The organism is Nisaea denitrificans DSM 18348, assembly GCF_000426505.1.
Lineage (GTDB): Bacteria > Pseudomonadota > Alphaproteobacteria > Thalassobaculales > Thalassobaculaceae > Nisaea > Nisaea denitrificans.
In genome coordinates this window covers 300,727-415,518 of sequence record NZ_KE384531.1, presented here as the reverse complement: position 1 = coordinate 415,518, position 114,792 = coordinate 300,727, and the positions used below count along the sequence as shown (strand labels likewise).

108 protein-coding genes and 2 tRNA genes (2 of these 110 cut by a window edge) are annotated in these 114,792 nt (G+C 59.5%); 60 read left to right on the top strand and 50 right to left on the bottom strand.

Going from position 1 to position 114,792, the window contains the following annotated elements; genetic code table 11:
- Positions 1-1,010, top strand: partial view of a siderophore-interacting protein gene (locus tag K328_RS0118925; RefSeq protein WP_028467312.1) — the 3' portion only. It extends 31 nt beyond the left edge of the window; only the last 1,010 of its 1,041 coding nucleotides appear in the window; its start codon lies off the left edge, out of view; the stop codon is at positions 1,008-1,010.
- Positions 1,011-1,065: 55 nt separating this feature from the next.
- Here K328_RS0118925 and sbmA read toward each other — a convergent pair whose 3' ends face one another.
- From sbmA to K328_RS0118910, 3 genes are all read right to left on the bottom strand, one after another.
- Complete coding sequence (gene sbmA / locus K328_RS24910; protein WP_036554921.1) at positions 1,066-2,070, bottom strand: peptide antibiotic transporter SbmA; 1,005 nt, start codon at positions 2,068-2,070, stop codon at positions 1,066-1,068.
- 107 nt (positions 2,071-2,177) lie between these two features.
- Positions 2,178-4,400, bottom strand: a complete 2,223-nt coding sequence (locus K328_RS26065; protein WP_028467311.1) for a PAS domain-containing sensor histidine kinase — start codon at positions 4,398-4,400, stop codon at positions 2,178-2,180.
- A gap of 152 nt (positions 4,401-4,552) precedes the next feature.
- Entirely contained in the window at positions 4,553-5,386 is an 834-nt protein-coding gene (locus K328_RS0118910) for an amidohydrolase family protein (RefSeq protein ID WP_028467310.1), read from the bottom strand.
- Between the two features lie 125 nt (positions 5,387-5,511).
- On the opposite strand from K328_RS0118910, the gene K328_RS0118905 reads away from it, so the two are divergent.
- Positions 5,512-5,973 (top strand): GNAT family N-acetyltransferase, encoded by a 462-nt coding sequence (locus K328_RS0118905; protein ID WP_028467309.1) that lies wholly within the window; start codon positions 5,512-5,514, stop codon positions 5,971-5,973.
- 25 nt (positions 5,974-5,998) lie between these two features.
- Here the strand turns inward: K328_RS0118905 and K328_RS0118900 are convergent, their stop codons facing one another.
- Positions 5,999-6,787, bottom strand: coding sequence for an enoyl-CoA hydratase/isomerase family protein (locus K328_RS0118900; protein ID WP_028467308.1), 789 nt, complete (start codon positions 6,785-6,787; stop codon positions 5,999-6,001).
- 78 nt (positions 6,788-6,865) lie between these two features.
- On the opposite strand from K328_RS0118900, the gene K328_RS0118895 reads away from it, so the two are divergent.
- From K328_RS0118895 to K328_RS24890, 8 genes are all read left to right on the top strand, one after another.
- Positions 6,866-7,267 (top strand): winged helix-turn-helix domain-containing protein, encoded by a 402-nt coding sequence (locus K328_RS0118895; protein ID WP_028467307.1) that lies wholly within the window; start codon positions 6,866-6,868, stop codon positions 7,265-7,267.
- Between the two features lie 68 nt (positions 7,268-7,335).
- Positions 7,336-8,133, top strand: coding sequence for a molybdate ABC transporter substrate-binding protein (gene modA, locus K328_RS24900; protein WP_084608439.1), 798 nt, complete (start codon positions 7,336-7,338; stop codon positions 8,131-8,133).
- Positions 8,130-8,807, top strand: coding sequence for a molybdate ABC transporter permease subunit (modB, locus tag K328_RS0118885; RefSeq protein ID WP_028467306.1), 678 nt, complete (start codon positions 8,130-8,132; stop codon positions 8,805-8,807). Before modA ends, modB begins: the two co-directional genes overlap by 4 nt.
- 7 nt (positions 8,808-8,814) lie before the next feature.
- Positions 8,815-9,921 (top strand): molybdenum ABC transporter ATP-binding protein, encoded by a 1,107-nt coding sequence (gene modC, locus K328_RS0118880; protein ID WP_028467305.1) that lies wholly within the window; start codon positions 8,815-8,817, stop codon positions 9,919-9,921.
- A 240-nt stretch (positions 9,922-10,161) separates the two neighbouring features.
- The gene (locus K328_RS0118875; protein WP_028467304.1) at positions 10,162-11,586 is read left to right on the top strand and encodes a DUF4856 domain-containing protein; all 1,425 of its coding nucleotides are present in this window, start codon (positions 10,162-10,164) and stop codon (positions 11,584-11,586) included.
- Between the two features lie 61 nt (positions 11,587-11,647).
- Positions 11,648-13,660 carry an extracellular solute-binding protein gene (locus K328_RS26475; RefSeq protein ID WP_084608406.1) on the top strand — a complete coding sequence of 671 codons (2,013 nt, stop codon included), beginning with the start codon at positions 11,648-11,650 and terminating at the stop codon, positions 13,658-13,660.
- The gene (locus K328_RS24895) at positions 13,654-15,330 is read left to right on the top strand and encodes an ABC transporter permease (RefSeq protein WP_036554919.1); all 1,677 of its coding nucleotides are present in this window, start codon (positions 13,654-13,656) and stop codon (positions 15,328-15,330) included. Before K328_RS26475 ends, K328_RS24895 begins: the two co-directional genes overlap by 7 nt.
- A gap of 21 nt (positions 15,331-15,351) precedes the next feature.
- Entirely contained in the window at positions 15,352-16,539 is a 1,188-nt protein-coding gene (locus K328_RS24890; RefSeq protein ID WP_051285154.1) for an MFS transporter, read from the top strand.
- A 1-nt stretch (position 16,540) separates the two neighbouring features.
- Here K328_RS24890 and dusA read toward each other — a convergent pair whose 3' ends face one another.
- Complete coding sequence (gene dusA / locus K328_RS0118855; RefSeq protein ID WP_028467302.1) at positions 16,541-17,521, bottom strand: tRNA dihydrouridine(20/20a) synthase DusA; 981 nt, start codon at positions 17,519-17,521, stop codon at positions 16,541-16,543.
- A gap of 102 nt (positions 17,522-17,623) precedes the next feature.
- The gene (locus tag K328_RS26735) at positions 17,624-17,770 is read right to left on the bottom strand and encodes a hypothetical protein (RefSeq protein ID WP_156901490.1); all 147 of its coding nucleotides are present in this window, start codon (positions 17,768-17,770) and stop codon (positions 17,624-17,626) included.
- On the opposite strand from K328_RS26735, the gene K328_RS26470 reads away from it, so the two are divergent.
- Entirely contained in the window at positions 17,769-18,293 is a 525-nt protein-coding gene (locus tag K328_RS26470; protein ID WP_205620705.1) for an NUDIX hydrolase, read from the top strand. The genes K328_RS26735 and K328_RS26470 overlap by 2 nt on opposite strands.
- 285 nt (positions 18,294-18,578) lie before the next feature.
- Here the strand turns inward: K328_RS26470 and K328_RS0118840 are convergent, their stop codons facing one another.
- Complete coding sequence (locus K328_RS0118840) at positions 18,579-19,721, bottom strand: amidohydrolase family protein (protein ID WP_028467300.1); 1,143 nt, start codon at positions 19,719-19,721, stop codon at positions 18,579-18,581.
- A gap of 234 nt (positions 19,722-19,955) precedes the next feature.
- A complete protein-coding gene (locus K328_RS0118835; RefSeq protein ID WP_169721237.1) occupies positions 19,956-20,735 on the bottom strand; it encodes a MipA/OmpV family protein in 780 nt (259 codons plus the stop codon).
- Between the two features lie 478 nt (positions 20,736-21,213).
- Between K328_RS0118835 and K328_RS0118830 the strand changes: the two genes are divergently transcribed.
- Together K328_RS0118830 and K328_RS24885 are read left to right on the top strand one after the other, a co-directional pair.
- Positions 21,214-21,939, top strand: coding sequence for a response regulator (locus K328_RS0118830; RefSeq protein ID WP_028467298.1), 726 nt, complete (start codon positions 21,214-21,216; stop codon positions 21,937-21,939).
- Positions 21,940-21,971: 32 nt separating this feature from the next.
- Positions 21,972-23,312, top strand: coding sequence for a sensor histidine kinase (locus K328_RS24885; RefSeq protein ID WP_169721236.1), 1,341 nt, complete (start codon positions 21,972-21,974; stop codon positions 23,310-23,312).
- A 197-nt stretch (positions 23,313-23,509) separates the two neighbouring features.
- Here K328_RS24885 and K328_RS0118820 read toward each other — a convergent pair whose 3' ends face one another.
- Both K328_RS0118820 and K328_RS0118815 read right to left on the bottom strand, forming a co-directional pair.
- Complete coding sequence (locus tag K328_RS0118820) at positions 23,510-24,670, bottom strand: mandelate racemase/muconate lactonizing enzyme family protein (RefSeq protein ID WP_028467297.1); 1,161 nt, start codon at positions 24,668-24,670, stop codon at positions 23,510-23,512.
- A 131-nt stretch (positions 24,671-24,801) separates the two neighbouring features.
- Positions 24,802-25,095 carry a DUF1330 domain-containing protein gene (locus K328_RS0118815; protein WP_028467296.1) on the bottom strand — a complete coding sequence of 98 codons (294 nt, stop codon included), beginning with the start codon at positions 25,093-25,095 and terminating at the stop codon, positions 24,802-24,804.
- Between the two features lie 122 nt (positions 25,096-25,217).
- Here K328_RS0118815 and K328_RS26060 point away from each other — a divergent pair, with 122 nt between their 5' ends.
- Positions 25,218-25,826, top strand: coding sequence for a TetR/AcrR family transcriptional regulator (locus K328_RS26060; protein ID WP_051285148.1), 609 nt, complete (start codon positions 25,218-25,220; stop codon positions 25,824-25,826).
- An 8-nt stretch (positions 25,827-25,834) separates the two neighbouring features.
- Here K328_RS26060 and K328_RS0118805 read toward each other — a convergent pair whose 3' ends face one another.
- Positions 25,835-26,275, bottom strand: a complete 441-nt coding sequence (locus K328_RS0118805) for an Lrp/AsnC family transcriptional regulator (protein WP_028467295.1) — start codon at positions 26,273-26,275, stop codon at positions 25,835-25,837.
- A gap of 148 nt (positions 26,276-26,423) precedes the next feature.
- On the opposite strand from K328_RS0118805, the gene rocF reads away from it, so the two are divergent.
- Complete coding sequence (gene rocF, locus K328_RS0118800) at positions 26,424-27,359, top strand: arginase (protein WP_028467294.1); 936 nt, start codon at positions 26,424-26,426, stop codon at positions 27,357-27,359.
- 39 nt (positions 27,360-27,398) lie between these two features.
- The gene (gene rocD / locus K328_RS0118795) at positions 27,399-28,607 is read left to right on the top strand and encodes an ornithine--oxo-acid transaminase (RefSeq protein WP_028467293.1); all 1,209 of its coding nucleotides are present in this window, start codon (positions 27,399-27,401) and stop codon (positions 28,605-28,607) included.
- Here the strand turns inward: rocD and glk are convergent.
- Entirely contained in the window at positions 28,604-29,563 is a 960-nt protein-coding gene (gene glk / locus K328_RS0118790) for a glucokinase (RefSeq protein WP_028467292.1), read from the bottom strand. The genes rocD and glk overlap by 4 nt on opposite strands.
- Positions 29,564-29,798: 235 nt before the next feature.
- Here glk and K328_RS0118785 point away from each other — a divergent pair, with 235 nt between their 5' ends.
- Positions 29,799-30,869, top strand: coding sequence for a radical SAM protein (locus tag K328_RS0118785; protein ID WP_028467291.1), 1,071 nt, complete (start codon positions 29,799-29,801; stop codon positions 30,867-30,869).
- Here K328_RS0118785 and K328_RS0118780 read toward each other — a convergent pair.
- Entirely contained in the window at positions 30,866-31,777 is a 912-nt protein-coding gene (locus tag K328_RS0118780) for an SMP-30/gluconolactonase/LRE family protein (RefSeq protein ID WP_028467290.1), read from the bottom strand. The two genes, K328_RS0118785 and K328_RS0118780, sit on opposite strands and share 4 nt — an antisense overlap.
- Before the next feature lie 94 nt (positions 31,778-31,871).
- Between K328_RS0118780 and K328_RS0118775 the strand changes: the two genes are divergently transcribed.
- The 7 genes from K328_RS0118775 to K328_RS0118745 all read left to right on the top strand — a co-directional run bounded on the left by K328_RS0118775 (position 31,872) and on the right by K328_RS0118745 (position 38,986).
- The gene (locus K328_RS0118775) at positions 31,872-32,933 is read left to right on the top strand and encodes an Ldh family oxidoreductase (RefSeq protein ID WP_028467289.1); all 1,062 of its coding nucleotides are present in this window, start codon (positions 31,872-31,874) and stop codon (positions 32,931-32,933) included.
- Between the two features lie 205 nt (positions 32,934-33,138).
- The gene (locus K328_RS0118770) at positions 33,139-34,656 is read left to right on the top strand and encodes an ABC transporter substrate-binding protein (RefSeq protein ID WP_028467288.1); all 1,518 of its coding nucleotides are present in this window, start codon (positions 33,139-33,141) and stop codon (positions 34,654-34,656) included.
- Positions 34,657-34,755: 99 nt separating this feature from the next.
- Complete coding sequence (locus tag K328_RS0118765) at positions 34,756-35,673, top strand: ABC transporter permease (RefSeq protein WP_028467287.1); 918 nt, start codon at positions 34,756-34,758, stop codon at positions 35,671-35,673.
- Between the two features lie 4 nt (positions 35,674-35,677).
- Positions 35,678-36,586: an ABC transporter permease gene (locus tag K328_RS0118760; RefSeq protein ID WP_051285144.1), complete on the top strand. Its 909-nt coding sequence runs from the start codon at positions 35,678-35,680 to the stop codon at positions 36,584-36,586.
- A 36-nt stretch (positions 36,587-36,622) separates the two neighbouring features.
- Positions 36,623-37,627 (top strand): ABC transporter ATP-binding protein, encoded by a 1,005-nt coding sequence (locus tag K328_RS0118755; RefSeq protein ID WP_028467285.1) that lies wholly within the window; start codon positions 36,623-36,625, stop codon positions 37,625-37,627.
- On the top strand, positions 37,624-38,592 hold the full coding sequence (locus K328_RS0118750; RefSeq protein WP_028467284.1) for an ABC transporter ATP-binding protein: 969 nt from the start codon (positions 37,624-37,626) through the stop codon (positions 38,590-38,592). Before K328_RS0118755 ends, K328_RS0118750 begins: the two co-directional genes overlap by 4 nt.
- Complete coding sequence (locus K328_RS0118745) at positions 38,555-38,986, top strand: DMT family transporter (RefSeq protein ID WP_156901488.1); 432 nt, start codon at positions 38,555-38,557, stop codon at positions 38,984-38,986. The genes K328_RS0118750 and K328_RS0118745 overlap by 38 nt, the downstream gene beginning before the upstream one ends.
- 9 nt (positions 38,987-38,995) lie before the next feature.
- Here the strand turns inward: K328_RS0118745 and K328_RS0118740 are convergent, their stop codons facing one another.
- Complete coding sequence (locus K328_RS0118740) at positions 38,996-39,919, bottom strand: DMT family transporter (RefSeq protein ID WP_226886806.1); 924 nt, start codon at positions 39,917-39,919, stop codon at positions 38,996-38,998.
- 110 nt (positions 39,920-40,029) lie between these two features.
- The gene (locus K328_RS0118735) at positions 40,030-40,716 is read right to left on the bottom strand and encodes a GntR family transcriptional regulator (RefSeq protein WP_028467281.1); all 687 of its coding nucleotides are present in this window, start codon (positions 40,714-40,716) and stop codon (positions 40,030-40,032) included.
- A 167-nt stretch (positions 40,717-40,883) separates the two neighbouring features.
- Between K328_RS0118735 and K328_RS24875 the strand changes: the two genes are divergently transcribed.
- Positions 40,884-41,597, top strand: a complete 714-nt coding sequence (locus K328_RS24875; RefSeq protein WP_051285142.1) for a Fe2+-dependent dioxygenase — start codon at positions 40,884-40,886, stop codon at positions 41,595-41,597.
- 45 nt (positions 41,598-41,642) lie between these two features.
- Here K328_RS24875 and K328_RS0118725 read toward each other — a convergent pair whose 3' ends face one another.
- Together K328_RS0118725 and K328_RS26055 are read right to left on the bottom strand one after the other, a co-directional pair.
- On the bottom strand, positions 41,643-41,870 hold the full coding sequence (locus K328_RS0118725; protein WP_028467280.1) for a hypothetical protein: 228 nt from the start codon (positions 41,868-41,870) through the stop codon (positions 41,643-41,645).
- 30 nt (positions 41,871-41,900) lie between these two features.
- The gene (locus tag K328_RS26055) at positions 41,901-42,434 is read right to left on the bottom strand and encodes a GNAT family N-acetyltransferase (RefSeq protein WP_156901486.1); all 534 of its coding nucleotides are present in this window, start codon (positions 42,432-42,434) and stop codon (positions 41,901-41,903) included.
- A 139-nt stretch (positions 42,435-42,573) separates the two neighbouring features.
- On the opposite strand from K328_RS26055, the gene K328_RS0118715 reads away from it, so the two are divergent.
- Positions 42,574-43,557 (top strand): zinc-dependent alcohol dehydrogenase family protein, encoded by a 984-nt coding sequence (locus tag K328_RS0118715; protein WP_028467279.1) that lies wholly within the window; start codon positions 42,574-42,576, stop codon positions 43,555-43,557.
- A gap of 1 nt (position 43,558) precedes the next feature.
- Here K328_RS0118715 and K328_RS0118710 read toward each other — a convergent pair whose 3' ends face one another.
- From K328_RS0118710 to K328_RS0118700, 3 genes are read right to left on the bottom strand one after another with little or no spacing between them, the layout of a single operon-like run.
- Positions 43,559-44,416 carry a S49 family peptidase gene (locus tag K328_RS0118710; protein ID WP_028467278.1) on the bottom strand — a complete coding sequence of 286 codons (858 nt, stop codon included), beginning with the start codon at positions 44,414-44,416 and terminating at the stop codon, positions 43,559-43,561.
- A 12-nt stretch (positions 44,417-44,428) separates the two neighbouring features.
- Positions 44,429-45,202 carry a tRNA1(Val) (adenine(37)-N6)-methyltransferase gene (locus K328_RS0118705; protein WP_051285138.1) on the bottom strand — a complete coding sequence of 258 codons (774 nt, stop codon included), beginning with the start codon at positions 45,200-45,202 and terminating at the stop codon, positions 44,429-44,431.
- Positions 45,180-45,398: a putative signal transducing protein gene (locus tag K328_RS0118700; RefSeq protein WP_028467276.1), complete on the bottom strand. Its 219-nt coding sequence runs from the start codon at positions 45,396-45,398 to the stop codon at positions 45,180-45,182. Before K328_RS0118700 ends, K328_RS0118705 begins: the two co-directional genes overlap by 23 nt.
- A 154-nt stretch (positions 45,399-45,552) precedes the next feature.
- Between K328_RS0118700 and K328_RS0118695 the strand changes: the two genes are divergently transcribed.
- Entirely contained in the window at positions 45,553-46,569 is a 1,017-nt protein-coding gene (locus K328_RS0118695; protein ID WP_028467275.1) for a polyprenyl synthetase family protein, read from the top strand.
- Between the two features lie 88 nt (positions 46,570-46,657).
- Positions 46,658-46,734 (top strand) — tRNA-Pro (locus K328_RS0118690).
- A 141-nt stretch (positions 46,735-46,875) separates the two neighbouring features.
- On the opposite strand, the gene K328_RS0118685 is transcribed toward K328_RS0118690, so the two are convergent.
- From K328_RS0118685 to K328_RS0118670, 4 genes are all read right to left on the bottom strand, one after another.
- Positions 46,876-47,439, bottom strand: coding sequence for a hypothetical protein (locus K328_RS0118685; RefSeq protein WP_028467274.1), 564 nt, complete (start codon positions 47,437-47,439; stop codon positions 46,876-46,878).
- A 154-nt stretch (positions 47,440-47,593) separates the two neighbouring features.
- Positions 47,594-48,283: an HTTM domain-containing protein gene (locus K328_RS0118680; protein WP_028467273.1), complete on the bottom strand. Its 690-nt coding sequence runs from the start codon at positions 48,281-48,283 to the stop codon at positions 47,594-47,596.
- Positions 48,280-48,672, bottom strand: a complete 393-nt coding sequence (locus K328_RS0118675) for a hypothetical protein (protein WP_156901484.1) — start codon at positions 48,670-48,672, stop codon at positions 48,280-48,282. Before K328_RS0118675 ends, K328_RS0118680 begins: the two co-directional genes overlap by 4 nt.
- A gap of 177 nt (positions 48,673-48,849) precedes the next feature.
- Entirely contained in the window at positions 48,850-49,881 is a 1,032-nt protein-coding gene (locus tag K328_RS0118670) for a hypothetical protein (RefSeq protein WP_028467271.1), read from the bottom strand.
- A 959-nt stretch (positions 49,882-50,840) separates the two neighbouring features.
- Between K328_RS0118670 and K328_RS24860 the strand changes: the two genes are divergently transcribed.
- Positions 50,841-51,182: a calcium-binding protein gene (locus K328_RS24860; protein ID WP_028467270.1), complete on the top strand. Its 342-nt coding sequence runs from the start codon at positions 50,841-50,843 to the stop codon at positions 51,180-51,182.
- 26 nt (positions 51,183-51,208) lie between these two features.
- Positions 51,209-51,790 carry a DUF4347 domain-containing protein gene (locus tag K328_RS0118660; protein WP_028467269.1) on the top strand — a complete coding sequence of 194 codons (582 nt, stop codon included), beginning with the start codon at positions 51,209-51,211 and terminating at the stop codon, positions 51,788-51,790.
- Positions 51,791-51,812: 22 nt separating this feature from the next.
- Here K328_RS0118660 and K328_RS26050 read toward each other — a convergent pair whose 3' ends face one another.
- The 5 genes from K328_RS26050 to K328_RS0118635 all read right to left on the bottom strand — a co-directional run bounded on the left by K328_RS26050 (position 51,813) and on the right by K328_RS0118635 (position 57,326).
- Positions 51,813-53,741 carry a sensor histidine kinase gene (locus K328_RS26050; RefSeq protein ID WP_051285134.1) on the bottom strand — a complete coding sequence of 643 codons (1,929 nt, stop codon included), beginning with the start codon at positions 53,739-53,741 and terminating at the stop codon, positions 51,813-51,815.
- 145 nt (positions 53,742-53,886) lie between these two features.
- Positions 53,887-54,999 carry an NAD(P)/FAD-dependent oxidoreductase gene (locus K328_RS0118650; protein ID WP_028467268.1) on the bottom strand — a complete coding sequence of 371 codons (1,113 nt, stop codon included), beginning with the start codon at positions 54,997-54,999 and terminating at the stop codon, positions 53,887-53,889.
- A gap of 78 nt (positions 55,000-55,077) precedes the next feature.
- Positions 55,078-56,046 carry an MBL fold metallo-hydrolase gene (locus tag K328_RS0118645; RefSeq protein ID WP_084608402.1) on the bottom strand — a complete coding sequence of 323 codons (969 nt, stop codon included), beginning with the start codon at positions 56,044-56,046 and terminating at the stop codon, positions 55,078-55,080.
- A 121-nt stretch (positions 56,047-56,167) separates the two neighbouring features.
- Complete coding sequence (locus K328_RS0118640; protein WP_028467266.1) at positions 56,168-56,758, bottom strand: YeeE/YedE thiosulfate transporter family protein; 591 nt, start codon at positions 56,756-56,758, stop codon at positions 56,168-56,170.
- 1 nt (position 56,759) lies between these two features.
- Positions 56,760-57,326 carry a YeeE/YedE thiosulfate transporter family protein gene (locus tag K328_RS0118635; RefSeq protein ID WP_028467265.1) on the bottom strand — a complete coding sequence of 189 codons (567 nt, stop codon included), beginning with the start codon at positions 57,324-57,326 and terminating at the stop codon, positions 56,760-56,762.
- 261 nt (positions 57,327-57,587) lie between these two features.
- On the opposite strand from K328_RS0118635, the gene K328_RS0118630 reads away from it, so the two are divergent.
- The 3 genes from K328_RS0118630 (at position 57,588) to K328_RS0118620 (ending at position 60,328) form a co-directional block, all read left to right on the top strand.
- Positions 57,588-58,007 carry a CBS domain-containing protein gene (locus K328_RS0118630; RefSeq protein WP_028467264.1) on the top strand — a complete coding sequence of 140 codons (420 nt, stop codon included), beginning with the start codon at positions 57,588-57,590 and terminating at the stop codon, positions 58,005-58,007.
- A 168-nt stretch (positions 58,008-58,175) separates the two neighbouring features.
- On the top strand, positions 58,176-59,924 hold the full coding sequence (locus tag K328_RS0118625; protein WP_028467263.1) for a dihydroxy-acid dehydratase: 1,749 nt from the start codon (positions 58,176-58,178) through the stop codon (positions 59,922-59,924).
- Positions 59,925-59,998: 74 nt separating this feature from the next.
- Positions 59,999-60,328 carry a hypothetical protein gene (locus K328_RS0118620; RefSeq protein WP_028467262.1) on the top strand — a complete coding sequence of 110 codons (330 nt, stop codon included), beginning with the start codon at positions 59,999-60,001 and terminating at the stop codon, positions 60,326-60,328.
- A 62-nt stretch (positions 60,329-60,390) separates the two neighbouring features.
- Here K328_RS0118620 and K328_RS0118615 read toward each other — a convergent pair whose 3' ends face one another.
- Entirely contained in the window at positions 60,391-61,227 is an 837-nt protein-coding gene (locus K328_RS0118615) for a hypothetical protein (protein WP_156901480.1), read from the bottom strand.
- 195 nt (positions 61,228-61,422) lie between these two features.
- Positions 61,423-62,166 (bottom strand): SDR family NAD(P)-dependent oxidoreductase, encoded by a 744-nt coding sequence (locus K328_RS0118610; protein ID WP_028467260.1) that lies wholly within the window; start codon positions 62,164-62,166, stop codon positions 61,423-61,425.
- Between the two features lie 447 nt (positions 62,167-62,613).
- Between K328_RS0118610 and K328_RS0118600 the strand changes: the two genes are divergently transcribed.
- Entirely contained in the window at positions 62,614-63,051 is a 438-nt protein-coding gene (locus K328_RS0118600; protein ID WP_028467258.1) for a hypothetical protein, read from the top strand.
- A gap of 42 nt (positions 63,052-63,093) precedes the next feature.
- On the opposite strand, the gene K328_RS0118595 is transcribed toward K328_RS0118600, so the two are convergent.
- Both K328_RS0118595 and pip read right to left on the bottom strand, forming a co-directional pair.
- On the bottom strand, positions 63,094-63,606 hold the full coding sequence (locus K328_RS0118595) for an acyloxyacyl hydrolase (RefSeq protein ID WP_028467257.1): 513 nt from the start codon (positions 63,604-63,606) through the stop codon (positions 63,094-63,096).
- A gap of 51 nt (positions 63,607-63,657) precedes the next feature.
- Positions 63,658-64,608 (bottom strand): prolyl aminopeptidase, encoded by a 951-nt coding sequence (pip, locus tag K328_RS0118590; RefSeq protein ID WP_028467256.1) that lies wholly within the window; start codon positions 64,606-64,608, stop codon positions 63,658-63,660.
- 258 nt (positions 64,609-64,866) lie between these two features.
- Between pip and K328_RS0118585 the strand changes: the two genes are divergently transcribed.
- Positions 64,867-65,679 carry a thermonuclease family protein gene (locus tag K328_RS0118585; protein ID WP_084608401.1) on the top strand — a complete coding sequence of 271 codons (813 nt, stop codon included), beginning with the start codon at positions 64,867-64,869 and terminating at the stop codon, positions 65,677-65,679.
- A 48-nt stretch (positions 65,680-65,727) separates the two neighbouring features.
- Positions 65,728-67,233: a M48 family metalloprotease gene (locus K328_RS0118580; protein ID WP_169721234.1), complete on the top strand. Its 1,506-nt coding sequence runs from the start codon at positions 65,728-65,730 to the stop codon at positions 67,231-67,233.
- A 9-nt stretch (positions 67,234-67,242) separates the two neighbouring features.
- On the opposite strand, the gene K328_RS0118575 is transcribed toward K328_RS0118580, so the two are convergent.
- The 7 genes from K328_RS0118575 to K328_RS24850 all read right to left on the bottom strand — a co-directional run bounded on the left by K328_RS0118575 (position 67,243) and on the right by K328_RS24850 (position 74,134).
- Positions 67,243-68,127, bottom strand: coding sequence for an RNA polymerase factor sigma-32 (locus K328_RS0118575; protein ID WP_028467253.1), 885 nt, complete (start codon positions 68,125-68,127; stop codon positions 67,243-67,245).
- Between the two features lie 150 nt (positions 68,128-68,277).
- Positions 68,278-69,129, bottom strand: a complete 852-nt coding sequence (locus tag K328_RS0118570) for a hypothetical protein (protein WP_051285129.1) — start codon at positions 69,127-69,129, stop codon at positions 68,278-68,280.
- Between the two features lie 143 nt (positions 69,130-69,272).
- On the bottom strand, positions 69,273-69,770 hold the full coding sequence (locus K328_RS0118565; RefSeq protein ID WP_028467251.1) for a CarD family transcriptional regulator: 498 nt from the start codon (positions 69,768-69,770) through the stop codon (positions 69,273-69,275).
- A 263-nt stretch (positions 69,771-70,033) separates the two neighbouring features.
- Positions 70,034-70,372 (bottom strand): ferredoxin FdxA, encoded by a 339-nt coding sequence (gene fdxA / locus K328_RS0118560; protein WP_028467250.1) that lies wholly within the window; start codon positions 70,370-70,372, stop codon positions 70,034-70,036.
- Between the two features lie 51 nt (positions 70,373-70,423).
- Positions 70,424-70,888, bottom strand: a complete 465-nt coding sequence (locus K328_RS0118555; protein ID WP_028467249.1) for a tellurite resistance TerB family protein — start codon at positions 70,886-70,888, stop codon at positions 70,424-70,426.
- Between the two features lie 124 nt (positions 70,889-71,012).
- Complete coding sequence (locus tag K328_RS0118550) at positions 71,013-71,411, bottom strand: RNA-binding S4 domain-containing protein (protein ID WP_028467248.1); 399 nt, start codon at positions 71,409-71,411, stop codon at positions 71,013-71,015.
- Complete coding sequence (locus K328_RS24850; RefSeq protein WP_036554914.1) at positions 71,408-74,134, bottom strand: helicase-related protein; 2,727 nt, start codon at positions 74,132-74,134, stop codon at positions 71,408-71,410. The genes K328_RS0118550 and K328_RS24850 overlap by 4 nt, the downstream gene beginning before the upstream one ends.
- 126 nt (positions 74,135-74,260) lie before the next feature.
- Between K328_RS24850 and htpG the strand changes: the two genes are divergently transcribed.
- The 8 genes from htpG (at position 74,261) to K328_RS0118510 (ending at position 84,364) form a co-directional block, all read left to right on the top strand.
- Positions 74,261-76,168 carry a molecular chaperone HtpG gene (gene htpG / locus K328_RS0118540; protein WP_028467247.1) on the top strand — a complete coding sequence of 636 codons (1,908 nt, stop codon included), beginning with the start codon at positions 74,261-74,263 and terminating at the stop codon, positions 76,166-76,168.
- A gap of 172 nt (positions 76,169-76,340) precedes the next feature.
- Positions 76,341-76,874: a beta-barrel domain-containing protein gene (locus K328_RS24845; protein WP_169721233.1), complete on the top strand. Its 534-nt coding sequence runs from the start codon at positions 76,341-76,343 to the stop codon at positions 76,872-76,874.
- Positions 76,871-77,758: a hypothetical protein gene (locus K328_RS26730; RefSeq protein ID WP_156901478.1), complete on the top strand. Its 888-nt coding sequence runs from the start codon at positions 76,871-76,873 to the stop codon at positions 77,756-77,758. Before K328_RS24845 ends, K328_RS26730 begins: the two co-directional genes overlap by 4 nt.
- 205 nt (positions 77,759-77,963) lie before the next feature.
- Complete coding sequence (locus K328_RS0118530) at positions 77,964-78,245, top strand: type II toxin-antitoxin system RelE/ParE family toxin (RefSeq protein WP_028467246.1); 282 nt, start codon at positions 77,964-77,966, stop codon at positions 78,243-78,245.
- A complete protein-coding gene (locus K328_RS0118525; protein WP_028467245.1) occupies positions 78,245-78,544 on the top strand; it encodes a HigA family addiction module antitoxin in 300 nt (99 codons plus the stop codon). The genes K328_RS0118530 and K328_RS0118525 overlap by 1 nt, the downstream gene beginning before the upstream one ends.
- Before the next feature lie 111 nt (positions 78,545-78,655).
- Positions 78,656-79,642, top strand: a complete 987-nt coding sequence (locus tag K328_RS0118520; protein WP_028467244.1) for a phosphoribosylaminoimidazolesuccinocarboxamide synthase — start codon at positions 78,656-78,658, stop codon at positions 79,640-79,642.
- Between the two features lie 911 nt (positions 79,643-80,553).
- On the top strand, positions 80,554-83,484 hold the full coding sequence (locus K328_RS0118515) for a DUF4347 domain-containing protein (protein ID WP_028467243.1): 2,931 nt from the start codon (positions 80,554-80,556) through the stop codon (positions 83,482-83,484).
- Between the two features lie 310 nt (positions 83,485-83,794).
- A complete protein-coding gene (locus K328_RS0118510; protein WP_156901477.1) occupies positions 83,795-84,364 on the top strand; it encodes a PAS domain-containing protein in 570 nt (189 codons plus the stop codon).
- A gap of 9 nt (positions 84,365-84,373) precedes the next feature.
- Here K328_RS0118510 and K328_RS24840 read toward each other — a convergent pair whose 3' ends face one another.
- Positions 84,374-84,856, bottom strand: a complete 483-nt coding sequence (locus tag K328_RS24840) for a MarR family winged helix-turn-helix transcriptional regulator (protein ID WP_036554912.1) — start codon at positions 84,854-84,856, stop codon at positions 84,374-84,376.
- 113 nt (positions 84,857-84,969) lie between these two features.
- On the opposite strand from K328_RS24840, the gene hmgA reads away from it, so the two are divergent.
- Genes hmgA through K328_RS0118480 form a run of 5 tightly spaced genes read left to right on the top strand, consistent with a single transcriptional unit; the run spans position 84,970 to position 90,387 of the window.
- Positions 84,970-86,328 carry a homogentisate 1,2-dioxygenase gene (hmgA, locus tag K328_RS0118500; RefSeq protein ID WP_051285122.1) on the top strand — a complete coding sequence of 453 codons (1,359 nt, stop codon included), beginning with the start codon at positions 84,970-84,972 and terminating at the stop codon, positions 86,326-86,328.
- A gap of 2 nt (positions 86,329-86,330) precedes the next feature.
- Entirely contained in the window at positions 86,331-87,584 is a 1,254-nt protein-coding gene (gene fahA, locus K328_RS0118495) for a fumarylacetoacetase (protein ID WP_028467240.1), read from the top strand.
- Positions 87,585-87,610: 26 nt separating this feature from the next.
- Positions 87,611-88,561 carry an MBL fold metallo-hydrolase gene (locus K328_RS0118490; RefSeq protein ID WP_028467239.1) on the top strand — a complete coding sequence of 317 codons (951 nt, stop codon included), beginning with the start codon at positions 87,611-87,613 and terminating at the stop codon, positions 88,559-88,561.
- 15 nt (positions 88,562-88,576) lie between these two features.
- Positions 88,577-90,193 carry an FAD-dependent oxidoreductase gene (locus K328_RS0118485; protein ID WP_028467238.1) on the top strand — a complete coding sequence of 539 codons (1,617 nt, stop codon included), beginning with the start codon at positions 88,577-88,579 and terminating at the stop codon, positions 90,191-90,193.
- On the top strand, positions 90,190-90,387 hold the full coding sequence (locus K328_RS0118480) for a DUF2783 domain-containing protein (RefSeq protein ID WP_028467237.1): 198 nt from the start codon (positions 90,190-90,192) through the stop codon (positions 90,385-90,387). The genes K328_RS0118485 and K328_RS0118480 overlap by 4 nt, the downstream gene beginning before the upstream one ends.
- Before the next feature lie 54 nt (positions 90,388-90,441).
- Here K328_RS0118480 and K328_RS24835 read toward each other — a convergent pair whose 3' ends face one another.
- The 7 genes from K328_RS24835 to K328_RS0118445 all read right to left on the bottom strand — a co-directional run bounded on the left by K328_RS24835 (position 90,442) and on the right by K328_RS0118445 (position 100,751).
- On the bottom strand, positions 90,442-91,239 hold the full coding sequence (locus K328_RS24835; protein ID WP_051285121.1) for a phosphodiesterase: 798 nt from the start codon (positions 91,237-91,239) through the stop codon (positions 90,442-90,444).
- A gap of 117 nt (positions 91,240-91,356) precedes the next feature.
- Positions 91,357-92,595 (bottom strand): ABC transporter substrate-binding protein, encoded by a 1,239-nt coding sequence (locus K328_RS0118470; RefSeq protein WP_028467236.1) that lies wholly within the window; start codon positions 92,593-92,595, stop codon positions 91,357-91,359.
- Positions 92,596-92,743: 148 nt separating this feature from the next.
- Positions 92,744-93,640, bottom strand: coding sequence for a carbohydrate ABC transporter permease (locus K328_RS0118465; RefSeq protein WP_028467235.1), 897 nt, complete (start codon positions 93,638-93,640; stop codon positions 92,744-92,746).
- A complete protein-coding gene (locus K328_RS0118460) occupies positions 93,637-94,623 on the bottom strand; it encodes a carbohydrate ABC transporter permease (protein ID WP_028467234.1) in 987 nt (328 codons plus the stop codon). The genes K328_RS0118465 and K328_RS0118460 overlap by 4 nt, the downstream gene beginning before the upstream one ends.
- A gap of 1 nt (position 94,624) precedes the next feature.
- Positions 94,625-95,761, bottom strand: a complete 1,137-nt coding sequence (locus K328_RS0118455; RefSeq protein ID WP_028467233.1) for an ABC transporter ATP-binding protein — start codon at positions 95,759-95,761, stop codon at positions 94,625-94,627.
- A gap of 260 nt (positions 95,762-96,021) precedes the next feature.
- The gene (locus K328_RS0118450) at positions 96,022-97,434 is read right to left on the bottom strand and encodes a uracil-xanthine permease family protein (RefSeq protein ID WP_028467232.1); all 1,413 of its coding nucleotides are present in this window, start codon (positions 97,432-97,434) and stop codon (positions 96,022-96,024) included.
- Between the two features lie 173 nt (positions 97,435-97,607).
- Complete coding sequence (locus K328_RS0118445) at positions 97,608-100,751, bottom strand: DUF4347 domain-containing protein (RefSeq protein ID WP_028467231.1); 3,144 nt, start codon at positions 100,749-100,751, stop codon at positions 97,608-97,610.
- A 670-nt stretch (positions 100,752-101,421) separates the two neighbouring features.
- Here K328_RS0118445 and K328_RS0118440 point away from each other — a divergent pair.
- From K328_RS0118440 to K328_RS0118420, 5 genes are read left to right on the top strand one after another with little or no spacing between them, the layout of a single operon-like run.
- Positions 101,422-103,182 carry a GSCFA domain-containing protein gene (locus tag K328_RS0118440; RefSeq protein ID WP_169721231.1) on the top strand — a complete coding sequence of 587 codons (1,761 nt, stop codon included), beginning with the start codon at positions 101,422-101,424 and terminating at the stop codon, positions 103,180-103,182.
- A 56-nt stretch (positions 103,183-103,238) separates the two neighbouring features.
- The gene (locus tag K328_RS26465; protein WP_084608397.1) at positions 103,239-104,732 is read left to right on the top strand and encodes a glycosyltransferase family protein; all 1,494 of its coding nucleotides are present in this window, start codon (positions 103,239-103,241) and stop codon (positions 104,730-104,732) included.
- Positions 104,729-105,760 (top strand): GDP-mannose 4,6-dehydratase, encoded by a 1,032-nt coding sequence (gene gmd / locus K328_RS0118430; RefSeq protein ID WP_028467228.1) that lies wholly within the window; start codon positions 104,729-104,731, stop codon positions 105,758-105,760. The genes K328_RS26465 and gmd overlap by 4 nt, the downstream gene beginning before the upstream one ends.
- A gap of 58 nt (positions 105,761-105,818) precedes the next feature.
- Positions 105,819-107,057, top strand: a complete 1,239-nt coding sequence (locus K328_RS0118425; RefSeq protein WP_028467227.1) for a class I SAM-dependent methyltransferase — start codon at positions 105,819-105,821, stop codon at positions 107,055-107,057.
- A 15-nt stretch (positions 107,058-107,072) separates the two neighbouring features.
- Positions 107,073-108,068, top strand: coding sequence for a GDP-mannose 4,6-dehydratase (locus K328_RS0118420; protein ID WP_028467226.1), 996 nt, complete (start codon positions 107,073-107,075; stop codon positions 108,066-108,068).
- Between the two features lie 182 nt (positions 108,069-108,250).
- Here the strand turns inward: K328_RS0118420 and K328_RS0118415 are convergent, their stop codons facing one another.
- Positions 108,251-108,643: a GFA family protein gene (locus K328_RS0118415; RefSeq protein ID WP_028467225.1), complete on the bottom strand. Its 393-nt coding sequence runs from the start codon at positions 108,641-108,643 to the stop codon at positions 108,251-108,253.
- Positions 108,644-108,824: 181 nt separating this feature from the next.
- Positions 108,825-108,899: transfer RNA gene (locus K328_RS0118410), tRNA-Val, on the bottom strand.
- A 230-nt stretch (positions 108,900-109,129) separates the two neighbouring features.
- On the opposite strand from K328_RS0118410, the gene K328_RS24830 reads away from it, so the two are divergent.
- From K328_RS24830 to K328_RS0118380, 6 genes are all read left to right on the top strand, one after another.
- Entirely contained in the window at positions 109,130-110,161 is a 1,032-nt protein-coding gene (locus tag K328_RS24830) for an N-formylglutamate amidohydrolase (RefSeq protein WP_245577591.1), read from the top strand.
- A gap of 61 nt (positions 110,162-110,222) precedes the next feature.
- On the top strand, positions 110,223-111,071 hold the full coding sequence (locus tag K328_RS24825) for a transglycosylase SLT domain-containing protein (protein ID WP_051285119.1): 849 nt from the start codon (positions 110,223-110,225) through the stop codon (positions 111,069-111,071).
- A gap of 104 nt (positions 111,072-111,175) precedes the next feature.
- Positions 111,176-111,898 carry an HAD family hydrolase gene (locus K328_RS24820; protein WP_051285117.1) on the top strand — a complete coding sequence of 241 codons (723 nt, stop codon included), beginning with the start codon at positions 111,176-111,178 and terminating at the stop codon, positions 111,896-111,898.
- Between the two features lie 254 nt (positions 111,899-112,152).
- The gene (locus tag K328_RS0118390; protein ID WP_036554907.1) at positions 112,153-113,208 is read left to right on the top strand and encodes a TRAP transporter substrate-binding protein; all 1,056 of its coding nucleotides are present in this window, start codon (positions 112,153-112,155) and stop codon (positions 113,206-113,208) included.
- A 150-nt stretch (positions 113,209-113,358) separates the two neighbouring features.
- The gene (locus K328_RS0118385) at positions 113,359-113,973 is read left to right on the top strand and encodes a TRAP transporter small permease subunit (RefSeq protein ID WP_028467223.1); all 615 of its coding nucleotides are present in this window, start codon (positions 113,359-113,361) and stop codon (positions 113,971-113,973) included.
- A gap of 51 nt (positions 113,974-114,024) precedes the next feature.
- Positions 114,025-114,792: the 5' portion of a TRAP transporter large permease gene (locus tag K328_RS0118380; protein WP_051285115.1), read on the top strand. The gene runs 837 nt beyond the window's last position; the window shows 768 of its 1,605 coding nt (coding positions 1-768); the start codon lies at positions 114,025-114,027; the stop codon falls past the right edge of the window.

The following is a 114,792-nucleotide window of genomic DNA, read 5'->3' as shown; positions in this document are numbered from 1 at the left end:
ACGCCGGAACCTGGCTAGACGAACATATCCGTCACTTGGAATCTCACGACGTCCTCCCAGTGGCGCGCGCCGCCAATGACGCGACATACGAGACCGATTTCGGACGAATTCACTTAAAGGCTCAGAACAGCGAGCTTCAGGTCCGGATCGATTCGCCCGACGAAGCGGCACTGACAACCCTGCAAGGATCGATCATCGATTACCTGAAGGAAACCGATCCGGCGGTTGCGGAACGTGTTTCCTGGACCGGTGTCGCACCAGCTCCGGGACAGCCGAAGAACTTCCGTGAAATGACGGTGCAGACCGTTCGGCCTCTCTCCGACTGGCTGTTACGGATGACGTTGAAAGGCGATGATCTCGCCCCGTTCGACCAGCGCGGCCTGCATGTGCGACTGATGTTTCCCGAGACGCCGGGTGAGCGTCCCGTGGTATGGCCCAGGATAGAGCCGTCCGGCGCGGTTCATTATCCGGATGCAGACGACACGCTGACGGTCCGGGTTTACACCATCCGGGATATCCGTCCCGAAATCGGTGAGGTCGACATCGATATCGTCCGGCACGCCGGCGGCATCTTCTCCGACTGGTCCGAGACAGCCCAACCGGGAAACAAGATCGGCATGCTCGGCCCGGGAGGCGGATATTTTCCGCCCGAAGGCTGGCTTGCGATTGGCGGAGACGACACCGCGGTCCCGGCCATCCGGCGCATTATTGAGAGCCGCACGGATACCGCCGGCGGCCATGTCGTCATCGGACTGCACCCGCATCAGGCTCCCTTCGAGATCGATCTGCCAGCCAATTTCGCGATCGATTGGGTCCGCACATCCGATCTTGTGGATGCCATGCAGGCAATCGCCCCACCATCGGCCGACACCGGCTTTTTCTGGTTTGCCGGCGAAGCCGAGCAGGCCCGCGCATTGCGGACATATTTCAAATCCGAGCTCGAACTACCGGCGGAACGCCGGTCCAGCGGTGCCTATTGGCGGCGCACTGGGTCCATCAGCAAGTCCTGAAATGTCAGACTAAACGCACGAGCTTGCAGCGCTTCGCGAGCACTCCGCCCTTGCGTTACTCCGCCGCTTCGGGCTGCGGTTCCGGCGGCAGCGTTGCAAGCTGAGCCTCGAAAGCACGCAGACGCTTATAGACGGAGATCAGCTCGACGATGGTGCTCCAGCTCCTGACCAGGAACTGGAAAGATGATTCCACCCGACCAAACGCCCGGACAATCTGCTGCATGACGCCGAGCGTGATGGCCCCGGCAACAATTGTCGGCGCAAGGGCGATATAGGGGACCAGAACGCCAAACTGCAGATAACTCCATTTGGCGATGTCGAAATACATGTAGTGGAAAAACAGCCGGAAATAGTTCCGCCGGACATTCTGGAACAATTCCCACACGGTCGGCGGAGTTGCACGGTCCTCGTGGTCCTCCCCGTAGACCAGCTCCTTCCGGTAAGCCGCCTCAACCTTTTGGTTGTTGAACTCAAGTCCTGGCAGTTTCACACCAACCACAGCCAGCACCGCCGTCCCCAAAAGGGCAAAGATGATCGCGACGTAAACGAGCGCGTGCTCCACTTCGCCAAAGAACGGCACCTCCTTCACCTGCTTCGAGAGGACCCAGAGGATCGGCAGAAAAGCGACCAGGGTCATCACGGAGTCCAGCAGATTGCTGCCGAGTGTTTCCATGATATTTGCAAATCGCTTGGTGTCTTCCTGAACCCGCTGGCTCGCTCCTTCGATATGGCGCAAGCGCTGCCAGTGGGACATGTAGAAGTTGTTCATCGCCTGGCGCCAGCGGAACACCCAGTGCTTGGTGAAAAACCCGAGGAAGACCGCGACGCAAACATAGATCCCGGCAATTTGCCCGAATGTGAGAAGCAGTTTGTAGAATTCTCCGATGGTAATGCTGCCCGGCTCGCCGAGCGCTTTCTGGACGGTGTCGTAAAATCCACCGAACCATTCATTGATCTGGACGTCGAGCTGAACCTGATACCAGGTGCCGCCGAAGATCAACGCCATACCAACCCACGACCAGACCGCCCATTCGCGGGTCAGAAAGAAGGATCGAAACATCAGGTCACCTGTTTTCGGTTCTGCTCAATGCTCAGGATGTATAGACAGATCGCCCCCGGAACAACCGGACATACGCACGCCCCGCCTGACGCGCCTGAAAGCCTTGGCTAGGCGTCGTCGTCCGGATCTTCTTCGATATCGACCTTGGGCCCCACCGACGTTGTTTCCTGAAGCGCAGGTTTCGGGCCGAGTGCCGCATGCAGCCAGACCGTCACCTTGGTCCCAACACCGAGAGTGCTTTCTATCTTCAACTCACCCGAGTGAGCCTCAACCAGAGATTTGACGATACTAAGGCCGAGCCCGGTGCCTTCATGGCTGTGATGTGGATGATTGCTTGCCTGGGAAAAAGGGTCGGTGATGGTGGGGAGCTTGTCTGCCGCAATACCCTCGCCGCTATCCTCGACGACGATAGCAATCATGTCACCCCGGTCGGGCTGCGCGGAAAGCCGGATCCAGCCATCCTGCGGTGTGAATTTCACGGCATTGGACAGCAAGTTAAGGATGATCTGACGAACGGAGCGGAGATCCGCGAACAGCCGTAGCGGCGCCCCCGGCAGCCCCACCTCAAGATTGATCGATTTATCGGCCGCGATTTTGGAAACTTCGACAGTGCTTTCCCGCAACAGATCCAGGAGGCCGATTTCCTCCTTCATGATCACCCGCTTGCCTGCCTCGATTGCGGAAATATCGAGAATGTCGTTCACCAGTGCCAGCATATGGTTACCACTGTCATTGATCGCATCGGCATATTCCCGGTAGGCCGGCGCGCCGACCGGACCTAGGACTTCCTGCGAGAGCATTTCACTGAAACCGAGAATGGCGTTCAGCGGCGTGCGGAACTCATGGCTCATCGTCGCGAGGAATTCAGACTTCGCCCGGTTCGCCCGTTCGGCATCGAGTAGGGCACGGTCGCGGGAAATCTCCGCCTCTCTCTGCCGGGTCACATCGCTGCCCGTTCCGCGATACCCGAGAAACGTGCCGTCATCGTCATAGAACGGCATACCGTTGATCATCACCGCGACTTCATGGCCTTCATCGCCGTGCAAGAGATACCGGAACCCGCTAAATGGCCGCTGCGCTTCGATGTCGGAGATATGCGTTCGCCATTTCTCCGAAGTCAGGTCCTCGATTGTCGCCTCAAAACGGGTTCGCCCGAGATTGCTTTCAGGGATCAGTCCGCTGTAGTCCCGTGCGCCATGCGCGAAATAGCTGAAACGCCCCTCGGCATCGGTTTCCCACAGCCAGTCCGAAGACGCCTCGGCGAAATCCCGGAACCGCTTCTCGCTTTCATGTAGCTGCATCTCCGTGCGATTGCGGTCTGTCATGTCCTGCATGACGACGACAGCTCCAGACCGGGAATCGTCCGGCATCGCCAGAGACATTCTGGAAACGGCGTAGCTGCGGGCCTGCCCCGACGGAAGAGACAGCACCATGGAGAAAGGCTGGACCCGGCCTTCCGACATGGGCCCAGCGTCCGGTTCCGTGGCTTGCACGATCCCCGCGTCCGACCAGATCTCGTCGATCTTCTTTCCCGCGACATCAGGCAGGTTGCAGCCTGCAAGCTGCGCAAACGCACTGTTCGCATTCACCAAAACACCGGCATCGTCTTCAACGAAAATCGGCATTGGCACGGCATCGATGATGTTCTGCCGCAAGTCGAGCTGCAAAAGTAAGGCGCTTTCGGCAGCATGGCGAGCATCGGCTTCAGTTTCGGACCGCGCCATCATTCTTTGGTGAGCAATGATCATCAGCCCGAACGCACAGCCGATGGCCAGTACCTGCGCCAGAAGAAAACCGTAAGGCGCAAACCACTCCACATTGCGCAAAAACGGGTAATCCAGCTGATGCAGCCCCCAGAAAATAAAGAAGGCTCCCGTTATCCGGTATCCAGTTCCCTTGCTGTCCGCAGCCGCCTTTCGCCAGAGCGACCCGCCGGCAATGATCAACCCGGCTGCGGACAGGAGGAAGACCGGAACAGCTCGAACGAGAAACGGCAGCTGGAAAACTTCGGCTGCAAGGACCCAGAAAACGGTCAGACTAATACCCAGGACAACAAACTGGGCCAAAACTGTATATCCAAGAAATCTGCGCGTTCCGGCAGCCAGCATGAAAGCCGACATGGCCACCAGAGTTTCAAGGAAGATTGCCCCGTATTCCGGCGCAATGAGCGCGATGCAGCCATTTGCACCGGAATAGGCCCAGAACCCGCCGGCCCACCAGCTCAATCCATCCGGGGCATTCGGGATCGACCGCAAATAGGTCAATGCAGCGGCAAGCAACAACGACGCTAGCATTGCGCTGAGCGCTGCTGTCTGCAGTGAAATGGCCATATTTAGGCAGTCCCGACTGTCCATACGGTTTTCATTGGAACGCCGAAACCGCAATTATTTTGAGTGCACTAGCGGATACTAAGCCGCGCACCTCGGGCTTGGGCAAGTCTAAATCGCTTCCGCGACAATAATTTCACAAGCGAGCGAAAGCTCTACATGGCGTTCGGATTGGAGGCGAGCAGTCTCTCAGCGTTCCCGTATGCAATATTACTGCGAACAGGTTCGGGTAAGTCAGCGAGCCACCCTCGCACCCAAGTTATGTAATCGCCCACATCTTCCCAGCGGGATGGTGTGTAAGTATCGGTGCCGATAGTGAAGCGCTCAGGAAAACGAAGAAAGGTCCGGCGCCAGGCGGGAGAGATTTTCCCATTGGAGACGTGCTCGAAGCGAAAAGACAAGTCAGCCCGGAGTTCCGGGTGAGCACCGAGCATGGCTTCGACCCGCTCGCGGCCCTCGAAACCTGCATGTGCCCACAGGATTCGCGCTTCCGGGTCATGGCGGAAGATCCGGGCGATGGCATCGGCATCCGCGTGGGCATGGAGAAACAGCCCGTGCGTGCGTGCCAGGTCGACCAAGCCGCGAACTGCCGGCTTATCCGCATCAGCGCCAGAGACGTGAAATTCTCCGATCCCGGCATAGCGATTAGCCGCAAGCCGCTCGGCCACCATCTCCACCACGGTCGGATCGTCCACCCAGCTCTGCAATTCGCCCCGTTTCCGGTAGGGGCGCAAGACCGGCACGATGAAGTCCGGTGCCTGACGGTAGAGTTTTTGTGTCCCTTCATCCGGGGAGCTGGAAACGAAGGCCCTGCGAAGCCCCGCCTCTCGCAATATTTCCACGGCATTCTCAGCCGAATATTGCTCCCAGGCATCGTGACTGTAGTGAATATGGGTATCGAAGAGCCGCAACTCTTCCGCTTTCACGACATTGCCGCAAAGCATCAGCCCGAATCCGAGTATCGCCAGGCTTCTCGCCAGTGCCTTCATCGAACGTCTCCCTCCTACCGCGAATCAGTTGAAATGATGTGGCGCATTCGTGCTCAACGTCCAGCTTGAGCTCCGATCCGCGCTGACGATATGCTCCGCATCTAACCCAATAACGGAGAGATAAAATGGAGATTAGGGTCGACGATCTGACCGGTCCGGAAATCGCGGAATTGCTGTCCGCGCACCTGGAGCACGGCAACGCAAATTCGCCGCCGGAAAGCGTCCATGCCCTCGATCTCGACGGGCTGCGACATCCGGACATCACGTTCTGGAGCGTTTGGCAGGACGGCAGCCTGCTTGGCTGCGGTGCGCTGCGGGAGCTCTCGCCGGATCAAGGCGAGCTGAAATCCATGCACACGGCTCGGCAGCATCGCGGCAAGGGCGTTGCCCGGCTCATGGTGGAGCATATTCTGGCCGAGGCGAAGAAACGCGGGTACCGGCAGGTCAGCCTGGAGACGGGCTCCATGGAAGCCTTCGCACCGGCACGCGCGCTCTATAGCCGTTTCGGGTTCGAGGAATGCCCGCCTTTCGGCAGCTACACCCTCGACCCGCACAGCGTTTTCATGACCCGCGGCCTGGCCGCCTGAAGCGTCCGGGTATCAGCGGTCGATCTTAGCGGTTCTGCCAAGTCGGCCGGCGCTTCTCCAGAAAGGCCGACATGCCTTCGCGGAAATCGGCACTGGTATAAGCCGCTTCGATCAGATCCCGGTCTTCCGGGACCGCGCCACTGGTGCGCAAGCGCCGCAACGCTTCCTTGGTCACCCGCATGGTGATCGGCGCGTGCCCCTTCAGGGTCTCCGACAGCTCCGTTGCACGGGCCATGACCGCATCCCGGTCCGGCAGCACTTCGGAGACAAGACCGATCGACTTGGCTTCCTCCGCGCCGACAAGGCGGGCGGTCAGCAGCATCTCGGACACCCGCGCCGGGCCAACCAGCCAGGACAGGCGCCGCAGGTTTTCATTCGACAGGCAGTTGCCGAGCGTTCGGGCAATCGGAAAGCCGAATTTCAGATCCGCCGCCGTCAGGCGAATGTCGCAAGAGGCCGCAACCGCTGCGCCGCCGCCCGTGCAGGCCCCATGGATCGCCGCGATGGTCGGCACCGGGCAGCGCTCGATATCCGCCATCATCCTGTTGCCGTTCTCCTCGTAGGCGAAGGCGTCCTCGGCCGTTGAGAAATCCTTGAACTGGCCGATATCCGTGCCCGCCGCGAAGGCCTTGTCTCCGGCGCCGCACATCACGATGGCGGAGACCGCCTCGCCTTTGCCGGCATCCCGGCAGATCTCCGCAACACCTTCATACATGGCGAAAGTGAAGGCGTTACGGGCCTTGGGCCGGTTAAAGGTGATCCAGCCGATGCCGTCCTTCACCTCATAGATAAGATCTTCGGTCGCGTGTTCCACAACGCCTCCCCTTCACCCTTTGACGGGTTTTCGATTTTGCCGGTGTGCCCCGGAGAACTCCGTGGCAGAGTCCGCCCCATGAAAGCAGGAAACAAAACCCTCGGTCCACGTCTTCGCGTCGTGCTGGACACGAATGTCGCCATCGGCCCCGGTCAGGTGGATCTTCTGGAAGCCATTGCTGAGACCGGATCGATCAGTAAGGCCGGACGATCCATGGGCATGAGCTACCGCCGTGCCTGGCTGCTGGTGCAGCGGATGAACTCCCATTTCCAGGCGCCGCTTGTGGAAACCGCCAAGGGCGGCAGCAGCGGCGGTGGTGCACGGCTGACAGCGCTGGGACAGGACATCGCCACCTGCTACCGGCAGATGGAAGCCCGGGCCGCCGACGTGCTGGCGCCGGAGATGGAAAGACTGCGCGGATTGCTGGCCAGTAATATGGAAAGCAGAGCGGACGATGAGGAGGGCGCGGCCTCACCTTGACGAGAGCGTTATATCCAATGATATATAACGCTCTTTTCGCGACACCCGTGCACACCACAGGACCGATCATGAAACCGCGATTCTCCAGGCGACTGACCAGGCAAACCCTGTCCCTGCTGGCTGGCCTTGTGATCGCCATCGCCGGGGCTGTTTCAGCTCACGCAGCCGAAGCCACCATCGCCGTCGCGGCTAATTTCGCCTCCACCGCAGACAAGCTGGCCAAGGCTTTCAAGGCAGAAAGCGGCGAGACTGTTGTCATCGCAAACGGGTCAACCGGGCAGATCTATGCCCAGATCCGGCAGGGCGCACCGTTCGACGCTTTCCTTGCCGCCGATCAGGCCCGTCCAGCACTCCTACACAAGGACGGCACGGCGGCGCGAGCGCCCTTCACCTATGCCACCGGTCGCCTGGCTCTCTGGAGCCCGGACCCGGCCACGATACCGGAGGACGGCGCCGCCTTTCTCAGCCTGGCCGAACTCGAGCGCATCTCCATCGCCAATCCGAAACTGGCGCCTTATGGCGTAGCCGCGAAGGAGAGCCTGACCGCCCTCGGCCTCTGGCAGACCTACGAGAAGCGCATCGTGATGGGCCAGAATATTGCCCAGGCGTTCCAGATCGTAGCCGCCGGCGGTGCCCCCGCAGGCTTTGTCGCGCTGTCGCAACTGCTCGCCGCGCCGGATAATCTGCGCGGCAGTCATTGGGCCGTTCCAGCAAATCTGCACACGCCGATCCGGCAGGACGCAGTGCTGCTGAAACGGGGCGCGAACAATACTGCCGCTGAAGGTTTCCTTGCCTTCCTGACTTCACCCGCCGGCTGCGCGGCCATTCGCGACGCCGGGTACCAGCCGCCCGACGCCTGCAAATGAGCCCGGGCGATCTTTCCGCCATTCTGCTGACCCTGAAGCTGGCCGGCGCAACCTCGGTCATCCTCGTTCTCATTGGCACGCCCCTCGCCTGGTGGCTGTCACACACGCGCTCCCGCTTGCGCTGGATCATCGAGCCCGCCGTCGCCCTGCCGCTCGTCCTGCCGCCGACCGTGCTCGGTTTCTACCTGCTGATCCTGCTCGGCCCCGCCGGCGCCATCGGCGGCGCCTGGGTTCAACTCACCGGAGAGACCCTGGCCTTCTCCTTCTCCGGCCTGCTGATTGCCTCGGTGATCTATTCCCTGCCTTTTGCCGTGCAGCCACTGCAGACCGCGTTCCAGTCGGTCGGCACCAGGCACATGGAAGCAGCCGCCACACTCGGCGCCTCGCCGCTCGACGCGTTCATGACGGTCGCATCTCCGATAGCCATCCGGGGCTATATCACCGCTGCCGTGCTGACCTTTGCCCACACGGTCGGCGAATTCGGCGTGGTTCTGATGGTTGGCGGAAACATTCCGGAGAAGACCCGGGTGATTTCCATCGCCATCTTCGAGCATGTGGAAACCCTCTCCTACACAGAGGCCCACCGGCTTTCGATCGGGTTGCTGATCTTTTCCTTCCTGGTGCTGATGGCGGTGACAATCCTGCACCGTCGAGCGCCTGTGCGGGCGGGATGAGCCGGTCATGCTGATCATGCGCGGCACAATCCGGTTCCCGGAATTCACAGCGAATGTCGATGTCTCGGCTCCGCTCTCCGGCATTGTCGGTCTGTTCGGTCCGTCCGGACACGGCAAGACCACCCTGCTCCGGCTTGCCTCCGGTCTTGAGCGCGGCACGGACTGCTATGTCGAGCATGACGGCGAGATCTGGCAGGACGACAGAAACGGGATTTTCGTCCAGCCTCACAAGCGACGGATCGGCTTTGTCTTTCAGGACAGCCGGCTGTTCCCCCACCTCTCCGCCGGCGGCAATCTCGACTATGCGGCCAAGAGGGCAAATCCCGGTCGCGCCGATCCGACCCGCGGCCAAATCGTCGACATGCTGGACCTCGCTCCCTTGTTGCACCGCAGAGTGGAAGAGCTTTCCGGGGGAGAGGCACAGCGCGTGGCCATCGGCCGGGCGCTGGTCTCGCGACCCCGCCTGCTGCTCATGGACGAGCCACTTTCATCCCTCGACATCCGGCGCAAGATGGAGATTCTTCCCTATATCGAGCGTGTGCGGGAGGAAATGGACATCCCCGTCCTCTACGTCACCCATTCCCTCGACGAACTCAGCCGTCTTGCGGACCACGTGCTCCTGATCAGGAACGGTGGCGTCGCGGCGGAGGGAAGTGTCCCAGAGGTGATGCAGCGCATGGATCTCGGCCCGATGCTGGGACGCTTCGAGGCTGGCGTGATCCTGGAAGGTCCGGTCCTCGCGCAGGACGCAGACTTCTCCATGACAGACCTTGCAATTGGCAAGCAGGTCCTGCGCATGCCGAATATCGACGCCGAGCCCGGCACAATGGTCCGTATTCGTGTCCGTGCGCGTGACGTGTCGATCGCCGTCGAAGAGCCAGTCGGCCTCAGCATCCGCAATGCCCTGCGGGCCAGGATTTCGGATATCGTTCTGGAAGACGGCGCATTCGCCGAGATCTTGCTGGATCTGGACGGGTTCGGCCTCAGAGCAAGGGTAACCCGCGAAAGCGTCGCCCTGTTAAAGCTTGAAGCCGGAATGAATGTCTACGCCCTGATCAAGAGCAGCGCCATCGACCGCCGCCTGATCCCCGGTGGCGGGAAGCGCCGGATTTAGAACGGTTTTAAGAGATAACGAGATCGTTATTCTGCCCCCTCCCTGGACCGAAGAGTGCCGGGATGGCCGCCGACACCACAAAAACGCTTCAGGACAATGGGATAAGCCTCTTTCATCCTAAAAATTCTAAGGATATCAATAATGATTCTCATAATTACAGTTATTGCTATTGATAAAAACTCTCATTATCACACTTCCTCTAACGGCTGATTCTTATAAAAAGCACTCGGAGGAAAGCTCATGCGCAGATCGTCAATTCTCGCCACCACAATGCTAACGGCTTTGGTGTTCTCGTTACCTGCTGCGGCCGACGACCGCGTCTATGCAGACTTTCCAGTCACCGTGAAAGGCTATACCGGCAGCAAGACCTCATCGGTCTCGTACTCCGGCCAGATTGCCCGGCACGCCCTGCATGATTCATTGAAGAAGCTCGCGGGTTCCGGCGACGGAAGCAGCCCGGAAGACCTCAAGACCAGAATGATGGCCTACTTCGCGAAAAGCGATGCCGGACGGGACATCCTGGCGCCGAAGAGCAAAGGTCCTTTCGTCATCAAGCAGAGCAAGATCGACGATATTTCCAAGAAAAAGAACCTCGCCGGGAAAACCACGAAGGCGACCGTTACCGGCATGCCCAACAACATGACCGGTCCCGAGCTGGTCGAGTTCTGGATCGATAAAGCGGCGCAAACCAAGGGCGGGGTCGATCAAGCGAACGGATACGACTACAGCCAGCTTATCTCCAAATTCATCATGGGTGCGGTGTCCTACAATCAGGTGGTGGACGGCTATCTCGATGAATATCTGGGTCCGGACAAGAAACCGAACGACAAGCCTTACCGTGACGGCGCGCCTTATACAGGTAAGGAGCACGCCTGGGACGAGGCCTTCGGTTACTTCGGCACGCCGGCCCATACGATGCAGCTGACCGCGCGTCAGGTCTATGACATCGCCAAAAGGAAGGACTCTGCGCTCGCCACCGCGGACTTCAACAAGGATGGTAAAGTCGATCTGAAAACCGAAATGACGTTCGGACCGGCCTATTACGCCGCCGGCTTCGATGCCTCGGTCTATGATAAAGGCAACGCGACCAATTACCTGCACACGATCACTGGCGCCTTCCTGGACGGCCGTCAGTTGCTGACGGGTGCCAAGGGCGAGAAACTGACTGCCGCCCAGCGTGAACAGCTCCAGGCCTATGCCAAGGTCATCGGAGAGAATTGGGAAAAGGTTCTCGCGGAAGCGGTCTTCAAATATGCTGGCTCCGTCTACAAGGACATGGTCAAACTGCAGACGATCATCGAAGCCAACGGCGATACGGCAAAGGTCGAGAGCAACTACATCAAGCACTGGGGTGAGCTCAAAGGCTTCAGCCTCGCTTTGCAGACAGGCAAAGACAATCTCGGCGAAACAGCCACACGCCTGAACCGGATGATCGGTTACGGACCATTGATGATCAATGCCAGCCAGGTCGTTGATATCGACAGATCCGGCAACTATGTCCGCGATCAGGGCTCGTCCTGGGGTGAGTACATGCTGCATATGGCAAAGATTCAGCAACTGATGATCGACACATTCGGGGTACAGGCCCGGAATAATGACGTCACCGGTGGCATGGCCGAGCTGACGAAAAGCCTCGGCGGAACCAACAGCGCCGAAAACGACTGACCTGAACCATCCGGCGGGTGCTATTACAGCGCCCGCCGGCCACATTCGAGTGTCATCAGCCATGGACGACGTCCTATACAGCTACATGGAGCAGGTCATCGCTCCTTTCTGGAACCCGGAAAAGCGGGTGTTCCTGGGCTATCTGGCTGCTGCACTCTTGCTCGCTGCGCTTTTCTATAGTCTGACCGCGCCGGGAAATTGGCGACAGGCGCTGGCAGACGCCTTCGGGCGGCGGATCTGGTGGTCCTCCTCGGCAAAGGCCGACTACAAGGTCCTCCTGATCAATCAGGCCGTTCTGATGGGGGTGATGCCCCGTCTTTTATCGAAGCTTGCCGTAGCGACCGTGATCTTCGAGGGACTGCACATATGGATGGACGGCCGGACCCTGATATGGCCGGACGCTCCGGTATGGGCCGTCGGCACGCTGTTCACCCTCACCCTGTTCTTGCTGGACGACCTCGCGAAATACCTCACGCACCGGGCTCTGCACCGCTGGCCCCTGCTCTGGTGTTTTCACAAGGTCCACCATTCCGCCGAGACATTGACGCCACTCACTGTTTACCGGACCCATCCGGTTGAGGGCGTGATATTCGCCTTGCGCGGCATCCTCGTACAAGGTGCCGTCGTTGCGATTTTCATCTACTTTTTCGGTGATCGCGCCGAACTGGTCACGATCCTTGGCGCCAATGCGGTTCTGTTCGTATTCAACGCTGCAGGCTCCAACCTCCGGCACTCCCATGTCTGGATTTCCTACGGCCGCTGGATCGAACGCCTTTTAATCTCGCCGGCTCAACACCAGATCCACCATTCCATCGCACCCGAGCATTACGACAAGAATTTTGGGGCGGTGCTGGCGATCTGGGACTGGATCGGCGGCAGCCTGTGCCTTGCGGGCCGCCGGAAACCGGTATCGTTCGGTGTTACCGAAGAAGAAGCCCCGGCGCCGCACACACTGAAATCACTCTATTTAACGCCCGTTTTCGAGGCCGCGCATTGTGCCCGGCTCTCGGCGAGGAAAGGACTGTTCCTGATGTCGCCCATGCTATCGACAGCTCTTCGGCGCACCGTAGCCGGAGGCCTGATGTTTCTGGTCCTGGCCCTGACCACGGCCGGATATGCCTTCTCGCAGCAGGAACTGAATATTTACTCCCACCGGCAGCCCTTTCTGATCCAGCCCTTCATCGACGCCTACACCGAGCAGACCGGCACCAAGGTGAATATCGTCTATGCCTCGCGCGGGCTTGCCCAGCGCCTCCAGGCGGAAGGCGAGAGCAGTCCGGCGGACGTCATCCTCACGGTGGATATCGGCCGGCTTCATGTTTATGCGGACAAGAACCTGCTTTCTGCCGTCGACTCCCCCGTGCTCACGAAGAACATCCCGGCACATCTGCGCGATCCGAAGAACCATTGGTTCGCTTTCTCCAAACGCGCCCGTGTGATCGCGGTCTCGAAAGACGTCGAAGATGTGCGCAAAATCTCCCGCTACGAGGATCTCAGCGATCCCCAGTGGGAAGGCCGCATTTGCTCGCGCCCCGGAAGCCACGTCTACAATCGCGCACTCGTTGCCTCCATGATCGAGGCCAATGGAGCGGACGGGGCGGAAAAGTGGGCCCTCGGCGTCGTCCAGAATCTGGCACAGCGGCCGCAAGGCAACGACCGCGCCCAGGTACGGGCGATCTACCAAGGCGTTTGCGATATCGCGATCATCAACAACTACTATTTCGGCAAACTGAAATTCTCGGACAAGCCGTCGCAGCGAGAATGGGCGGATGCCGTCACTCTCATTTTCCCCAATCAGCAAGACCGGGGAACCCACATCAACATCTCCGGCGGCGGCGTGGCGAAACACTCGCGGAACAAAGCCGAGGCGGTCCGTTTTCTTGAATTCCTGACCTCACCCGAAGCCCAACGGCTTTACGGCGCAATAAACTTCGAGTATCCGGTGAACCCTGCCGTCGACATTCCGGATGAACTCCGGTCGTGGGGAACATTCAAGGAAGATCAGATGCCGATTGCACGCATCGCAGATTTGGCGCCACAGGCACAGATGATCATCGACCGGGTTAGATGGTAGCAGAACCAGTTGCGCCCGGACGCACAGGCGTCCGGACCTTCACCAGCCCACTGTTTCTGGCCAGCGGGCTGCTGGTGGTTGTGCTGCTTTTCCCCATAGCCGCCGTTTTCGTTGCCGCCTCCGGGGACAGCGAAGGTTTGTGGTCACATCTGGCCGCGACCGTACTGCCCTATTATGTCGGCAACACTCTGGTTCTGATGGCCGGCGTCTCGGTCGTGAGCCTCTGTTTTGGAGTCAGTTCGGCCTGGATCGTGACCCGTTATGAATTCCCCGGCTCCCGGTTGTTCGAATGGATGCTGCTTCTGCCTGCGGCCGTTCCCGGTTACCTGATTGCCTACACCTATACGGACTTCCTTGAATATGCCGGCCCGGTGCAGATGGCGCTGCGCGCGCTTTTCGGCTGGACCAGCGCACGCGATTACTGGTTCCCGGAAATTCGCTCGATGCACGGTGCCGCGCTGGTGATGGGCGCAGTTCTTTATCCTTACATCTACATGATGGCACGTTCCGCCTTTTTGACGACGCCCGCGTCATTGCTCGACGCGGGGCGTCTGGCGAACCGCAACCTGTTCTGGGGCATCGCATTACCTCTTGCACGCCCGGCAATCGTCGCGGGGCTGGCGCTGGTGCTGATGGAGACGATTTCCGACTTCGGCACCGTCGAGTTCTTCGCCATTCAGACTCTCACCCTCGGCATCTTCAATGTCTGGCTGGGTATGAACAATCTGGCGGCGGCCTCACAAATTGCCTGCGTGGCCTTCATTCTGATCCTTGCATTGCTCACGCTTGAGACCATGGCCCGAACGCGGCGGCGGTTCGCCGACACATCGCGTCGCGCCAATACCATGACTGCCCTTCCGGCGCGTCGATGGAAAGCCTTCCTCTGTATTCTCGTCTGCGGCACGCCCATTACGATCGGGTTTCTTATCCCGGTTGGCGTCCTGTTGAGCTTCGTCATGAAAGGGCACTCGATCGACATGACAGGCGTCGCCGCCGAAGCCGTGGTGAACTCGCTCAGTCTCTCGGCCATGGTTGCGGCTCTGGTAGTTGCGTCGGCGACTTTCATGGGCCTGATCGCCGTCTATGGCGGCGGCACGCTCCTCCGCAAGCTGACGGCTCTGGCGTCTATCGGTTATGCCTTTCCGGGGACAATCCTTGCGGTCGGCGTCGTAACCGCGGCAGGGTTGCTGGATCGGGGGATGGCCTCGCTTACTGGGTACCTGTTCGGACACGCACAAGGCGGATGGGTGACAAGCGGTATCGGACTGGTCGTGGTCGCCTGCGTTGTCCGCTTTCAGGCTGTCGGCTATGGAGCGGTGGCGTCCGGCCTGCAGCGCGTCCCGTCAAATCTCATCGAAGCGGGCCGGACCCTGGGACGTACATTGACCGGGGGCCTGGCCGAAATCGTTGCTCCTCTGATCCGGACCTCGGTCGCGGCCGGCGGCGTCCTCGTTTTCGTCGACGTGATGAAAGAGCTGCCAATGACGCTGCTGCTCAGACCGTTCAACTACGAGACACTCGCGACCTTCGTCTATCAATACGCAAAAGACGAACTGCTGGAGGAAGCCGCCCTCCCGGCCCTCCTGATCATTGCGGCAGGCATCCTGCCGGTGATAGTTCTGAGCCGCGCGATATCCGCCTCCCGGCCCGGACATCGCCGCCCCGCCTGAGGCCGGTATCGCGAGTTCGCAATGAGTGCTGAGGCTGCAATTTCTGCGGCGGAGCGCCGGAGCCTGTTTTTCCGGCTGTCCGGCTTCTATGGCACCTTCTTCCTGCTGTTCGGTGTGTTGCTGCCGTTCCAGCCGGTCTGGCTCGACAGCCGCGGGCTGAGCCCGATCGAGATCGCCTCGATCATGGCGGCCGTGTTCTGGGTAAAATTGATCTCCCATCCGCTGGTAGCGCATATCGCCGACCGGCGCGGCCAGGGACGGTGGCTCTCCATGATACTGGCCTTGCTATCGCTCTGTACCTGCCTCGCCCTGACTGGCGCCACCGGATTCTGGCCGATCGCCCTGCTCTGCGGTCTGTTCGCCGCGCTCTATAATCCGATCTTGCCGGTGATGGAAAATACCGCGCTTCGCGTGGTGCGCGATGCGAAGCTCGACTATGGCCGGGTCCGGCTCTGGGGATCCGTCAGCTTTATCGTCGGCACAACGGCGACGGGCGCCTTCCTCTCGGGCCGCGATCCGGGCTGGATCATGTGGATTGCGGCTGGTGCGGTCAGCACGATCCTGCTCGCCTGTTGGGGCATGCCGGAACGCGCGCGCCCGGCAACGACAAGCCGCAGCAACCCGCTCTCCCTCCTGGCGCGACTGGACTTCCTGCTGTTTGTCGCGACTGCCGGGCTGCTTCAGGTCAGCCATGCGGTCTACTACGCGTTCGGCTCGATCTCTTGGCGGAATGCGGGGCTGGACGAGAGCATGATCGGGTTTCTCTGGGGTATCGGCGTTGTCGCCGAAGTCCTGCTGTTCGCCTTCGCCGGGCGGTTCTCCCGCAAAATCGGCCCGCTCGGCTTCCTCGCCTTCGCCGCTATCGGCGGGCTGATCCGCTGGCCACTCACCCCGCTTACCAACGATCCGCTGCTGCTCATACCGTTACAATGCCTGCACGCCCTGACCTTCGGGGCGGCGCACCTGGGGGCCATGGCCTATCTGACCCGCTCCATTCCCGATCATCTCGGCGCCACCGGCCAGAGTCTCTATTACGCACTGACCGGCGGGGTGTTGATGGGCGTGACGATGCCGCTTGCCGGCATGATGTATGAGGATGTCGGCACCGCCGCCTACAACGCGATGGGCGCCTGCTCGGCAATGGCCCTGCCGGGATTGTTCATTCTCTGGCGGATGCAGAAAAGGAATACAGCCGAGGCTTCGGTCTAATTCAGGCCGCCTGCCGCCTCGGCACCAGCTCCGCCGCCTCACGTATCAGTTCCGGACGGGAATCCTCGCGGAAGGCGTTTTCCGACAGGTGACGGCGCCACGCGCGGGCACCCGCGCAACCCTGGAACAGTCCGAGAAGATGGCGGGTGATGCTTTTCAGCGGCACGCCTTCGGTCATGCGGCGGGCGGCGTACTCCACCATCGCATCGGCTACCTCCCAGGGAGTGAGATCCGTCTCGCCAGCGCCATAGAACCGGCGGTCAACATCGGCCAGAACCCAAGGCGTCTGATAGGCGGCCCGGCCGATCATCACGCCATCGACATGCGCGAGCTGCGCTTCGGCTTCATCGAGCGTGGCGATACCGCCGTTGATAAAGATCTGAAGCTCGTTGAACTGCTGCTTCATGGCATGGACCAGCGGGTAGTCCAGCGGCGGCACGTCCCGGTTTTCCTTCGGGCTGAGGCCCTGCAGCCAGGCCTTGCGGGCATGCACGATGACATGACGGCACCCGGCGTCTGCAACCTGACGGATGAACGCGGGCAAAACCACCTCCGGCTCCTGATCGTCGACACCGATGCGGGACTTCACCGTAACGGGAATGGAAACCGCGCGGCTCATCGCCTCGACGCAGCGTGCGACCAGATCGGGCTCCCGCATCAGGCAGGCGCCGAAACTGCCGGACTGCACCCGGTCGCTCGGGCAACCGACATTGATGTTCACTTCCGCATAGCCCCAATCCTCGGCCATACGAGCACATTCCGCCATGGCATCGGGCTCGCTGCCGCCAAGCTGCAGGACAAGCGGATGCTCGGACGCGTCATAGCGCAGGAAACGCTTGGCATCGCCGTGCAGCAGGGCGCCGGTCGTCACCATCTCCGTATAGAGGACGGCATGCCGGCTGATCAGCCGCAGGAAATAGCGGTCGTGCCGGTCAGTCCAGTCCATCATCGGTGCGACGGATATGCGGTGAAGTTCAGTCACGTGTCTTTTAGCCTCTGGCTGCAATCTGCCCTTTCATATCGTCTGCAGGGCCAGGTTTCCAACGGGAAAACGGAAGATCAGCCCTGCACCAGGGTAATCGGCTCAGAACTCCTCATGCTCTTCAAGATCGCTGTTCAGCACGGCGCGGTCTTCTAAGCCCCGGCGGGCATTTTGAGAAAGATCACCAAAACCGCCTGAACCGCATTCATCTCCCAGACGCCGAATTTGTTTACTTGCACGATCTTGCATGATGGTTTGGCATTTAATCTGTGCCTGTATCCACCTCACCTTATTACTGGCTGACCCAATGCAAACTTGGCGCCCGTCACAAACTATTGAAGTCAAAGCGCTCGGCCTCGCCTGGCGGAACGGTCTCCTCTTGGCCAGTGAAATTCAGAATGACGATGGAAGCATCAAAGGCGTCAGACCGCTTGGCGGGCGGCTGGAGTTTGGGGAGAGTTGGGGGGATGCCTTGGTACGGGAGTTCGATGAAGAACTCGGCGTAGCGGTTCAAATCATTGGAACCCCGGTGATCCTGGAAAGCATCTATACCCATCATGGTGTCGTTGGGCATGAGGTTGCATTTGTATCCAACATTGCCTTCCCGGATGACGCTTATACGCATGATGGGCCGATAGAGTATTTGGAAGATAATGGAGCACCCTGTCGCGCATCCTGGTTCGATGTGAACACGCTGGACTGTGGTGGGCTTGAACTCTACCCAACTGGGTTAAAAAGTATTCTTCAAGAAGGTACGATCAAGCTCGATTGACGACCCAGTGACCGATATCTGAAATTGGCACGAGTTCAATTTCCGCGTGCCTATCGTATTCTCCCTCCCACTTTTCATCCTCTGGAACTGAAGGAATTTCCCGCCAGTATAGAGGCTTCAGTGGCGCGCCATGCGGATCGTGTGCGGAGGCCAGCTTATTGGCTAGCTACTTGAACTCGTCATAGAGCTTTCCTCCTGATCGGACGGCGCCTCGCACCCGTCCGGCCTTGCTCGGCGGCGCACGGACAGGAGACGCCGTCTGCAGTGCCGGGCGGGGCCAGTGAGTCAGGCGTTTAAGCCGAACAGCTTTGCTGCATTCCGGAACGCAATTTTTTCCTTGGCCTCGCGGGGCAGGTCCACTGCCCGAAACCAGTCGGTTCCTTGCTTCATGTCTGCGAACGGGTAGTCGGTTCCAAACATCACCCGATCCAGGCTGATGTACCTCAGCAAGAGATGAAGCAGTTCATCCTGGAAGAAGGCGCTGGTCGTGAACCAGAAATTGTCGTTGAGATATTGCCCGATAGGCTTCTTCAGCGAACTTTCGGTCGCATGGCCCATATCTCCCACGATGCGCTCGTAGAAAAACGGGAGACCCTCTCCCATGTGGCCCACAATCATCTGCAGTTTAGGGAATCTGTCGAACGCCCCGGTCATGATCATGCGAAGGCATTGAATAATGACTTCCTGGTGCCATCCATAGCCGGATCCGCTGAAAATGTAGTCCTGATACTCCTTGTTATATTCTGGCCGTGTAATGCGGTAGTAAATCTCGAAGACTTCCTCAGGCGGGAAGCCCGGATGCAGGTATATCGGCACGTCAAGAGCCTCGGCACGTTCCAGGACAGGCTCAAAATCGGGGTGGTCAAGGAATTTCTTGCCTATGAATCCATTGGTCATGGCTCCCACGAAGCCATCTTCCCGAACGGCGCGTTCCAGTTCGTCCGCTGATGCCTCCGGATCTTGCAGCGGCAATGTTGCATAGGCCTGGAACCGCCCCGGATAGGTAGCCATCGGGCCATCGGCAATCATCTTGTTGAGACGATACGCGAAATCGATGCCTTCCTGGCCGGGGACATTCTGCACGCCCGGCGTATGTGCGGAGAGGATTTGAACGTTGATTCCCGCGTCGTCCATTGCGCCGATGCGGCCCGGGCCGATTTCGTCGAGACCAGTTTCCTTGAGGTACTCTACGTGATCATCGTTAATCGCGTTCAGTGCTATCAGTTCGTCGGTGGTATATGTCTCTTCCGTTGCGATAAATCGCAGATCCTGGTCTCGCAACGCGATGACCGAAGGTTCTGCCGCGGCGGCGCGGGAGACAATGGCGGGTGCGGACAATCCGGTACCAAGACCAAGTGCAACCGCACCGCTTAGAAAGTTTCGGCGTCCCGTCACAAATTGTTTCAGGGGCTTTGCAATCGGCTTCATGTCAGTTTCCGTTCCGATGTTTGTGCTGTGCAGTTCGGGGGCAGCATTCGCCTCGCGAAGGCTTCGATTGGGGGCACAGAAGGTGGTGGCAGGGGGCACCACCTTCTGTTGTCGGTGCTGACACGAACGTTGTCGTCAGCACCCGTCGTTTGCTGCCCGTGATTGCGCAAAAGTTGTGCGTCGTTGCTGATGGGTGATGGATCAAAGGCGCAATTGTCGGCCCGGAATGATCCCTCAGAATTTGTAGGAGACGGTGACCCCGCCAAAGAGAACGGAATCGTCCTTGCTGATCGGGCTGTCCGCTGCGTCACCGATTAGCTGGGAGTATTCGACCATCGTCAGAATCTCCCAGTTCTCGCCGACGGGATATACGAAGCCGAGCTCCGCTCCGACGGATTTGAAGCCGGAACCCGCGTTGAACCGCGACAGGCCGGAGCGCGCCGACTGGGTCGAGTTGATGCCGAAGTAGCTGTCCATGTACTTGTCATCCGACCACGTGGTGGAGATGCCGGCCATGAAAGCCGGTCCGTCCGGGCCCTCGTCGCCTGAATCCGCCATGCGCGATCCGGAGCCGTCGCCCATCAGGGCGCTCACGGGGATCATGGTTTCGACACCGAAGGACGCTTCCAGTGAGTCGGTGCCTCCGAGATGTCGGGTCAGTTCGACGAACGGGGTCACGGGACCGATGTCATACTCAAGGCTCAAGTTCAGCGTTGGTGCGCCATCGACGTCACCCAGCCCCTTCAGGTCGGAACTGTCGCTTTCGTCGCGACCCCACTCATAATTGAAACTGACATTTACGGTGAAATTGTTGTCGTCGTAGACGACGGCGCCCAATCCATCTTCCGTCGAAAGATACACCGTGTCCTTCCAAGTAATGCCCGCGACCGGGAGGAACGTGGCCTCCATGTCATCGGAGCCCTCGTACTTGGATTCATATCCCACGCCGCCTCCGATCACGAACTCCCATTCGTCCTGGGCCGATGCAATCCCGGGGAGTGTAACAATCGCCATCAGCAGCCCCCCCGCGACGCCGTTGCGACAATCTATGTAGTTCATGTGCCAGCCCTTCATTCAGCTTTGCCATTGAAGACTCGATGCTGGGCAGGCTGGGGGCGACATTTCACACCCGTATGTCAGAAAGGCCGTTAAGTTGTAAAAAAGTGTGACAGCGAGTCTGCGCTTCGATCGCCCTGAGATAGGCGTTTTGGCAGCGCTTTCCGATCCACCGATATGTCCCCACTGGTGATCGAACGTGGTTCCTGCGGCGCGAGTTCCGTTACGATCGGGGCGGTGACCCACACTCCACGGCCGCGTTCTAGTGACGAATTGTCTGAATGATTAGTCCGGTTTGGGCGACTCTGAAAATAAGCCTGTCAACGAGGCGCCCTAGCATACTTTTATACATATTTCTGCTTCTTTGACGCGGAGAAATTGATTATCCGCATGTCCATAACTCGACGCATGGAAGTGATTGGAGATTCTGAACGCAATGCCGCCGAAGAATCCTCACATCTTGGTCGTCGACGACCATAGGAATATCCGGGAGCCCTTGGCGAAGTATCTCGGCGAGAACGGGTTTCGAGTTTCGATGGCCGCCAATGGCGCAGAAATGGATACCGTCGTTAAAGCCGCGTCGATTGACTTGATCGTTCTCGACATCTTGATGCCTGGCGAAGGCGGGTTGGAAATCTGCAGGCGTATACGGGAGACACGTGACATACCGGTCATTCTGCTGACAGCAGTTGCCAACGAGACCGACCGCATTGTCGGGCTGGAGATCGGCGCGGATGATTACCTGACCAAACCATTCAATCCCCGTGAGCTCTTGGCACGGATCAAAGGCGTGCTGCGACGCGTACACAGCTTGCCTAAGCAGTATTCGGGAATTGAAGCGGGCCAGATTGGTTTCGGGGCCTGGGTCCTGGACCTGGGCCGGCAGGCCCTCAGGAAGGAGAGTGACGGCCAGGAAACGGCGCTTAGTACGGTAGAGTTCAGGCTCTTAATGACCTTTCTCGACCATCCGAAGATGGTTCTCTCCCGCGATCAGTTGCTCGATATGGTCAGTAGTCGCGCCGCCAATGTGTTCGACCGGTCCATCGATAATCAGGTCAGCAGGCTTCGCAAGAAGATCGAAGTGGACCCAAAAAATCCTGAAATCGTCAAAACAGTATGGGGTGGTGGTTACATGTTCGCCTTGGACGTAGCCCGCCGATGAGACAGCTTCACAGAACGATTGCAGGCCAATTGATGATTCTTATCATCGGGGCTGTCCTACTGTCTCAAGCCATCATCCTCGTCGTCTTCTATGTCAAGACGGATGAAGGTATTCAAGAACAACAGGTCAGAATGGTCATCGAGGAAGTCGCTACTGCTTATGAGATTGGGCGTACGACATCGGGTGCCGAACGCGAGAAACTCTTACGGGCGACAAGCGATCCAGATATTCAATTCCATGTAGGCGAAGTGCCACTTACTCAGAACAAATTCGATCTTCCGGATGACAGTGTTGCACGCGTGCCTAAGATTCTATCTGGAAGGCCTATATTCGCCACTGATAATACGGTGTCGTCCTTGAGCATATGGGAGTTCTGGTTCGCGGAGAGGATCGAGGACTGCCTTATTGCCGAGAAGCAGTCCAATCAAGGAGGCACCTGTCCGATTGATTACGTTTCGATACAGTTGAATGAGAAGGAATGGCTCAACGCCAGAGTTTTGTCGCCGGTAGATGAATTGGTGATTCTTCTACCGGTAATTCTGTCCGCTGGCCTTACGCTCGTTGGGATCTTGTTAATCGTTGCGATCATCGTCAAACGCATCACGGCGCCGTTGCGGAAATTGTCTTTGGCCGCCGAACGGTTTGGTCAAGGTGAGGCGGTCGGATATGTTGAGGTGGAAGGGCCTGACGAACTCAAATCCACGATAATCACGTTCAATACCATGCAAGAAAGTATTAGCCGATTTGTCGAAGACCGAACGAAAATGCTGGCGGCCGTCAGCCACGATCTGCGGACACCCATCACTTCCCTACGATTGAGAGCGGAATTCATCAAGGATCAAGAGCTAAAGTCCGAGATGGTCCAGACGCTTCAGGACATGGGCTCGATGGTCGAAGATTGCCTGGTTTTTGCTAAACGCGAAGTCCAGGAAGAGAAAAGTGAAACTATCGATCTGGTCGAGACCCTTTCGAATCTCGTCAGAGAGTTCCCGGGGGTAGCTTTCTCGACAAATCTGCGGGCCCGCAGATACCTCTGCCGACCAGTCGCATTGCGACGTGCAATTCGAAATGTGCTCGAAAACGCCGTCAACTATGGAAGTAAAGCCCATGTAAGCGTCGATTCAGAAGAGGATGGCGTTTCGATTGAGATCGTCGACGAGGGGCCTGGTGTACCGGATGAGATGCTCGACGATATCTTCGAGCCATTCTTCCGGGTCAACGAAGACAGAAACACCGAGACCGGGAATGTGGGCCTCGGACTCTCAATAGCACGCACAATCGTCCATAAGCACGGCGGGACAATACGAGCCACCAACGTGCTCAACGGTTTGAAAATGAGGGTCTGGCTGCCAAGCCAGGTGAATAGCCCTTAGCAGTGAATAGGCCTTAGCTCCGCAAATACCTTCTTTCGTAATTTCGAGGCAAGGAGGCGACATTGCCGCCTGATTCGGGCCATGGATTAGTAGAGCCTGCTTTCTCTTGAAGCGGATATGATCGAGGCCTGTTGCGACCGCTGACGTCGGTGCTGCTCCATCAAACTCACGCTTTAAGCGACCGCTTTGGGTCGCAATTAGCTAACAGAAAAATGCTTCACAAAATCCGGGTCCGGCTCGATACCGAGCCCCGGCCCGCCCGGCAGACCGACGCTGCCGCCGCTTTCCTTCACCTGCTCGCCGACCCGGAGCGGTTCGACCAGCAACTCTTCCCGGAACCGGTTCGGCGTGGTGTCGTATTCCAGCATCGGCTGAACCGGGTGCGCGCCGCCCGGCAGGTCCGGCAACGCGGCCAGGAGGTGCATGTTGGTGGCGACGGCCACCGCCGAGCCCCAGACATGGTTCACGATCGGCATGAAATGGGCCTCCGCCAAGGCCCTGACCTTCAGATATTCGGTGATGCCGCCAAGCCCGCAGACTTCCGGCTGCAGAACGTCGACGCAGCGGTTATGGATCAGATCGCGGAAGCCCCAGCGGGTGAACTCCCCCTCGCCTCCGGCAATCGGCATATCGAGGGCGAGGCAGAGATCGCGATAGCCCTGCCTGTCCTCCGGCGCGACCGGCTCCTCGAACCAGGCAACGCCGAGCCGCTCCAGTTCGCGCCCGAGCGGTATCGCTTCCCGTGCCGTATAGGCATGGTTCGCATCCACCATCAGACCAATATCGGGGCCAATAGCACCGCGGACAGTCTCGACCAACGCGATGTCCTCTTTCACGCCGCGCCCGACCTTCATCTTCATCGCCTTGTAGCCGGCTGCGCTGATCGCCGCGCTCTCGACAGCGAAGCGCTCCTTCAGGTCAGGCACCCTCTGCAACATCATGCCGTAGCCATAGACCTGGATACGGTCCCGAAAGGCACCGCCGAGCAACCGGTAGACCGGCACCCCGTGGATCTTGCCGGCCAGATCCCAGAGTGCGATATCGACACCGGAGAGAGACTGGATCGGCATGCCCTTCTGGCCGTGATCTCGCAGAAGGTTATAGACCTTGTGCCAGATCACCTCACGCTCAAGCGGATCCATGCCGAGCACCATCGGCTGGATCACGCGCTCAACGATGGCCTTGTTTGCAAAGGCGATATCGCCGCCGCCGAAACACTCGCCCCAGCCAACCAGCCCCTCGTCGGTCGTGATCTCCACCAGATGGGTGGTGCGCTTCAGGTAATATTGCTGGGAATAGCCGAGCTCTTCATCGAGATCGTACTGGAGCACATGGCTCCGGATGCCTGTGATCTTCATACCCGGCAGCCCCGCATTGTTGCCAACACGGGAAGCCTAGATCATCCGGGATCACCCGGGCCATGGCCTTTTCACGGAACGATCCGACTCTCGGCGCGAGGCGCCAGTGCCGGGCCGCCTCATGCGACGGATCAGGACGGAACGTCGTACGCGGTAATCGTCATGTCCGCCGCTTCCTCGCGCAGCGGAATGATCGCCTGATAGGCGTCCGAAGCGTACCAGGCTTTCAGGTCCTGCATGCTCGGGAAGGAGGCTATGCCCGTCGCCTGATGATTGGCATTACCGCCGGTAAGAACTTCCCCGACCTTGCCGCGCATCACCATTTCACCGCCAAACGGCTTGAAGGTTTCCGCGGCTTGCTTTGAGTAGTCCTGCATCTTGGCCGGGTCCTTGACTGCAACCACAGCCACAAAAAACGCCGTCATGAATATCTCCTCATTCCCTGAACGCTCGACAGAACTTGCCGGGCACGTTATGTACAGAAGTGGATAAAACACGCGCCCATCATTTTGTCCACTTCTGTACAAAAATATTTTCGTGAGTAATTTTGGCCCGACCGAGCAAATTTGACCGAGACGATGCCGTCGATACGGCCATGGAAATCTTCTGGCGTGAGGGCTATGAGGCCTGCTCCGTCAAGGCGCTTTCCGAGCGTCTCGGGATTACCCGGTCAAGCTTCTACAACGCGTTCGGTAGCCGCGAGGATCTGTTCCGCGAGGCTCTTGCCCGCTATGGCGAGCAATCGCCCGACAGCGCGTTCGCAAGCGAGCCGTCCGCCGCCGGTAGTGTCAGGCGGCTGATCACGAACACGTTCCGCACCGCCTGTAGCGCCCGCGCTGCCGACCCCGACGCCAAGGGCTGTTTTGCGGTGAAAAGCGTGGCTGAACTCTGCAATCGGGACGAGGCGCTCGGCCCGATGCTTGATGAGATCGTCCAGGCCAATGTCGCACGGCTGGAACGCCTGCTCGAATTCGGCAAGGCAACCGGCGAGCTTCCTTCAACCCTCGACAGCCACGCCACCGCACTCGCGCTCAAGACAGTGCTGGTCGGCCTCAATGTCGTCTGCAAGGTGATCCGCGAGGAGGAGGAACTCTGGCTCTCCGCCCGCACCGCCCTCAAGGCTCTCGACCTGCTTGAGGAAGATACCGCGGTGTGATGTGAACGTTACCCGCGGGCGGCCCGGGCACTGCGCCGGGTTGCCAGAAGCAGGTTCGTCTCCGAACTGGCGATGCCTTCGATCAGCCGGATGCGGCGTAGCACATCGTCAAAATCCGTCAGGGTCTCGGCACCGATCTCGGCGATCAAATCCCACTTGCCGTTCGTGCTGTGCACCGCGCCGACCTCGCCAATGCCGGTGAGCTGGCGCACCACGTTCTCTGTCCCGCGTCCCTCGATCTCGATCAACATGATGCCGCGCACGGGCATTTCCGTCGCGTCCCCGCGCAGCACCACCGTATAGCCGAGCACATGGCCGTCACGCTCCAGCCGCTCCAGCCGGCTGCGCACCGTGGCACGCGAGACCCCGACCGTGCCTGCAAGCTCGGAAATACCCGCACGGCCATTCCGGCGCAGCGCGGCGATCAGTTTCTCGTCAACAGCATCCATTTTCAGATCGTCACATTTAAGTTATCATTTTGATCATATCATGGATCAAATTGCGCAAATTGCCATCTATTTTGCGCCAGAGACTTGCCCGCATACTAAACACAGTTCGTGCCGGGCAAATGAACCGTGCACATTCATGGAGCCAAAAATGACTGATCGTCGTTCCTGTGTTCTTGTTGGCGCCCCCGTTCAGATCGGGGCGGGCCAACCGGGTTGCCTCATGGGGCCAGACGCTTTCCGAACCGCCGGGCTCGGCCGGGCGTTGGAAAGTCTTGGGCATAGCGTTGAGGATCTCGGGAACTGCGCTGCGGCCGCGCTTGCGCCGCGCGGCCATCCGAACAAGGCGATCAAGAATCTGACGGAAACCGCCGGCTGGGTGGAAACGCTCACCGAAGCCGCCTATCAGGCCAAGCAAAACGGGCGCACGCCGATCTTCCTCGGCGGCGACCATGCGCTGGCAGCCGGTACGCTTCCAGGCATTGCCAAAGCCGCCAAGGAAGAAGGGCGCGAACTCTTCGTACTCTGGCTCGACGCCCATACCGACTACCACGACCTCGACAGCACTGAGAGTGGCAACCTGCATGGCGTGCCGGTCGCCTATTTCACCGGCCGGGACGGCTTCGACAGCTATTTCCCTCCATTGGAAGTGCCCGTGAAGCCCGAGAACATCACCATGATGGGCATCCGCTCCGTCGATCCGGCGGAACATCGCGAATTGCTGGACCAGCCGATCGAAGTGATCGACATGCGTGCCATCGACGAGCATGGCGTCAACACACTGCTCAAGGATTTCCTGGCGCGGGTCGAAGCGGCGGACGGCATCATTCATGTCAGCCTCGACGTCGATTTCCTCGACCCTGAAATCGCGCCGGCCGTCGGCACCACCGTTCCCGGCGGTGCGACTTTCAGGGAGGCGCATCTGATCATGGAGAAGCTGAACGATTGCGGGCGCGTCGGCTCCCTTGATCTGGTCGAACTGAACCCGTTTCTCGACGAGCGCGGCAAGACCGCGCGCCTCATGGTCGACCTGGCCGCGAGCCTGTTCGGCCGCAAGGTCATGGACCGGCCGACACGTTCATTCTGAGCCTAGGCCTTTCTGATACCCCGAACCACGGAGACAATCATGGCAAACGCCGCAGACTTCATCGCCACCGAACAGCGCCTGGGCGCACACAACTACAAGCCGCTGGACGTTGTGTTGTCACGCGGTGAAGGCGTGCATGTCTGGGACGTGGACGGCAAACAGTATCTCGACTGCCTGTCTGCCTATTCGGCTGTCAATCAGGGTCATTGCCACCCGAAGATCTTCGAGGCGATGGTCGAGCAGGCGAAACGCATCACCCTGACCTCCCGCGCCTTCCACAATGACCAGCTCGCCGGTTTCTACGAGGACATCGCCCGGCTGACCGGCTCCCACAAGGTGCTGCCGATGAATTCCGGCGCAGAAGCGGTGGAATCCGCCATCAAGGCAGTCCGGAAATGGGGCTACGAGCAGAAGGGCGTCGAGGAGAACCAGGCCGAAATCATCGTCTTCTCCAACAATTTCCATGGCCGCACCATCGGTGTCGTCGGCTTCTCCACCGACCCGGTCGCGCGCGGCGGCTTTGGACCTTTCGCGCCAGGCTTCCGGGTGGTCAAGTTCGGTGACATCACGGCGTTCGAGCAGGCCATCACGCCGAACACAGTGGCCGTGCTGATCGAACCGATCCAGGGCGAGGCCGGCGTGATTATTCCGCCCACAGGCTACCTGAAGCGGATGCGGGCGCTCTGCACCGAGCACAACATCACGCTGATTCTGGACGAGATCCAGTCCGGCCTCGGCCGCACCGGCAAGATGCTGGCGGAAGAGCACGAGGAGATCGAGGCGGACGTGACACTGGTCGGCAAGGCGCTGTCCGGCGGCTTCTATCCGGTCTCTGCCGTACTTTCGAACACCGAAGTGCTCGGCGTGCTGCAGCCGGGCCAGCATGGCTCCACCTTTGGCGGCAACCCGCTGGCCTGCGCCATCGCCCGGGCCGCGCTCGACGTGCTGGTGAGCGAGGGCATGATCGAGAATTCCGCCGAGCAAGGCTCTTATTTCAAGGCCGGCCTGGAAGACATACGCTCCAACGCGGTCAAGGAAATCCGCGGACGCGGCCTGATGCTGGCCGTTGAGCTACAACCGGAAGCGGGCGGCGCCAAAAAATACTGCGAGGCCCTGAAGGATCGCGGCATTCTGGCCAAAGACACGCACGAACATTCGATCCGCATCGCCCCGCCGCTGGTCATCACCCGCGATCAGGTCGACTGGGCGCTGGAGCGTTTCCAGGACGTGCTGACCAACCTTCACTAAGCGGCGTACGCACCACGCGCCAGCATCCGGAGTCCGAACAGACCTGGCTCCGGATGCCTGATGCGATAGACAGGAATGGCGGCGAGATAGTCCGCCATCCGACCGTCCCCGACGAAATGCGCCCGAAACAGATCCTCCCGGAAATCGGCGCCTATATGTCCCAGAACGCCGCCGTTCAGATAGACACCGCCGCGTGCCCCAACCGTGAGAGCAGCGTTAGCGGCAACAGCGCCGAGGAAGGATGAAAACCGGTCCAGCGCCTCCCGCGCAACCGGGCAGTCCGTGTCCTCCGCCAGCCTTGCCGTGACGTCCTCACCACATACCACCCGCATCCCGGCACCGTTCTTTTCCGCGATGGCATTGAACAAAGCCGCAAGCCCCGCTCCGGAGAGCACTGATTCCGCCGAGACGGGACCGTTGCGGCGGAGCATCCGGTGAAGCTCGGCTTCCGCCTCGTCCCGGCAGGGCAAATCGACATGACCACCCTCGCCATCAAGGATGGTCCAGCCTCGCTCCGCAGGAACCGCCGCACCGACTCCAAGCCCGGTGCCCGGACCGAGCACGAGTTTTGGTGCTCCATCGTTGCTCTCACCGGCCTGAACTGTCTGTAGACCCTCACCCGAGAAGTAAGGCAACGCCGCCGCGACGGCGGAAAAATCATTCATCAGCCGGAAACGGCCCCAGCCGTAGCGCTCCGCAACGGCGCGGCGGGAAAAGCTCCAGGGACAGTTGGTCAACCGACACCGGTCGCCGGATACGGGGCCTGCCACGGCCAGAAGGGCGGAGACCGGTCGGGCCGTAGCAGGCAAGCCGTCAAGATACTGATCGAGAACGGATTCCAGTCCCGGATGATCCGCTGTCCTGAATCGGGCTTCGGCTTCGATGGATGTGCCGTTTGTCAGAGCAAGGCGCAAGTTCGTCCCGCCGAGATCGCCGATCAATATCCTTGCCGTCATGCACTACCGGTCGCGCGCGGCGCGAGCCGTCCCTTTGAATTTCACACTCACGGGGTACCGGAAGCCGACATTCTGTGCAACCGGGACGCAGTAACGGCTCCCGGCCCGACGGTCGGCCGGGCAGAGCTGCAGGCTTTGACATTGCCGGGGATTGCAGGCTCCTGACGGAGGCGTGATTTCACAGGACGGGCCGGAACAGGCATATGCATAACCTTGGTGAACGTGGGAAATACCAATGGAAAGTATCTATTACGTCCTCTCCTGGGCCTGTCATCGGCGGTGCAAGCATTGCTACGAAGACAAGTTCCGCCCCTATGTCCGTGACGAGCTGAAAGCGGTCGTCGGCGCGGCGCAGGAGAATTTCCCGCGGATCATCGCCAACCTTCCTGAACGCCTGACCTACCTCGACCTCGAGCAACCGGACGACAATGCGCCCGGCGGCTATGTCGAGCGAAACAGCCGGATCATCGTCTCCGGCGGCGAAGTCCTGATCGACCCCGTACGGGAGACCATCCTCTACCCCGCGCTGGAAATGATCCGCGACAAATACAAGGAGCAGGGCGGCGTCAGGCTGGTGGTGCAGACCACTGGCGACCTGCTCACCGAGCAGATCATCGACGAGCTGCTGGAGCGCGGCATCTACATGATCTCGGTCGCCGGGATGGATGATTTCCATGTCGGCATGGAGGGCGAGAAGCGGGTTCCGCTACAGGAGCGGCTAACCCAGTGGTTCAAGGCCGCCGGTATGCGTGATTTCGTGCACGAGCCGTCCGAACGAGCCTGGGACGATGACGGGCCGGCCTTTTCCTTCTTCGGCGCGACCGAGGATGCCTGGATCGGCAAGATCTGGCCGCGCGGCCGGGCCTGGAAGAACGGGCTTTCGAAAGCCACGATCAGCGACAATTTCTGCAATGTCTGGTCCGGCGGCCTGAACTTCCTGAACCGGCGCTATTCCGGCTCCGAGGTCTCCATCGACCCGAACGGCGATGTCTTTCCCTGCTGTCTGAAGACCAAGGCGCCGCTTGGCAACCTGACGGAAGAGCCGCTGGAAGACATCATCGATAGCCTGGTCGGCCATCCCGCCTTCGAGGCGATCTCGATGGGCCATCCGGAACGCATGGGCATCGCCCACGGCTGGGATGTCGAAACCTTCCTGAAAAAATCCGAGACGATCACCGTGAAAGGTGAGCCTTACCGCAATCTTTGCATCGGCTGTGACCGGTTCCATACTGAAGTCCTGGCCGGCGTGCTGGAGACGGCAAGGCACCAGCGTCTCTCCGCCAGGAGCCAGGACGCGGCCGACTAGCGCGGACCGCTCGTCGCCAGCAGGACCGTGTAGACGCTTTTTGTCGCGGTGATGAAAAGCCGGTTCCGCTTCGGCCCTCCGAAGCAGAGGTTCGAGACGACTTCCGGAACAAGTATCTTGCCGATCAAGTCGCCGTCCGGCGTGTAGCAATGCACCCCGTCCGCCGCACTGGTCCAGATCCTGCCCTTGTTGTCGAAGCGGAACCCGTCGAAGACGCCGGCCTCGCATTCGGCAAAGACCGCGCCGCCCCGGAGCCGGTTATCGTCGGTGACGTCAAACACACGAATATGCTTCGGCGCGCCCGGATAGCGCGTCGCTCCGCTGTCCGCGATGTAGAGCTTCGTCTCGTCGAGCGAGAAAGCGAGACCGTTTGGGCAGGTAAAATCGTCTGTCACCTGAGTAATCGCGCCCGTTGCACCGTCGATCCGGTAGACGTGCTGCCCGCCGATCTCTTCGTCGCCTTCGAAACCCTCATAGTCGGATTCAATGCCGTAGGCCGGATCCGTGAACCAGATCGATCCGTCCGATCTCACAACCACATCGTTCGGACTGTTGAAGCGTTTCCCTTCGAACCGGTCGGCAAGCGTCTCGATAGAGCCATCGTGGTTCATGCGCGTGACACTCCGGCTGCCGTGCTCGCAACAGATCACCCGGCCCTCGCGATCAAGGGTGCTGCCGTTCACATTGGCGCCCTCGTTGATGCGGAACTCGCCGACCGCGCCGCTGCATTCGTCCCAGCGCAGGCGGCGGTCGTTCGGGATATCACTCCAGATGAGCGACTTGTAGGCCGGGACATAGACCGGCCCCTCGGTCCATTTACCGCCGGTCCAGATCTGCTCGACGGTCTCGATCGCCTTGACGCATCGGCGGAAACGATCGTCACGGATCTCGTAATCGCTCGCACTCATTGTTGTTTTCTCCCCGCATGAAACCCCGGTCTTCCCATTGTCTTCACAAATCGGCAGGCTCGCTATGACAAAAGAAAATGCATTGGGGGGAACAATGGAACACCGTTACGACGCAAACGCGCTCACGGCCTTCGCCACAGGTCTGTTCGAAGCCGCGGGTCTCGATCGAGACAAGGCAGGTACAATCGCCCCCCTGCTCGTCGAAGCCGATCTTATGGGCCATACGACCCACGGCCTTCAGCTCTGCGCCCCTTATCTGAAAGCGCTTGAGGACGGCACCATGCGCAAGGAAGGCGGCCCGGAAGTGCTGAGCGACCGGGGCGCCGTGGCGACCTGGGACGGCCGCCGCCTGCCCGGCGTCTGGCTCACTGCCCGGGCGGTGGATCAGGCAGTCGAACGGGCGAAACTTTACGGCACCGCGGGCATCGCAATCCGGCGCAGCCACCACATCGCCTGTCTCGCGGTCTTCCTTGAGCGGGCGACGCGGGAAGGCTGCATGGTGCAGATCACCTCTTCCGATCCGGCCGTTGCCAGCGTCGCTCCCTATGGCGGAACCGAGCCTCTCTTTACACCGGACCCAATTGCGGTCGGCATCCCCACCGGCGGCGATCCGATCCTGATCGACACCAGCGCCTCGATCACCACGAACGGGCTGACCGGCCGGCTGCACAGCGAGGGAAAGAAGCTGCCCGGCAAATGGGTTCAGGATGCGGGCGGCACGGCAACTGACAACCCGGGCGTCCTCTTCACCGATCCGCCGGGCACGATCCTGCCAATCGGGGGCCAGGAATACGGGCATAAGGGATATGGCCTTGCCCTGATGATCGAGGCACTGACGCAGGGGCTCGCCGGGCATGGCCGCGCGGACCCCGCTGATGGCTGGGGTGCCGGCGTCCATATACAGGTCTCCGATCCAACCGCCTTCTGCGGTAAAGACGCCTTCAACCGGCAGATCGACCATATCGTCGCGAAGTGCCTCTCCAACAAGCCCGCCACTCCCCGAACCCCGGTGCGCCTGCCCGGACAGAACGCGATCCGGAAACGCCGCGACGGCCTGGAGAATGGCGTGCCGCTTTATTCCGGCATCATGGAGGCGCTGCAGCCATGGGCCGAGAAATACGGGATTCCTGCGCCATCAAACCTCGCCCGCGCCTAAAGCGGGTCAAATTCAAGATCGCGCAACCAAGCATGCTGTAAACCATATTAATTTTGCGTAAATAGCCTTCCTAATTCTTGCAATGACAATTTTTGCCTGCAATGCTGTTCGTCCCCAATCGGTCCGGACAGTCAGTCCGACGGCTGCGCGGCCCGCCCAACTTTCGCTCGCAGTCCAGAAACCGGCCTAACGAACAGGAGTGGACATGAAGAAATTTCTTGCTGCGTCAGCGTTGGCTTCGCTGGCGCTTGTCTCTGCTATTCCAGCGGCTCTCGCTGGCAAGGCAGACGACACACTGAACATCGTGTGGGAACGCGAACTGGAGAATGTTGACAGCTACTTCAACACCGCCCGTGAAGGCATCATCGTTACCCGCCTGACTTGGGACGGTTTGCTGTACCGCGATCCGAAGACGATGGATTACGTGCCGCTGATCGCCAAATCCTTCAAGTGGGTAGATGATACCACGCTCGAGTTCGAGCTGCGCGAAGGTCTCACCTTCCACAATGGCGAGGAACTCGACGCCGACGACGTGGTCTTCACGTATAACTGGGTCGCGAACCCGGATAGCGGCGTGAAGACCCAGCGCAATGTGAACTGGATCAAGGAAGCCAAGAAACTGGACAAGTACAAAGTCCAGGTGATGCTGAAAGAACCGTTCCCGGCCGCTCTTGAGTTTGTTTCCGGATCTGTCCCGATCTATCCGCAGGACTACTATTCTAAAGTCGGTCCGGACGGCATGGGCCAGAAACCCGTCGGCTCCGGCCCTTACAAGATCACCGAAGTGGAACCCGGCAAGAAGATCGTCTGGGAAAAATTCGATGGCTACATGAAGGACGGGCCGAAAGGCACGCCGACCATCGGCAAGATCGTCCAGCGCACGATCCCGGAACGCAACACCCAGATCGCAGAGCTTCTGTCTGGCCGGGCCGACTGGATGTGGCGGGTACCCGCCGACCAGGCCGACCGTCTGAAATCCTCCGGCAAAGTGCAGATCATCAACGAGGAAACCTTCCGCATCGGTTACATCACCATGGATGCGGCGGGTATCACAGGCGACACACCGCTGAAGAACCCGCTGGTTCGCAAGGCGATTTCCTATGCCATAGATCGGAACGCCATCGTCCAGGCTCTGGTCCGCGGCAAGTCGCAGGTGGTTAATTCCGCATGCTTCCCCAGCCAGTTCGGTTGCGAGAGCGATGTGACAAAGTACCCGTATGATCCGGCCAAGGCGAAAGCCCTGCTGGCGGAAGCCGGATACCCGGATGGCTTCGCCATCGATTTCTATGCCTACCGGAACCGGGACTATGCCGAAGCGATGCTTAACTTCTTGAGCGAGGTCGGGATCAAGGCCAACTTCAGCTATCTGAAGTACGCCGCCCTGCGTGACAAGATTCGGTCCAAGGAAGTCCCGATGGCCTTCATGACCTGGGGATCCTACTCGATCAACGATGTATCGGCGATCACCAGCCATTTCTTCACGCACGGCAAGGACGACCTTGCCCTCGACCCGAAAGTGAAGGAGCTGCTGCAGAAGGGCGACACCACGGTGGATTCGGCAGTCCGCAAACAGGCCTACAGCGAAGCGCTCAAACTGATCGCCGAGCAGGCCTACTGGTTGCCGCTGTGGTCCTACAACACGAACTACGCCTTCTCGAACGACGTCGATTTCACGCCGACATCTGACGAGATTCCACGGTTCTTCACGGCATCCTGGAAATAACCAGATCATCTTTTCGCCCCCGCTCCGGCCTGAACGCCGGGGCGGGGGTCCTTAATTATAATCCGAGCTGGTAAAAACCGGCCTTACGGGATTTGAGGCATGCTGGTCTACACCCTGAAACGACTGTTTCTGGCTTTGCTCGTCGCCATGACGGTGTCAGCTATTACGTTCTCGTTGACCTATCTTGCGGGCGATCCGGCCATTTCCATGGCCGGCGAAACGGCCAGCGACGCTGACATCGAGTACATCGAGAAGCTTTACGGCTTCGACCGTCCGATTGTGGTGCAGTATTTCGAATGGGCACTCAACGCGTTCCGCGGCGATTTCGGAGAGAGTTACTACTTCAGGATCCCAGTTGCCGACTTGTTGCTGGAGCGCCTGCCCGTCTCCATGACCCTCGGTGTCTCGGCCATCAGTTTTGCGATCCTGTTGTCGATCCCTCTCGGAGTGCTGGCCGCCATGCGCCCGAACAGCCTGCTTGATCGCCTTGCCCTCGGCATTTCCGTCGTTGGGCAGGCCATGCCGAGCTTCTGGTTCGCGTTGGTGCTGATCGTCATGTTCGCCGTCTGGTACCCGATCTTTCCGACCACCGGGTCCGAGACCTGGGTGCACTTCGTCCTGCCGACCATTGTCCTCGGTTACTATGCGACACCGGCCATCATGCGACTGACCAGGACCGGTATGCTTGAGGTACTGGGCTCTGATTATATACGCACGGCCCGGGCCAAGGGACTGCCACAACACGTCATCCTCTTCAAACACGCTCTGCGCAACGCCGTGATCCCCGTCGTATCGCTGGCCGCCGTCCAGTTCGGCTTCATGTTGGGCGGCTCAATTGTGATCGAGAGTATCTTCGCGTTGCATGGTGCCGGCTACCTCGCCTGGGAATCGATCGGACGGAACGACCTGCCGGTTGTGCAGGCCGTGGTTCTGGTTTTTTCACTTTTCTATATCGTCCTGACATTCCTTTCGGATCTGCTGAACGCTTGGCTCGATCCGCGTATCCGGGTGGGCTGAGAGCATGACCACAACTATCGCCAATCGTGGCCTGCCCGCTGCGGAAGACATCGTCGGACCGACACCGGGCCAACAGCTGAGACGTCGTATATTCGGTCACCGGGGCCTGATGATCGGCGGCGGCATACTCGTCATCATGTTTCTGATGGCACTCACGGCGCCGTTTCTGGCGCCTCACGATCCCTATTTCCAGGAACTGCTGGCCCGTGTGAAGCCGCCTGTGTGGACGACGGGCGAGTGGAAACACGTGCTCGGCACCGACCAGCTTGGCAGGGACTACCTCTCCCGCATCATGTATGGCGCCCAGATATCCCTGCTGATCGGTTTCGCAGCCGCCTTCATTTCGGGCGTCATCGGCACAACACTGGGTGTGGCCGCAGGCTATTTCGGCGGTCGCGTCGACATGGTGGTGACTTTCCTTATCACTGTGCGCCTCTCCATGCCTGTGGTGCTCGTCGCACTCGCGGTCGTCGCTCTGATCGGTGGATCTCTTACGGTCGTGATCAGCGTGCTTGGGTTGCTGCTCTGGGATCGCTATGCCGTGGTCATGCGGTCGGCAACCATGCAAATCCGGCAAATGGACTATGTCGCAGCGGCCAAGGCTGTCGGCTGTTCAACGCCGCGCATCCTGCTGACTGAAATCATGCCGAATATCATGAACAATCTGATCGTGGTCGCAACCCTTGAGATGGCACATGCGATCCTGCTCGAAGCGGCGCTGTCGTTCCTCGGAATGGGCGTGCAGCCACCACTGCCCTCATGGGGGCTGATGGTGTCAGAAGGCAAGGACTACATCCTCTTCGAAGCCTGGATGATCACAATACCGGGTGTCGCCCTCTTCCTGCTGGTGCTCGCGATCAACCTCGTCGGCGACGGCATCCGTGACGTTACTGCACCGGAGAACAGAAACTGATGCAAGCCCCCCTCAATTCCGAAATTGGAGCGAAGCGTGTCAGCGGTTCTTGAAGTCAGCGGCCTCACAGTCGACATCCCGGTCCCCTCGGGTGACCTGCACGCAGTGCGCGGCATCGATTTCTCTGTCGATAAGGGGGAAACGCTCTGCATTGTTGGCGAATCCGGCTGCGGCAAATCCCTTACGTCCCTGTCCATCATGGGGCTGCTCCCGAAACGGGCCAAGGTCAGTGCGGACAGAATGCATTTCGTCGGCACCGATCTCCTTGGCATGAAGGAACGGGAATTGGCGGCCATTCGCGGTAACCGGATGGCGATGATCTTCCAGGAGCCGATGACCTCGCTGAACCCGGCCTACACAATCGGCAACCAGTTGATGGAACCGCTGATACGGCACAAGAATGCGAGCGACAAAGAGGCTCGGGACCGTGCCATCTACCTGCTCGAGCGGGTCGGCATCACAGCGGCAGCCAGCCGCCTCTCACAATACCCGCATCAGCTTTCCGGCGGTTTGCGTCAGCGCGTGATGATCGCCATGGCGCTGATGTGCGACCCGGAGCTGATCATCGCGGACGAGCCGACCACGGCGCTCGACGTCACCATCCAGGCGCAGATCCTGCACCTGCTGGCGGAGCTCCGGAAGGAGTTCAACTCGGCCCTGATCCTGATCACCCACGATCTCGGCGTAGTTGCCCGCGTCGCGGACAAGGTGGCCGTGATGTATGCCGGCAAGATCGTCGAGGCCGGTACGGTCGACGAAATCTTCAATCAGCCGCTGCATCCCTATACCCAGGGTCTGATCAACTGCATCCCGGTGCCCGGCAAGACCGCGCGCGGCTCCCGCCTCGGTTCCATCCCCGGCATCGTCCCGACCCTGATCGGCGACATTAAGGGATGCAGCTTCCGCAACCGCTGCGCCTTCGCGCATGGCGAATGCGACACGAAAGACCCCTTCCATACGCTGAGCCCGGGGCGCGGTTACCGCTGCACCCTCGATGTGCCCGCGTGTGAAGCCAATGCGAAGGAGCTGGTATCCGCATGACCGGACAGACCCCGCCCCCCGTCCTCGAAATGCGGGACGTGACGAAGACCTACATGATCCGCCGCGGCATCTTCAGCCCGAAGCAGCCGCTGCGGGCAGTGAATGGTGTTTCCCTGAAAATCGACAGAGGCGACGTCCTGGGCCTGGTCGGGGAATCCGGTTGTGGCAAATCCACTCTTGCCAAGATCCTGCTCGGTCTCGAGATGCCGACCGACGGGGAAATCATGATCGACGGCAAACCGGTCGATCGAGACGGCGACCGGAAAGCGATCGCCCGCCGCATCCAGCCGATCTTCCAGGATCCTTATTCGTCTCTCAACCCGCGCAAGACCATTGGCTCCATCGTTTCCCTGCCATTGCGCGTCCACAAGGTCGGCGATCCGCTGACATGGCGGAAATCGGTCGAGGACATCCTCGACATCGTCGGCCTGCCGCGCCGGGTCTATGACAGTTATCCGAACCAGCTTTCCGGCGGTCAGCGTCAGCGTGTCGCCATTGCCCGTGCACTCATCATGAAGCCCGAAATCGTCATCTGCGACGAGCCGACCTCGGCGCTCGACGTCTCGGTGCAGTCCCAGATCCTGAATCTGCTGATGGATCTGCGCGAAGAGCTGAACCTCACCTACGTACTGATCAGCCACAACCTCGCCGTGGTGGAGCATATCGCCACCAAGGTGGCGGTTATGTATCTCGGCCGGATCGTCGAGGAGACAGGCACAGAGGCCCTGTTCGACAAGGCGCGTCACCCCTACACGAAGGCGCTGCTCAGTTCCGTCCTGACGCCGGAGCCCGGTCTCGGCGTGCCTGACAGCGGTCTCGGCATCGCCTTCCCGAACCCGATCAATCCCCCCAGCGGCTGCACCTTCCACCCGCGCTGCGCCAAGGCGTTCGGCCCTTGCTCGGTAGACAAGCCGCCGGTCATTATGGATGCCGACGGCCGCGTGGAATGCCATCTCTACGCCTGAGGATCAGAGACACGCCCATTCCTTACCGGGCCCTGACACTGGCGGGATCGATGGAGGCCGATGGCCCGAGACACCTGCGGGGATACCCTCGGCTCTCTCTTCCATCGTGCTGCTTCCCGCCGCGCTGCTCGCAGCCACCCCGCTCGATGCCGCGCCCGAATACATGCCTGCCATGGCCGGTTTCGGTCTTGTCTTCGCGGTCGCCTCGATCACGTTGATGGCCGGCGCACGGCTGCTTCCGTCCGCCGAGACCCCACTGCTCAGCGCTCTGGAGACACCCGTGGCGCCGCTGTTGGCATTTCTGTTTCTGGCCGAAGTGCCCCCGACGGCGACCTTTATCGGTGGCGGCGTGATCCTGTCGGCCATCCTCTGGTCCCAATGGCCCCGAAGATAACGCCGGACGTCAGGTCCCGGCGCGCTTGCGCCGGGCGACCGCTTCGCGATGCGCAATGTAGGAAATGCTGCCGACGATAATCGCCGCCCCGATCCAGGTGAAAATCTCCGGCACCTCACCGAAAATCGCGAAGCCGATCAGGGCGGACCAGACCAGCTGCACGAACTTGATGGGCTGGATCGCCGACATCTCCGCAACCTTGAAGCCTTGCGTCATCAACAAATGCCCAAACGTCGCCAAACCTGCCGTGACAAAAACCAGTGCGAGTTCTTCGACAGTCGGTGCGCGCCAGACATAAAGGGCAGGAATGAAGGTGAAAATGGTCACGAAAACCGAAAGGTAGGCAACCACTGCGGCGCCCGTCTCCGTCACCGTCAGTTTCTTGGCGACGATATCGGCGCAGGCAAAGATTGGCGCCGCGAGCAGCATGGCGATTGCGCCAGGATCGACCACCTCGAAACCCGGCCGGATGATGACAAGAGCGCCGAACAACCCGATCACGATGGCAACGATGCGGCGCAAGCGGATGACCTCGCCGAGGAACAGGGCGGCCAGCAGCGTGGTATAGACCGGCGCCGTGAAGCCCATGGCCGTCACTTCCGCCAGTGGCATGCGCGACATGGCATAGAACCAGAGTAAAACGCCGGAGCCATGCAGGATGCCGCGCAAGGCATGCATCGGCAGCTTGGCTCCCCGCAGATCCGACGGCCGCAGCTTCAAAAAGAACGGCGCCATGAAGAGCAGCGCGAAGGCATAGCGCAGAAACCCGGTCTGGATCGGATCCAGCGTGGCGCCGACATAGCGCACGATTGCCATGAAACAAGAGAAGACCAGCCCCGAGAGGGCGATCCAGATCATGCCCTGAACATTGGGCGGAATGGCGTTAAAGCGGGATCTCAGATCCCTGAAGACGATCAAAGGCATATTGGCCATTTGGAAATAATCACGGACCTATAATTACCATTACTCCTGCAAAGGGAAATGACAAAGGCCACTTCGCGGCACCGCTATCGGTGGATACCGGCACGAGACTCATCCAAACGTTATGCCTCTTCCTGGGCCGACAATAAATGCAGACGGGCCTTCTGGGCTCCCCGAATATGTTCCCGCATCAGACGCTCGGCACTTTCCGGGTCTTTATCCGCAATTGCCTGAACGATTGCCGCATGTTCGGCTTTCGCCGCATCGGATCGGCCCTGCACACGCATCGTGGTCGGCCCCAGCAACGCCATCGCGTCCTGCAGGACATTCAGTGTCTTGAGCAGGTATCTGTTGTGAGCGGCATGATAGAGGCTGGTGTGAAAGCGGCGGTTATGTCCGGCCACTGCCGCGGGAGGGCCTTCACCGGCGGGATCGATCGAGACGATTTCCTGAAGGATCGACACTTCCGCTTCCGAAGCACGATGGGCGGCGAGACCGGCGGCGGTGCCTTCCAGTACCTCACGCATGAAATAGAGTTCCATCACGGCCTGATGGTCGAGTTGAGAAATCACCATCCCGCGATAGGGAGCAAAACTCAGCAAGCCATCCGCCTCCAGACGGCGAAAAGCCTCGCGCACCGGCGTGCGGCTGACATCAAGGCGTGCTGCCATCTCGCTTTCCCGGACCCTTTCGCCCGGCTTGAGCTCGCCAGACCGAATCGCGTCCTTCAGCTTCAGATAGGCGGTCTCTCCCCGCGGCTCACCTGCCGGCGCCGCATCGCCATCCTTTGCCATCCGCTTGCGCGTCATTGCCGCCCCCTCCTACGCCGACTTGCAGGCGCTCTTGATATTACGCAACGATACTGGAACGTTCGCCTCGCGCCCACCCCAATGGACCAGACACTGACTTGTCTCTGGCCCGGCGCGACGGCCTCGGCTACGGTGCGCGTCATCTTGCCTGGAGGGAACCCAACACGATGCCTTACGTCTATCCGATCCCCAACCTGCTTCCGCCCGAACTAGTCACCGAAATCCGGAACCGGCTGGAAGCCGAACCGGATAACTGGGTTGACGGCGCACAGACCGCGGGCCGCGAAGCCTCCAAGAAAAACAATCAGGAGCTTGCAGCGGACAGCGCGCTGCGCGTGCAGGTCTCGGACGCGATCACGACGGTGCTGCGCGATTATCAGAGGCGCGAATCCCTGCTCTTCACCTTCCTTGCCGCCCCCGCAAAGATCGGCACCTTCCTGGTCTCCAGCACGGAGACCGGCGGCGGATACGGCGATCACATGGACAACAACGTGATGAGCAAGGGAACATCGGAGGAACTTCGCTCCGATCTCTCCATGACGATTTTCCTATCCGACCCGGAAAGCTATCAGGGCGGTGAGCTGGTGATCGACAGCGACATGACCTTCGCCCCGAGCTTCAAGATGCCGGCGGGCGGCGCGGTGCTCTATGCCACCAATTCCATACACCGGGTCAACCCGGTGACGGCGGGTAAGCGCGTCGTTGCCGTGACCTGGATACAGAGCGAGATCGCCGACCCCTTCATGCGCCAGATGAACGCCGACCTGCTGCAATGTCTGAATGCTGTGTCGCAGAATGCCGAGCAGATACCGCAGCTGGCGAACTTCCTGACACTGAAGCTGGAAAAAGTCCGGGGCAACCTGCAGAAGCGGCAACGCTGAGGGAAATCGTCCGGGCGGGATATCCTTCAGGCCAGCCGGAAGGTCTCAGACCTTCCGGTTTTTCTTGGTCGTGACGTAGGTACCGTCCTCGTTCTGCACCAGGTCAACCACATCATCTTTCTTGGCCGTGTCAGGGGCGCCGGCGCCATTGCCCCGCGCGGCTTCCTTCAGCTTCTGCTTACGCGCGGCATCAAGCCTGCCCACGAGTTTGAAGCCGTACCAGATCGCCGTGATGACGGCGACGAGCACGAAGATTTTCTGGATACTGAACATAACCCCGTTTTAGCTGATCGGCCCGGGAGTTCAAGACCCGGAATCGCCATCCATCATATACTTGACGACTCCGTGAGGATGGCCGGGGCTTTCCCGCCGTCCAGCAAAGGTCATTCCGATCTTCTCCAACACGGCGTGCGAGCCCCGATTATCGCCGCGTGAATGGGCAATCAGGACGGGAAGTTTCAACACATCAAGGGCGATATCACAGATCGCTGCCGCCCCTTCAGTCGCATACCCTTTTCCGCGAAACGGCTCGAACAGGCCGTAGGAAATCTCCACCTCCGCACCGTCATCAGTGTAACGCAGACCGCATTCGCCGCAGAACGCGTCGCTCTCCCGTTCGATCATCGCATAAAGACCAAAGCCATGCGTGCGCCAGTGCTCCATCAGAATATCGAACGCCAAGCTGGCGGCCACCGGATCACGCGCACCGTATTTACGGATCGCCATGACCTCGGGGTCGCCATAGAAGCGCACCATCTCGACACGGTCGGCTTCCTCGAACCGGCGCAGCAGGAGACGTCCGGTTACGATCCGTTCCGGAGCAGTCGACGTTGCCACGATCACCCGCCGCACCAGTCTTCCGCATAATGGGAATTACCGTGGTTGTTATTGAATTGCCTGCTCATGCGATCATCTCTCCGATACGATTACATACTATGCCGGTGTCCCGCGCCGACAACAGCCGAGGAGAAAGCGTATGAAAGCCGCAGAATTGTCACGTGTTGGTCCGGCAGAGGAAGTCGTGATCTGCCGCGAGGTTGCGGACGCGCCCCCTCCGGGCAAGGGTGAAGCCAGCATCGAGTTGATTGCCTGCTCGATCAATCCGGCGGACATCCTCGGCATCGAAGGCAATTACGCCAGCATTCCCGAGACGCCGTCCCCGCTTGGCATTGAAGGGGCTGGCCGCGTGACCGCCGTTGGCACCGGCGTAAGAGATCTCGCCGTGGGTGACCTGGTGATGAGCCTGCACCGCGCCAACTGGAGCCAGAGCCTTACCTTGCCGGCGGCAGCCCTGATAAAGCTCCCTGCCGAGATCGACCCGGAACAGGCAGCCATGATGAAGGTCAATGCTGCCACCGCGATGCTGATGCTGAAAAGCTACGTCACGCTGAAGTCCGGCGACTGGGTGATGCAGAATGCCGGCAATTCCGGCGTCGGCACCGACGTCATCAAGCTTGCCCGGAAGCGCGGACTCAACACGGTCAGCGTGGTGCGCCGGCACGAGCTGATCAAGCCGCTGCACGATATGGGTGCCAATGTCGTGGTTCTCGAAGGCCCCGACCTCGCCGAACGGGTTTCCGCGGCGACCAACGGAGCGGAAATCAAGCTCGGGCTGGATGCCATTGCCGGCTCCGCCGTGAATGACATGGCGGCATGCCTTGCCGAAGGCGGCGTCATCGTCAATTACGGGCTCCTCAGCGGCAAGCCCTGCACGCTGGACGCACATCAGGTCGTGTTCCGCGACATCACCCTCACGGGCTTCTGGCTGGCCAAACTGATGCGCGGCATGCAGCCGAAACAAATCCGGGACATGTATGCCGAACTCAGCGGCTATTTCATCGACGGCACCCTGAAGGTCGCGGTCGAGGCACGCTACGGTCTCGACGACATCCAGCAGGCAATGGCCCACGCCAAGCGCGAGAGCCGGAACGGCAAGGTGCTGTTGCGTCCAAACGGATGACCTACATCCCGAACCTGTTCCAGAGTAGCCGCTCCTCGATCGCGGCGATCAGGGAATGGGCAAGCGACGGCGCCTCACCTGCGGGGCCGCTGAAATCGGTCCCGCGCCGCAGCCGTTGCCAGAGCGAGCGCCTGGGTCCGTAGCGGCGGAAACGGACATCCTCGCCATAGCGTTCCCGCATGACGCCGCGCAGCTCCCCAAGCCCGTCTACCAGGCCCTTCTCTAGTGCCCGCGTTCCGGTCCAGACGGCGCCACTGAACAGCTCCTCGTCATCGCCCTTCAACTTCGCGCCGCGGCGGCGGCGCACCAAGTCCTTGAAGGAATCATAGAGATCCTGCTGCAGGGCATCGAGATGCGCCAGATCCGCCGACTTCTCCGGCTGGAACGGGTCCAGCATACCCTTAGACGTGCCTTTTGTGTGGACGCGGCGTTCGATGCCGAGCTTCGCAATGGCGTCCTGCATTCCAAAACTGGCCGTGATCACGCCGATGGAACCGACGATCGAGGAAGGATGCGCGATGATCTCGTCCGCTCCCTGTGCGATCCAGTAGCCGCCGGACGCGCAGAGATCCTCGGTGAAGGCGGTGACCGGCTTGTCAAACTCGCGGGCCAGTGCCTCGATCCGGGTCTTGATCAGATCGGACTGCACGGGGGAGCCGCCGGGCGAATTGATCGAAAGCGCCACAGCCGTCGTCCGGCGGGACTCGAACGCGGCCCTAAGCGGCTCTTCCAGACTGTCGATGGACAGCCCTTGCCGGAAGTAAGAATTCCCGCCGATGGGGCCATGCAGGCTTACCACGGCAACTTGCGGGTCCTTGGGGCTGAACGGGTTCAGCCGCGACCAGATCGGGCGGGACATGGATGCTCTCCTCTAAAGTGGCGCGCCGAACGCGAGTGCGGACCCGTCGAGGGCGGCCGCAATCGGCGGTGTATAGCTCCCATCCATATTGTGCAGGACCACCCCGGATGAAAGGGAAAGCGGCGTCCGCACGCCCTTACGGGCCATGACGATGACCCGTTTCGCGTCGCGGCCGACTTTCGGATAAACCGGGTGGATCTGCAGTCCGCCGAAGCGTTTCTGTATGGGTTCCAGCATATCTGCCAGCCGGTCAGCCCGATGCACCATGGCAAGTCTACCCTTGTGACGCAGCGCTCGGTAGGCCGCCTCGACCCACTCGGCAAGCGGCACCTCTCCCTCGACATGGGCAGCTGCCTTCAGCGCGCTCTCAGGCAGATCCGCGCGATCTGTCTCAAGATAGGGTGGATTAGCGAGAACAAGATCGAACGCGCCTTCCTCGAAGAGAGGTGGCCGCGCCTCGACCCGCCCGAGATGCGGCGCGAAGCGATCGGTTACGCAGTTGAGAGCCGCATTGCGTTCGGCGAGATCGCGCATTTCCGGCGCCTGCTCGATACCGGTCACGGTCAGACCCGGTACCCGCGCCAGCAGACAGAGAGAAATTGCTCCGGCGCCGCAGCCGAGATCGAGCACCCGGTCACCGTCCTGCGCCGGAGCGGAGGCCGCCAGCAGCACCGGATCGACCGCGGCACGATATCCATTAACCGGCTGCAAAAATCGCACGCGTCCACCGAGCAGGCTGTCCTCGGTTACGGCCACAGGCAGATCAATCCTCGTCGAGCTGCTCACCCGACTCCTCCAACACCCATTTCGCCCGGTCGAAATCTTCATCCCGGACGGCCAGGCGGCGCGGGATCGCGTTAGCGCTGCCCTCGAGCACGCTCATATGACTGTCCAGCACCAGCGGCTCCACACCCGCATCACGCAGCAGCGCGCTCAGGAAAGACAGCCGGACAATGTCAGTCGTACGCAGCAATTCTTTCATGGACGCTCCCTGGAGTGAAATGTGATCGGCGGGCACCAGCCCGCCACATATTCCCGGGTGCGTCACCGGGAAGCGGGCGCAAGACTTGACCGCCGCAAAACCGGACCTATGCTCGCTTCGCGAATGTGAGGCGTCAAGCGACACGGAGTTTGCCTTGGGCGTGGTTGTGGATTTCGAGGACAGCGGGAAGCGCAAAGCCTCAATCAATGGTCTGACCGATCTGGTCAAGGCTGATCTGGAGCGGGTCAACCAGACCATCATCGAGCATATGCAGAGCCCGGTGGCGCTGATCCCGCAGCTTGCGGGGCACCTGATCGCCGCCGGCGGCAAGCGACTGCGGCCGATGCTCACCCTCGGCGCGGCTGCCCTCTGCGACTACAAGGGCGACAGGCATATACGCCTCGCGGCCTGCGTCGAGTTCATCCACACCGCCACCCTGCTGCATGACGACGTGGTCGACGAGAGCGACCTGCGGCGCGGCCAGGAATCGGCGAACGCTGTCTGGGGAAATCAGGCCAGCGTGCTGGTCGGCGACTTCCTGTTCAGCCGCTCCTTTCAGCTGATGACCGCCGACGGCTCCATCGAGGTCCTGCGGATTCTGTCCGAGGCGTCCGCCGTGATCGCCGAGGGCGAGGTGCAGCAGCTCATCACGACGAACGACACCGCGACCGACGAAAGCGCCTATCTGGAAGTGATCCGGGGCAAGACCGCCAAACTGTTCGCCGCCGCCGCCGAAATCGGCGCCGTGGTCGCCGAACGGCCGAAGGCGGAACAGCAGGCGCTGGAAAGCTATGGCATGAATCTCGGCATTGCCTTCCAGCTGGTCGACGATGTGCTGGATTATTCGGCCCAGCAGGAAAAGCTTGGCAAGACGGTCGGGGACGATTTCCTCGAAGGCAAGATCACCCTGCCGGTGATCCTCGCCTTCCGGCGCGGAGACGACGAGGAGCGCGCCTTCTGGCGCCGCACGCTGGAAGAGCTGGATCAGCAGGACGGCGATCTGGCCAGGGCCCAGGAGCTGATGGCAAAGCACAACACGCTGGCCGACAGCCTGGAGCGGGCCCGCCACTACGCCGCCATCGCCCGCGATGCCCTGGGCCTGTTCGAAGATGGCCCCGCCAAGGACGCCCTTGTCGACGTTGTCGATTTCTGCGTCGAGCGGGCCTACTGAAACGGGCCGCTGAGAAAACATGCGCACAAGTGTAAAACAGCGCTTGATGCACTCGGGAGGCCACGCTATATAGCGGCCTCTCCTCGGTCGGGGAGTAGCTCAGCCTGGTAGAGTACTGCCTTCGGGAGGCAGGGGCCGGAGGTTCGAATCCTCTCTCCCCGACCATTTAACCAAACCTTTCAGTGTTCCGGGTGAGCTCGCCAGCACCGGTTTAGGCAGCCCTCCCAGCACCGAAATCCGTCCATATAGTTCCCTGCGGCTTGCCACGACCACAACGTTCGGTCCACATAGCCTGGCTCCGGAGCCCTAGAGTTCAGCAGGCACCTTCTTGTGCAGGCCGACGTGCGCCCCGCTCCCACTGTCTCGACGCTCCTGTTGCATCCCCATTTGATCGAGGGTAAATCGCGCCAGCGCAACAAAAGCGAAGGTGTTGCCATCGATCCGGTAAGGGCAGATCAGACGCTCGATTTCCCGGACATACTCGAACTTACCAATATACGGCCCCCTCGAGTAGATCGGACAGCGATTCAGGACGGTCAGCCCGAATTCCCGCGCCATCACCTTCTTGTTTTTCAGGGGCACATCGGCCAGGAAACGCTTCGATGCGGAAAACCCGTTATGGGTCTCGATCGCCTGTCCGACCAACTCGTAGAAAAAGCGTCTGGGCGTGCCGATCAGCTTGCACAGGATCAGATGGCTGATCAACGCCGGCGGTATGTCCAGAACATCGAAGTGCCGATAGGACGGGAAGACGTCCTCGGTATCTGCCTGGTGCCTGTGCCAAGCCTCGAGCAAGGGGGAGAAGAATGGCGGGACACGTATATCTCCGTTTGTGAGCAGATGGCGTTCGACTGTATCGAGGCTCTTCATCGTCCCTCCCTCGCCCATCCGAACCGACGATATGACGGCAGCAATCATGTTTTGGGTTTACGCACCCCGAACACAAGCAATGATAAAGAGCTTTTTCCAGCCCAATAACCTCATAAAGGATATTGATTTAGGTCGCCAGCATCTGTCGTGTCGATCAGCCCAGCAGGTCGAGCCGCGCCTGCAGCCAGATCAGCGACGGATAGGCGGCGGCCCATACCCAGACGAACCTGTTGAATCCGAACATGACGAAATTGGCGACGTGGAACGCCATGGCGAGTGTCAGTCCGGCGGCAAGAGCCTCCGGCGACAGCATTGCCAGTGGGAAAAGCAATTCCAGCAATATGACGGCCCACGACATGGCCCAGAGCAAGCGCGGCTGTGTGGCCCATTCTCTGGTCGCTTCGCTGACCGGATAGACGGAAAAAGCGAAGACATCCCTCAGCGCCTGCCCGCTCCGCCAGTCCCGGTAGATGACCTTGGCCCAGCCGGACTTGAAGTAGGAAAACACCACCTGAAGCGCCAGGTATCCGAAGACATATTCCTGCCATTGCGCGCTCGGCATCAGGTGTACGGCGCAGAGGCATGTGATCAACAGCACGCTCAACAGATCGCTGCCGCCGTTATATGGCCCCTGAAAGCGTCTCAGAATGAACAGCGCGTTGATAAACAGAGCAACGCAGACCCATTGAGGCTGGATGCCCACCAGCAGCAATACGCTCAGCACCAGGCGCACGAAATAATGCACCCGCTCGTCCCGCAGCCCGAAGACGTGCTCCAGGCTCTGCTGGATGAGAGCGATCGACAGCAGGATTTCCGTCAGGCGGATGGCGAGATCCAGGCTCATCGGTCGAGCGGATCGACGGTTTGATATGGCGGGGAGACGAAGGCGACATCGCGTCTCAGACTGTCATCGTCACGACTGACGAACACCAGCCTGAAGCGGAAAAAGGCCGGTATGTTCCCACCATCCCCCTCGCCTTCGGCACGCAGAAGATCACTCCTCAGGCGCCGCCGGATCTCGCGACTGGCATGCTCTTCCTGGCCCTGAATGAAACGTTCGGCGCAATTCGTCAGGTAGAGTGTTTCGTTCCATCGCGCATTCCAGAAAAACCCTGTCAGCCGGTCCCGAAACCTGAGCTGCGCCGGCCTCGGGCGGCATTCCCGCCAAACCGCTTCATCGTTTTCGGGGTTATCGGTCAGGCAAAGCTCAACGCGCGGAGATGGCCCGATCACGTCAAAAAAGCGCCATGACGGAAACAAAGCGGGCAGAAGCAGTTTCAATAAATTCGGAATCGCCAAAACGTCAGCCCGCTCCTGAAGCGCTTAGTGACACAGGTCGTACGCACGTGCGTATCTCAAGTATCGACCAGATCACGCGAAACAGGCTACCGCCAACTTACCGCTTTTGACTTAGCGCTTTCGGCCCGAGGATTTTTTATCCACGACATAAAGTTTCGGCGGAACAGGCGGTGTCGTCGGCGCCGGAGACTCGCTGAGGGCCTTGCCCATTATCGTGTTAATCGCAGTGACGGGCGCCTCGATCAGACCCCGGTCACCCGTATCGATCAGGAATTCCAGAACATCCGGTGCAAGCCGCGCCGCCTGGTCCGGTTTCATATCGAACCTTACAAGCTGCTCTGCAATCTCTTCGGCTGTCAGCCCCAGATACCCGTCGGCCCCGGCCTCTATCCTGGCTTCGGATCCCTCCTGAAGCCGCAGGCCAATGACGCGTCCCGCCACCGGGCGCATCTCGGCGTCATGCATGGTCACACCGCTCAGGATTCCGGCCAGCACGACGCCGGGCGCAGGTGGCAGCGCATAGGTAAAGGTGAGCAGCATCTCCTGATCCCGGCTGACAAGCTGGGTGGTCATGTTCCGGCCGATCCGCTGAGCCGGGCCGTTCAGCTTCAGCGTGCCCCAGGGCAAATGCTCGATATAGTTTATGAGGAGATTGCCGTCCGGCCCGTGCGAGATGTCGGTCACACCGGTAATAAGACATCCGGGGCGGTGCGGAGACCAGGCCCGCGAAAGAGTAAGATACCTGCCGACAAGATAGTCCGGAAGCGGATAGGCGGGCGGCGCCTCGTCACTTTTCACCTGCGCCGCCACAGTATCGTGGCCCGGGGCGCGGTCCGGTGCGGGAATATCCAACAACAGGTCGCCGTAGCGCCCGGCAAGCAGACGGTAGAAATCATCATAAGAGCAGGTACGCAGGTCGTCGCCGCTCAGCCCCAGATCAATAAGGCGGGCAAGATCTTCATAGACCGAGCGGTTACGAGGGCTCGACCGTCCCTGAACCCATTTATACGCCCTTACCGGATCATATCCCGTGTCCGGGTTGACGGATTTCAGCTTGGCGTAGAACTCTTTTTGGGTCTCGCAACCTGTGACACGCAATATCAGCCGAAGCTTGTCCGCGAAACTCTGGGTCACATCTGTCATCCGGGTAGGACCTTCAATCCAGAAACCCTTTGGAAAAATTGGAAATTGGCCACGCTCAACCTGCCCCTGACATATAATGAACCGGGACGATAAAATGAAGCCCATTGTAGCAAGAACATTGTTATACAGTGATAAATCCCACGATTTTCCTGAGCGTTAACAGTAAAAGACAGTAATTAACGCGTGCTTTCTTTTGGTATTTGTTTAAAAAAAAATGCAACAAAAAATTGTTATATAGGAATTATTGGCAATTCCAATAATTCCAGACTACTTCCAACACCTCCCGATATAACTTGGCTGCGGCACCGTTATCTGCAGTCAGGTGTTGGTGCGGCAGGTGCGGATGTGGGATCGGCTCTACGTGGCAATTCCAGAAGACATTGCAGAGACGGTGTCAGATTTTCATTTTCTGCTTTTCAGGAAATCGGATTCCACAGGCCCTCCTGCCTGTTTCGGTCACACCAAGATAAACAGGCGCATTCAACTTATTATTAATTTCACAACATTTTAAAATCATTCGGCAATTTCCAAAAAAGACAATTTGTCATTTTTGGAAATTCCAACAATTCCAGACCAGCTTTACGCCCCTTCCAGTCTAAAGGTGTTCCGCGCCTTCATCCGTGGCAGCGCTCCTCGACAGCTGCTTCTGCAAGCCACCGCCCAAAAGAACTCACCTAGGGATTCAGGATGTCCTCCGATCGTTCTTTGCACCATTACGCCAAGGCCATGACGACCGGCTCAGCGCCCAAGCGGCGCACTCTGGCAATCCTAGACGCGGCGGTGCCGCAGCCAGGCCTGCTGCTGGCCGGAGCCGCCGGATATCGCCATTGCCCGGACATGCCCGCACGCCGCCGATCCGGTCGGCAGCGCCCTTGCGGACATGGCGAACCAGGTCAACGAGCTGCATCTGGTCAGTCACGGGGCGCCGGGGCGTCCTGCAATTGGCGGAGAAACACTTGATGGGCGGCAGTGACAACGACACAATTTCCGCCCTCGCCGGGAACGACCTCATCAGCGGCTCCACCGGCAACGACATCCTCTACGGCAACCAGAACGAAGACACGATCTATGGCGGCCGGGGCGACGACTCCCTCGCCGACAGCTTCGTCTTCCATCCCGGCGACGGCAACAACACCGTCTCGGACTACAGCAAGGCAGAAGGCGACGTTCTGCAATTCGACACCGGCACAGAGGTGACATCCGCCGCCACCGAAACCGGCCTCACCCTCACTGCAGGCGACACGACAGTCACCCTGATCGTCGTCGCCACGATCGAGGATGTCTCGACCCTCTTCGCCTGAGCACGGGGCGGCACGAAGGATTTCCAATGGCCGGATATGACACAATCACAAGCTGGGATCCGGTTCCGGCAGTCGACCACCTCGAGACGATTGTTGCCATCGACAACCGCGTCCCGGACTCGGAATTTCTGCTGGCCGCACTGGCGGTGCCGGCCCAGACCATCCGGATCGGACCGGACGACGACGCTCTGGCGCGAATATTGAAGACAGTGAGGAAGTCTCCGGGGAACCGGCTCGTCATCATCTGTCACGGGGCGCCGGGCGCCTTGTTGCTCGGCGAGCACACAATCACCAGGGATGTGTTGCTGGCGCGGCGGAACACGCTCTCCCGAATTGGCAGGGCACTCTACGGTGCTTCCGTTTCTCTCTATGCCTGCTCGGTGGCACACGGGCGGGACGGCCGCGCATTTCTGGCCGCGCTCTCCTCTGGAACCGGATGCCCGGTCTCGGCCTCCTCGCTATCGGTCGGCGACGCGGCCAAGGGAGGAACCTGGTCTCTCAACACAATGGTGTCGACAGACCCCAGCCGCTTACCGGCACGCGCCGGACCGCCGCATGCCGGGCCGTTCGATCAGGACAAGCTTCCCGCCTATCAACACCTTCTCTGACGAGCGCCGCTGTTTTATCGGATCAGCTTGCAGCCACCGCGAGCAACGAGATGGAAAAAGTACTTCCCTCACCGGGAACACTGCTCACCTTGATCGACCCGCCATGCTTTTCGACAATCTTCTTGCATTGTGCCAGGCCGATTCCTGATCCGGGCTGGCTACTGCCGCTCTGTAGCCGGGTGAAGAGGATGAAGATTCTTTTTTGCTCCGTCTCGGACATACCGAGGCCATTATCCTCGACAGTGAAGACGTAGTACCCGTCGTTCCGCCTACAAGCGACACGAATCAGCGGCGCCACGTCCTGACGGCGATATTTGATCGCGTTCTCGATCAGGTTCTGGAAAAGCCGCAGGAGCTGGGTCTCGTTGCCAACGACCGGCGGCAGCTTTTCAATGTCAATTCGGGTGCCGGTATCCTTGACGAGTTGCGCCAGGTTCGCCTGGACATCGGTCAGAACGGACGCGGTCGATACCGGTTTGTGTATCTTCTCACCACCTGTTGCCAGCGAATACTCGAGAAGTCCCGCGACCATGGCGATCGCCTTGTCGATCCCGGCACCAGCCCGTGTCAGTAAATTGATTTCATCCTCCCCCAGCTTGTCCCTGGCAGAGTGCAACAGGAGAGAGACGAATCCCTTAGCCGCGCCGAGCGGGTTGTTGAGGTCGTGGGAAATCGCGTGGGCAAACTGCTGGAGTTCCTCGTTCGACTCCTTGAGCTGGTTGGTGCGCTCACTGACCCGCCGCTCCAGCTCCGCGCGTTCCTCTTCCAGAAGGAAAGTGACATGTTTGAGGCGCCTGTTGAGGATGAACATGGCGACGGAGAAACCGGACAGCAGAACGATCAACGCTATCGTGGCCATGATGACCCAGCGGTATTGCTCCCAAACGGACTGCTCCGCGAAACGGATTTCGGCATTGGGGGGAAGCCGGCCGGTGGCGATATCCCACTTCTTCAGTTGCCGGTTGTCGTAGATGGACCGCATGTTGGTCCGGCCGGACAATACCGGCGCCGCGCCATGCATGATGGCGCTGATATGCTCCGCTGCGATCCGCCCGACCGCTTCGCCGGATAGCAGGCGTCCGCCCACGATACCGCTGCCCATCAATGTGTCCCATGCGGAAAAGACCGGGGCATTGGCACTGGCTGCGATACGGCGCACAGCCTCATAGGGGATAAAACGTTCCCCCGCACCGTCCACGAAGACCGGCAAAAAAAAGATCGCGCTATCCGGAGGCAGATCAGCGACCCGTTCCTGGATCTCGGCCATAGGCAGGTCCACCAGATATTCGACATCGGCGTCCGGCTTCAGTCGCGCGACCGCGGCCTCAGCCCCGCCAACACGGGTCTTACCGATGGGCCCCGTCGTGTCCGCCACGATGAAGATGTGGCGCGGATCGGCGACCCGGAGCATCTCGGCGAACGCCTGTTCCACGTTCGCATTGTAATCAACCCGGGAAGCATCGGCGGGAGCCATAGAGCCGGCCCGGAGGTAGAGGCGCGCTGCCCCCGGGAACAGGTCCGGATTAAGGGCGAGAAACCGTCCGGCGGGAAGGCTTTCCGAAATGACCAGATCCAGGGGCACACTGGAGAATTTTGCGTCAAAAAGCCTCCGATGCGCGTCCTCGATCTGCTTCTCCGGGAAGCGTCCCGCGTCAAGATATTCCACGTAGACCTGCGCCTTCAGACCCGCTTCGTGAAGCCCGTCCCGGATCCCTTTCTCAACTGCCGCCTGCCAGGGCTGCTCCGGAAACCAGGAATGCAGGATGAGGATGGACGGTGTTATTGCGCCATCCTCGCCGCGGGACGGAACGGAGCTCACGGCGATAGCGAAGAAAGCCAGAATCGCTGACAACGCGACGAGGCGAAGCGAAAGAAGGCTCCCTTTGCCGAATTCACGAGCTGGAACCGCCCGCAGCGGTCGGCGGTCGACCAGGGCACGGGCTCTTGTCATCGGTCCACTCTCAGATTTCCCCAAAGCAAAAAAGCTTCCAAACTGAGCTTAATGAATGAGTGATTGCCAGATCGTAAACCCAGGAACGAAAACGCAGGAGTCTTTTTGCCGACTATCCGTCGGGACCGGAGCGACCATCCAACCCTCACCCGAACCGCGCGAACGCGAACGGCTCCAGCAGCTTCGTCTTCTGCCCCTTCAGCACCCAATCCGCCATCATCTCCGCCACCGCGGGGGCGATGGCCCAGCCATGGCCAGTCCAGCCGACGGCGTAGAGCACGTTTGCGTTGCCGGGCAGGCTGTCGATGATCGGGATATGGTCGATGCTTTCGGCCTCGAGATGGTTGGTATCGGCAGTCTCGATCTGCATGCCTTCAAGTGACGGGTATGTCGCGATTGCGTCGGCGACATTCAGATCGACTTCTTTCTGGATCGGCGTTCCCGTGCGCGTGGCAGGGTCCCACACACCAAGGCGGCCGCCGGAGATCATCAGCCGTCCGTCCGGCTCCCGCTTCAGCGACAGGGTGCGGCTGGCATGGCCGACGAGGTGGCGCACCGGATTGTTTTCCAGCGGTTTGGAGACGGCAACGAGGAAGGTCCGGCTCCAGACCGGCAGGTCGATCCAAGGGGAAACAAACCCCTTCACACCGGCATTGCAGAACAACAGCACCTTGCCGTCCACCAGGATTTCCTCGCCTTCCGTGGTGAGAATACCGAGTGCTTTTCCGTTCCGCTCCAGCAGCTGCTCCGCCTCGACGCCTTCGCGCAGCACCGCACCCGCTTCCCTCGCAAGGGCGGCATAGGCCAACGTGGTTTTCTCGTGAAAGGCAACACCGTCATCCGGACAGAACAGGCCTCCGCGGATCGCCGGGGACACATCCGGCTCAAGCTCCCGGACTTCATCCGAAGACAGGACGCGGGACGGAATGCCGAGCCGGGTCTGCAGGGCCGCCCGGGCCTGCGCCGGGGCGATGTCGATCTCCCGCTCGATAAGCTGCAACTGGCCGGTCGTCTCGAAAAGCGGCTCGGTGCCGAGAGTTTCATGCAAAGTCGGCCAGAGCGCCCGGGCCCGGACCATCAGCGGGATTTCCCTGACATCGCGCCCGTTTGCCCGCACGCCGCGCCTGCCGGGCCCGCCGGACGCGCCAGTGGCGAGCTTTCCGGCCTCGATCAGCTCGACCGCCTCGCCGCTTTTAGCCAGATGCCAGGCGACGGCCGCGCCATAGACGCCGCCGCCGACAATGAGATGTTTGGACATGAGCCACTCCAGAACAGGATTGCCCTTCTCCTATAGGCGAAGACGGGCTCTCTGCGAAGCGGTGCGGAGGAAAATGATCTATTCGAATTCCATCTGCGCGAAGACCCGCCCGGCATTCTTGGTGGCCAGTTCCTCGAACGTGTCCAGATGCCTATAGGGAGACTGGTCGACATAGTAGGCATCCGCGAGGGTGCCGCCCTTGTCGAGATGCTCCCTGATCCGCGCCCGGAGATATACCAGGTAATCCTTCGTGTAGCGCCGCACCTGATCCATGTTGGTCGGGTGGCCGTGCCCCGGAATGACATAGGTCGCCTTCAACGGCTCGAAGCCCGCGTCCCAGCTTTCCAGCCAAGCCGCTGTATCGGTCTCCTCGAAGATCGGCAACATGCGCTCATGAAAGGCCATATCGCCGGCAATCACCAGGCTTTGCCGGGGCAGCCAGACGGATACGTCCCCCGGTGCATGCGCCGGCCCCAGATTGAGAACCTCGATCGGGAAGTCGCCGAACTCGACGACATAACGCTCGGCGAAGGTCTCGTCGGGCATGACAACCGTTGTCTTCTCAGCCTTCTCCTTCTGGAGGCGACGAGCCGCCTCGAGACTGTCGTAGCCAGTCGCCTCGAATTCCTCAGCCGCCTCTTCGCTCGCCACGATATTCACTCCCAGCGAATGCCAATAGCTGTTCCCCAGCATGGCATGGCCCTGGCCGTTTTCATTGACGATGAGGCGGACCGGCTGATCGGTAACCGCCTTGATTTCTTCATGCAGCGCAGCCGCCAGTTGCCAGGACGCGCCGCCATTGACGACGACAACACCGTCGCCGGTCACGATGAAGCTGAGATTGTTGTTGTGGCCGCTATTCTCATAGCTCGGCGGCGCGGTGGCCCCGATCGCCGAGAAGACACCCGGGATGAACTCGACCGGCTTCGAATACAGTACCGATGCCGGATACTGGTCGGGAATGTCCTGGCTGGCCCGGGCATCCCCGGCGACGCTCCAGAACAGCACACATGCCGCCAGAGCGGCGCCTATCTTGACCCTGATCATCTGATGACATTCCTCCCGTCACGCATTGTCGCTGGAGCGTTCAGCTCCTTGATTAATTGCCCGGACTTCCGGACAAAAAACCCCGGCACGATGCCGTGCCGGGGGTAGAAAAGAAGCAGGCCTATTCAGCCGGAGCCTCGTGCCCCTTGGATCCCAGGATCCGTTCCGGCAGCAGCCAGGCAACGGCGATAAAAGCCAACCCCATGACCAGGCCGACCAGCTCACCCGAAACATCGAACAGAGCCGGGTAGTTCGTGCCTGCGATGGTGCCGAGCGTTGTCTTGCCGCCGGCGATATCTGCCAGAAGGCCCGTGGCCTCGACATCGGCATAGGTGACCATATAGGCGAAAGCGCCGAGCAGGCCGCCAAGAGCGAAGACAATGGCGTCATACCGGCCTGAGGCCGCCGCCGCGAGACCTGTGCCTGGGCAATAGCCCGCAACAGCGAAGCCAAGCCCGAGCAGTAGACCGCCGACAAAGACACCGAGATAAGCGGCCTTCACCGAAAGATGCCCAGGATCGACCAGGCCTGTCAGCAGACCGCCGAAGGCCAGCACCGCGGCAACGCCAATGCCCATAAGGATGGCCCGCATCAGGTGCAGGTTGGTGAGGTTCAGCATCCGGATGATGAAGTTCGGGTTGGTCGCGCCGATCCGGTCAAGCGTGAAGCCGAAAGCACCGCCGATGACGATGGCAAGAATAATGCTGCTCATCTTATTTCTCCTTCCGGAACAGAATGAGGGCCGTCGGGATACCGGCCGCGAAGACCCCTGCCGCGAAAATGAAACCGGAGACGGCGGTCTGCATCATCCCGCTCATCATGTGGCCGGAAGTACAGCCACCGGCCAAGCGGGCTCCATACAGCACGATAAATCCGGCCAGGAAGGTCGCGAGATAGCGCTTCCATGGCTCATCGCCGAAATTCACGCGCCAGACTTCGGGCATCGACCGTTCGGCTTTTTCCACACCGCCGCGCAGCCGCGCAGAGAGGGCGGCACCGGCCATCAGGGCCAGGACAAAGACGAAGCTGTAATTCAGCGGGTTTTCGACTGATTTTGCATAACTCCCCCCGCTCTTGGCGAGATAGGGATTGCTGCTGGTGTAACCGCTTTTGGTTTCAGCAGACTCGGTCACGATTGAACTGTCGAACGCATCCCAGAGGATGCCATCAAGGATCACAAACTGGGTCGAGACACCGATCGGCTTCACCAGAAGGACCGCCGCAAAGAACACGATCCCTAGCAAAAGTCCGCCGGCTTTCCAGGACAGGGGAGCTCTCATGGCACGACTTCCTTCATCTGCTACTGCAACAAACCGTTGTGCACACACCATACAGGACATGGCATTCATCGGCTGCATGATACATATTCATATTTTTGAATATAACAAACTTTTCTGCTGCATTTCACTAGAAACGGACGCTTTGTCGCACCCCGGGCGACTGATGCACGCTCCTATTCGGAGAGAAATGCTCACGCCCTGCTTGCGTTTTCGGCGTAAAGTGAAAACATAAAGAAAAAGTAGGCCTTGGGAGAAATCGCTATGATACGACGCGTGGTCCCTGATGTTGTTTCCAATCAGAACCTCCTGACCCTGCCGAAAACCGCCACGGTCGAGCAGGCTGCGGTGTGCATGGCAGAGCGTCATGTTCGCTCCGTTCTGGTGGTCGACGAGGACCAGCTGGTTGGCGTCTTTACCGGCACCGACCTCATTGAGCGGGTCATCGCTGTCGGGAAAGGCCCGCAGGCAACGGTTCTTTCCGACGTGATGAGTGCCAGCCCCGAGACGATCGCCCCCGACCGCCCGGCAATCGAGGCACTTCGGATCATGCAGGCAGGTGGCTTCCGTCATCTTCCCGTCGTTCATAAAAACAAGCTTGTCGGCGTGCTGTCCCGGCGCGACTTCATCCGCGAGGAAGAAGATGAGATCGACCTGGAAGAAAAACTCTGGGAAGAAATGTAGAGATCGGGCTTATCGGGAGCTAATGGTCCTGGAGACCTGACCTGCCGCCAAACCGCTCCACCAACCTCTCAGAGGCCTTTTTCACACTGCGGATTTCACGCCCCATCATATCTGGACGCGGCGGCCAATTGGCGTCCACACTCTCGGCCAAATTAGGGAGCGAGAAAGATGGCTGACAAAAAGAATTCCACCGAGGCGCACGGCTTCGCACGCGGCCTGACCAATTACGGTGATTTCGATTTCTCGCTCTACCTGCGGCGTTCCTTCGCCGCCTCCATGGGCTATCTGCCGGAGACGCTGGAAAAACCGATTGTCGGCATCGCCTATACCGGCTCCGGCTTCAACAATTGTCACCGGCATTTCCCGGAGCTTCTGGAAGCCGTAAAACGCGGCGTGCTCATGGCAGGCGCTTTGCCGATAGACTTTCCAACCATCTCCCTCGGCGAGGTCTACCTCAACCCGACCAGCCTGAAATTCCGCAACCTGATGAGCATGGATACCGAGGAGATGATCCGGGCCCAGCCGATGGATGCGGTAGTGCTAATGGGCGGCTGCGACAAGACTGTGCCCGCCCAGTTGATGGGCGCTGTCTCCGCCGACCTGCCCGCCATCCAGCTGATTGGCGGGCCGATGATGACCTCCCGCTACACAACTGCGGCCGGTGATGAGGAACGGCTCGGCGCCTGCACCGATTGCCGCCGGTTCTGGGCGCAATACCGAGCAGGTACCGTCGATGACGTCGAGATCAGGGACATCGAGCGCCGGCTCGCTACCACGGCGGGTAGTTGCGCCGTGATGGGCACGGCCTCGACCATGGCCTGCATCGCCGAGGCCCTCGGCATGGCCTTGCCCGGCACCGCCGCCATCCCGGCCGTCCATGCCGACAGACTGCGCGCCGCAGAAGCGACCGGCGCCGCCGCCGTCCGTATGATCAGCTGCCCGATCAAACCGACCGAGATCGTCACCCGGGATTCCGTCGAGAACGCGCTGCGTGTCCTGCTCGCCCTCGGCGGCTCGACCAACGCCGTCATTCACCTGACCGCCATCGCCGGGCGGGCGGGCATCGATATCCCGCTGGATTGGTTCAACGAGCTTTCAGAAACCACGCCGGTGCTGGTGAATCTGAAACCGGTTGGCAGCCATTACATGGAAGACCTGTTCGCCGCCGGCGGCCTCGGCGCTGTTCTGCGGGAGTTGAAACCCCTGCTCAATCTCGACTGCATGACGGTCACCGGCGAGACCCTGGGCGAGCGGCTGGCTGCCGAGAGCGGCCCGGTGAACCGGGATGTGGTTTCCCCGGCCAGCGATCCGCTCGAGCCCAAGGGCGGACTGGTCGCTCTGTTCGGCAGCCTTGCCCCCGGCGGTGCCATTCTGAAACGCTCCGCCGCCGACCCGGCCCTGCTCGAGAAGGAAGGTCGCGCCGTTGTCTTCACCTCGCTGGAAGATCTGGCGGCCCGGATCGACGACCCCGACCTCGATGTCACCGCGGACGACATCCTGGTTTTGCAGAATGCCGGCCCGCGCAGTCCCTCGGGCATGCCGGAGGCCGGCTATTTGCCGATCCCGAAGAAACTGTCCTCAAAGGGCGTGAAGGACATGGTTCGAATTTCCGACGCGCGGATGTCCGGCACCGCCTTCGGCACGATCGTTCTGCACGTCACTCCGGAAGCCGCGATCGGCGGTCCGCTCGCCCTGGTGAGGAACGGCGACAGGATCGCATTGTCGGTGAAGGAGAAACGCCTGGACCTGCTGGTGGACGAAGATGAACTAAACAGTCGGCGTGCGGATCTGGTAACCACAGAGCGCGACCTCCAAACATTGCGCGGATATGACCGGCTCTATGCTGAACAAGTCCTCCAAGCTGACCAAGGCTGTGATTTCAGCATGTTGCAGCCAGTGGTGAAGAACTTAAAATAACTGAGGCATAGACTGTTGCGACACCCTTGCGAACACGCTATGGTACTCAAATCACTGGCACGGGTGACATCTCGATGGACGACAATATTCCACCGAACTGGAATTTCTTCGGTACTGTAGAACGCCTGATCAAGGCGACAGAAGCGCTTATAGACGAGCGTCCGGGGAAGACCGGCGACGATCAGGATCTGGTACGGAACATGGTCATGCGCCTGACGGTGATCATGGAAGATTCCGCTGGCTATCTGGCACAGGAAGAGCAGAGCCGACGCACCCTGCTTGAAAACCGGCTGAACTCAATCAGGGCCAGGCTTTCGCCTGACTACGTTATGCGACCGGAAGCCGGGCGGGAACGCGTTGCCTTGGGTCATAACGTTCGGCGATTAGGACGGGCTCCCCTCTAGGTTCCCCTTTCCGACGCTCGGCGGGAAGCGACGAAAAGGCGGGACGCAAATAATTCCGGGTACTACTCCGCAGCCATCAAAATACCATTGAAGCTGTCGACAGTGGTTCGCATGCTGTAGCCCGGTGCGGTTTCGAGATACTGGGTGCGCATCCGCACTTCTTCCCGCATTTCATCCTCCGTGATCCAGACCAGAGCAAGCGGCACCTCCCCCTCGGCAAATGGGAAAGCATGCGGCTCCGCCATAAGCGAATGACGATATCCGTAAAGACGGGGAGCGAGTTGGGCCGCCGTAATCTTGGGGAGCGTATTTCCGACCGTCGCGGAGGCGCCGGCCTCGATCGCATAGGTATAGGCCACCGTCGTGATATACCAGCTGATGCTGTTGCCGCGGTCATAGCTGTGAAGCCCACCGCGCGAACAGATGTTTCCGCTCAGATTGACCTTTCCGCGCAAGCCGGAATGATGGTGACGCCAGTTATGCTCCGAGGGCCTATCGTAGAAGAAGCGGCCTTCCTCGAAATCATCCATAAAGTCGTCCGTCTCGAAGAAACGGAAAGCAATCGTACAGGCAAGTTCACCCGACTCCTTGCGGATACTGACGTAGCGGCTTGCAGACTGATCGAGGTTTTCCGGCATGAATTGCGGATTCACGAATTCGGAATGGCGGCGGATTTCATCGCACCAGAATTCCATGTCCGTACCGCTTTCGAGCGTGTATCCGAAACTCTCAAGGTAGCTTGAAAAGACCCGCCGGCAACGCGGTACCAAAGCCGAAGATGAGTAATCCATAATTGATAACCCCGTCTCAAATTCAACGGCATTGCCAATTTCCCAGCGCCGTCGATCGCAAGCACACGGCGTTCTGCCGCCAGCCAAATAATGACCCTGCAGTTTCAACTGCAAGTTCCCAAACCTGAACAGCGGAATATAGTTTTACCCTTCACCGTCGCGAAAGAACATCCGCCTTGACGTAATTATACACAACTTGAGTGTGAATCAGACGCGGATTCGTTTAGGGATTATTCATAAATCGGAAGAATCATTATTTTGAAATAACTTCCGCGCGCTTGAGCGGCTGGAATTTCAACCGAACTACGTCTCGGTACCTCCGTTGACCGCGATCATCTGACTACAGACGAATCCACCTTCTTCGCTGCACAGCATAGAGACCACGGCGGCGATCTCACTTGCCTCTCCCAGACGTCCAACAGGGATGCGCGATAGCTGCGAACGGATATGTTCGGCATGTTCCGAGTCCGTCTCTTCGGGACGAATGGGGCCGGGCGAGATCACGTTCGTGGTAATTCCTGCCGGGGCGAATTCCTTGCCCAGCGCCTTCGTCAGGCCCCATACCCCGTGTTTGGCGGCCGACACCGGCGCGCGGCCGGCATATCCGTGAATAGCGTTCATCCCGGCCATATTCACAACCCGGCCCCAACCCGCATCGACCATCCCGGGTAGAAAAGCGCGGGCGAGATAGAAGGCACCGTTCAGGTCAACGGAAATAACCTGGTCCCAGTCGTCGTCCGACATCTCCAGAAGCTTCTTCTGCGGCCGGATCGCGGCATTATTGACGAGGACATCGACTCGCCCAAACCGTTCGAGGGCCTCGCTGGCCATTGCGCGGACATCGGCGCTGCTGCCGACATTGCCCATGACGACCATGGCATCAACGCCGACTTCCTTGACTTCGGCCGCCACACGCTCGCAAGCGTCGCGGTCACGGCTTCCGTTCACGATGATATTGAAACCGTCTCGCGCCAGACGGAGCGCGATGGCCCGCCCGATGTTCCGCGCCGAGCCACTGATGAATGCCGTTTTGTTTGTCGATGCCACGAATGCCGTCCTCCGATTTTTGACGGCAGGATAGCTGTTAAAATCCGGAGGCAAAAGGTGGGATTATTAACGGCGGCAGCGCGGTGGTTGGTCGTAGATCGCCATGTTGGCGCAATCGCGCTCAAAAAAACCGGCCATATATTCGAACGGATTTTTATCGGCATAAGCTTCCGTGCCAACCCACGCAGCTCCGCCGACAACAGCCGCAGCACAACCGGAAAGGCCGAAAAGAATGACCAAAAGGCCAAGCAATCTGGTGTATGGACGCATTTTGCCCCCTCAATCGCAACGCTTTTGTTGCAAATACTATCTAATATACTCTACCAGAACTTTCGACAAAGCACCAGAAGCTAGCGGCACGCTTCTTGCTCCGTTCTCATTGTACCCGGGACAGGGTATACCGGGTTACGCGAACGATAGCCGCAAACAGCATTCGGACGGACAATAATGGGTATTAGTTGGACCAGCGCAGACTATCCGAGACTTACCGATCCTCACTTCATTGATGCAATCGGTCAGATCGTCCATGCGCGCCAGGCAGACGGCTACGAGTTTTCCATCGCGCTGATGGGCTATCAGGCGCTGTTCTTCGACCCTGCATTCGAGGAAATGGTCAAACAGGAAACAAAGATCACCGGGCTGCAGACTGTCGTTCACGAGATCCGACGGGGCTCCTTCATCAAGCCCGGTGCGGACGGCTGGGAAGTCAGTTTTCGCGCCGATATCCTGATCCGCAACGAACTTGATCTGGCAACCAAAAAGCCTGTCGGCGATGTCGACTATGCTTCCGACCTCGAATACCGCGATCAGGTTCTCTATGCGAGCGATGAAAACGGCTTTGAAAACTTCAAGGCCTGGTGCCGCGAAGGTGGCATTGAGCCCTGACCGGAAGGCGGGCTGCTCAAAAACCTTTCCTTCGTTTGCCTGCTAGTCGCTGAACAGTTTGTCGAACGGGATCGAGTACACCAGAAGCACCGATTCCGTTCCCGGGTTCTGCTCGTCCAGCCCCGCATTCGAGATGTGATGGAAAGTCAGGCCCAAACGGGAACGATCATTGAATCGGTAGGCAAGCTCCACCCCGGACCGGAACTCAACAGCGTGGCCAAGGTCCTTGCCATCTCCGTTGCCATAGAGGCCAACCGCAAAGTTCGGCGTCAAAACCCAGCGATTACCGAAGAAAATATCGAACCCAATCCCGCCATATCCGTATGTCGCGCCCTCGGCAGTCGCCATAAGCCCGACGAATGGTGTGAAATGCCAGAGCTTGTTCGCTTCCGAGAAGCGGTACTCAACACGGGCTTCCCCGGTCGTCTCGCTGTCGTTCACATCGTAGATGCCGGCACCCACGGAAAGGAAAGCCGGCTCCTGCGCACGAACGGCGCTTTCCATCGCAATCAAGGCTGCAATCGCCACAATCGCGAAGCTCAAATACTGACGCACAATGATCCCCCCACTTGGAACGCGGGCATGATAACCGGCCCTGCGCGCGCATCAAGTCCCGATAAATCTCCGCAAGCGATCCAGCGCCGCGACAAGCCCCTTGGCGATACCGGGCTCCATGGCCGAATGCCCGGCATCCGTCACGACCTCAAGAATCGCACCGGGCCAGGCAGACGCAAGGCTGACTGCCGTTTCGACCGGGCAAATCACGTCGTACCGCCCTTGAATGATTGTGGCGGGCAAATGCGCGATACGGTCGATGCGATTGATTATTTCACCCGGCTCAAGGAAAACCCGATTCACGAAATAATGAGCTTCCAAGCGCGCCAGGGAAAGCGATCGCGCCGGATCTTCCTGCCCGACGGCAGGCAACGGTAACAGCGTCGAACAAGCCCCCTCATACCCCGCCCAAACCACAGCCGCCGGTAGATGAACGGCAGGATCGGAATCGACCAAGCGGCGGTGATACGCGTGCAGGAGATTGCCCCGCTCGCTCTCTGGCAGGAACTGCTCAAACCGCCGTGCCGCTTCGGGGAAGAATTTACCCATGCCATGCATGAACCAGTCGAGCTCGGCATCAGAACCAAGAAAAATGCCTCGCAAGATGAAACCGAGACAGCGCTCCGGATGCGCCTGGCCATATGCCAGCGCAAGGGTGCTCCCCCAGGAACCGCCGAACACGATCCATCGCTCCACCCCGAGCATTTCCCGGAAGCGCTCAATATCCGCGACAAGATCCTGCGTTGTATTGCCCGTCAGCTCCGCCAGAGGCGTCGACTTCCCGGTCCCCCTCTGATCGAACAGCAGGACGTTGAAATGCTCAGGATCGAAAAACCTGCGATGCGCTTCGGAAATACCAGAGCCAGGACCGCCATGCAGGAACACCACCGGAATACCGTCAGGATTGCCCACCTGCTCCCAATAAAGCCGGTGCGGCTCGTCTACCGCCAAATAACCGCTGCGGCGTGCATCAACCCTCGGGAAAAGAACTCGGTCCGACACATCAACTCCCGCAGGCTAAAACGCTATACGACTCAGGCATTGTCATCCCCATCGGCAAATGTCCGCGCGGAAAAGCAGCTTGCCCGAATTTGTACGTTTGGCGAATGCCTCGACATAGTCGAGGTCACGCAGGAAGAAACATTCACCGAAAACCTACATCACTGACGAATAAACAATCAATCCGACCATTTTACCCCCAACAAAACTGCATTCTCTTCTAGCTCTTGAGACAGTGCGATGGGCGTGATCGGATAGCTCATGAACATTTCCCGCGCCCTGATCCGCTCCCTCGCGCTTTTCGTCGGTCTGCTTCTCTGCGGCACACCTGCCGCACAGGCCATCGAGTGGCCCCAAACAGCACCAGCCGCGACCATCAAGGATCAGGCCGTGACGGAGATTGTCGACGGCGACACGCTGGTGCTGGCATCCGGTAAGGAGGTCCGCCTCGTCGGTATACAGGCGCCAAAACTGCCGCTCGGCCGTGCAGGCTTCAAGACCTGGCCGCTTGCCGAAGAATCCAGTACCGCTCTGCAGACGCTGATCGGAAGCCATACTGTCTCACTTCATTTCGTCGGGCGACGGGAAGATCGTTACCGGCGTTATCTTGCCCACCTCACACTGCCGGACGGCACCTGGATCCAGGGAGAATTGTTGGCAAAGGGCATGGCTCGAGTCTACAGCTTCAAGGATAATCGGAAACTGATCGGCGAAATGCTTGCACTCGAACGGGCCGCTCGTCTTGACCGGCGCGGCATCTGGGACCTTCCCTACTATCGCATCCGCAATCCGGCCGAGACCTGGAACGATATAGACAGCTTCCAGATCGTCGAGGGACGGGTGGTTGACGCGGCACGGGTACGCAACGTGGTCTATCTCAATTTCGGCCCGGACTGGCGGACCGATTTCACTTTCAGGATCGATCATCGCGCGCTCCGCCTATTCGAGCGTGCCGGCATTGATCCCCAGGCCTTTTCCGGGCGAGCCGTCCGCGGTCGAGGATGGATCAAGCCGCAAAACGGCCCGTTGATCGAAATCACACATCCCGAACAACTTGAACTCCTGGGCGAATAGGTAAACATAACGGACACCGGAACCGTGATCCGACCGATGGAGAGCCTTTTGCCTGACTCGATCCGGCCTATGTTTGCCGCCTCACGTCGCAGCTTGGCGGCCGCCATACTGCTTTCCGTCGCAACGGCCACGCCGCTCCTTTCCGGGTGCAGCACCAATCCAGCGACCGGAGAACAAAGCTTCACGGCTTTCATGTCTCCGGAACAGGAACGTCAGGTCGGGCGCGAACAGGACCCGCAGATCAAACAGGAATTCGGCGGCGCCTATGACGACGCGGAGCTGGCGGCCTATGTCACCCGGATCGGCAATAAACTCGCCGCCACATCCGAGATGCCCAATCTGGACTTCACGTTCACGGTGCTCAACACACCTGATATCAATGCCTTCGCCCTACCGGGCGGCTATGTCTACGTCACGCGCGGGCTGGTTGCCCTGGCAGAGAACGAAGCTGAACTGGCCGGTGTTATTGCCCATGAAATCGGCCATGTCACAGCCCGCCACAGCGCAGAGCGCTACAGCCGCGGCACGGCGATCGGGCTTGGCGCCGCGATCCTCGGCATCCTCACGGACAGCCAGGCAATCGCCGATCTCGCCGGACTAGGATCGCAGCTCTATCTGAAAAGCTACTCGCGGGATCAGGAATTCGAGGCCGACACCCTCGGGGTGCGCTATCTCAGCCGATCCGGGTACGAAACCGCTGCAATGGCAAGCTTTCTCCAGAAACTGGGCAACGCCAGCCGGCTCCAGGCGGAGATCGCCGGCGCCAATCACGACCCAGATGCCGTCGACCTGATGGCAACGCACCCGCGGACCATCGACCGCGTGCAGAAAGCCCTCATTGCGGCCAGCGTGCGGCCGGTATCAAACCCCATCGTCGGGCGCGATCCGTTCCTCGACCAAGTCGACGGCGTTCTCTTCGGAAGCGATCCGAAAGAAGGGATGATTCGCGGCCAGACCTTCCTGCACAAAGACCTCAGTTTCCAGTTCGAGGTGCCGCCGAATTTCCGGATCTACAATCAGCCGCAGCGGGTTCTGGCGGCAGATCCGAATGGCGCCCGGTTCATTTTTGACGCCGCGCCTAAATCCGCAGGACAGGCCCCGGCCAGCTATATCCGGGATAGCTGGGCAAAGGGCCAGGCAGTGCGCGATCTGGAAAATATCGCGATCAATGGCATGGATGCGGCCACCGGCTGGCTGGCAATCACGGCAAAGAACGGCGCCACCTACATCTTGCGGCTGGTGGCCATTCGGTATGATGCAGACACGCTCTACAGGATGCAGTTTCTCATCCCGAGCCAGCGCGCGGGTGCCCTGAACGAAGACATGCGACGGACAACCTACAGCTTCCGTCCGCTTTCCGCGGAGGAAAGGGCTGGCATCCGTCCCTACCGCGTAAAAGTGATGCGCTATGACGGAACGGCGTCGGAACAATCGCTCGCAGGCAGCATCCCGTTCCCGGGATATGAAGTCCGGTATTTCCGGATGATCAATGGCCTTGAAAGCGGCGAGCAGCCGACGTCCGGATCACGCGTGAAAACGATCAGTCCGCAATAACGGCGGACCTTACGCCTCTGAATAGAGATCCGAACTGCGATCGACATTGCGGCTGATATGCTGCTTCAGCTTGAGCAACGCGCGATGCTCAAGCTGCCGCACGCGCTCCTTGCTGACCCCGAGCACCGTCCCGAGTTCTTCCAGCGTTGCCCCATCATCAACGAGCCGACGGCGCTCTATGATGGTCTGCTCGCGCGGGCTCAACTCAGAAAGCGCTTCTTTCAGCCATTTTGAGCGGGTTTCCGCATCCCGCATCCCGATAACAATGGTTTCCGGAGTCGGGCGTTCGTCCGACAGCATCTCCATCCACTCATCCTCACCACTTTCCCCGATCGTGGAGTTCAGCGACTGGTCGGCGCCGGACATGCGCTGCTCCATCGTCTCGACATCCTTCAGCGGAACGCCAAGTTCGGCCGCAATACGCTCGCGCTGCTCCTCCGGAGAAAGGGTTTCGGAAGCCTGCTGGATCTTCGCGCGGAGGCGCCGCAGGTTGAAGAAAAGGGATTTCTGGGCCGCCGTGGTACCGGTCCGCACGATGGACCAGTTCCGCAATACATAATCCTGAATGGCTGAGCGTATCCACCAGCTTGCATAGGTCGAAAAGCGAATCTCCCGCTCCGGCTCGAACCGGGCAGCGGCCTGCATCAGGCCGATATTACCTTCCTGGATCAGATCACCGATCGGCAAGCCGTAATTGCGGTAGCGGGTAGCGGAGCTGACCACCAGACGGGTGTAGGAGCGGACCATAAGATGCAGGGACTTCTCGCAGCCATCTTCACGCCAGGCTCTCGCGAGCTCGAATTCAACCTCCCGCTCAAGCAACGGCTCGTTCATGCTCGACTTGATATACGAGACGTTGGCGCGCCGGGTTTCGGGATCGTCAATATGTGCCATGGCTTCATCTCCAGACCGCACCAGCGAGTTTTCTCACAAGTGGATACGCTCCCCCATGGAAAGCGGATCATTTCGGCACGGTTATGGCGACTCCTATCGAATCACAAAACCGCGAGCCTACCAGATATGGAAAATTCGCCGGGGCCGGACCTAAGCGCTGATCTGATCGACGATAGCGCCCGCGGCATCGAGGCAGACGGCATTCAACGGTCCGCCAAATCCTGCGCCCCCGTCGATGCTGAGCGTCACCTCATGCTCGACGATGCCTTCCCGGGCCGCGTCGTATCCGCGGACCAGTCTTGTGAAGCCCCGGTAGCCGGACTCGGCGGCTTCAGTAAAGCCTTGGCTGTTCCACCAGAACCCGTCTTCCTGTTCGTTGAGATCTTTGGACGGGTCCAGCCCGCCGCTGACAAACAGAAGCGCACCGTCATCCGTGTAAGCAGCCCGGCGAAATCCGGTCATGAATTCATTGTGCCCGGAATGCCCCCGGATGGCCTGCCGCAGCTGCCCCGTCCATCGGCTGACGGCGAGCAATCCCTCCATGATGGCGGAGCGGGCGTCAGAGGCGCGACCGCCATAGGCCGCAAGGGTCGCGTCCGCACCACGCTCCAGCATCCAGTCCAGGATCTCCTGACAGTCACCGGAGAACTGAAGCTGCAGCATCTTGCGCCACATCTCTTCCTGGCGGCCGCGCAAATACACGATATCGTCGAGATGCGTGTAGGGTGGCTGCGCCAGCACGATCCGCCGGAACCGCAGTAATTCGTCCACCGTTTCCAGAATTGCCGGCCCGTACCCGTAATAATTCCCAAGGTAGACGAAGCGATCCCCCGCCTCATAGCGGTTGGTCAGCGTCTCATGCAGAGCATTGAGCCGTTCGACGTCGCCATGAATGGAGGCAATAGTCCAAATTCTCCGGCAGCGGCGCAATATCGCGAAGCGCTTGTCCGTTCCGTATGGAAGGCTGATGGTCTGGATCACGTTCTGTGCCGCATCTGACATTGCTGATGTGCTCCCACACTCCAGATAGCAATTTCAGCGTCGGCCGCCAACGCCTGTGCTGTATCCGGGGTTCCGCACAAATGAAACAGGCGGCACCGGAGGCGCCGCCTGTAATCACGAAACAATGAAGTTTCGACAGCCGATCAGGCTGCTGCCATGATTTTTTCAAGCCGGTCCGTGGCCGCGTCTTCATCGATTTTTTCAATCGCTGCGAACTCACGGGCAAGACGATCAAGCGCCGCCTGATACATCTGGCGTTCGCTGTAGGACTGATCGGCCTGTCCGGTGTTGCGGCGCAGGTCGCGCACGACTTCGGCGATGGATACCGGATCGCCGGAATTGATCTTCGCTTCGTACTCCTGCGCGCGGCGGGACCACATGGTACGTCGCACGCGTGCACGGCCTTTCAGCTTCGTGAGCGCGACATCCATCTGCTTGCGCGTGCTGAGCCGGCGCAGACCGGAATCGTTGGCTTTTCCAACGGGGATACGCAACGTCATGCGATCCTGCTCGAAGGTGATCACCAGAAGATCAAGCTCAGTACCCGCGATCTGCTGCGACTCGGTGCCAATGATCTTGCCGACACCATGAGTCGGATAGACCACAAAATCCCCAGCCTTGAACTCCACTTTTTTTGTCATTAGTCGGTCTCTCTCACTTGTCAGGACCACGTAAAACGCGTAAAGCGCAAGGAATCGCCGGTATCGCTAAAAAGCAGGCCTCAGCCCGTCTTTGCGGATACCGCTCGGAATGGTCCGAAACCTTCGCGGAAACGGCGGCGAGGCGAGACGTTTTGCCCCACCGAATTCATAGACCTTATCACAAATCCGATAAAAGTGGGAGTCTGCGGGCGCATGGCCTGCTTTCGTTTAACGCATGGCTTACCGTTTTGTGACGGTTAGCCTCAGTCTCCCTTGCCCGGCGCGGGCGAAAAAAACTTTTCCATCTTGCCCTTAACCTGCTGAAAATCGTCAGCATCGGGCATGGCGTCGATCTTCCGGGTGATGTTCGGCCATTCCTCGGAATATTTCCGATTCATTTCAATCCAGCTCTCTGCTTCCGGTTCCGTGTCCGGGAGAATCGCCTCGGCCGGGCATTCCGGTTCGCACACACCGCAGTCGATACACTCGTCCGGGTGAATGACGAGCATGTTCTCGCCCTCATAAAAACAGTCAACCGGACAGACTTCGACACAGTCGGTGTATTTACACTTAATGCACAGGTCGTTGACGATGTACGTCATCGGCAGACTCCGGTCCGACTTCAATCGTCGGTTTCGTTAATGAAAAAACGCCTATTCGGCAAGTCCGAGTTTCTGCATGACACGCTTGCGTGCAGCGCCACTCTCCTGATCGGTCACGTAGATCAGTCCCGTGACCCGGCGCATCAGACTGGCTTCATAGTCATGCAAGACACCGTCGGCATAGGCGACCTGCCAAAGCATTTCCATGAGCTCGACCCGCTGATCATGATCAAATTCATCACGAATCACCTTGGTGAAGCTGTAGAAATCGACACTGCTTTCCAGATCTTTCACCGCCCCATCAACCTTTTCCGCCGCCTCATCCGGAGAACAGGCGAAACGGGCGGCGAGCAGAGCTTCAATGGCGTGCCGCTCGTCGGCGCCGAAATCGCCATCAAGCGTCGCAGCCTTCACCAGCAGCGCGGCAACGGCTTCTTCTGATCCGTCGACCTTTGAAGCTTCGCTTGATCCCCCGGAGCGGACCGCATCGAAGAAAACTTTAAGGGAGCCGATCATGGCATTTCCCGGAGTTGGTTGGAATTCAGCCCTTTATCTAAGCTCTCGGCCCGATTTCGCAAGCACGTTTCCGGCGGGCGGACTATCCGGGCGTTTTCCAGACGGCAATCGATAATCGACCAGATCACTCATCAGGGGATCGCAGATGGTCGATCAGCCGCCGATCCCGCTTGGTTGGCCGCCCGGCACCCGGGTCACGCTGTGCCGGGGTCGATTTCACCTCGGACCGTTCACTTTTGCCCGCGCCCGCTTCGATAGGCGCGAGATCCTCGTACAGCAGCTGGGCTTCCGGAGCCGGTCCACGGCGCTCAGCCAGAAACAGCACCTTCACGACCCGGATATGAGGTCCCTGCGGAAACGTCAGCACATCGCCGGAGCGAACAAGCTGGTGCGCCTTCGCCACCACCTTGCCGGAAAGACGCAAGCGCCCCGCACCAACCAATTTGTTGGCGAGCCCACGGGTCTTGAAGAACCGCGCACACCAGAGCCACTTGTCGAGACGCTGTGTCTCGTCTTCGTTCATTTTGCCAGTTTGAGCTGCTGCAATATTGCGAAGGGAGAATCCTCGGGACGCATGGCCGGCCCGTTCGAGCTGATCACCTTTGGCCCGCTATTCTGGCGTTTCGGCCGCTCATCCTGGCGCTTAGGCTTGCGCGGCCCGCCCTTTTGTCCGCCCTTGGCGCCAGCATTCCGATCCCGCTTTTCACCGGAACCATCCTGCGCCGGTTTACCCGGCTTCCTGGCGCGATCCGGTTTGTCCCCGCGCGCGGCTTTGCCGTCACCTTCAGACTTGCCGTTCTGTTCCGCCTTACGCTCGCCTTCCGGCCGGCGCTTCTGTTCCTGACGACGCCGGGCGATGAAACGAGGCTGCTCCTCGACATCCTCGCCACGGCGATATCCGAGATCCTTCAGGATCTCGGCCATGGCTTCATGGCCAACACCGGCAAGCGACAGCATGTCCGCCGAGATGGCGAATGCGCCCTCGCGGGCCGCCTGACGCACCATCTGGGCGACGCGTTCAAGCATATCCGCCCGCACAGCGTGACCGCCGACCCGCTTGTATCCGATCGCCAGGTAGAAGGCGTCGGTCGCATCCTCGGCACGCGTGATCATCACTCGGCCTGCCGGCGGCGGGCCTCCTTCGGGGAACTGGCCGGAGAATACGCTCCAGAGCATGGCCCGGAACTCCACCGCCTTCGGCTTCAGCAACACCGGCAGGAAGACGGTTTCTGTGCCGAAGCGGATACCGAGACGGGCCAGCGACTTGCGCTGCTCATCATCGAGATCCCGGCGCAACCCGCCGATCTGATCGGCGGATACACCGCCGATGCCTTCGAGCACCTGGAACCCAATACCGCGCGCGGCGCCCTCGAGTTCAGCCGTCTTGATCGCCAGCAACGGGCCGAGCCGTTCTTCCATCTCCCCCGTCAGCCAGGTGCGCAAACGGGTCTCGATCCGCTTGCGCATCTCGCCGTCGATCATCTCTTCGTTCACGACGCGGATCTGCGGCGACAGAATGTCGGCACCGGCTTCCAGCGATGCGATTTCCGCCCCGAGCCAGATCACCGTCCCCTTTGGCCCGATCGAAAAGGCTGCGTTGTCGGCGGATTCGATTTGGCCCGTGCGCCGGGCCAGTTCTTCCGGCAGGACCTTACGCGCAGCCGCCAGCACGGGCTTTGCGTTGGTGCTATCCACTACATCAGGCACGAACTTCAATCCTTCCATGTGACCGACGGCATGGCCCTCCACGACCACTGTACTGTCAGTTTTTACTGCCGCCGCCAAGTTCCCCCCGTCCTTCAACTTGCGCAAGAACAATGCTGCGCGCTTGTCGACAAAACGCTGGGTAAGCTTGTCATGCAAAGCATCCGAAAGCCGATCTTCAACAGCTCTTGTCTGAGCCTGCCAATGAACAGGGTCGGATACCCAGTCTGCACGGTGCGTAATATACGTCCAAGTGCGAATATGTGCGATACGGTTTACCAGCGTGTCTATATCACCGTCCGTCCGGTCGAAACGACTGACCTGATTGGCGACCCAATCTGTCTCCAGACACTGCTGCCCATCTGTCAGATCGAAAAAGATCTTTGCCAGCAGATTGGCGTGGGATTCGCTCATGGTCTTGCGGAAATCCGGGATCTGGCAAATGTCCCAGAGCAGCCTTACACGGTCCGGTCCGGTTGCCCGCTCGACCACGGCTTCCATCCGCGCCAGCGACTCAAGCGTCCGGTGGTCCTCGCCGTCCCGCTTCCTGATCATGTGAGGCTGATCGCTGTGCAGCCCGAGCGCACGCTGCAAATCACCAAGGCTGCGGAACGACAAGCGGTGATTACGCCAGAAAACGTGCCGGAGCGGATCGAACCGGTGGCTCTCCAGCGCCTCGACCATCTCCTCGTCCAGAGGCGGGCAGTCTCCGGTGACGCCGAACGTGCCGTCATTCATGTGCCGTCCCGCCCGGCCGGCGATCTGCGCCATCTCCGGCGGGGTCAGGCGGCGCGGCGCGCGGCCGTCGAATTTCATGTCCTCGGCGAAGGCGACGTGATCCACATCCATGTTGAGGCCCATGCCGATCGCATCCGTCGCGATCAGGTAATCGACCTCGCCCTCCTGATACATCGCCACTTGCGCGTTCCGGGCCCGTGGCGACAACGCGCCCAGGACAACAGCGGCACCGCCGCGCTGGCGCCGGACGATTTCGGCCAGGACATAAACATCCGCCGCCGAGAAAGCGACGATGGCGGTCCGGCGCGGCAGCCGGGTCAGCTTGCGCGGCCCGGTATAGGTCAGCCGCGACATGCGCTGCCGGCCGACGATCTCCGCCTTCGGCACCAGCTTCCTGATCAGCGGGCGGATAATGTCGGAGCCGAGAAACATGGTTTCCTGACGGCCGCGCGCATGCAGCAGCCGGTCGGTGAAGACATGACCGCGCTCCCGGTCGCCGCAGAGCTGAATCTCGTCGATGGCCAGAAAATCCACCACCCGGTCGACCGGCATGGATTCCACCGTGCAGATAAAATAGCGGGCGTGCGGCGGAAGTATCTTTTCCTCGCCGGTGATCAGGGCGACAGCGTTCTTGCCCTTCAGGGAAACCACACGCTCGTAATTCTCCCGGGCCAGCAAACGCAACGGAAAACCGATCATGCCGGAGGCATGGCCAAGCATCCGCTCGATGGCGAAATAGGTCTTGCCGGTGTTGGTCGGCCCCAGCATTGCGGTGATCCGACCGTCCTCGAAAACGCTGCTCATGGGAAATTCGGATCCGATCTCGGCTCAGGCGGAAAGCGCTGGGGTCTTGCGATTAATGCCAACTTCCCACATATCAGGCTCCATCAATCATAACGATGTCATTCTAGGCAAGAGGTGATCAAGAAGATGACTGCGGAAAAGCGGACGTTCCAGGCCGAGGTCAGCAAGCTCCTGAAGATCGTCGCCAATTCGCTCTATAGCGAGCGTGAAGTATTCCTGCGCGAATTGATCTCCAACGCATCCGATGCCTGCGACAAGCTGCGCTATCTGGCGCTTACACAGCCTGATCTGACCACTGGCGACGGTGAATACAAGATCAGGATCGCGGCGGACAAAGATGCCAAGACCCTGACCCTGTCGGATAACGGTATCGGCATGACCGCCGATGAGCTGAACGACAATCTCGGCACCATCGCGCGCTCCGGCACGGAAGCCTTCGTTTCCAACCTGTCCGGCGACGAGAAAAAGGATAGCGGCCTGATCGGCCAGTTCGGCGTCGGTTTCTATTCGGCCTTCATGATCGCGGACAAGGTCGAGGTGCTGACCCGGCGTGCCGGTGAGGACAAGGCGCATCTCTGGAGCTCGGACGGGCTCGGCGAATACACCGTCGCGGATGCCGAGAAGGCCAATCGCGGCACCATCATCACCATGCATCTGAAGGACGACGCCCTCGAATTTCTCGAGGAGCAGCGCCTGCAGCACATCGTGAAGCGCTATTCCGACCATATCCCGGTGCCGATCCTGTTTGTGGAAACCAAGGACGGGGAAACCGAAGAGCGCCCGCTCAACGAAGCATCCGCTCTCTGGACCCGCTCCAAGAGCGACATCACGACGGAGCAGTACGGCGAATTCTACAAGCACGTCGCCCATGCTTTCGACGAGCCCTGGCTGACCATGCACTGGAAGGCGGAGGGTGTGATCGAATACAGCTCCCTGCTCTATGTGCCGACCCAGCGCCCGTTCGACCTGTTCCATCCGGAGCGCAAGAGCCGGGTAAAACTCTATGTGAAGCGGGTCTTCATCACTGACGATTGCGAAGGGCTGGTGCCCGATTATCTGCGCTTCCTGCGCGGCGTGATCGATTGCGAGGACCTGCCGCTGAATGTCAGCCGCGAGCTTCTGCAACGCAATCCGGTGCTACAGAAGATCTCCTCCGCCGTCACCAAACGGGTGCTCACCGAGCTCAGCAAGAAAGCTGAGAAGGACCCCGAGGCATATGCGGTTTTCTGGGACGCTTACGGCCCGGTGATGAAGGAAGGCCTCTATTCCGAGAACGGCGAGCACAAGGACACCCTGATTTCCCTCGCGCGCTTCGATACGACGGAAAGCGACACGCTGGTCAGCCTCGCCGACTACAAGAAGCGGATGAAGGAAGGCCAGGAGGCGATCTACTACATCATCGGCGAGAGCAAGGAAGCCCTGCTGAACTCACCCCATATCGAAGGCTTCAAGGCCAAGGGTGTGGAAGTTCTGCTGCTGTCGGATCCGATCGACGATTTCTGGATCCAGGCCATGTTCGAGGGCTATGAAGGCAGCCCCCTCAAGTCGATCACCCGCGGCTCCGCCGATCTCGATGCCGTCAAGGGAGCCGAGGGGGACAAGTCCGACGAGGACAAGGCCGCGGACAAGAAGGACGAGGAAAAAGCCTCCGCCGATATCGCGCCGCTGCTCGCCTCCATCAAGCTGGCCCTCGGAGAGGAAGTGAAGGACGTGCGGGAATCAACCCGCCTGACCGACAGCCCGGTCTGCCTGATCGCCGATGACGGCGACATGGACATCAACCTCGAACGCCTGCTGCGCCAGCACAAGCAGATCGACAAATCCAATCCGCGCATTCTGGAAGTCAACACCAAGCACGCGGTGATCAAGGCCCTCGCCAAACGGGTGAAGGACGGCAAGACCGGCCAGGAACTGGACGACGCGGCCCACCTGCTGCTCGACCAGGCCCGGATCATGGAAGGCGAAGCCATCCCCGACCCGAAAGCGTTTGCCCGGCGGTTGGCGATATCGATGGAGCGGGGGCTGGCGCTCTAAAGACACGCCCACCGGACAACAGAAAATAAACGCAGCGGCCGGGAAATCCCGGCCGCTGTTTTTTTGGCCACACTCCAGGCCGCATACCCTGCCTTCCTGACCTTGTATCAGACTCCCCGTGACGACACTCTAACCACCGCCTAATATTCACGGAAGGATAGCGCGCTGCGGGGTGAAAGAGTTGGGAGCACTTTCGGAAAACAGGAGGTATGGCTCCAGCTCAGTAGCTAGCCTCTCTGTGCACACGCTCGGCGGTTATGTCCAGCCCAGCGCGCCGCTGATGCGGATCGTGCCGGACGGGGACCGTCTGACGGTCGAGGCGACGGTGACCAACCGGGATATCGGCTTCATCGAGATCGGCCAGCGTGCCGCCGTAAAAATCGATGCCTTGAACTACATGCGCTACGGCAGCATCGAGGGCACGATCGTCAGCCTCAGCGCCGATGCCGTCGTGCCCCAGGACGCGAACAACGCCGCCGGCGCGGCGGGAGCGGCCACAACCGGCCCGCAGGCGGCGCCGCAGATGCTGTCCTACACGGCACGGATCGAGATCGAACGGGAACATCTGACTGTGGACGGCAGAGACGTGCGTCTTGTGCCGGGCATGTCCGTGACGGCGGACCTGCTGACGGGAGAGAGACGGGTGCTAGAATATGTGCTTCAGCCGGTGCTGCGCTATGCGAGTGAAGGGATGCGGGAAAGATGAAGTTAATTTTTGAATGTTACCTCTTGTTGCGATCAAAAGTAAGAAGAATATTTGCACTATCTTTGATCGCAATCTGTGCTTCTTTTCCGTCATTTGCTGATAGTGATACGTTTTTTGGGCAGAATATCAAAGATTTGGCGATTGAGTTAAATGAAATAGATAAAGAAAAATCATTTAATATCATTAGGGAAAATATCTTCTCTTCTAGTTTTTCTAATAAAACAATTTCTAGAGCAAATAACATACGCCTCAAAGATGAGGAAAATATAATTGAATTTCAAATTCTTATGCACCCTATTGTAAGCTCACATAAATATCAAAAAATTGAAAAATATATGAATCAGATAAACTATATTATAAAACCAAAATTAAATAATGCATACAGCATAAATGATTATTCAGATACAAGAAAAGATAAAGACATAAATTTTTATTTTATATCAAATGATAACATAAAAAAATCTATAAAACACATGAATAAAAAAGGTATTAGAATGGTAATATATGATTGGAATTTAGACTACAGTTGCGTGTCTGTAAATCTAATAACAAATAAAAGGAGAATTTATAGAATTATGAATTTTATATCTAATAACATTGATGATATTCGTTTTGATGATTGCGCTAAAAACTCTGCTTTTAAATCTATATACTTTGGATCAATGGAGGGTATGGTTTGGAATACGCTAAAATCTGGAGATATATCTTGGTCTGGCGACGTTCTAATTTATGATATTATTGGAGCTCATATGGTTTACAAAAATCATCAAAGCATCGAGTATTTACTTTTAAACAAAAATAATTTTATGAAAATTATGAATGAAAGTATTTTAGAAATAAGTAATTGTGTGAATTCTACATTTAAAGGATGTAAAAATGACTAACAATATTGAAAATGTAAATTCAATTAAATCAGAATTAAGGGGACACGCGACTTAATTATAGGCGCATGACCCACGGCATTTGGATCAATCGCACGCCCCCATATCAAACCGCGTTCCGTATCGGGCCATATCTCTTCCCGCCGCCAGAGCACAAATCGGCGTAATCCAACGCTTGACAACCGTAAGGAATTGCCTTACATTTTTCATGATCAAGAGCATCGCTCATAAGGGCCTCAAGCAATTCGCCGCCACAGGAAAAGGCGGAAAATTGCCGGTTCAGGGCGCCGCCCAAAACCGGCTGGTGCAGATGCTTCAAACCCTGAATGCCGCGTCGCAGCCAGAAGACATGAACCTGCCGGGTTTCCACTTTCACGAGCTGACCGGAGACCGCAGGGGCACATACAGCGTTCGCGTCACCGGCAATTGGCGCCTCACCTTCGAATGGGACTCAGGCGCCACCAATGTCAAACTGGAGGATTATCACTGATGCTTCAAGGTCTCCCCCCGATGCACCCCGGCGCGCTGCTGCGTGACCAGATCCTGCCCGAGCTTGGCGTCAGCAAAACGAAACTGGCGGAGACCCTGAAGATCTCTCGGCAGACGCTCCATGACATCCTGAGCGAGAAAGCCCCTGTGACCGCCCAGATGGCAGTACGGCTTGGCAAGCTCTGCGGCAACGGCCCTACGATCTGGGTCAACCTCCAGTCTCAATGGGATATTGCCCAGGCTGAGAAGGATCTGGCTGACATCATCAAGCAAATCCCGACACTACAGAAGGCCGGGTAACACCGGGCGAACGCGCCCAATCGTCATCCTGCCCACCCCCACCATTGCAGTCCCACGTGAAGGCGCTATCGTGTCGCCCGATCCAGATTACCGTTCACAGGATATCGCTCCATGGTGCCGCAGACGGCCAGCTCACAGCTTCTCGACAATTGTCTTACCAACGCGGAATTCCCGGAATTGCCGGACTTCGTCCGGGGCAAGGTGCGGGATGCCTACAAGCTGCCGGACCGGCGGCGGCTGCTGATCGCGACGGACCGGCAATCCGCGTTCGACCAGGTCCTGGCGGCCGTGCCCTACAAGGGGCAGGTGCTGACCCAGACGGCGCGCTACTGGTTCGATCACACAGGCGATATCTGCCCGAACCATGTGATCTCCTACCCGGACCCGAATGTCGTCCTGTGCAAGGATCTCGAGATGGTGCCGATCGAGATCGTGGTGCGGGCCTATCTCACCGGCTCCACCAACACCAGCGCCTGGACCATGTATGAGCGGGGCGAGCGGGTGATCTATGGCCACCCCCTCCCCGATGGCATGAAGAAGAACCAGAAGCTCGCCGAAACCATCATCACACCGACGACGAAACCCACCGGCGGCGGGCATGACGCGCCGATCACGGAAGCGGAAATTCTCGAAACCCGGCTCGTGACGCATGAGCAATGGCGCGAGCTGGCGGAGAAAAGTCTGGCGCTGTTCGCGCGCGGGCAGGAACTCGCCGCCAAACAGGGACTCATTCTCGTCGATACAAAATACGAGTTCGGCATCGATGAGAACGGCACGATCACCATCGCCGATGAAATTCACACCCCGGATTCAAGCCGCTACTGGCGCGCCGACAGCTACGCGCAGAAGTTTGCGGCGGGTGAGGAGCCGGACAGTCTGGACAAGGAATTCCTGCGGCTGTGGATTGCCGGTCAGTGCGATCCCTACAATGACCCCATCCCGGAAATCCCCGCCGACACCCTGATCGCCTTCAGCAACAAGTATGTCGCCCTGTTCGAACAGCTGACCGGTCTGGATTTTGAGCGGCCCGACCCGGCGGTTCCCGTGCGCGACCGTATCCGAAAGGCGCTGGTCGCGGAACTGCCCGAGTATTTCTAAGCGAACCGGCTTTCCGGCTCTGCGGCCAGGGTGACGGTCTCCACAGTGAAAATAGGCGCCACACGACCCAATTCGGCGCTTCGGTCACGAGATCCAGATCGACCGGGTGAAAATCTGACTGCCGCCGCCTGCCCTGCCTCAAACAAACTAGCCCACCTCAACCCTGACGATGCTGCCGACAGACGCCAGATTTTGACCACCCGAACATATTGCACGCCCAGACTTCCTTGATTTAATTATATATATTGCGTCAATTTCATACTAATTCAGGCTTAAAAAATCACTTTCCTCGATCGTCCACACAACTAATAGTTTTCATTCACATGCGCTTGCCTCGCAAGTAGGTGCGCGATGATAGACAAATCCCTGAATTAAGAAACTCGGGCTGAGGTATAACCCCCGTTAAATCACCCACGAAAACACAAATAATCACCATACATAAATGAATACTGATGCCAGACTTCTATAGAAAAAACCCTGCTTTTGCTGTTGGAAAAGATCAAAAAAATTAATAATAAAAATCCTACACCCCAAAAATATTAACACTCAATTGTACTGATCAACATCAACACTGAAATAGATGAAATTTTATAGAAATTTCCAAGTATACAATGCTGTGTAATTTCCAATTTTTCCAAAGTCTTTTCCAAAAATTCCCAAGAAGACAGCTTATCTTGCTCAATTTTTATTGTAGGACTCGGAGGCGGGCGCAGAACTCGAATTGCGCACGCGATACGGAGTAACTTCGAGTTCAAGGGCTTGCCATGCGTTCCGGTTCATCTGTCGCTTTCATCGATCCGTCTGTTTCCCAGCCGGAACTGCGTCATTCAGAGCTGATGCCAGATGCCGCATTAAAGGGAACACACCCTAATTCCCGTCGCCCAGACTTCTATAGCGAAAGAGCATTGTGGATGAGCCATTCCAGACACCCATCCATCCTGTTCGTCGATAGCGCCGTTCCTGATCGCGAAATCCTTCTGGCAGGCGTCGATCCGCGCACCAAAATCATCCCGCTATCGCCAGCAGGCGATCCGATTGGACAGATTTCGGATGTGCTTGCCGGTCTGACCGGCGTCCAAAACCTCTCGATCCTGAGTCACGGCGCTCCCGGCCAATTGCACCTTGCCGGGCGCGTTGTGGACCTGACAGCGCTGAGCGAAGCGACACCTCATCTGCTCCGGATCAAAGCCGCGCTCGCGCCCGATGCGGAAGTCACACTGGTGGCTTGCGCAGCGGGGGCAGGCACTGCCGGCGCGCAGTTTGCCAACAGCCTGGAAGACGCGCTCGGCGTTCCCGTGCACGCCGCATCCGCGCCACTCGGCGCAGATGCCGGCTGGCACGCCCTGCCGGCCGCAGCGGCGCTCTTTTCGGCCAAGGCCCTCGCCACCTACGCCCATCGTCTGGCCACCCTTAACGGAGGCGCAGATGCCGACACGATACTTGGCACCGGAACTGCCGATGAACTCAACGGCCTCGCCGGAAACGACCTGATCAGGGGGTTCGGAGGCAATGACACCCTAGACGGCGGCGCTGACAACGACCAGATCTCCGGCGGTACCGGCGTCGACAGCCTGCTCGGCGACACAGGCGACGACACCTTCTTCATCGCCTCCGGCGATGTCGCGGGTGGCGCCGAAACGATCAATGGCGGCGCCGGGACGGATATCATTTCGCTGACCGGCGGCGGCAGTTTCGACCTCTCCGGCGCGACCATTTCCGTGGAGACCATTTCCGGTGGCACCGGGGCGGACTCGATCACAGGCACCACGGGCGCGGACCATATCGACGGTGGCGGCGGCGCCGACATTATCTCGGGCAATAACGGCAACGACACGCTCAGCGGCGGCGCCGGTGCCGACACGATCGACGCTGGTGTTGGCAACGACAGTATCTCCGGCGGCACCGGGGTCGACAGCCTGCTCGGCGGCGACGGGTTCGACACCTTCTTTGTCGCCTCCGGCGATGTCGCGGGCGGCGCCGAGACGATCGATGGCGGCAACAACTCGGATATCATTTCGCTGACCGGCGGCGGCAGTTTCGACTTCTCCGGTGCAACCGTGTCCGTGGAGACCATTAACGGCGGCGCCGCCGCCGACACGGTCACCGGCACCACGGCCAGAGACGTGATCCACGGCGGTAACGGCGCCGACATTCTGTCCGGTCACGACGGCAACGACGATGTCTTCGGTCAGGGCGGCAACGACACCCTCTACGGCGGCGACGGAAACGACCTGGTCCGGGACAATTCAGGCAACAACGTCATTTATGGCGATGCCGGCAACGACACGCTCTCCGGCACAGTCGGTAACGACACACTCCAGGGCGGCACCGGCAACGATTCCCTGCTCGCGGGCAGCGGAACCAACCTGCTGGATGGCGGCGCGGGCAATGACACGATCCAGGGATCGCAGGCAAACCTGAATGGCGACACCCTGACCGGGGTCGATGCGGGTGATACACTGCTCGTCCTCTCGAAGGACCTGTCGAGCCTGAACGGCAGCAGCGTCAGCAGCTCCATCGATCTTGGCGACGGCAACACGCTCAATCTTTCCCTCGGCAACTTCACCGCCACGCTCAGCGCGAACGTGAGTGGCGGCAACACGACCATCGGCTTCACTCTGAGCGAGATCCAGTCCTCCTCCGGTGACGGGTCAATTTCGAAGTCGAACCAGTCGAACGGGGACGTTGCCGGGACGGAAACCTCCTTCACCCTCGCCAATACCGGTAGCGCGGCGCAAACCGGAACCCTGCTCGAAGACTCCGGAAGCGGGAATATAGTTACCGTTCAGTTGCCAGGCTTCGTCTCTGCCACGGTCAGCGGCCCCGCTTCCTCCGAAGTGCCCGGATCTGCCAGCGGCACCCTCAACGGCCAGGTCGTGGGCACCGGCTCCACTGATGCAAGTTTCCTGAATCTGCAGGGCTCCCGCTTCCTCGACAGCCTCGGTGCCGGGGCCAGCGTCGATGTCCGTACCATCACCTTCTCCGGCGCCGGCGTCACCACGCCGCAGACCATCGAGATCAGCGACCAGTCAACCGGCTCCGGTGTCGAGGCTTTCATCTTCGACCTGTCCGCCCTGCCTGCGGGCTCCACGCTGGTACTGAACGATATCGACTTCGCCATCGTGATTGGCAATGTGACGGTTAACAGCAGCGGCAACGGTCCGATTTATCTCGCGGGCGACAGTTCGGCGCAGACCGTCTCCCTCGGCAATTTCGGCGATACGATCGCCGGCGGCGGCGGCACCGATACCGTCGATGGCGGCTATGGCGAGGACCTCGTCTATGGCAACCAGGGCAACGACAGCCTCTTCGGCGGCGGGGGCCAGGATACGCTTTTCGGCGGTCAGGATCAGGACAGCCTCAATGGCGGCAACGACAATGATGTCCTCTATGGCAACATGGGCGAGGATACTCTGATCGGGGGCGGAAATTCCGATCTGCTTTATGGCGGCCAGGGCAACGACATTGTCTATGGTAATCTGGGCGACGACAGCCTCAACGGCAACATTGGCAACGACATCCTGTTCGGCGGTCAGGGCAACGATGTGGTCAATGGCGGAGACGGAGCGGACCAGATCGCCGGCAACCAGGGCGACGACACGCTGGTCGGTGGAGGCGGGGCAGATACCTTCCTCTTCGGCTTCGATACCGGCAACGATCAGGTCAGCGACTTCACTGCCGGCATCGACAGCTTGCAGGTCGCAAACGGGCTGACCTATACGGCGGAGGACAGCGGCGGAAATACTCAGCTCACCCTCTCCGACGGCGGCACTGTCACGCTGATCGGCGTCTCCAAGTCGGAACTCGGCATCACCGCGACCGCGGGCTGGGATCTCGCGTAGAAGACGGAGGCGCCGTAAACAGACTGTCCTCCCGTTAGAAAGCGGAAAGCTATCACCGACCGCCCCGCCAAGGCGGTAAAGCGGGATCGTGCGCGCAGAACTCTACTGAAAACGCTCACCTTTTAGGTCTGGCGCTGCCTGGAATATGGCGTTTGGCCCCATAATTTCACCTTTTTTTAATGTTGAATTGAAATAATCGGTTGTCTATCAGCTAGTCAGCACTCGCGGATTGGCCGCTTAGGTGCCTACGACGGCAATGGTTGATTGAGAGACCGAATTATTGAAAAGTGAATTTGAATCCGCAGCGAACATGAGGGATGCTCTCATCAGCGACGACCTGAATGCGGTCGATCGCTATTTCCTGCAATTCGGCGCCCGCAATCCGACTGTCGTCTGGAATCCGGAAGGCAATCAGCTTGAGGATGAGCGCCTGCAACGCCTCTCGTCTTACTGGCGCGGGAAAGCCAACGGCAAGGATGCCGCCCCCGTCGCATCCATCGACCCGACGGATATGCGGTTTGTCCTCGGCTATCTCATGTTGCTCGATGTCATCGAGGGCGGCTTCGATTTCCGCTACCGGCTATACGGCACGATGATTTCCCAACGTTTCGGCAGGGATGTCACCGGCACGACGGTCCGTGAGTTCGGCGACAAGGAGTATATCGTCAACTTCTTCCTTGGTGCCTATCAGGCCGTGATGGAGCGACGTCAACCGCTGCTGACTGTTCACTATCCGAAAAAAGCCTCGGAAACTGCGAGCTGGACCCGCCTCATTCTGCCGCTGAAGAGCGAGAACAACGAGATCGCGAGGCTGCTTGTCGGACAAATCCCCGGTGAGTGGCGGCCAAGGCCTCACGGCGCGGAAGCACCGGCCTTCTGACTTGTCCGGCTAGACCTTCGGATAAAGGCTCCGGGCTGCCTCCACATTTTCGTCAAGGCGCGCGTGCAGTTTCTCGAAGACCCGCTCCAACGCGGCGCGCTCCGTATCATCGAGCGCCGAGAGCAGATCCGCCTCGAAGCCGCTCGCCAGCGGTACGATCTGCCGGTAGACGGACCAGCCTTCGTCTGACAGCGTGATATCCAGCAACCGGTTATCGGCCGCATTGCTCGCCTTCAAAACGAGTCCCGCTTCTTCCAACCGGCTGACCGCGCGGCTGACCTTCACCTTGTCCAGGTTCACCCGGGCATGGATATCCCGGATCGAGACCCGTCCCGAGCCGGCGAGATGGGCGATGACCCGCCATTCGGCGATGGAAATGCCGAACTTTTCAGCATAGAGCACCGACATTGCCTTGCTGACACGGGCGGCAATCACCGCGAGCCGGTAGGGCAGAAAACAGTCCAGGTCGAGCAGGTCCGCTTGGTCATCCATCCGCAATTGACATTCATTTCATTTGTAATGATCATGATGATCCTACGGCAGACAGGCCCTTAAAACCAATCAGAAAACGCGCCTTGTCAGACCCTGCCGACGGGAGGAGCGAGATGAACAAGGTATCGAATTCCGCAACCGTGCACAGCAATCCGCTGTCAGGCACCACCTCGGGCTATATGCCGGGTTTCGGCAATGATTTCGAGACCGAAGCCCTGCCCGGCGCCCTGCCCCAGGGTCAGAACAGCCCGCAGAAATGCAATTACGGCCTCTATGCTGAACAGCTTTCCGGCAGCCCCTTCACCGCGCCGCGCGGCGAGAACGAGCGCAGCTGGCTGTATCGCATGCGCCCGTCGGTAAAGCATACCGGCCGCTTCGCGCGCATCGCCGTGGACGGATGGAAAACCGCCCCGCATCAGCCGGAGCACGGCCTCGCCCTCGGCCAGTACCGCTGGAACCCGGTGCCCCTGCCGGAAGCGCCGACCGATTTCGTGGCCGGCATCCGGACCATGACCTGTGCGGGTGACGTGAACACCCAGGCCGGGATGTCCGTGCATGTCTATGCCTGTAACGCGGACATGACCGACGACTACATGATGAATGCCGACGCCGAACTGATGCTCGTCCCGCAGCTCGGCCGCATAGAAATCTTCACCGAGCTTGGCCGCATGACGCTCGCCCCGCGCGAGATCGCGATCATCCCGCGCGGCATGATCTTCAAGATAACGCTGCTGGACGGCGAAGCCCGCGGTTATGTCTGCGAGAATTACGGCGCCAAGTTCACCCTGCCGGGGCGCGGGCCCATCGGCGCCAACTGCCTCGCCAACCCGCGCGATTTCAAGACACCTGTCGCCGCCTACGAAGAGAAAGAGACGCCCTGCCGTCTGATCGTGAAATGGTGCGGATCATTCAACGTGACGGAGATCGGGCACTCACCGCTCGACGTCGTTGCCTGGCACGGTAATTACGCGCCCTTCAAGTACGATCTGACCACCTTCTCTCCGGTCGGCGCCATCCTGTTCGACCATCCGGACCCGTCGATATTCACCGTGCTGACGGCCCCCTCGGAGGTGCCTGGCACGGCCAATATCGACTTCGTCATCTTCCCGGAGCGCTGGCTGGTCGCCGAACACAGCTTCCGGCCGCCCTGGTATCACCGGAACATCATGTCCGAATTCATGGGCAATATTTACGGCTCCTACGATGCCAAGCCCGAAGGCTTCGTGCCCGGGGGCATGAGCCTGCACAATTGCATGCTGCCGCACGGCCCGGACAGCCAGGCCTTCGAGGGCGCCTCCAATGTCGAGCTGAAGCCGCACAAGCTTTCAGAAACCATGGCCTTCATGTTCGAGACCCGGTTCCCGCAGCATCTGACGGAGTTCGCCGCCAGCGAAGCGCCGCTTCAGGACGATTACGCAACCTGCTGGACAGGCCTCGACAAGAAATTCGACGGAACGCCGGGCATCAAGTGACAATGAAAAGCTGGCTTTCCGCCGCCAACGCACCGGACTGCGATTTTCCGGTCCAGAACCTGCCCTTCGGCGTTTTCTCCCGGAACGGCGAGCCGCCACGCTGCGGTGTCGCGATCGGCGACCGCGTGCTGGATCTTGCTGCGCTGGAACTGGACGGACTGATATCCACCGGCGGTACCCCTGTCTTCTCGGAAGATGCTCTGAACCCCTTCATGGAACGGGGCTCCAAAGTCTGGGCGAAAGTACGAACACGCCTGACGGACCTTCTGCGTGAAGGCGGCGATACAGCCCTAAAACAGAAGACGGAAGCCTTTCTCGTCCCGCTCTCGGATGTCACCCTGCACCTGCCGTTCCGGGTCAGCGAATACACCGATTTCTATGCGGGCAGGCAGCATGCCTTCAATGTCGGCACCATGTTCCGGGGACCGGAAAACGCCTTGCCGCCGAACTGGCTGCATATCCCGATCGGCTATAACGGGCGGGCCTCCTCCGTTGTTGTCAGCGGCACGGATTTCCATCGCCCCAATGGCCAGTTGAAAGCGCCGGACGCGGAGGCTCCCACTTTCGGCGCAAGCCGCCGGCTCGATATCGAACTGGAGATGGGTGCCGTAGTCGGCACCGGAAACCCGCTCGGCAGACCAGTGACAGTGGCTGAGGCAGACGCGATGATCTTCGGCTATGTGCTGCTGAACGACTGGTCGGCGCGAGATATCCAGGCTTGGGAATATCAGCCGCTCGGCCCGTTTCAGGGTAAGGCCTTCTGCACGACGATCTCGCCCTGGGTGGTGACACGGGCCGCGCTGGAGCCGTTCCGGACCGCAACGCCGAAGCGGGAGAAACCACTGCTGCCTTATCTCGCGGAGCCGGGCCCGATGCTCTACGACATCGCGCTTGAGGTCGGCCTGACACCTGCCGGATCAGACGAGGAAGCGGTACTGTCGCGGACCAACTACAGCACGATGTATTATTCCGCTGCCCAGCAGCTTGCCCATCACACCAGCAGCGGCTGCCCGATGCGGCCGGGCGACCTGCTAGGCTCCGGCACGATCTCCGGAGACACGCCGGACAATTACGGCTCATTGCTGGAAATGAGCTGGGGCGGCAAGACCACGATCACCCTGCCGAACGGAGAGAGTCGCAGCTTCCTCGAAGACGGCGACCGGGTCACCCTGCGCGGTCATGCGGCGGGAGATGGATATCGCATCGGATTTGGAGACTGCACGGGCACGGTACTGCCCGCGATTAGACAAGACTGACAAAGAACAAACGGGAGGAAGGCCAAATGGCCAAGCAATTCGCATCAGCCGGCGATATGGCGGAAAAGAAGATCACCTTCAGCGAGATCGGCCGGGACATCTGGGCCTTCACCGCCGAGGGCGATCCGAATACCGGCGTCATCATTGGCGACGATAGCGTGATGATCGTCGATGCCCAGGCCACCCCGCGCCTCGCCCACAAGGTGGTGGAGAAGATCCGCACCGTCACCGACAAGCCGATCAAGTATGTCGTGCTCTCCCACTATCACGCCGTCCGCGTGCTTGGCGCCTCGGCCTACGGGGCGGAGCAGATCCTCGCCTCCGAGAAATGCCGCGCCATGGTCTCGGAGCGCGGTCAGGAGGACTGGGACAGCGAGTTCGGCCGCTTCCCGCGCCTGTTCCAAGGTCATGAATCGATCCCCGGCCTGACCTGGCCGACCATGACCTTCACCGACAAGATGACGGTTTATCTCGGCAAGCGCCGGGTCGACCTGATGCATCTCGGCCGCGCCCACACCGCTGGCGACATCGTTGCCTGGGTGCCGGACGAGCGCGTCATGCTGACCGGCGACATCGTCGAGTACAAGGCTGCCTGCTATTGCGGCGACGGCCATTTCAGCGACTGGGGCAACACGCTCGACGCCATCAAGAGCTACGATCCGACCGCCATTGCGCCGGGCCGGGGGGACGCGTTGGTCGGCACCGAAATGGTCGATGCCGCGCTCGATTTTACCCGCGACTTCCTGCTGAACACCTATCGTCCGGCCGCCGCAGTCGCCGCACGGGGCGGAACCTTGAAAGAAGCCTGGGATGCCGTGCGCGCCGCGTGCGATCCGAAATTCAGCGACGTGCCGATCTACGAGCATTGCCTACCCTTCAACGTGACCCGGGCCTATGACGAGGCACTCGGCATGGACACGCCCCGGATCTGGACCGCCGAGCGTGACCGGCAGATGTGGGAAGCCCTGCAAGGCTGAGGCGGGAGCCGTCCCATGGCCGATATCTTCGAGCAGGCGCTCTATCCCTACCGGCGGTCTCCGGATCAGGACGCGGCGGCGCCTGCGCGCCATCCCGTGATCGTGGTCGGTGCCGGTCCGGTCGGGCTTGCCGCCGCGCTGGATCTAGCACTGAAGGACGTGCCGGTCCTGCTGCTGGACGACAATGACCGGGTCAGCACTGGCTCCCGCGCCATCTGCTTCGCCAAGCGCACGCTGGAGATCATGGATCGGCTGGGCTGTGGTCAGCCGCTGGTCGACAAGGGCGTCACCTGGAACAAGGGCAAGGTCTTCTTCGACGAGCGGAAGGTCTACGAGTTCGACCTGCTGGCCGAGGCCGGGCACCGCCGCCCGGCCTTCATCAATCTCCAGCAATTCCATTTCGAGGCCGTCTTGCTGGAGAGGCTGCGGGAACTGCAAGCGGAAGGCCGACCGGTCGAGATTCGGGGCCGGAACAAGGTCACCGGCGTTACCCGGGACGACAGCGGCATCCAACTGACCGTCGAGACGCCCGACGGCCCCTACACCCTCGAAGCAGACTGGTTGGTCGCCTGCGACGGCGCCAAGTCTCCGATCCGTTCGTTCATGGGGCTCGATTTCCATGGCCGGATCTTCGAGGACAATTTCCTGATCGCCGACGTAAAGATGGAGGCCGATTTCCCGACTGAGCGCTGGTTCTGGTTTGACCCGCCCTTCAACCGGGGCCAGTCGGCGCTGCTGCACAAGCAGCCGGATGGTGTCTGGCGTATCGACCTGCAACTCGGCTGGGACATCGACCGGGAAGTTGAGATGCGCGAGGAGAACGTGATCCCGCGCCTGAAGGCGATGCTTGGAGAAGAGGCGAAATTCAGCCTCGAATGGATCTCGATCTACACCTTCCAGTGCCGCCGAATGGAGCGTTTTGCCCATGGCCGTGTACTGTTTGCGGGGGACAGCGCGCATCAGGTCTCCCCCTTCGGCGCACGCGGCGCCAATAGCGGTATTCAGGACGCGGATAATCTCGCCTGGAAGCTGAAACTGATCCTGGACGGCACCGCACCGGAAAGCCTGATGGAGAGCTATAACCGGGAGCGAGTGCAGGCCGCTGACGAGAACATCCTGAACTCCACCCGCTCGACAGATTTCATCACCCCCAAGTCGGATATCTCCCACGTCTTCCGTGATGCCGTACTTGATCTTGCCGAAGCCCATCCGTTCGCCCGCCCACTGGTGAACTCCGGACGGCTCAGCGTGCCGGCGACCCATGCGGGATCTGACCTGAATGGTGAGGATGCGCTGCCAGGCGGGCCGGAGCGCACCCGTCCGGGCGCCCCCGCCGTCGATGCCCCGGTGGGCGACGGATGGCTGCTGGAAAGTCTTGGGACGGATATTGTCTTGCTTGGAATCAATACGTCACTGCCGGACATGTCCGGCGGCGATACGCTCCCAGTGACAGTCCTAACGATTGAGACCGAAGACGACAGGCTGGGCGCCTTGAGAGAGCGTTATCTCGGGAGGAACGAACAGGCGGTCTACCTGATCCGCCCGGACCAACATATCGCCGCGCGCTGGCCCACCTATGACCGTAAGGCCATCTCCGCCGCCCTTACCGCCGCGACCGGAGGGATGTCATGACGGATCTGAACACCGCTCCTAACCTGACGGATGCCGACGGCTTTTACGAAGCACTGATCGCCGCTCATGAGGGCCTCACGCCGGAGCAAAGCACAGCACTGAACGCGCGCCTGATCCTGCTGCTGGCAAATCATGTCGGCGACCGGGATATTCTGCTCGACGCCCTTCGCAAGGCGCGGGGAACCGGACGCTAGCCCCCCCGTCATCACCGCCATCCCGACCGGGATGGCGAATGAGTGCAGGGATATCTAGATGTCTCGAGGAACGTAAGGCTCACCCTCGCCACCGGCAGAGCGGGCAAAGACAAAGACGCTCTCCGGGGTCGATTTGATGATCGAGAATTCCGGCGCCTCATCGACGAAACGGACATCGTCGACACTGGTGAAGTCCAGATAGACCTGATGATTGAAGCCGCGCTGGAGATAGAACGGGATACCACGCCAGTGGCCGGAGATCGGCCGGTGTACGTGGCCGAAAATCATCTGGTCCGGCTTGCGCTTCTGCAGCACTTCCCACAGCGCCTCTCCGTCCAGCAAACGGATCTCATCCATATGCGGGATGCCGAGATCGAACGGCGGGTGATGGACCGCGAGCACGAACGGCACGTCCGACGGCAGGGCGTCGAGTTCCTTGTCCAGCCACGCCAGACGGGTCTCGCAGAGACGGCCGGCATGATCGCCCGGAATATCGACCAGGCTGTCGAGACACACCACGTTGGCATCGCCGGTATCGACGGTGAACTGGATGAAGCCGCCCTCAATCTCCGGCGCATCCGGGAAGACCTCGCGGAACGGCGCGCGGCTGTCATGGTTGCCCATCATCAGATGCACGGGCATCTCCAGTGGCGCCAGCACCTCCTTCAGGGTCTCGTAGGCTGCCTTCTCGCCGTAATGCGTGAGGTCGCCGGTGGCGAGCACGCAATCGACATCACCGTGGTCGCGGCGGATCAGGGATACGCCGTCCGCGAGACGCTGTTTCGGGCTGGTTCCGAAGAGCGGCTTGTCACCGGGGACGAAGTGCAGGTCTGTGATCTGGATGAAGCTCATGACACCGATTTCTTTCCGCCGGACGAATACCGGCGACAGGAAGGTAAGCGATTAAACGCACGTAGCACTTAAAAGAGCGGGCCGACAGGGTGGAACCCCGTCGGCCCGATGAAGGTTTTATTTCGGCAGCATGTCGCCGACTTCGGCCACCAGATCGCTCTGCAGGGCCTTCATGTCGTCTTCCTCGCCGGTGACAATGCTTTCGATGCCGTCATAGATCACCTGGGTAACCGCGAGGCCCTTGTCGCCCGGATAAGCGAGCCAGTCGCGCAGCAGCGGGAGCTGACGCACGGCGGTCTCCTTGTTCGGGTTCCGCTTGTAGAAATCCTTCAGGATGATTTCGTTCGCGGCCTTGTTCGGCGGCATGTAGCCCGTGGTCTCGGCGACAGCAGCGGCGCCGGTGCCGGAGGTGATGTATTTCAGGAAGGTCCAGGCAGCCTGCAGCCGCTCCGGGTCCTCAGACTGGGAGACCAGCAAGGCAGCGTTACCGCCGGCAGGAAGGCCCTTCGGCTTGCCACCGATGCCCGGGAATTCGGCCGTCTTCATCTCGAAATCGCCTTTCGAGCGCTCAACCGCGCCTAGCGCCGAGGTGGACCAGAACATCATGCCGACATCACCGGAAGCGAAAGCAGCCAGCGCGTCTTTCCAGGACAGGTTCTGCATCTCGCAACCCCGGAAGATCTTCTTCATGGTCTCGAAGGAGGTCAGACCGGCCTCGCCGTCGAAATTCACCTTGTTGCCTTTGACGATCGGCTCGTCCTGGCTCCACATCAGCGCCTGCATGAACCAGTTGCCGGTGATGTTCCAGCCCCAGAAAACCGGGTTCTTCACACCATTGGCCCGCATTTCCTTGCAGAGCGTGACCACCTCGTCCCAAGTCTGCGGCAGCTTGTCGGAGCCGGACTTGCGCACCAGATCCATATTGTAATAGCCGACCGGCAGGGAGATCGAGAACGGAAGACCATGCACGTCGCCATTGAAGGTCGACAGATCGAGCATTGCCTGATGGTAGCCTTCCTTTTCGAAATTGGCTTCCTTGGCGATGAACGGTTCAAGCGAACGGGCGATGCCCTTTTCCACCAGAATGGCCTGACGGTTGAGGCCCTGCATGGTCACGTCCGGCAGATTACCGGAAACGGCCTCACGCAGGATGATGTTGGTCGCATCCTCGTAGCCTTCATAAGTGGCACGGAACTTCACCTGGATCTCCGGATGCTCCTTTTTGAAGCTCTCCATGATCTTCTCATAGGTGACATCGAACAGGTGGCTGTAGGGATAGCCGACCTCGATCTCCACCGCGGCGGCGGGCGCTGCGTAAAACGCCGCGGCAGCGGCCATTGCAAAAAGACGTTTCATACCGTAACTCCTCACTGTTGCTGCGTGCGGCCGCGATGCTCCAAATGCTTGCGGCGGCCCACATTGCACGCCCCTTAACCGGGCATTGCGGCGGTCCCCATTGCAGTGGGGGCCGCCAATTTCTTTCACTTCAAATCATACCGGCCGGTCATTTCATGCCGGTGAGCGTGATGCCTTCGATAAAGCGCTTCTGCGCCATCAGGAACGCGACGATCAGTGGCGTGACAATGATCATTGCCGTCGCCATCATCGCGCCCCAGTCGGACCCGTCACTGCCGCCCCTGAACTCCCGCAGACCAAGCGGCGGCGTGTAGAGATCCCGATCCCCGGTGATCACCACACGGGGCCAGAAGTAATCGTTCCAGTGCGCCACCACGGAGAAGATCGCAAAGGCCAACAGGGCCGGGATCGCGGTCGGCAGCATGACTTTCCAGACGATGGAGAACTCGTTCATCCCGTCCATCCGGGCGGCATCGATCAGATCGTCCGGCACGGTCTTGAAGAACTGCCGCATCAGGAAGATACCGAAGACGGAAATGGTCCAGGGCACGACAAGGGATGCGTATGTGTTGGTCAACCCGAGCTTGGCCAGCATGATGTAGAGTGGCAAAGCGATCGCGTGGACGGGGATCAGCAGGCAGACCAGCACCATGCCGAAGACCATGTCGCGGCCCCAGAATTTGAGCTTGGCCAACGCATAGGCGCAGGGCAGCGCCACCAGGGCCTGGATCAGGAAGATCGATGCGGTGACGATCACGCCGTTCGCCAGATAGCGCAGCAGCGGCGCCTTCTTGAAGGCCTGGGTATAATTGAAGATCGCAGGCGTCTCGAGGCAGTCTTCCCGGGCATTGCCCAGCTTGACGCAATATTCGTCGACCATCTGCTCCTGGGCGCCGAAGAAGCCGCCGGTATTGGTCTCGATCTCGTGCGGCGCCTTGAGCGAGTAACTCACCATCACATAGAACGGCAGGATGACGATCAGAGCGCCAATGATGAGAACCGCGTGCTTCAGGGCTTCCGAGAAAGGCGACGCATGTCCGGTCATGTGTAATGCACCCTTCTTTCGACGAGCCAGCGCTGCAGGAACGTCAGGAACAGCACGAAGGCGAGGAAGACGACGGTGATCGCGGCACCGATGCCGATCAGGTTGTGTTGGATCGCCTTCTCGTAGATCGCGAACATCATCACGTAAGTTGTCTTGGAAGGACCGCCCCCGGTAATCGCCTCCACCGTGTCGAACACCTGGAAGGAGCGGATCGTCGTGATGGTGAGCACGAAGATCGTGGTCGGCCCGAGCATCGGCCAGGTAACCAGCCGGAACCGGTCCCAGGCACTGTCGGCGCCGTCGATGGCGGCGGCCTGATACAGCTCTCGCGGCACACCGGTCAATCCGGCCAGATACAGCACCATGTTGAAGCCGAAGCCCTGCCAGATACCGATGAAGCAGATGGTCCAGATGGCGTAATCCCGGTCGCCGAACCAGAGCGGGAAGTTCCGCGCGCATCCGGCCGCGTACCAGTCCGAGATCTGCTCCAGAAATGTGCCGCAACCGGACTCGAGAGTTTGGTTCACGATGCCGACCGTCGGGTGCAGGGAGAATTCCCAGACGATGGCCATGGCCAGCAGGGCCGCCATGACGGGCAGGAAATAGATCGTCTTGTAGAAGTCGCCAAAACGCTTCAGGGAGTTGATCAGCAGCGCCGCACCAAGCCCGAGGCCGATGGATGCCGGCACGACCACCAGCACATAGGTCGCCGATGCGGTCAGCATTTTCGTGTAGGTCGAGCGGGAGAACATCTTCTCGTAATTGTCGGTTCCAACCCAGTCGAACCCGGGATTGCCGAGGCTGTAATCGGTAAAGGAGAGCGCGGCCGCGATCAGCACCGGAGCCACCAGGATCACCAGCATCAACAGGATCGCCGGGGCGACGAACGCATAACCGGCAAGGCTGGCAGGCGCGAGCGCCCGGCGCCGGGCCGGTTGAACCGCCACCGGAAGGGCCGAGCTCGCTGCTACATCAACCGCCATCTCAGGCCTCCGCAAACCGCAGGCGCCGGTTGTCCGCGCCGAAGGCCATGGCTGTGCCGGGCCTCGGCCGGACATGGATTTCCTGCCCGAGAGACACTTGTGCCGCCAGTTCCGGCGCGGCGCGGGCGATCACCCGCTGGCCGCCGCCATTGACATGGCCATGCAGGAAATAGTCGGAGCCGAGATTTTCCTTGTGGCTGACCCTGAACGGCCAGGATTCCGCATCCCCGCCTCCCGGCAGTACGTCGAGATGCTCCGGACGAACACCGATGGACAGTGCCTTGTGTGCTCCGCCGAGCGTCCGCTTCAGGTGAATGCCGTGCGCAATTACCCGTCCCGCACTGTCAGCCTCGCCGTCGACCATGTTGATCCGGGGACTGCCGATGAATTCCGCCACGCGCCGGTCGACCGGGTCGAGATAGATCTCGTCCGGCGCGCCGAGTTGCAGGATGTCCCCCTCCATCATCACCGCCATCCGGTCCGACATGGTCAGCGCTTCAGCCTGATCGTGAGTGACGTAGATAAAGGTTGTCTTCAGTGCGTGATGCAGCTCCGCCAGCTCGGAGCGCATGTGCACGCGCAAAGCCGCGTCGAGGTTCGACAGCGGCTCGTCCATCAGAAAGGCAACCGGCTTGCGCACCATGGCCCGGCCGAGCGCGACACGCTGGCGCTGCCCGCCGGAGAGCTGCCCCGGCTTGCGCTGCAGCAGATGCTCGATTTTCAGCGTCTCGGCCGTCTCCCGGACCAGTCCGCGCAAGGTCTTGAGCTTTTCTCCGCGTCCCGGCATGGCGGCACCGACCAGCGGCATCCGCTCCCAGCCGTTCAGGTCCCGCAGCCGAAGCGGCGTCTCCATGTTCTGCTGCACTGTCAGATGCGGGTAGAGCGCGTAAGACTGGAACACCATTGCCAGGTCACGGCGGCTTGGCCGTATCTGGTTCACCACCCTGCCGCCGATGGCGACGTCTCCGGCGCTCTGCTGTTCAAGCCCGGCGATGATCCGCAGCAAGGTCGACTTGCCGCACCCGGACGGCCCGACAAGGGTCAGGAATTCCCCATCGGCTATGTCGATATCGAGCCCGTTGAGGACCCGTGTCGTACCGTAGCTTTTCTCGATACCCGATAGAGTGATACGCGCCATAAGCCTTGCTCCGGCGAAAACAAACCGGAGCGATCAGTATCAAAGCTCGTTGACATCAAGATGACGCTGCCTTTGGACGACTTGCGAAATTCGTCTAGACGAAGCCGGACAACGGCAGCAGTAGTATCCACACAAAGAAAACGGGAACCCTGAATAATGTCAGGATTCCCATTTGGTAAGATGGTATTCGCCTTGCGAATGAGGCCTCGGCCCCAGTCACAAAAGCTTCAAGAAAAACCCGGAGATCGCGCCCCCGGCAGCTATCTGTCGCCTTTACCGGCAAGCCCGCCCGCGACTTCCTCGGTCGACTCCGCCGACAGCTCCTTCGGAAGCACGAGGTTGAGGACGATGGCGATGAATGCCGCAGGCAACAGACCGGACGTCATCAGAATGCGCAGCGTATCCGGCAGATACTGCACCGCCTTCGGCTCCATCTGCAGACCAAGCCCGATGCTGAGAGCAATGGCGAAGATCACCATGTTCCGGCGATTCCAGCGCACATCGCTCAGCATCGAGATACCGGCTGCGACGACCATGCCGAACATGACGATTACGCCACCGCCCAGCACCTCGATCGGGATGGTCCGGATAATCGCACCAACCTTCGGTACCAGACCGCAGACGATCAGGAAGATCGCGCCGTAGGTCACAACATGGCGGCTCATCACCCCGGTCATGGCCACCAGCCCGACATTCTGGCTGAAGGAGGTGTTCGGCAGACCGCCGAAGAAACCGGCCAACGCGGAACCAATACCATCGGCGAAAGTCGCGCCCCGGATTTCCTTGTCCGTCGCTTCACGCCCGGCACCGCCCTTCGTGATGCCGGAAACATCGCCAACGGTCTCCACGGCGGAGACGAAGGCCATCAGGCAGAAACCAAGGATCGCCGCGCCGGAAAACTCGATGCCGTACTTGAACGGCTGCGGCAGGGCGAAGACAGCCGCCCGCTCCCACGAGGTACCGATGGCGCCGAGCGGCAGCATGCCGATGGCAATGGCATAGAGATATCCGACGATCAGGCCTATCAGCACCGCAGACACAGAAAGCATGCCCCGGGCGAAGAACTTCAGACCGAGTGTGACCAGAATGACGATCCCGGCAGCGGACCAGTTCAACAGCGAGCCGTATTCCGGCTGGTTCACCGCCGGAACACCGCCTGCGGCATACTGAATCCCGACCTTTACCAGCGCCAGTCCGATCAGCGTGACCACAAGCCCGGTCACCAGCGGCGGCAGGGCAAAGCGGATACGCCCGATGACGGTGCCGAGCAGGGCATGGAAGATGCCGCCAACAATGACACCGGTGAACAGCGCCGCAAGCCCGTCCACGCCTTTGCCCGCGACCAGCGGGATCATGATCGGCAGGAAAGCGAAGGACGTACCCTGCACCACCGGCAGTTTCGCGCCGACCGGGCCGACCGAGAACGTCTGCAACAGCGTTGCAAGACCAGCGAACACCATCGACATCTGGATCATGTAAAGCAGTTCGGGAAAGTCCGGCGAGTTGGAGCCGAACCCGAAACCGGCGGCACCGGCAACGATGATCGCCGGGGTGACGTTCGAGACGAACATCGCCAGCACATGCTGGATCCCGAGCGGTATGGCCGTCATCGGCGGCGGCGTGAAATCCGGGTCGCGAAGCTGTTCCGGCGTCCCAATTGAATTGTCAGACATTCCTGCACTCCTGCTGTTCACAAGACAGGGCGTTTCCCCTTAGCTTCGCTTGTTCCCCCATGGAGTGTCCGTGCGGCCCCCGCCACACCGCGAAGTCTTGAATTTTCTGTATCATACATTCTGGTGAAGAGCATCCGGCACAGCGCAACCATTGCAGGCCGGCAACATCTCACTCAGCCGATAAGGAAGCTCGCCGCGTCGAGTTCGGGCGGTGCCACGCCGATCAGGGTGACGGAGTTGCCCCCGGCGAGATCAAGCACCGCGTTTCCGGAGCCGTCCGATGTGATGCGGGCCAGCATCTCGTCCGCACTGGTGACGCCGGTTCCGTTGATATCTGTGCTCACGCCGATCACGTCCTGTCCGACCACGAAGTCCGTGATCACGTCCGCGCCGTCGCCGTCTGCGAAGCGGAACAGGTCATTCCCGTCCCCGCCGACAAGAGTGTCCGCCCCCGCACCGCCGAGAAGCGTGTCCGCGCCGAGATTGCCACACAGGGAGTCGTTGCCAGCGCCGCCGTCGAGATAATCCGCGTCTTTCCCACCGTAAAGCGTGTCGTCTCCGGTTTCGCCCTGAAGGCTGTCGACACCCGTATTGCCGTAAAGCAAATCGTTCCCGTCACCGGCCCGAAGCGTGTCCGTACCGTGATTTCCCCAAAGCCTGTCGTTACCCTTGTTCCCACAGAGAACGTCATTGTCCTGACCGGCATAGATCCGGTCGTCGCCCGATCCCCCATAGAGCGCATCCTGGCCGATATTCCCGTAAAGAATATCAGCGTCCTGATTCCCGTAAATCAGGTCGGCACCATCACGCCCGTACAACAGGTCATCTCCGGCACCACCTGAGATCGTATCGTCCCCCGCGTTGGCAGATACGGTGTCGTCTCCGCCAAACACCTTGATATGGTCCGCTGTGGAGCCTCCGACGAGCCGGTCGTCTCCCTCAGAGCCCGACATAATCCCGTCCCCGGCGGCGGCAGGCGTTGCAGGTAGCGTCAGAACCACGTCGTTACCGGTCCCGCCCGCATAGCTGATCGTGTAGGTGGCGCCACCGGCGGTAATCGACGCGCCTTCCGCCAGACCGGAAAAGGTCCCGGTGACCGCGTCAACACCGTCATTGTCGATCAGGACATAGGTGGCACCGGCTGAGGGAATGTCGGTGACCGTCAGGCTCAGGGTGGCCCCCGAGATCGTAACGGTTCCGGTGACAGCGATCTGGTCATACCCGGTGCCAGCCGTGGTGCCCTCGATCTCCATGTTCGCCGTGGAGCCGGAGGCCAGCGTCAGGTTGCCGGTCGATATCTTCCCCGGGCTGTTGCCGGGCGCTATTGTGCCGCCGCTCTGCACGGTCACTGCCGTCGAGAAGGTGCTGCTGCCGCCAAGGGTGGCGCCGGATGCGACCGTATAGGTGCCGCCGCCGGCGATCGTGCCGGTGCCGCTGATGGTGCCGGAGAAGTTGGTCGAGGCAGAGTCCGTGAGCGTGAGAGTCCCGGTGCCGATATTGAGCGTGCCGCTGCCGGTGAGGCTACCGATGGTCTCGCTTGTCCCGTTCAGGTCGAGCGTCGCGCCGGACGAGACGGTGACAGCTCCCGCGTCGGCGAGGGCATTGCCGCCGGAAACCTGCAGGGTGCCGCCGTTCACCGTAGTCCCGCCCGAATAGGTGTTCGTGCCGCTGAGGGTGACGGTGCCCGTACCCGACTTCGTCAGGCCACTGGTGCCGGAGATGTCGTTGTCTATCGTCGTCGCGCCGGTCACCGTCAGCCCGCCGCCGCTCAAGGCCACGTTGCCGGTACCGAGATTGCTGTCCGTCGAGACGGAGAGCGTGCCGCCGCTGACCGTCGTGGTGCCGGAATAGGTGTTCGTGCCGCTCAGCGTCAGCGTGCTGGCACCCGTCTTGGTCAGATTGCCTGCGCCCGAGACCACCCCGCTCATGGTGACGTTGGCGCCGACATTGACGGTGCCGTTCGACGCCCCCAGCGCGATGGCATTGTCGATCGTCGTCGCCCCGGTGACCGCCAGCGTGCCGCCGTTGATCGTCACCGTGCCGGCGCTCAGGTTGCCGTCCGCCGCGACGGAGAGCGTACCCTGGTTGAGCGTCATCGAGCCCGAGGCGGAGTTGGTTCCGGAAAGCGTCAGCGTGCCGGTGCCGGTCTTGGCCAGCACGTTCGTGCCGTCGTCGGTCACATTGCCGGATATGCTGACGTTATTGGCGCCGGTATCGATGGTCGCCGTATCCTCGACCTCGATATTCGAGGTGTAGGCACCGCTGGTCGTAAACCGCACGGTCGAGTTGCCGAGGATATCGATGAGGGGCGCCGAGGTCGTCGTCCCGATCTCGGCGGTCGTGCCGCCGAGGACCCAGATCTTGTTCGTCCCGCTGATCGAGCCGTTGAGAGCGATGGTTCCGCCGCCTGCCGTCTGAAGAATTCGGGCGCCGGCCGAGAAAGAGACCCCGGAATTGAGGGTCAGCGTCTTTCCCGCGGTGACATTGAAGTAGAGATGCGAGGCCGCGACGATGTCCGAACCGCCGATCGTGAGAGAGGTTGTCGTTCCGGTGAAACTGAAATTTGTGGCCGCCACATTCGTGAAGGTCGGCGAAGCCGCGAGGGTGATCGTGCCACCCGCCCCGAGATTGCTGAAACGCACGATTTGATCGACAGCCGCTGCCGCCGCTCGGAGTGTTCCCGCGCTCGCGTCGCCGAGCGTGCTCGTGACGTCTACCGCGAGCAGGCCGGGCCATGCGGCCGCCCGCTCAGGGTCGAAGAGAGGCCGCAGGTCGCCCGGCGACATGCCCGCCGCAACGTCCAGCTTCCAGTCGCCGCCGCGCCCGGCAGCACCGGTCGGCGTGCTCGACGCATGCACCGGCGCGTCCAGCGCGAAGGAAAGCGCTTCGACGAACCGCTGCCCCGCCGCGCCACGTCCAACCGAACAGCCATAGAGAACGAGCGGCCGTCCGGCGAGCGCGCGCCGGAAACCAGCGATACCGTATGCGTCCCGGGTTAGCGTATCGAGAGACACTTCTCCCGCAGAGAGGGAGAGCACGCCCGGCCGGCCATGGCTGAACAGATGCACCGAGGAAGCCCGCGGGCTGGCCCGCCTGATCGCATCGCCGAGCACCTGGAAGGCATCGGCGGCGGCGCCAAGCCGGACAACATCTGGCGCCCCCGTCATCGCCTGCATCAGCAGATCCGGGGCGGGAAGTCCGCTGTCTAAAAGAACAAAAGGCGCATGACTGGATTCTGGAAAATGCGAATCACTGCACTTTCGCGGATCAAAATCCGCCCCACAAGATACTTTGCAATCTGAAAGCAGTTCGACCATCTGGATTTAAATTCGTCACAAATTCTCCACGGGAACTTGATGACTTTTTAAATCGCGAGCCGGGAAATAGCTGTTGGAAAAGTTGGAATTTCCAAAAATGACAAATTGGAAATTCTTTGCGCAGCTTTGGAAGTTCGCTGAATGGCTGGATGCGGAACAACACGGGCAGCCCCGTCGGCACGGCGCTCCACACATTCTATAAAAGCGCGTCGTTCGCCTGCCTACTCCTCGGAGCAGCCCGTGGCGTCACGATCGCGGTCGTATCGTCGGGTGTCCGGAAACGGCGGCAACCAGCCCCCCCCCGACGGACACATTGCCCGAACCACTCCCCAGTGAATTTCCAGAAATCTGGCCGTGCTGCAATAGTGCGTCGACATCCGACCAGCCGGGTTCGTCGCATCATTCTCAATTCAAAGCCTAGAAGGCCATGCGGCATCAGAAAAACTTTGCCCTTCGACGCTCTAATATGAGCTCAAAAAGGGACCACTTCCGGCCAAGCAGAGCGCAGGACATTTTTTGAAACAAAGCGGCTGTCGCACGACACTCGAAGATCCAGCACCGAAATGAGCCCTTGTATGCGTTGCAATTCAGGCTTGCTATAATGCTCTTGCACAGTTATCGCACCAGACTGACCGGGACGATACCGCTCAGGGAAATGGAGAATTTTATCGTGCCTGCAGCCAGGTTCAAACGCACCGAGATGCTACAACGAGGAAATTCACTTCTGAGCGAGGGAGCTTTCGATCAGGTCATCGACGAGATGACGTCGGTCCTGTCTGAAGTTGAAGATTTCGCCGAAGGCCATTACTTCGTTGGATTCGCCGAAATGTCCAAAGGGAATCTCGGTCTGGCCGCATCGGCTTTTAACAGAGCTCTGGCACGACAACCCAACCTGATTGCCGCATATTCTCACCTTCTTCCCATATTGAAGCGTGCCGGCAAAACAGCCGAAATCGAGGCCGTTGTTGCGAAGCTTCTTGCCGCGCCAGCCCAAGGACATCGCGTCGAGCGATTGCGCGGCCAATGGCTTCACTTCCTCGGCAAATCCGCCGACGCCAAGCACCACTTCGAACTGGGCATAAATGATTCGTCGGATCAGGCTGACCTTCACTTGCAGCTCGCACTTGTTGAAACCGATCTTGGCAACAGCAAGGATGCCGAACGGGCGTTCAAACGCGCTCTGATATTGCAGCCGACGCAGGCGCAAGTATATGCACAACTCGCCCGCTCTCTCGACAGCGCCGGACAGCTCGAAACCGCAGCCAGGGTCTACGCGCAGGGTATTGTGCTTGGGGACCTGAAAAACTGCGCCTACGCGTTGAGCCGTATCCTTCAGAGATTGAACCGCTTCGACGAATCCGTCGCCGTTGCACAAAAACACGACATTGATAAATTGCATTTTCGAAGCGGCGTGACCTTGGGGCATATGGATCGCGGTGACACTGCGGACCTCGACGCCTACACGTTCTCGGATGCGGAAAACACGGTTTCAGCGCCGGAATTCGACGCCGAAAAATCAGGAAAACCGGCCAAGTCCAAAGACAAATGGCACTTCAAATCCCGAACGATCGATTTTTTCCCCCGAAAAACCAGCGATTTCGACGATTTGAAGACGATGATGCGAAAATTCATACTGCATCGCCTCGTTCCCGATTCCCCAATCTTTGGCTCGGACGCAACCCTCCTCACAATGGGCTCCTGTTTCGCCGCACATTTGCGCAAACGCTTGCTGGCGCGCGGCAAGCAATCGGACACCATCTCCGTGCCCGAAGGACTGAACAACAGCTTCGCCGTACGTCAGTTCATCGAGTGGGGTCTCACTGGAGATATCGGATCAGCTTCATACTGGTATGACGCGAATGAAGATGGCGGCGTCGATCACTGGACTCCACCCTCCGAACACACGTTCTACAAGGAACAGTTCAAGACATTTGATGGCTTGGTGATCACACTCGGACTGGCCGAAGTATGGCGTGACCGGGAAACTGGAGGTGTGTTCTGGCGGGGCGTTCCGCAAAAGATATATGAGGCGGAACGGCACGTGTTCCAAATCTCGACGGTAGAAGAGAATGTCGAGAACATGCGGGCGATCATCCGGACCGTTCACAATGAACTCGGGGCGAAACCGATCATTTTCACCCTGTCTCCTGTTCCACTCATTGCCACGCACCGAACCGACGCCAATTGCATGGTTGCAGACAGTGTATCCAAGTCCATCCTGCGCGTCGCCATAGACCAAGTCATGCGCGAAGCGCATGAGAATGTGTATTACTGGCCATCTTTCGAAGTCGTGCGCTGGGCGTCGGGACACGCAAAATACGCGGCATTCGGCGATGATGACGGGCAACCGCGGCACGTAAACGAACGCCATGTGGATACAATCATCGAAGCATTCGTCGAATGTTTCTTTGCTGCTGAAACGTCGGCATAAGCCGCCCGGCTCAGGCGCCGACGCGATTACGTTCCTATTTTTTTTCCGGACACACCATGCCAAATGCTCTTCCAACAGAAAAAACAAAATCCATGACTGAATATGATTCAATTGCGGAAAATATCCGGGGCGACGACTTCACATCAGAACAAATTATTGCCCTTGCCAATCTCTATGGAAGAGCCAAATTTACCGACTCTGCACTAGGGTACCTCGTTCTTGCATCGGCATTATCACCACATGATCACCTTACAACATTCAAAATAGGCCATCTTTTATTAAGAGAAAAATCTTATACTGTAAGTTTATTTTGCTTTCTAAAAACAAGAAACAACAACTTCAAAAAAGAAGAATCACACAGATTAATAAAAGAAATTGAATCAAAAATAAAAGAAGAACTACCTAATAATAAAATATACTATAAAGAATGGAATCCTGAAAGGTATATAAAACTTTATGGTTTTAATGAAAAACACAACAAATATCCTATTGTTTTTTCACTGTCATCAGGCGCTGAATCAGAGGGATCATACGCAGAATCCATAAATAATACATTTAACAAACATTACAAATCCCGATTTATATCATTCAACCTTTCTGCATTAAGGAATGAACTAGAAATATCTGTCGATAAATTTATTTATTCGGCATCAATAGATATGAACCCTACTGTATTTTTTTATTACAATCAAAGCATCTCAAAAGTCGAAAACACAATTCGCCTGGAAACGATTTCCTGGATCAAGAAACTGACAAAATCCGCACTTGTCCTGATGAGCCTGGATTTGGCAAAACCCTATTTTGAAAACTCGATCAGACTGCTCTCCGGCGTTGCCGACTTGCTCGTAACGACAGATCAAACTGCCAGCAAGGATATTCGCGAGCTGATGCGCGGCCGTGTGTACCAAGGCTGGCATCTTGTCGACCAACAGACCTACTGCGATCAGGGTGAGGCGCGCGACATCGATGTGTCATTTGTTGGAAGTGTTGTCGGGGCTTACACATACCGGAAGCCGATAATTGACTATCTGCAAAAAAATGACGTTCCGCTTTTTCTGGCTGGGTCTGGCCTCGGGAAAAGGTTGAGTAATGACGAATACGCTGCGGTCATGCGGCGCTCGCGAATCATCATAAATTTTTCGAGTTTCACGCTGTTATCGGGATGGGACTATCATCACGTGACCAGAGTGTTCCATCCGTATGATCGCCCCATGCACCATTTGAAAGCACGGGTCTTTGAAGCGATTGAAGCCGGTGCATTGCTGTTTGAATCCGAAAACGACATAACGCCCGATTGGTTCAGGCCGTACGAACATTATATCCCCTTCTCCACCAAGGAAGATTTGTTGGAGAAACTTCGCTATTACCTCGATCACGAAAGCGAGCGGGAACGCATCGCAGCGGCGGCGCGAGACTATGCGCAGGAACACTATCGTCCGGAAACATTCTGGCGGAGTATTTTCGAGAAGCTGGAACAAACCGGTCAATTTCCGCACCTGCCGAAACCCCGCGATCTCGACCATGACGATATGAAGGAAAACCACGCATGACGCGGCCTGTTGCACTCATCACCGGTATAACGGGACAGGACGGCGCCTATCTTGCGAACCTGTTGCTCGACAAGGGATATATCGTTCACGGCTTGCGTCGGCGCGTGTCCCTGTTCAACACCGCCCGCATTGATCAGATGCTCGCCAACCGCGAACACCCAGACGATGGCATTGTCCTGCACTATGGCGACCTGACAGACTCCAGCAGCATCATCAGGATCCTGCAGGAAACACGGCCGACAGAGATCTACAATCTGGCGGCGCAGAGCCACGTCCACATCAGCTTCGCCACACCTGAATACACGGCTCAGGCCGACGGGATCGGGCCCCTGCGCATTCTTGAAGCCATGAGAACTCTGAAACTTGATGAAACATGCCGATTCTACCAGGCTTCCACCTCGGAGCTTTATGGAAAGGTTCAGGCCGTCCCGCAATCCGAGACAACGCCCTTTTACCCTCGCAGTCCCTATGCGATCGCCAAGCTCTACGCTTACTGGCTGACCATCAACTACCGGGAAGCCTATGGCTTTCATGCCTCGAACGGCATTCTTTTCAATCATGAAAGCCCGGTACGCGGGGAAAGCTTCGTGACCCGCAAAATCACTCGCGCCGTTGCCCGGATCAAAGCCGGCACGCAGAAAGACCTTGCTCTTGGCAATCTGAACGCGTCGAGGGACTGGGGCCATGCAGAGGACTATGTCGAAGGCATGTGGCGGATCGTGCAGCATCCGACGCCGGATGATTATGTGCTGGCCACCGGCAAGGCGCATACAGTGCGCGAGTTTGTCGACTTCGCGTTCGCTGAAGTCGACATTTCAATTGAGTGGCATGGCGAGGGTGTCGATGAGATTGGAGTCGACAAGAAGACCGGACGCAAATTGATTTATGTCGACCCGGTCTATTTTCGCCCGACGGAAGTCGATGAACTCCTTGGTGACTATTCGAAAGCCAAAGCCGTTCTTGGCTGGGAGCCTAAAATCTCATTCGAGGACCTGGTGCGTGAAATGGTGCGCATGGAAGCTGTGTAATCGGATCAGCACACCGCGCTATCAATACGATCAATACAACATGGAAAAGGACGGTTGAATGCTCGCCGCCGAAAGAAAACACTGCAGGCTCTGTGGCTCAGCCCAGCTCAACATGTCATTCGACCTAGGCAACCTGGCGTCATGCGGATTGTTCCCCGGCATGGCAGACACGGGAGATGACCCTTCGGCTCCGCTGGCAATCATCCGCTGCCGTGACTGCGGCCTGGTTCAGGCAGCCCATGACTATGAAATGTCAGACCTGTTCGGCCATACCTATGGCTATCGTTCCGGCCTGAATGAGTCGATGAAGGCACATCTGGAATCCCTCGTCGCAGACCTGCGGACGAGAGTTTCCCTCGGCGACGGCGACTACGTTCTTGATATCGGCTCCAATGATTCGACCCTGCTGAATAGCTATAGAGGCACGGGCGTCAGACGCGTCGCAATCGATCCGGTTCTCGAACAATTCCGCTCGTACTATGACGATGACATCCTGACAGCCGCCGATTTTTTCAACGCGGCGACTTTCCGGGATCTGGCTGGCACGGTTAAAGCCAAAGCCGTGACATCGATTTCAATGTTCTACGATTTGCCGGACCCCGTCGCGTTCGCCCGTGACATCGCTTCCATCCTGGATGAAGACGGTATCTGGGTGTTCGAACAAAGCTACATGCCGACCATGGTTGAGCGGAATTCGTTCGACACGATCTGTCATGAGCACCTCGAATATTATTGCTTCAAGCAAATCGAGAAGATCCTGGCGGATGCCGGGTTGCAGGCCATTGATGTCACGTTCAACGACACGAACGGCGGCAGCTTCAGAGTGTTTGCCGCTCATCTGGCATCTTCCCACACCCCCAAAAGCAGCCTGCTGAATGAAGTCAGAGAGCGCGAAGTTGCGCAAGGATACGATACCGACGCCCCACTCGAGGCATTCTCCAGCCGGATCGCCAAGCGAAAACAGGAACTTTTGTCATTGCTCAACGAGCTCAAGGCAAAAGGGAAACTTGTGCACGGATACGGCGCATCGACCAAGGGGAACACCCTGCTCCAGCATTACGAGATAACGACAGATCTCGTGCCGGCGATTGCGGACAGGAACGAGATCAAATGGGGATCGCGGACACCTGGCACACGCATTCCCATTATCTCGGAAGAGGAATCCCGGGCGGCAAAACCCGACTATTACCTGGCCTTACCATGGCATTTCAGAAACGGATTCCTTGCAAGGGAACGCGCGTTCAGGGAAAATGGCGGGAAATTCATTTTCCCGCTACCTGAGGTCGAAATTGTCTGATCGCAGATCAAGCGGATGCCTCAACGACCAGAAAACCATACACCCGTTTCACTGATCGTCGGCAGCGGCGGTCAGGATGGGTTCTATCTGACGCAGCACCTCAACAGCTTGAGACATCGTGTCATTGGCATTACAAGAGATCGTGTTGTTGACAGCGCATCAGGCGTCTGGCCGACGGTCAGCCTTACCGACCGTACGTCCATCAAGGCCCTGCTCACGTCAGTGCAGCCCGACTTCATCTACTATCTCGCCGCGCACCACCATTCCTCGCAAGACGGTACGCTGAAAGACCCGAACATCCTGGGCAGCAGCCTCGCAGTTCACGTTGTCGGCCTCGAAATCATACTGACAGTGGCCGCTTCGCTTCCAAAACGCCCCCGTGTCTTCTATGCCGGGTCATCGCACCTTTTCGGCAGACCCGACGTCTCACCGCAGAACGAGGACACGCCCTTCCGGCCTGTTTCGGATTATGCCCTTACGAAGCAAATGGGGGTGCAGCTGTGTGAATTTTTTTCCAAACACCGAGATCTCTTTTGCGCACCTGGCATTCTCTACAATCACGAATCGCCACTCCGGTCGCCAAACTTCGTCTCCAGAAAGATCACTCTAGGTGTTGCAAGGGCTGCGCTTGGGCTTGGCTGCGAAATTGAGCTCGGAGACCTCAGCGCTGTTGTTGACTGGGGAGCGGCGGAAGATTATGTGCGTGCAATGGAGGCAATACTCTCGCTGGATAGCCCAGATCAGTTTGTCATAGCCAGCGGAACTGGCCATTCCATTAACGATTTCGTCGATATCGCTTGTACCGCCGCTGGAATCGATCCCGGCGGGATTATCACCGAAAACCCGGCCATCGTGGTCCGCAAAGCTCAAACCGTCCCATTGATCGGCGACCCGTCACACCTCAAGAGCGCCACCGGCTGGCAGCCATACATCAAATTCAGCAAATTGGTGACCCAAATGGTTAAGTCCGATCTCAACTTACTTCGTTCGAATGTCGGTCATCTCCCTTGAGTTAACATCACAAAGCCCCTCGCCCCCTAAGGAGCGTTGAAGTCACAAAAGCTGGCTCATCCCAACACTCCCGGAGGACTCAATCCACTCACGGGTCACATCGCGGATCGCGCGCTCGGCTGGATTTATCGACCTTCAGGGTGCCGCTCATCGGAAAAGCCCCTTCGCAAAGTGCGTCCGCCCTACTCCTCGGAGCGGCCCGTGGCGTCACGATCGCGGTCGTATCGTCGGGTGTCCGGAAACGGCGGCAACCAGGCCTCCCGGCGGACACACCAGAGCTCATAGGTCGGCTTCAGCTGGTCTGGTTCGTCCAGGGATCCCAGATTCACTTCGATTTCGTCCGCGCTACGACCGAAAACGGTCGAGCCGCAGCCGGGACAGAAAAACCGTCCTTCATAGTTGCGCACCTCACCGTCGACCGTCACCGCATCCTGTGGAAAGATCGCAGAAGCATGAAACAGCGCCCCATGGTGCTTGCGGCAATCCAAACAGTGACAAACGCCGACCCGGTAAGGACGCCCCGACGCCACAATCCGGACATTGCCGCACAGGCACCCCCCGGTGAAGCGGTCCATGCTGCGTCTCCTCTAAATTCAAACGGTCGAAATGGTTACAACGAACAGCACTGTAATGACATTTGCCCGTTGTGGGCTGGGAGAAAATTAACTTCCGCCGCGGACGCTGGCGTAAATATCGCTCCGCAAGATCGATCAATCGATATGCAGGAACGGAATGCGGATTTCATTTGGGAAGGGATGGTGGGCGCGACTGGGATTGAACCAGTGACCCCTACGATGTCAACGTAGTGCTCTCCCGCTGAGCTACGCGCCCTATATGTCGCGGCATCGGGAAAAGTGCGCCGCGAAGGAGGCGTGTGTATAGCCAGCGGCATTCGGATTTGCAAGACCTGATTTAACGGTTTTTCGCCCAGCTTTCGTGCAACCGCTCCGGCAGCCGTCACTGACCATGAGCCCGGCCAAGGATACGACCCTCTTCTTGGTTTGCCCGTTACCATTTCCATATTAGGGTGAGATTAAATTTGCCGGTCCGGGAGACTGCGCTTGAGTGCGGATAAAACGACAGGGAATGCCGTCGGAGACGCGACGGCCGGGGACAGGCTCGAAGATGTCGCCTCGACGCTGATTGAGCCGGGTTTCCTCTGCTCTGGCGATGTGGCCACGCATCCGGCTCCGGCGGTTCCCGACGAGATTGCCGGCGTTTACCGGATTGAACGCCCCGCACACGCCAACAGCCCGCTTGTCGTCGCCTCACCGCACAGCGGCCGTCTCTATCCACAGGATCTGCTGGACGCCACCCGGCTCGACCCGATGGATTTGCGGTCTTCTGAAGACAGCTTCATGGAGCAGGTGCTTGAGGGGGCCAATCAGGCCGGGGCGGCTCTGCTGACGGCTCTTTTCCCCCGGGTCTATGTCGATGTGAACCGGGAGCCGTTCGAGCTGGACCCAAGCATGTTCTCCGATCCGCTGCCCGACGGCGCCGCAACCGACAGCATCCGCATCTCGGCGGGGCTCGGAACCATTGCTCGCGTAGTCGCCAATTCCGAGCCGGTCTACGACCAAAAGCTCTCCTTTGAAGATGCCGCACACCGCATCGGTAATTACTACGCGCCCTACCACCGGGCCCTGCAACGGCTGATCGCTGAAGCGCTCGAACAATTCGGTTTCTGCCTGCTGATCGACGGGCATTCCATGCCGTCCAGTGCCGTGCGCCATGTCCGCAGCGAACGCCGCCCGATCGATATCGTCCTGGGTGACTGTCATGGCGTGACCGCCGCTCAGGCTTTTACCGAACAAGCCGAGACCTTCTTCAGGGAGCGGCACTACGCCGTGCGACGCAACAGCCCCTACGCCGGCGGATTCGTAACCCGGCATTACGGCCGACCGGAGGTTGGTGTTCATGTCCTGCAGATCGAGATCAACCGCGCCCTTTACATGGACGAGCGGCGGATAGAGCCACGGGCCGGTATCGAACCGCTGAAGAAGGACATCGCGGCTCTGCTGAGCGCTCTGTCGGAAACCGCGCGGCGCATGGCCGAGGACGGCACGGCCTCCATCCGCGCGGCAGCTGAATAGCCAGCAAATCAAATAATCGGCACGGTCCTTGCTTATATCTCCGGGTCACAGGAGAAAGACCATGCGCTATCTATCGATGCCGATCATTTTTACCGCGATTGTAATTGCCACACTCGGCCTGCTAGCCGCGCCCAAGGCGCACGCACTCGGGCCGTCGGACAAGATATGCGCCAATGCGACCCGTCATGCCGAGGAAGAGCATCGTCTACCGAAGCACCTGCTGTTCGCGATCTCCCTCAAGGAAACCGGACGCTGGAATGATGAGCGCAAGGAAAGCTACACGTGGCCCTGGACGGTGACTTCCGGTGGCGAGGGCCGCCATTATCCGACGGTATTCGCCGCCATGGCCGAAGTGCGCCGCCTGCTCGCCAAGGGTACCACGAACATTGATGTCGGATGCATGCAGATCAACCTGCGCTACCACGGCACCGCCTTCGAGGATCTCGCCGAGGCTTTCGATCCGCTGAAGAACGCCGACTATGCGGCCCGCTTCCTGACCGAGTTGAAAGAGCGGCACGGATCCTGGCGGGATGCGACCGAGCACTATCATTCCGGCAACAGCGTGCGCGGCAAAAACTACCGGGATGCCGTCTCCAAGCTGCAGCAGAAAGCATACAGGGGCGAAGCCGTGACCATGGCCGATCCCTCCACAGATAATCTGACACTCGCGGCAGGCGCGGCAGATCGTGCCGACGCCCTGACCGCGAAAGCGCTGGCCCGCAAGGAACAGCAAGCCATCGAACAGGCCCTGCGTGACGAACGAGCGGCCCGGCAGCGGGAGATCGCCGAGAAAAGAGCCCTGCAGCTGCGCCAGGAATTCGACGATCGCAAAGCCCGCCTGCTTGCCGCCTGGGAACAGCGAAAAGCCGCAAGACGGATCAAATCCGGCATTCTCGCTTCGGCCAATTAATCAGCCTCCGCCAACGGCCTGACGCCTTTGCAAACAGCTCTTGCAGATCCATGCGAGCCGGGCGAGCTTAGCCCCCCTTGCCATTCAGAATCATGGAGCCGCCAATGCCCGGGCCCATCCGCGGAGTGCTGTTCGACAAAGACGGCACGCTGATCGATTTCGAGAGAACCTGGCTCCCCGGGCTGTTGTCTGCCGCGCGCCAGCTTGCCGTAACCCATGATATTGAAACCGACGTCGATAGCCTGACCCGGGCCGCCGGAGGCGATCCTGAAAAGGGTACGATTGCTCCCGGGACCTTGCTCGCACAAGGCACGGCAACCGAAGTCGCCGCGCTATGGTGCCGGCTTGTTCCCGCATTGCCCTCAATCGAGGAGACCGCCGCCTGGCTTGACGCCTACTGGCTCGATCACGCGGCCCGCAATCTAGCTCCTGCCTGCGATCTTCGCGAGTTGTTCCTCACTCTTCGCGCACAGGACATCCGAATCGCGATCGTTACAAATGATGCCGAACGTGGCGCATGGGACATGGTCGACGCGCTGGACCTGAGGGGGCTGGTCGATTTCGTTGCCGGCTACGATAGCGGGCACACTCCTAAACCGGCACCGGATATGCTCGAAGCCTTCCTGCGCACCGGAGGCATGGCGGCGGACGAGACAGTCATGGTTGGCGATAGCCGGGCGGACATGGAAGCCGGGCGTGCCGCAGGGTGCCGTGCCACGATTGGGGTCCTCACGGGCGCCACCCCAGAGCCGCAACTGGCCGCTTTGGCGGACTTTATCATCCCCGATGCGGGGCATCTTCCGAACCTGCTTTTACAGGTGCACTGACCTGAAAAGACAAGAAATTCAAGCATAATAACGTATACACAAACGCATTTCCTCCTGACGGAAAAACCCTGCCCCCCAAGCCCTCTGCGAAATTGAAGGCTTTGACGGCGTGTTAAATCACGGCAATACTTCGCGCACCACGGGACCAAGACGCTTCGGATATCGTCCGGGGATGAAAAAATTTCACTGTGGAATGAAGCTAAAGAGGCTCGGATAACCGGGTCCGAAAGCGGATTGAACAAGGGAGGAAGTTCATGAAATCGGGTTTTCTGAAATCATTCGGCATGCTTGCGATCGCCTCGACGATCGCCATCGGCCTCGGCTCAAATGATGCCGAAGCCAAGAAAGTACGCTGGAAAATGCATGCTGCTTTCGGTCAGAACGTAAAAGTTCTCGGCCAGCCGCCGCACCGCATTTCCAAGGGCATCGACCGTATGTCCGACGGCGACTTCGACATCAAGGTGTTCGAGCCAGGCGCACTTGCCGGCGGTTATGCCTACTACGATCCGGTGAGCCAGGGCGCGATTGACTCCGCCTTCGGAACATCGGGCGCCAACCAGGGAAAAAACTCTGCCTTTGCATTCCTGTCGACCTGGCCGTTCGGCCCGGCCGCGCCGGAATTCGTGGCTTGGTTCAAGTATGGCGGCGGTGTGGAGATCGGCACTGAACTCTACGCTCGCGACAACATCAAGTTCCTGCTCTGCGGCATGATCCCGCCGGAAACCTCCGGCTGGTTCCGCGAGGAGATCAAGAGCCTCGATCAGCTGAAGGGCCTGAAAATGCGCTTCTTCGGTATCGGCGCGAAGGTGATGCAGAAGTTCGGCGTTTCGACCCAGCAGCTTGCGGGCGGCGACATCTATCCGGCTCTGGAGCGTGGCACCATTGACGCCACCGAGTTCTCCATGCCGGCGATCGACCGGTCCTACGGCTTCTATCAGATCGCCAAGTACAACTACTTCCCCGGCTGGCATCAGCAGTCCACGTCCAACGAATTGCTGATCAACATGGACAAGTGGAATGCCCTGTCCGACGGCCAGCAGGCGATGCTTGAGATCTCCTGCGACAAGAACATTACGGACATGATCGCCGACGGCGAAGCGTCCCAGTTCGAAGCGATGATCGCCAACGAGAAAGACGGCGTGAAAAACATGACCTGGCCGGACTCAGTCCTCGACCAGCTGCGTGGCGCCTGGAACGAGGTTCTTGCCGAAGAACTGGCGTCCAACCCGGACGTGAAAGTTCTCTGGGACAGCTTCACCAAGTTCCACACTGGCTACAAAGTCTGGGGTGACCGCGGTTACCTGAAATAAGACAGAACACATGCGGGAGACTCCGGGCGGAGTCTCCCGTCTCTTTCTTTGTGCCCGTGCCGGGCGCAGCGGATACGTCGGCTCACCGCGTCCTGCGAACCAGGCCCAGCCGCTCATTCCGGTCCACTCTAGGAAATCGAGGTTTCAGATATGAAAGCCGCACTGAGTATTGCGAGCGTTCTGGATCGCTTCTCGCGCAAGGCGGGTCAGGCCGGGGCTTGGCTTATACTGCCGCTCGTCTTCGTCATCATGTTCGACGTGGTCACCCGTAAGGTCGACTTCATCAGGCTCTATTTTTCAGATTTCTCCATCGAATACGGTTATTCGGTGTCCACTATCCTGCAGGACTTCGAGTGGCACTTGCACGGCGTCATTCTGCTGTTGACCTTCGGGTTCGGCTATCTCGCCAACGCCCATGTCCGCGTCGATGTGTTCCGTGAGCACATCCCTCCGCGCAAGCAGGCCTGGCTTGAGTTTATCGGCCTGTTCATCATGGCCGTTCCTTTCCTCTTTCTGGTCGGCTGGCAGTCCTGGATCCTCATGGCGATTTCTTATCACCAGGGTGAAGGCTCGGAATCCCTCACTGGCATTCCGTGGCGCTATGTCATCAAGTCTTTCATGATCATCGGCGTGGTTGTGTTGAGCATGGCAGTCGTGGCCACGCTGTGCCGTCTCGCCGCCTATCTGTTCGGGTCCCGAGAAGAGCATGAAGAAGCGCGGGATTCGCTCGAAATCTTCAACTACGAACATCACCGGCCGGAATGAAAAATGAACAACGAAAAACCGGCAATCTCCTGGGGGGCAACGCGGTAACCGATGTTTGAAGCTCTATACGACCACATGTACGAATTCATAGGGGCGTACATGTTTCTCGCCCTGGCGCTGATGCTGTTCACAGGGCTTCCCGTCGCGTTCGCGCTTGGCGGGGTTGCCGTCGGGTTCGGCGCACTGGGAATCTGGCTTGATGTGCTCGATTTCGCGGTCTTTTTCCAGGTCATTCAACGGATCTGGGGCGGCGACGGCGCATCGGGCGCGATCCAGAACCCGATCCTGGTCGCGATACCCTGTTTCGTCTTCATGGGCACCATGCTGGAACGGTCGAGGGTGGCCGAGGATCTGCTGCACATTCTGCAGGTGCTGTTCCGGCGGGTCCCGGGAGCGCTCGCGCTCGCGGTGACGGTCATGGGCACCATCATGGCCGCAACCACAGGCATCATCGGCGCCTCGGTTGTCATGATGACGCTGATGGCGCTGCCGACGATGATCTCGCAGAAATATGACCGATCGCTCGCCACCGGTACGCTCGCGGCCAGTGCCACACTCGGCATTCTCATTCCGCCGTCGATCATGCTGGTTCTGATGGGCAGCCTGCTCGCGGTCTCGGTCGGCAACCTCTTCATCGGCGCGATCTTCCCCGGCCTTGTGCTCTCCGGTCTTTATGTCGCCTACATCGTGACCATGGGCATCATCTCGCCTGAAAAGGCACCGGCAATCGCCGACGACGCGATCCAGATGGAGCCAAGCAACAAGGCGAATATCGCCAAGTTCTTTGGCTTCAGTGTGATCGCAATCGGCTTCTGCTAC

Bases quoted from the DNA above. Each gene is read 5' to 3' on its own strand.
- sbmA (WP_036554921.1), bottom strand. From the start codon at position 2,070: ATGTTTCGATCCTTCTTTCTGACCCGCGAATGGGCGGTCTGGTCGTGG.
- K328_RS26065 (WP_028467311.1), bottom strand. From the start codon at position 4,400: ATGGCCATTTCACTGCAGACAGCAGCGCTCAGCGCAATGCTAGCGTCG.
- K328_RS0118910 (WP_028467310.1), bottom strand. From the start codon at position 5,386: ATGAAGGCACTGGCGAGAAGCCTGGCGATACTCGGATTCGGGCTGATG.
- K328_RS0118905 (WP_028467309.1), top strand. From the start codon at position 5,512: ATGGAGATTAGGGTCGACGATCTGACCGGTCCGGAAATCGCGGAATTG.
- K328_RS0118895 (WP_028467307.1), top strand. From the start codon at position 6,866: ATGAAAGCAGGAAACAAAACCCTCGGTCCACGTCTTCGCGTCGTGCTG.
- modA (WP_084608439.1), top strand. From the start codon at position 7,336: ATGAAACCGCGATTCTCCAGGCGACTGACCAGGCAAACCCTGTCCCTG.
- modB (WP_028467306.1), top strand. From the start codon at position 8,130: ATGAGCCCGGGCGATCTTTCCGCCATTCTGCTGACCCTGAAGCTGGCC.
- modC (WP_028467305.1), top strand. From the start codon at position 8,815: ATGCTGATCATGCGCGGCACAATCCGGTTCCCGGAATTCACAGCGAAT.
- K328_RS0118875 (WP_028467304.1), top strand. From the start codon at position 10,162: ATGCGCAGATCGTCAATTCTCGCCACCACAATGCTAACGGCTTTGGTG.
- K328_RS26475 (WP_084608406.1), top strand. From the start codon at position 11,648: ATGGACGACGTCCTATACAGCTACATGGAGCAGGTCATCGCTCCTTTC.
- K328_RS24895 (WP_036554919.1), top strand. From the start codon at position 13,654: ATGGTAGCAGAACCAGTTGCGCCCGGACGCACAGGCGTCCGGACCTTC.
- K328_RS24890 (WP_051285154.1), top strand. From the start codon at position 15,352: ATGAGTGCTGAGGCTGCAATTTCTGCGGCGGAGCGCCGGAGCCTGTTT.
- K328_RS26470 (WP_205620705.1), top strand. From the start codon at position 17,769: ATGATGGTTTGGCATTTAATCTGTGCCTGTATCCACCTCACCTTATTA.
- K328_RS26735 (WP_156901490.1), bottom strand. From the start codon at position 17,770: ATGCAAGATCGTGCAAGTAAACAAATTCGGCGTCTGGGAGATGAATGC.
- K328_RS0118840 (WP_028467300.1), bottom strand. From the start codon at position 19,721: ATGAAGCCGATTGCAAAGCCCCTGAAACAATTTGTGACGGGACGCCGA.
- K328_RS0118835 (WP_169721237.1), bottom strand. From the start codon at position 20,735: ATGGCGATTGTTACACTCCCCGGGATTGCATCGGCCCAGGACGAATGG.
- K328_RS0118830 (WP_028467298.1), top strand. From the start codon at position 21,214: ATGCCGCCGAAGAATCCTCACATCTTGGTCGTCGACGACCATAGGAAT.
- K328_RS24885 (WP_169721236.1), top strand. From the start codon at position 21,972: ATGATTCTTATCATCGGGGCTGTCCTACTGTCTCAAGCCATCATCCTC.
- K328_RS0118820 (WP_028467297.1), bottom strand. From the start codon at position 24,670: ATGAAGATCACAGGCATCCGGAGCCATGTGCTCCAGTACGATCTCGAT.
- K328_RS0118815 (WP_028467296.1), bottom strand. From the start codon at position 25,095: ATGACGGCGTTTTTTGTGGCTGTGGTTGCAGTCAAGGACCCGGCCAAG.
- K328_RS0118805 (WP_028467295.1), bottom strand. From the start codon at position 26,275: ATGGATGCTGTTGACGAGAAACTGATCGCCGCGCTGCGCCGGAATGGC.
- rocF (WP_028467294.1), top strand. From the start codon at position 26,424: ATGACTGATCGTCGTTCCTGTGTTCTTGTTGGCGCCCCCGTTCAGATC.
- rocD (WP_028467293.1), top strand. From the start codon at position 27,399: ATGGCAAACGCCGCAGACTTCATCGCCACCGAACAGCGCCTGGGCGCA.
- glk (WP_028467292.1), bottom strand. From the start codon at position 29,563: ATGACGGCAAGGATATTGATCGGCGATCTCGGCGGGACGAACTTGCGC.
- K328_RS0118785 (WP_028467291.1), top strand. From the start codon at position 29,799: ATGGAAAGTATCTATTACGTCCTCTCCTGGGCCTGTCATCGGCGGTGC.
- K328_RS0118780 (WP_028467290.1), bottom strand. From the start codon at position 31,777: ATGAGTGCGAGCGATTACGAGATCCGTGACGATCGTTTCCGCCGATGC.
- K328_RS0118775 (WP_028467289.1), top strand. From the start codon at position 31,872: ATGGAACACCGTTACGACGCAAACGCGCTCACGGCCTTCGCCACAGGT.
- K328_RS0118770 (WP_028467288.1), top strand. From the start codon at position 33,139: ATGAAGAAATTTCTTGCTGCGTCAGCGTTGGCTTCGCTGGCGCTTGTC.
- K328_RS0118765 (WP_028467287.1), top strand. From the start codon at position 34,756: ATGCTGGTCTACACCCTGAAACGACTGTTTCTGGCTTTGCTCGTCGCC.
- K328_RS0118760 (WP_051285144.1), top strand. From the start codon at position 35,678: ATGACCACAACTATCGCCAATCGTGGCCTGCCCGCTGCGGAAGACATC.
- K328_RS0118750 (WP_028467284.1), top strand. From the start codon at position 37,624: ATGACCGGACAGACCCCGCCCCCCGTCCTCGAAATGCGGGACGTGACG.
- K328_RS0118745 (WP_156901488.1), top strand. From the start codon at position 38,555: ATGCCGACGGCCGCGTGGAATGCCATCTCTACGCCTGAGGATCAGAGA.
- K328_RS0118740 (WP_226886806.1), bottom strand. From the start codon at position 39,919: ATGGCCAATATGCCTTTGATCGTCTTCAGGGATCTGAGATCCCGCTTT.
- K328_RS0118735 (WP_028467281.1), bottom strand. From the start codon at position 40,716: ATGACGCGCAAGCGGATGGCAAAGGATGGCGATGCGGCGCCGGCAGGT.
- K328_RS24875 (WP_051285142.1), top strand. From the start codon at position 40,884: ATGCCTTACGTCTATCCGATCCCCAACCTGCTTCCGCCCGAACTAGTC.
- K328_RS0118725 (WP_028467280.1), bottom strand. From the start codon at position 41,870: ATGTTCAGTATCCAGAAAATCTTCGTGCTCGTCGCCGTCATCACGGCG.
- K328_RS0118715 (WP_028467279.1), top strand. From the start codon at position 42,574: ATGAAAGCCGCAGAATTGTCACGTGTTGGTCCGGCAGAGGAAGTCGTG.
- K328_RS0118710 (WP_028467278.1), bottom strand. From the start codon at position 44,416: ATGTCCCGCCCGATCTGGTCGCGGCTGAACCCGTTCAGCCCCAAGGAC.
- K328_RS0118700 (WP_028467276.1), bottom strand. From the start codon at position 45,398: ATGAAAGAATTGCTGCGTACGACTGACATTGTCCGGCTGTCTTTCCTG.
- K328_RS0118685 (WP_028467274.1), bottom strand. From the start codon at position 47,439: ATGAAGAGCCTCGATACAGTCGAACGCCATCTGCTCACAAACGGAGAT.
- K328_RS0118680 (WP_028467273.1), bottom strand. From the start codon at position 48,283: ATGAGCCTGGATCTCGCCATCCGCCTGACGGAAATCCTGCTGTCGATC.
- K328_RS0118670 (WP_028467271.1), bottom strand. From the start codon at position 49,881: ATGACAGATGTGACCCAGAGTTTCGCGGACAAGCTTCGGCTGATATTG.
- K328_RS24860 (WP_028467270.1), top strand. From the start codon at position 50,841: ATGGGCGGCAGTGACAACGACACAATTTCCGCCCTCGCCGGGAACGAC.
- K328_RS0118660 (WP_028467269.1), top strand. From the start codon at position 51,209: ATGGCCGGATATGACACAATCACAAGCTGGGATCCGGTTCCGGCAGTC.
- K328_RS26050 (WP_051285134.1), bottom strand. From the start codon at position 53,741: ATGACAAGAGCCCGTGCCCTGGTCGACCGCCGACCGCTGCGGGCGGTT.
- K328_RS0118650 (WP_028467268.1), bottom strand. From the start codon at position 54,999: ATGTCCAAACATCTCATTGTCGGCGGCGGCGTCTATGGCGCGGCCGTC.
- K328_RS0118645 (WP_084608402.1), bottom strand. From the start codon at position 56,046: ATGATCAGGGTCAAGATAGGCGCCGCTCTGGCGGCATGTGTGCTGTTC.
- K328_RS0118640 (WP_028467266.1), bottom strand. From the start codon at position 56,758: ATGAGCAGCATTATTCTTGCCATCGTCATCGGCGGTGCTTTCGGCTTC.
- K328_RS0118635 (WP_028467265.1), bottom strand. From the start codon at position 57,326: ATGAGAGCTCCCCTGTCCTGGAAAGCCGGCGGACTTTTGCTAGGGATC.
- K328_RS0118630 (WP_028467264.1), top strand. From the start codon at position 57,588: ATGATACGACGCGTGGTCCCTGATGTTGTTTCCAATCAGAACCTCCTG.
- K328_RS0118625 (WP_028467263.1), top strand. From the start codon at position 58,176: ATGGCTGACAAAAAGAATTCCACCGAGGCGCACGGCTTCGCACGCGGC.
- K328_RS0118620 (WP_028467262.1), top strand. From the start codon at position 59,999: ATGGACGACAATATTCCACCGAACTGGAATTTCTTCGGTACTGTAGAA.
- K328_RS0118600 (WP_028467258.1), top strand. From the start codon at position 62,614: ATGGGTATTAGTTGGACCAGCGCAGACTATCCGAGACTTACCGATCCT.
- K328_RS0118585 (WP_084608401.1), top strand. From the start codon at position 64,867: ATGAACATTTCCCGCGCCCTGATCCGCTCCCTCGCGCTTTTCGTCGGT.
- K328_RS0118575 (WP_028467253.1), bottom strand. From the start codon at position 68,127: ATGGCACATATTGACGATCCCGAAACCCGGCGCGCCAACGTCTCGTAT.
- K328_RS0118570 (WP_051285129.1), bottom strand. From the start codon at position 69,129: ATGTCAGATGCGGCACAGAACGTGATCCAGACCATCAGCCTTCCATAC.
- K328_RS0118565 (WP_028467251.1), bottom strand. From the start codon at position 69,770: ATGACAAAAAAAGTGGAGTTCAAGGCTGGGGATTTTGTGGTCTATCCG.
- fdxA (WP_028467250.1), bottom strand. From the start codon at position 70,372: ATGACGTACATCGTCAACGACCTGTGCATTAAGTGTAAATACACCGAC.
- K328_RS0118555 (WP_028467249.1), bottom strand. From the start codon at position 70,888: ATGATCGGCTCCCTTAAAGTTTTCTTCGATGCGGTCCGCTCCGGGGGA.
- K328_RS0118550 (WP_028467248.1), bottom strand. From the start codon at position 71,411: ATGAACGAAGACGAGACACAGCGTCTCGACAAGTGGCTCTGGTGTGCG.
- K328_RS24850 (WP_036554914.1), bottom strand. From the start codon at position 74,134: ATGAGCAGCGTTTTCGAGGACGGTCGGATCACCGCAATGCTGGGGCCG.
- htpG (WP_028467247.1), top strand. From the start codon at position 74,261: ATGACTGCGGAAAAGCGGACGTTCCAGGCCGAGGTCAGCAAGCTCCTG.
- K328_RS26730 (WP_156901478.1), top strand. From the start codon at position 76,871: ATGAAGTTAATTTTTGAATGTTACCTCTTGTTGCGATCAAAAGTAAGA.
- K328_RS0118530 (WP_028467246.1), top strand. From the start codon at position 77,964: ATGATCAAGAGCATCGCTCATAAGGGCCTCAAGCAATTCGCCGCCACA.
- K328_RS0118525 (WP_028467245.1), top strand. From the start codon at position 78,245: ATGCTTCAAGGTCTCCCCCCGATGCACCCCGGCGCGCTGCTGCGTGAC.
- K328_RS0118520 (WP_028467244.1), top strand. From the start codon at position 78,656: ATGGTGCCGCAGACGGCCAGCTCACAGCTTCTCGACAATTGTCTTACC.
- K328_RS0118515 (WP_028467243.1), top strand. From the start codon at position 80,554: ATGAGCCATTCCAGACACCCATCCATCCTGTTCGTCGATAGCGCCGTT.
- K328_RS0118510 (WP_156901477.1), top strand. From the start codon at position 83,795: ATGAGGGATGCTCTCATCAGCGACGACCTGAATGCGGTCGATCGCTAT.
- K328_RS24840 (WP_036554912.1), bottom strand. From the start codon at position 84,856: ATGGATGACCAAGCGGACCTGCTCGACCTGGACTGTTTTCTGCCCTAC.
- hmgA (WP_051285122.1), top strand. From the start codon at position 84,970: ATGAACAAGGTATCGAATTCCGCAACCGTGCACAGCAATCCGCTGTCA.
- fahA (WP_028467240.1), top strand. From the start codon at position 86,331: ATGAAAAGCTGGCTTTCCGCCGCCAACGCACCGGACTGCGATTTTCCG.
- K328_RS0118490 (WP_028467239.1), top strand. From the start codon at position 87,611: ATGGCCAAGCAATTCGCATCAGCCGGCGATATGGCGGAAAAGAAGATC.
- K328_RS0118485 (WP_028467238.1), top strand. From the start codon at position 88,577: ATGGCCGATATCTTCGAGCAGGCGCTCTATCCCTACCGGCGGTCTCCG.
- K328_RS0118480 (WP_028467237.1), top strand. From the start codon at position 90,190: ATGACGGATCTGAACACCGCTCCTAACCTGACGGATGCCGACGGCTTT.
- K328_RS24835 (WP_051285121.1), bottom strand. From the start codon at position 91,239: ATGAGCTTCATCCAGATCACAGACCTGCACTTCGTCCCCGGTGACAAG.
- K328_RS0118470 (WP_028467236.1), bottom strand. From the start codon at position 92,595: ATGAAACGTCTTTTTGCAATGGCCGCTGCCGCGGCGTTTTACGCAGCG.
- K328_RS0118465 (WP_028467235.1), bottom strand. From the start codon at position 93,640: ATGACCGGACATGCGTCGCCTTTCTCGGAAGCCCTGAAGCACGCGGTT.
- K328_RS0118460 (WP_028467234.1), bottom strand. From the start codon at position 94,623: ATGGCGGTTGATGTAGCAGCGAGCTCGGCCCTTCCGGTGGCGGTTCAA.
- K328_RS0118455 (WP_028467233.1), bottom strand. From the start codon at position 95,761: ATGGCGCGTATCACTCTATCGGGTATCGAGAAAAGCTACGGTACGACA.
- K328_RS0118450 (WP_028467232.1), bottom strand. From the start codon at position 97,434: ATGTCTGACAATTCAATTGGGACGCCGGAACAGCTTCGCGACCCGGAT.
- K328_RS0118445 (WP_028467231.1), bottom strand. From the start codon at position 100,751: ATGGTCGAACTGCTTTCAGATTGCAAAGTATCTTGTGGGGCGGATTTT.
- K328_RS26465 (WP_084608397.1), top strand. From the start codon at position 103,239: ATGCCAAATGCTCTTCCAACAGAAAAAACAAAATCCATGACTGAATAT.
- gmd (WP_028467228.1), top strand. From the start codon at position 104,729: ATGACGCGGCCTGTTGCACTCATCACCGGTATAACGGGACAGGACGGC.
- K328_RS0118425 (WP_028467227.1), top strand. From the start codon at position 105,819: ATGCTCGCCGCCGAAAGAAAACACTGCAGGCTCTGTGGCTCAGCCCAG.
- K328_RS0118420 (WP_028467226.1), top strand. From the start codon at position 107,073: ATGCCTCAACGACCAGAAAACCATACACCCGTTTCACTGATCGTCGGC.
- K328_RS0118415 (WP_028467225.1), bottom strand. From the start codon at position 108,643: ATGGACCGCTTCACCGGGGGGTGCCTGTGCGGCAATGTCCGGATTGTG.
- K328_RS24825 (WP_051285119.1), top strand. From the start codon at position 110,223: ATGCGCTATCTATCGATGCCGATCATTTTTACCGCGATTGTAATTGCC.
- K328_RS24820 (WP_051285117.1), top strand. From the start codon at position 111,176: ATGCCCGGGCCCATCCGCGGAGTGCTGTTCGACAAAGACGGCACGCTG.
- K328_RS0118390 (WP_036554907.1), top strand. From the start codon at position 112,153: ATGAAATCGGGTTTTCTGAAATCATTCGGCATGCTTGCGATCGCCTCG.
- K328_RS0118385 (WP_028467223.1), top strand. From the start codon at position 113,359: ATGAAAGCCGCACTGAGTATTGCGAGCGTTCTGGATCGCTTCTCGCGC.